Origin of the sequence: Bifidobacterium sp., from assembly GCF_022647885.1 — a bacterium.
Lineage (GTDB): Bacteria > Actinomycetota > Actinomycetes > Actinomycetales > Bifidobacteriaceae > Bombiscardovia.
This window is the reverse complement of record NZ_JALCLM010000001.1, coordinates 403,701-519,043: the sequence shown is the minus strand read 5'-3', so window position 1 is coordinate 519,043 and position 115,343 is coordinate 403,701. Positions and strand designations below refer to the sequence as shown.

Here is a 115,343-nt window from a genome sequence, read left to right as displayed (position 1 = left end):
TACATTTACCGGCGTACCGTCGAAGAAGCTGATGATGTTGTTCGCAGCCTCCTTGGCAAGTTCGATGCGCCCTTCAACCGTTCCCGTCCCCGCATGTGGAGACATGATGACGTTGGGCAGCTCACGCAATGCTTCGGGAATATTCGGTTCTGTCTCGAACACATCCAGACCAGCACCGGCGATGTCGCCCTGCTTAAGCGCCGTGATCAGATCATTCTGGTTGATGATCGGGCCGCGGGCGGCGTTGATGATGTAGGCGTCATCCTTCATGGCCTGAAATGCGGCCGCATCGAACAATCCCGTTGTGGAGGGCAGACCCGGTGCATGAATCGTGATGACATCCGAACGCTTCAGCAATTCATCGAATTCCACATAACGGTATCCGGTGCGTGCCTCAGTGTCGGCATCAAGGTGGTGCGAATCGTTGTAAATCACCGACATACCGAAAGCTGTCGCATATTCAGCAACGGTTTTACCGATGCGTCCCATGCCGAAGATTCCCAACGTCAGACCATGAAGGGTACGCCCCTGCAGACGGCGTTCGGATACATCGAACCAATCACCTTCACGTACGGTGGCATCGTAGAAATGCAGCCGCTTCACCGCGGCCAGCAATAAACTGAATGTCAGTTCCGCAGTAGGAATACGTACTGCCTGAGGTGAATTGGCTACCGCGATACCGTGTTCTTTGGCATACGCTGTATCCACATGGTCGTATCCCACCGCGTTGAGGGAAATAATCTTCAGGCGATCGCACGCATCAATGAATTCCTTGTCTCCTCGTTGTGCCATAAGAATCATGCCATCGTAATGATTCGCATGGTCCAGCACCCAAGCCCGTGAGAAGGGTTCATCCTGCGTGTAGGTGACGTCGAAACGCTCGAACAGCTCGTCGAGACCTTCCCTGGGAACGATTCCCGTGACCAATATTTGCTTTTTTCCCATGATTGCTCCTACTTCTTTCATACGGCCTTGATGGCCTGCGGATTGTTGTCTTGGTAAACTTCACGGATATTGTCGAGGATCATCGTGGCCGCATCCGGCTCGTATAGGCGCACAAGCAGGACGTCATATACATTGGGCGAATAGTCGAGACCCAGCCATCCCTTGGCGAAGGACATGGCTGCGATCTCGCTCATCGCCGCAACTCGGGATCGCAGCCGTAGCGGACCCGCTCGATGCGTCGTGGTCTTGTAGTTCTTGGTAACGATGCTTCGCTCATCGCGGTGTTCGAGATAGTGAAACAGTTCATGCGCAATCAACACTTCGCGCACTGCGTCACGACTCATGTCGTGTTCATTGTCCTGACATTCGCTGTATCGCTGATACTTGTCCAACGTGTCAGTGAATACGGTGACGGCATTGGGCTCGACATACTGCGCGAACACCACTCTGTCCGCCGAAAGCGGTTTGCTTTGTTCGTCGTAGGCGATGTCATAGTGGCCCAATACGTCGTCCAGATCACCACCCAAGGCAAGCACTTCGTCGGCGTATTTTTGCCCCACTCCTGCCGCTAAAGCGATGATCTCGCGACGCTGCTCGTCGCTATAGCGTTCATACAGTGGGTCGTTCGACAGCATGTGCCATTGAAAGGCCTCCTGGGGCAACGACATGGTCTGGTCGAGCAGTTCACGTGCCGAACACGCCCGCACTTTCACTTGCGTCACCCCAGGGATCGTCGTCAATCCTGGCATTCCAGAGAAACTCGATTTGAGGTCTTCACCGAGGTGCCTCCACGGGTTGCTCATCAGATCGTGCTCTTCGCCGCAACGATGATGATATCTTGGTCCGGCTCGGCATCGCCGAATTCGACATCCATCAACACCAGCAGCTGTTCATAGTCCATACTGCTGCCATCGAAGTCCATCACTTTGCCTCCGAGACACACATAGAAGTATGGACGAAGCACTGCATCAGACATATAGACGGCAAGATCATCGTAGAGTTGCCGCACGGTATCCTGATACTTCCCGACCGTGGTGCTCTCGATCCTCGCCCCATCACGCTGAACCTTGATGAATCCCTTCTTATCGATGATGCGCACGGAGGTTGTGTCGTTCTTCTGCGCAGTGAACACCTTGATGAAATCAGTTCCAGTGTCTAAGGTGACCTCCGCAACCGGCAGACGCATATCGTCGGCTGCGATCTGTTTCAATTCATCGTCACTCGCTGCTGCGAGCAAATCCTGCGACTGCACGGCTGTCGATCCAGTAGCAATCGCGGTGAGTTTCGACTCCTGCGTGTTGATGTCGATGTGCACTTCGATGGTTTCCGGTGCAGCACCGGACGAGATCGCCTGCGCAGTGGCTTCTTCTCTGATCGATCTGATGTCTTCTGCGGAGGGTGTCGGCACCACACGTTCGACCACATCCCTGATCATGGCGAGCGCCACCCCGATGGACGAAATGACCTCCGCATTCTCCGGGATCATGTATTTCACATCCAAGGTCTCAGCGGTGTAGCGGAGCAGCGATGCAGCTCCGCCGCCACAGCCAACCAACGAGATCTGCTCATGCGACAGCTTGTATTTCTCGGCCAGGGCATTGATGCAGCTTTCGATCTTCTCGTAAGATTTCGCGAGAATCTGTTTTGCCAGCTCCTCAACGCTCAATCCGCAATATGCAGCGACTGGTTCCATCGCCTTACGCGCGGCCTCCGGACTGCCGTAGGAATAATCCCCTTTCGTGACGTAACCCAGAACATTCGCCGCACAGGAATTAGTGATGGTGACGCTTGAGCCGTTTTCCAGGTTGATCTTGACGTAATCCGAGGGATCGCCCTCCTTGGGTTGGCAAAGCTCCATCTGCGGATTCACGATTTCCTCTGGATTCGTAAAGACCGCGTAATCCAAACCCGCGATGTGGGCCGATCGCGGACCCACATCAACCACACCTGATTTGTTCACTCTGACCATCGAGCCGCCCGCCACCGCCAACACACGCACATCAAGGGAGCTGACAAAAGTTTCATGGCCTCCGACCACCGAATAGTCGATGGCAGGACGACCATTCTTGATCACACCGATGTTCGTGGTGGTGCCGCCAACTTCGAAATACATACCGTTGGATGCACGAAGATACATCAGAGCACCCATCACGGATGCGGCGGGACCGGAGAGCATCGTCAACACCGGGCGCTTCTTCATCTCTTCGAAGTCCATGACCCCGCCATCACCACGCATGATCATCAGTGGCACATTCACTCCGGTGGCGCGAACCGAACTTTCGGTTTTCTCAGCCGTATCAAGCATCTTGGGAAGAATGCTGGCATTGATGGCGGCGGTTCTGGTGCGTCTGGCCAGCCCGTACATCTTGGTGATCTCCGACGCCGCAGTGGCTGGATATCCTTCGGCATCGGAGATATCGGCTATGGTTCGTTCCGAATCGTCGCCGTCAACCCCGAAAGCCGCGCTGGCAACGACAACTTGCACTCCTTTGGCACCCATATCCGCCAAAGCCTTTTTGATGGACTCGGTGGTCAGATTCTTGCTATTGATGAACTCATCCACAATATGAATCTGACGGCCGGTGCCAAGATCGATATCGTCCAGATGCAACTGACTTTTGGTCAGGATCGAAGACAGCCATCCCTTGGCCGTGCCCAGGATGCCCACGTTGGCGACATCCCCTTCGAGCAGCGCATTCGTAGCCTGGGTCGTGGAATGCGCGACGAATACCACTTCCTCCGGGGAGATGCCGTTCTTCTCCATGCATTGCTGGAAGCAGTCGACCACTCCGGTGGCAACTCCGGCCTTGTCGTCATGCGTGGTGAAGACCGAAGCTTTTCCGATGATCTCATGGGTGTTGTTATCTATTGCAACGCATTTGGTGTTGGTTCCACCGACGTCGATTCCCATTCGTACAAGTCGTCGTGCCATGATTTACCTCGTTTTTCTCGATTCGATTTCCATTTCGACGCGCACCTGCGATCATCCGTAGATGAAGAAGGTGGCGGCGCTCAGAATCGCGGTGATGATCCAACCGGTCGGCGCCGAGGACTTCAGATAGTCCTTTGTTTCGACCTTGGTGTAGTTAATGCCCCAGATAATCCAGGACTGGGTGATATCGCTGGAGATGTTCATCGTCACCGTCGGCGCGTACATCAGAGCGAAGAGGAAGTGAGGACTGAAGTTCAGGCTCTTGAGAATGCCCAATGTGGCCGACCCCGCGCCAGCCAATGTCAACGGGCCACGGAACAGTCCAAGTGGCGCGATGATGGCGAAAGCTAGGGCGACGACCAGTGTGGAGTTCGGGATGATCCCGCCCAACAGCGACTGGAAGTAAGGCACTGCGAGGCTGGAAGCGGCATTGAACATAGGGATGATCAGCATGAAGCCCATCAGCGGCGCTGTGTCAATAACGCCGTCGTAGAAAGTCTTGTTGAACACCTCAGCAGTGCCCTTCCAAGTACGCATAAAACCACATACGGCTAGCGCGAAGAATCCTGCTACAAGGAAACCGAAAATAACTGGGAGTCCGAAGGCAATGGCCAGCACGACCGGCACGAAAGGCGTGATCAAGGCTATGCCTGGAACTTTGTTGCCTTCAGTGGCACCGGTACCATTTTTAGGCATGGGTGAAGCCCACTGATGCACTTGACGCTTCTTGCGCGAGAAAACGATGGTGTAGATGATCGCTATCAGCAATTGGACTGCCAGCGCGATGAAACCCCACTGAAGGTACTGGGAGTCGTAGGAGACCGTCTCGTTTCCGTTGGAATCCAAATAGAACATCTTGTACTGCGAGAAAATGACCGGGTTGATATACAGACCGGCGCCGACCGCCAACATGAAGGATACCAGGGCTGTTTTCTTCGGGATGCCTAGGGAGAGCAGGATCGGGAAGACGATGACGCCAATGGCGACCACGGCTCCTGCACCAAACATGCTCGAGAATACGAAGGTGGTAACGATCGACAGCATGATTGAGGTGACAACAGGCTTATCGCCGCCGAGTTCAACCGTGAGTTTGATGATTTTGGAAGCGATGCCGGTCTTCAACATCACACGGCCGAACCATGCGCCGAAGATGAAGTTCACCAGGGTCGGGCCCCAGCTTTCCGGACCAGACTGGAATACGGCCTTGAGATGATCAGCCAAGGAAGTATTAATGAGAGCCTTGTTCGCGCTGACGAAGCTCGGATCTTTGATCGTGAGGAACCCGATGATCGAAAGGCTCGCCCAAATGATGGCCATGATGAGCATGCCCAACATCAGATTTCCGCCACGGAACGCATATACGATAAGGCCGAAGAAGGCGACCAGAAGCAGTACGCCTATGATTATCTGCACCATGAATATTCTCCTAACAATTCCATCGAAACCAGGGATCAGAGCACGGAGATCTTGACGACAACTTTGTGGTTATGACTGACTTTCCCGTCAACCATGCCGTGGGCTGCGTGCATGTCTTCCGGATACACCAACACGTAATGGTGGCTGCTTAGCAAGGCGCGGTTGTGCTGCGGTGGGTGGGGGTAGAAGATGATGTCCTCCACCTCGTCGTACTCGGAATTTGGTTCCACAACGCCTTTGTCCCACCAACGCACATATTCCTGCCCGTCAAGCATGTAGTGGAGATCGATATGATCGCGATGCGTCTCGTACACCATCGTGTCGTATTCGCGCGAGTCGTAGCTCTGCACACGGACTTCGATCCCCTCGGCGAGAGGGTACTTGCCTACCGGCTTCGCCAACAGCTCGTCCTCATGCGATGTGAGGTATGCGATTGCCGTATCGATACGTTGACGGACCTTCGGATCGTGTCGGTACCATATTCCTTTGCCGTTTTCCATTTAAATTCTCCTTTGAATCACTGTTCCCTGGCATGCGGCGCCAGAGTGCCATTGCCTTTATGAACATCCTCGTTCAAGGCGTTTTAATGATGTCATTGGTCAGCGTCGACCAATGCATCCAATGCGAATTGGTGTATCCTGCCGTGAGCGTCTTAACCATGAATGCAGGCTCATTCCTTTGCGAATGAAACGCGTCTTCATGAGGCTAACTGCGGTATATCGGATATCACTGTTTTGTGGAAGTGCCCGACATCAATGTTTCATTTTTAGTACGACCTTTCTGACGTTGCTTGCTGTGCCACGCACCAGACCATTCGTTCTGTGCGGTTCGTCCATACCGATGATCAGTGCGTCTCCGGCGCGCATGACGATTGAGCTACAGCTCTCAGGCGGCTCAACATGTGCCAGATCCCTTTCTTCGAGGTACTCGGTCTCCTTGGGATGATCCATGCTGACCTGAATCGTTTCCTCGCCCTCGACGATGTAGTGGATATCCAGTCGATGGTGATGCACCTCGAAAGCGATATTCTCGATGGCCTGCGTTTTGTATTCCAACAGCTGTGCGAAACAATGCTCATCAAGATCGATGTGCCTGCTGGCAGGCACCGACCAATCTGTATGTTTCAGGAGCTCGATGGCCTGTTGCAACCTGGCGTAGTCATCCACATCAACGTGGTGCACATTTGTCCATAACACGGTGGTTCTCTTTATCCGGTGTCGTTGAGGGCACCTTGTTCATTGTTCAACCCTGTCCGACTCACGTTCGACAAGGGCAGAACAAATGGTTCTGATATTGGGAAGGTTCTGCGAGCCAAGATCCCCATCAAGCAGATCCTTGGCTGCGTAATACCCCATTTTGTACGAATCCTGCTTGACGGCGGTGATGGTCGGGGAAGTCAGCCCCATCCAATCCCAGTCTTCAAAGGACACGACCCCTATATCCCGTCCTATGCGTACGCCTTTGGACTTGGTGTATCGGAGTAGCACTTTCAACGCCTCGCCATTGACCGTGAATGCGCCGTTGCAGGAACCTGACGCAAACACCGCGTCCAACTGTCTAAAGGCATCGTCCTGCGATGTGTATGAGACGAGCGCAGCCTTCTGTTTGCCTTGCACAGCGGCCAGATATCCTTGGTACCGCAATTGTCTGGTCGTGACCGAGTCGATATCAGGCGTAATGAACGCTATTGACTCGCATCCGTTTGACTGTAGACGCTCAATGGCCGCATAGGTACTCGCGAAATTGTCCGATGTAACGGTATGGAATTTCCTGCCTGCCAACGGACGGTCAATCACTACTGTTTTCGCAGGGTCGAGCTCGTCAAGGAAATCATCGTTACCTCCACATGTATTGATAATCAGACGATCGATATTAAACGACAGTAAATTCTTGATGCCTTCTCGCTCTTTGCCGAGACTGCCGTTGGAAAGTGCGAAGGAAACCATATGGTTCCTTTCGGTACACGCGTCGAAAATGCCACGCATAGCAACGGAGGAGAAAGGATTGCCGATATCTGACATCACCACGCCAACTTGTGGGGCCTGTCTACGAGCCAGACCCACCGCCATTTGATTGGGACGATAGTCCAGTTCCTTGATCACACCTTCGATAATTTTCTGCGTCTTGGAAGATACCTTGTTTCGTTCACCCTTGATGTATCTAGAAACAGTTGATTTCGAGACACCTGCGCGTTCCGCAATATCTCTGATGGTGTATGACATCTTATTTCCCTAACTGTTACAGGCATTCAATGGTGATTAGACGAAGCGCACTACCTCCATTTAAATTATCTACCATAAACGTTCAAACATTATGGTACCGGTACCATTTTACGGTTATCAATTAACACCTCCTTGTGTTATTAGCAGATAATACAAGTCTGAGGCAACGGTGTCAACACGAAGCAGTGTCGCAGGGATTTCATCACCTCTATGGAGAATCTGTGTGTCTTGTCCACATCGACACCAGTAACGGGTTTGCTGCAAGATTGGTTAGCTGCTTCGGCGGAACGGTTGCTGTCTACACCACGTGCCGCAGACCCGACCAGCAGCTCACTGGGCCACACTTGAACAGACCATCGGCACACTCCCCGAACAACACACAAAATCCTTCGATGAATAAAACCGCTTGGATGAAGAATTTGGCGAACAGCCGTCAAACTTGTTCAGTAGCAACACCACGCTTGACCTTTGGCCTTTGTGGGTGAGTTCCCCATTTATCCACACAGACAGAAAGCAGTCGCTGTTTCATCGTTCCTTGTGCATAGTTGCCTTACTGCGCGGCCCTACTTGAGGTCGGCGAGAATGTGAAAGGAACAAGCATGAGTGTTTTACGGTTCGATTCTGGTGTCCGAGTATCTCACAAATGGCGTGCTCTTCGTACGATAATAGCGGCCTTGACCGTTGCCGGATTATTAGTTGGCGGCGCTGTGGCGAGCGCTTCTACTCATCTTGGCAATCCTGGTTATGATTACAATCCGTACAACCTTTCTGCCCAAGGTGGCGGATGGAATGCAGGAAATGGTTCGGGTCTTGGGATTATAGACTGGGCGAACGGCAATCCTGTGTATTGCATCGAGGCTGGGGAACCAACCATTGATCTAAATTCCGGTACATGGTCTGAAGCGAACGATTCAGATTCTCGTATTGCAGCCAACTTAGTGGATCGCAATAAAAACGATTTGAGTGACTTCACGCAGGCCGCTGTCGCGTATGCGCTTCACGCGCATCTGGACGTCGGCTCGCGCTGGCTTGTCCTCCGAGCGCATTATGGCGGAGCTGTTACCTTAGAGGGTGGCGATATTAATGCTGTTGTTGCGCGCGGCGACCAGCTTTGGGCTGAAGCAACGAGCAGCGTGTCTTCTGTTGTTGATGCCTCATACCAATACACCCAGGCCAAGCGCAAAGGAACAGTAGATCCTGGAATAAAAAATGCATCTCATCAGTATGTTTCTGGCCTTAGCTTTACTATTACCGACTTGAATAATGCTGTGTACTTTGATTCAACAGGAACACCTACGTTCAGCGGTACCACGAATGGTTCAGCCCAACATATCGCTTGGACTGCAACCAGTAATGGAGCTGCCAATTTCAGGATTCGCTATCAGGTAGCAAAAGGATCAAAGCTGGATTCCAGTGTTCAGGATTTGTTTCGACCATCACATACTGAGTCTCAGGATGGGTTTATCACTTTTGCCGTGCAACGTGATTTTCAGCCGATAGTGAGTACGCAGGTTTCCGACACGACGTTGGATACTGGCGCAATGGTCACGGATCGCGTGTCTTCGGGTGTGGTGCCTGGTGATGAGTGGGCGGCTGGTGTAAGTGTGTCAGCGCAAGGATGGTATTTCACTGGTGTTGCTGCGAATATTCTGAAGAAGATTGCTCAGACGGGCAGTGTTAGCGATCCTGAGTCGACTGGTCATTATCTCGACCGATTGAAAGGTTTGGGGTACTCACCGGTAGCGAAAACTTCAGTATCATTCAATGGTAGTGGTCAGACAAAGAATGTGACCGCTCAGAAGTTGGATGGTTTGGGCAATTGGGTGGTTCCTGAATCTCAGGCGGGACAGTTCGGTACGTGGGTGTGGTTGATTGATAAGGAAGTTCAATCCGAGCCAGACTATATTACAAAGGATTACATTCACGAGTTTGGCATCCCTGCCGAGACTGCTGCACATCGCCGTCCTATTGCACATGATTCGATTGTGCTCGAACAGTATTCTGGACTTGACCGTGACATTATGGATACGGTCACGATAGGTTGTTTACCGGAGGATTACGGCACATTCAATGGTAGTGGATCTTACGGATTTGATAAGGATACAGACGCAACGATTCGCGTGTGGTGGGCTGGTAGTGCTACAGGTGTTAAGAGCGAGGATGAAGCTTATAAGCCTACATCAGCTGCTGAGCCAGTTGCTGATGCACATCATAAACTGATTGGCGAGTGGACGGTTCCCGCACGTAATGGCGTGTATAAAATCGGTGGCGGCAAGATCACGCTGCAAGAAAATGGGTCTTCTAGTGTGCAGACTGTTTCCAACACCGTAAACATCATTGCTGATGATACTAGTGAGACGGGTTATTACGTATTTATTTACGATTTTCCTGGTTCTGCTCGCGCTCCGGCATTCAGGAGCGCATACAACGATCCGTGGGAGCGCACCTTCGTGGAGGCAGTACCCCCGAGCCTTCCAACAATCAGTACGAATGTGACGAAAAGCGAAGTAGCACAAGGCGAATCATTCGCCGACGTAGCGAAGATCACCGGTCCGCTAGCTGCAGGCTCATACGTGACGTTCACTGCATTTAATGCAACGAAAGGCAATCCGAGTGTGGGAGCAGCGAAGCTTCTGGATGAAGTACGTGTGAATGTCACCGCTGAACAGATTCTTACATCTCAGTCCAAGCCGATTGAGGTCACAAGTCCGAGTACAAGCACGGACAAAACGGGGAACGTCTACTGGAAAGTGAGCCTGTGGAATCCTGCGGGCGAGTTGTTGGATTCGCATGAGTTGGGTATCGAGTCCGAGACAGTCACGGTGCGGGGCATTTCAGTGACCACACTGGTCAGCAATGGATCTGCCTATGTGAACGAGAAATTCAGTGATACAGCAACCATCGAAGGCAAACTGTCGCGTGGCTCCTATGTGTTGTTCGATGCGTATAATCCAGTATCTGGCAAGCCTGATACCTCAGTTGGCAAGCTTTTGGATTCAGCCCGTGTAAATATCGCTGATGCTCAGATAGATGCTTCATCATGGTCAACGAGCTTCACCATAACCAGTCCTGAAATATCCACGCCAAACGTAGGCAATGTGTATTGGAAAGCTGGCGTATACCGTGCAGACGGTCTGCTGCTTGCCACTCACGAACTAGGTATCGCTGGTGAATCTGTCAAAGTTCATATGCCAACCATTGAGACACAGGTAAGCCGGAGCATATCGAAGCCGGGCGAACAGTTCAAAGATACCGCGACTATCACCGGTCAAGTGCCGAAAGGTTCCTACGTCACCTTTACTGCCTACAACGCAGTGCAGAGTGATCCTGACATCAACGCTGCAAAGCTGCTTGACGAAGTGCGCGTGGACATTGCAGATGCTCAGGCTATCGACTCGGCAACCAAGCCGATTATTGTCACCTCTCCCAAGACGAGTACAGATACTGCCGGGAGCGTGTTTTGGAAAGCCACGTTGCGTGCGGCTGATGGCACGGTAGTTGCTTCGCATGAGCTTGGCTTGCCGTCCGAGACTGTGCATATCGCTCCTGGTGGGATTGTCACGTCGAATGCGCAGAAGTTTGGTGCTGTTGGCGAGCAGTTGTATGACGAGATCACGGTGTATGACGAGTCGTTGCAGTCTGAGAGTCCTGATAATCGTGAGCATCAGGGTGAGGGTAATTCGAATGACGGCGGTACGGTCGGGCGTATCCCGCAAGGTTCCACGGTCACGGTGACCGCGTACCGGCAGGGTGATGATGACAACGGGAATTCCGGCACCTACAAGCTCGGCTCGAAAACCATCACCTTGGATACGAATCTGTTCGAAGCGTTGAAGACCGGGCAGCAGGGTAATCGTCCGGGCAAGTTGACGTTGAAGGTCACCGATCCGAGTTTCGTGTTGGATAAGGCAGGGATGGTGTATTGGCAGACCGAGTTACGAACCGCTCAGGGTGGCGTGCTTGACAGGCATGATTACGGCGAATGGAATGCTGATCACGAGACGGGTTATACATCTTTTGAGCGCACGCCGGTGCAGAAGTTTGACACCACGGTGTCCAAGAAATGGCTCTCATCGAACGAAACATCGTATGAGGATGCGACCGTGCAGGTGTATGACGTGTTGCATCAGACCGCGTACGAACCGTATAGCAAGCAGGGGTATACGAATGGTCAGAGTGCTCAGACTCCTGATGGTGCGAAAGTAAGTTTCGAGATCTGGTCTAGGGACGGGGCACGCAAGGATACTCGCGTCGCTACTCTTAGCGCCCACGATTTGCCCAAGCTGGCGCAGTTGGGTAAGAATGATGATCCTGATACCGAGCATCCGCATGTCGGCACGGACGATCTCGATAACTATCAGAACATCAAGTCCGAGACCTTCACTGTCCCGTCTGATTGGGATGCGTCGACATACTACTATCGCGTGAAGGTCACGATGCCCACCACTACGGCAGGTAAGGGCACGAATCCTGAGAATCGCAATGAGGATATCGTCTGGTATGGCGGTACCAGCGGAGCCTACTCCCAGTCGGATCGGCAGACTGTCACCTATACGTCCACCGCACTGGGCTGGGATGATGATGAGTCCTTCGACGTGATCCGCGCTTCTACGGTGAGTACGGAACCGTTGTGGTTGGATGACATGCACATCTCTGATCAGGTGACCTTAACCGGTAATATCCCCGCGAACACGCAGTATCAGGTCGAGATATGGCAGACCGACACACATGACGGCACGGCAGTTCAGAAAGTGGATACGACTGGGAGGCTGCCCGTGCCTGCATCGGCTATCGGTGGTCATCTGGGTGGTGTGACCTTCCGTAGCAAGACCTTGAACGCTCCCGTGGTGGGTTCTTACCAGCATCGGGTGAAGATTTGGACCCCTGAACAACCTCATCAGGGTAATGCTCTTGGTACTGGTGGGGATACGGCGATGAGTGCCGCGTTCGGTGTGATTACCCCAGCCAGGATAGCCCAGGCGAATGGCTCGTCGGTGAGCTCCGATAAACAGGCCGGTGATTACTGGCAGCAGGCTAACGCCACTCAGAAGGGTAATGGTGACGGATATGCTGACCGTTGGCTGTTGTTTGATGGCAAAACCGTGGATGCGGAGCGTTTCGAGATCGTCACACTCACCACCAAGGTTAAAGGCACGGATCATGTGCATATCTCAAAGGGTGAAAGCTATGTGGATGTGACCAATGGTGTCCAGGTGCGTGATCATCTGGATATTGACGGCTATATGCTCGCCGGATACCAGGTCGGTTTCAACCTGTACCGGCAAGTGGGTGATAACCATGCTGATGACGTGCTGGTGCACACCATCAATCCAGTGGTGTTGAGTGAAGCCCAGACCGCGTTGGACTCAGCACTGGTGCATATTACTGATCCGGCTGAGTATTACTGGCAGTGGGTGTTCACCAAACCCGACGGTACCACGTTCCAACCAGATAATGTGAATCCCGCGAAGTCCGCTCAGCGCATCACAGCCGAGTCATTCCACGCGGTGCGAGTCACCACGAGCACGCATAAGTGGGCTGCGAAGGGTGGCAAGATCGCCGATACCGCACGTATAGAAGGTGTGCTGCCTGAGAGTGCGATGATACGTTTCGAGTTGCATGACTGGGCGAGTAAAGCCAAAGTCAGCGAGACTGAAGTCCGGACACTCAAATCGCTCGGATTCAACACCAATGTGGTCGATCAGGAGGTTACCGGCCCTGAGTTGGTGGTGCCTGACGCTACGGATTGGTATTGGGTAGAAGTCCTCGAACTGCCAGACGATGATATGAGCACGCCGTTGCATACCGGTGGCGACCGGGTCAAGCCGGAGAGTGTTCGCGCTATTGATGCGCGTACCGATGTGAGTGCAGAATTCATCCTGGGCACAGCGGTCAGTGACCATGCGGATTTGACGAATATCAGGTGGCAGCAATCGGGTGATATTCGCGACGATTTGACCACGGGATTACAGGCCCGTTGGCTGTTGTGGCGGCAAGGTGAGGGCAATACCAACACCGATACGAAGATTAGCACCAGTGGATACGTGCCTCTGTCTTCCGGTCAGATCGAGGCTGTTAGCCCGACGGTCACTCCGGAAGAGGTGGGCATCTACTACTGGCAGATTGAAATCAGCGATCCCAGCAACAACCATAAGGTCGTGAAACTCGGTGAGGCGCGTGATCCTCGTGAGAGCTTCCGCATCATTGACGTTTCAACCACCGCGCAGGTAATGCAACAGGTAGGTAAACCGCTGCAGGACACCGTGACCATCACCGGACCAGTACTTGAAGGCACGCTCCTGTCGTGGGAACTTTACCGTCGCTGGACACCCACACCTATAGATATAGATAATGAGGCAGAGGAAAGCGAGCCGAGTATCCAACCACTAGATGTTGAAGCTGATGGTGAGGATGCGTTGGTCGCCTCCTTCGACGGGCCGGAAACGGGTGCCCATCTGATAACCGAAACGGAAGCCAAAACCGCTTCAGAGGATGGGAAAGTGGATATTACCGGTCCTGAAACCCGTGTGGATAAGGTGGGTGAATACTATTGGGTGGCCTCACTCAGCGCTCCCGCAAAGGACCTCGAAGGCGGCGGTAGCCCGAAGCTTCCCGCTGACGCGCATGACACGTCGCACTTGGAAGATACCCCGTTCTGGACGGACCGAGTGCGCGTATTGCAGGAGACCACGCAAGTGGTCGATGCCGTGACGCTGACCCAAGCGTTCGGGCATACGGGTGAAGCGTTCCATGACACGGTCACCTTCGAGGGGCATGTTCTGCAAGGCACACAAGTGGATGCCACGCTCTACCGGCAGTCCGACGGGGACGACGTGAACAAGGACGTGAAAATCCTGACCACGAAGCGCGTGATTCTCGCGGATGGGCAGCGGAGCGTCGATCTGGAAACGGTGAGTGTCGATATGCCGGGCCGGTATTACTGGCGCGAACAGGTGTATGCGCCATCCAGTCACACAGTGCCCGACGATCCTGACGCTCAGATTCCCGTCGCCGATCAACCATTTATCACTGGTCTGCCGCGCTTGGAGAACGAGAGCATCAGCGTGGTCAGAGTCACCACCACCACAAATCGTGTAATGGCATTAGGTGAGGCGATCCACGACACCGCGCATATTGAGGGCGACGTGCCGCAGGATGCACGAATCATCTTCCAACTCTGGCAACAAAGTGACGGTAATGACGCTTCCAAAGACTCCTTGATATTCACCACCGATGTAGTAGTTCTGAATGCAGGCGAAACGCAGATTGACAGTGCACCATTCATACCTAAAGAGATCGCCACGTATTACTGGACAGAAAGCATCTATCCGCCCAGCAATCCCGACAATCCTGTGGAGCCATGCGTGCCGAATGTGAGTGATAACCCTAATCCGTGTGAATCTGCATTACATACCGAGCCGCCACGAAGCTCAGAAGAAAGTGTGGGCATGATCAAAGTCACCACCAAAGCACAACCGCAAGCCCACGCGAACGCACCCATGCACGATACAGCCCTCATCACTGGGCAAGTGCCAGACGGGTACGAACTGTCGTTCGAATATTGGCAGCAGAGCGATAGTAATGCCCCATCGAAGGATGTACTGATTTCCACCACACCAGCAATATCGGTGGAAACTGGCACTCAGCATATCGAGTCTCCATCAGTTACCACTAGCGAAGTAGGCACATATTATTGGCGAGAACGCTTGGTGGAACGTTCAACAGGAAGACTCGTTCATTATGGTGAGGCACGCTTGGCTAGTGAGACCACCAAGGTCAACGAACTTGCCAACACAGGGAGTACAGTCAGTTCAGCACTATGGCTGACGGCGCTATTAGCACTACTCGGCATGGCACTGGTTTCATACTCTCGCGGCTTGAAACAGCACACACACCGGCATGGACGGCATATGGCATGATGCCATCATATCGAGCGACGACCAAGCTGTAGGCCCTAAGCTACGACGGCATGGCAACAAAAATGTCAACACAACGTTGGGTTTGCCAACAACAATCTACACTCTCCAGCAGCCCGTTTAGACTGTCAACGATTACCGTCAACGCATCGCTCATCATTGCACTGAGAACCAGTCTTTCAGCAAGCACCATTATTAAGGTTGACAGCCATTATGTAGACTGCGCGATAAGAAGAAAGTATGGTGCAACAATCACTATAAGGAGGCACTGTTAATGCGAACATACGAGAGCAAACAGGCACTTATAACTGAGATTCGCAAACGAGCAGATTTGTTCATTAATGAATATTCAGACATAACAGACTCGCAGAAAGATAGCTTTTATGAAGGTGTAGACCGCACCCCTTCACAGATGATTGCCTATCAACTTGGATGGATGAATCTACTACTCGGATGGGAGCGACAGGAGAGCGAAGGCCGCACGGTGACGACTCCCCATCCGGAATATCGGTGGAATGCTCTCGGCGGCCTATACCAACATTTCTATGACAAATATGCCGATTATGGCCTTGTAGAACTCGCCTCACAATTTCGCGAGACAGTCGATCAGGTGATTTTGATGACCGAATCCTATTGCGACGATGCTCTGTTTACAGCCGGTGGCAGAGCATGGGCCGCGTCAACTCCCGCAAACTGGCCAGTGTGGAAATGGATACACATCAACACCGTCGCTCCATTTACATCCTTCCGTACCAAAATCAGGAAATGGAAGAAGCTGAACGCAGCAAGTACTCAGTCGATTGATTTCTAGGACAGCTGTTTGTGACACGACAACAAGTCAGTATTCACTGCTCATGAAACGATTTTGCGCACATCCGATGTATTAGCTCTGAACCGGATTCCCAATCCTCACAGAGCAGCGACGCTGCCTATCAGATACTGCCCTTTGTCCTCGGCTTCGCCATGGAGCAATACTGTCATGCAATCGCACCATCAGAGCCAATGCTTGGCAGCACCTTGGCATTGCCAACATCCGACCATGGCAGGCCCAAACTCTTAGCGAAGGCCTCGGGAAGCTCAGTATTATCAATTTGTTGTCTCTCCCAGATATGACCATTGATTCTAAATAATGGCGTAGTGAACCCACTGCTACCATTTTGGACGAGCTCCGTGCGATCAATCGTGTAAGTTGTGGCTCTATCAACCCAACTTCCATACCCGTTGGTAACAGAAGCCTCAGCAATGCTCTGACTTACTCCGGCTTTAACGGCTTGCTGCGCAATCTGAGCATCGCTGGTGGATGCATAGTTGCTTTCCGATGGTAGATAGTCTTCAGCATAAAGTTCACCGATGAAAGCGATTGCATGCTTCGGGTCATGTTCCGCCACATAAGCCAAGGATGAAGCCGCTCGAGTTGAGTATTTATCACTGGATGCACGGTTCAGGAATGTCACCGCATGAACATCAACATTGATCTGCCCTGCACTGAAGAGTTTCTCCAATGTCGGGTTCAACGCCCGGTCCACTTGGGCGCATGCCGGACACAGTGGGTCAAGATACATCTCGACAGTCGGCACATGTTTCTTTGCAGCACCATCCACAGAAATCAGCACACCTCCCTGCTTCGTGGCATTGCTCGGTTTATCAGTGACCTGTTGCAGTTTGGCATAGGCCTGGTCGATCGCGGTGCCCGATTGCTGTTTCGAGCGAACAACTGCAAACACCACCACGAGTACCAGCGCGACGACCAGCACGCAAGCCAGTGCTCCTATAAGAGTTTGTTGTCTTCTCTCCGCATTGACTGCCGCCAACTTCTTATCCCCATTTGCCACTGGTTTAGTCACAGCTGCACTTCCCCTCTGATTTATAACATTGCGGTTCTCAACTCCATTGATTACCGTACCTTTCCAATAATTATATGTATTGTATATATTTGTGTAGGGATTCTTCTCAGATCTTCGTCAACTCAATGTTCCAAGCCTTGCAATTCCGCCACTTCTTTATTGCAGATACCTGCGATACCCTCAAAAATCCCTACACAAACGCATTGTTTAAGAAATCTGGCTCTAGGCAAGGGCAATAATGCATCGCACAAACTAATTTTCGGCTCAGAGTAGCAACGAATACGCCCTGAAGTATTAACTCAACTGATCTGAAAATTCTTGGAGATCGTCTCGGAACCTGCCGACTTCCATCCGCTGGCGGAAATAGTCACACTCTTCTGATCATCATTGAGATCATAGCCTCGGATAACGTTTACTTCCTGTCCTGGTGCAATGTCATCGGCATCATCGACAAATGTTGAAGTATCACCGCGCACAATACTTTGTAGATCGGAGTCATAGTTGATATCGAGCTCTTCACCATCTTGTTCGGCAATATCCATCACCAGGTCGGTAAAAGCTATGTTTGAATCTCCGGTATTCTTCAGCGTATAAACGACCACGAACACGTCATCTCCGTTTTCAGTAGTCCCTGTATATCCATCGCTGATATTCACCACACCGTGTTGACCTGATTCGAAACCGTTAACCTTCGCATCGCTGCTAACCGTATTGCCCATCGCGTCATGTTCTGTGTATGACGATCTGCTGTGTGATGTGAAAGCGCTCTCAAATCCCTCAGAAAATGCACTGATGTACATAGAGCCAAAAGCAATACTGGCTACAAGTGCCACAACCGAGATAATCGTCCCTGCGACCGCCAGCCCCCTGCCTCTCTTGCCTTTGCCTATGCCTGTTGCGACTATGCCTGCAATTGACAGACCCAATCCAACAAAGACGAAGACATTAAGGAAAGAGAACAACCAAGAAAACACCAGGGCAACTATTGCAACAACGAATCCTGCAACCGCTAGCCCGCTGAAACTCAGATTTGTATTGTTAAAAGGAACCGCATAAGGACCAGGCATCGTTGATGTGGGAAGCTGTTGATAATTACTCTGTTGCTGATAACCATAGGTGTACTGAGGAGAATTCCCCGGTTGAAAATCCTCTCTCTGCCCATTGATTTGAGGCATACCGTTGTTCGCATACCCCTGTTGCTCTGGCTGTGTATCTGACTGCTCAAAGCCGTCAGCCCACACTGATTTCAGCTGTTGCTCTGGTTGTGAGGCATTCTCGCCATCCTCGGACTGCTGTTGATTCGAACCCTCGGGTGGCACATATCCGTAAGAATTGTTCATCTCTTCCATCGCAGTTCTCTCCCTCGTTAAGATTTATCCTCACTTCTCAGCCGCACATATGCCGTTCTCTTGTTGATCTCATGCAACGTCAATTTGGAGGCATCTATGACTACGCACTCTCTATGAGCAGACAACACATCAAGTAAAGCACTGTCTAGGATTAAGCCTCGTATGATCGTCGGGCAAATTGGCCGCAATCAATACCAAGCAACTCCGCCTCTTCCTTGCTGGTACCCGTAACTAATACGTCGCATCGCTGTAAATCTTCTATCGTGTGCGCCCCTACCAGTGTCATCAAGGAACGAAGCTGACTTTGCCATGATTGGATTTCCTCAACCAAAGCGCGAGAACCCGACTGCAGATATGTATGCAGAAAATGGCCTGACACTCCCACAGCTCGAGCCCCTAGTGCCAACGCCTTCAACACATCAAAGGGATTACGAACACCACCAGAGGCCAAAACTTCCAAGGAACTCTTGCTGCCATATCCATGCTGTTGAGCATCAAGTAGGCACAGCGCTGTCGATTGACCAAATCCCTGAAGATACGCATATTCAGAACGTTTGCGCCTACTGTTCTCAATGCTGACGAAGTCAGTACCACCTTGTCCACTGACATCGACTGCTCTCGCACCTAAGGATTGAATAATCCCTATGCTTTGAGAGCTCAGACCAAAACCAACTTCTTTCACTATTACCGGTACTTGCACTGCCTCAATGATGTCCGATATGTGCTTTCTCCAAGATGTGAAGTCTCGATCTCCCTCGGGCATCACCATCTCCTGAGCGGCATTAACGTGTATTTGCAACGCATCAGCATCTAGCATTCTGACTGCCGCAACTGCCTGATTCGGGTCTACAGTAGGACCAACATTGGCAAACACGAAGCCAGCAGTGTGTTGGCGAATGGTAGTAAAGGAAGCAGTTAGTGCAGAATCTCGCAACGCTGCATGCTGCGATCCTGAGGCAATAGCAAGACCTGTCTGTGCTGCAGCAAGAGCCAAAGCTGTATTGATCTCGTTGCTTCTGGATGAACCTCCAGTCATCGCATTGATATAGAAGGGCGAAGACCAAGAACTACCACATACAGAAGTGCTCAAGTCAACATCGCGCATAGCCATATCGGGAAAAGCATGGTGAATCACGCGAAGATCATCGAATGCATTAGAGCGCTTTATGCTCTGCTGCTTATCAGCCAAGCGAATGTGATCGTTTTTCCGCTGGGAAACATTGTTGACAATGGCAGTGCCATCGTCTGACTCATCATCCAACTGCGGATTGTATACGGTCATATCTAAAGCCTGTATGCCCTCAACTGCCCATGCTTTTCTAATCTGTTCTGGCTCAGCATCGGGGCCGCAGACAGCTATGCCACAATCGCCCCCACCAGCTCCGGAACTTTTTGCTGCTGCACCAAACTCCTGTGCTATCTCAACCAGTCTGCGCAATCGAGGTGTTTCGATAATTGTGCCTGTGATTGACGATAGATACGCTAGTGCCTGTCGTGCCTCTCGTATCGACTGACCAATTTCTGACACGCTAGATCGTGCCATTGATTCCTTCAAGTGCTCAACGCAAGCATCGCTGCGATGAAGAAATTCTTGGTATGCAGGCGAATCGTGTTGAGCGCCAGACTTAACTGTTGACTGTACTTTGCCGACGAGTTCCGGCGTGGAAGCTGGAGCACCAGTCCAACCGATCATGACGTTTATATCCTTCGGCATCGCCAAACGTTCGATACTCAACCCTGGCCATGTCCGCTCAAGCAAAGTATGTATAGGTGTTTCGCTTGGTGATATCTCTCGCTGCGCCTCAACCAGCCACACACGATCCGGCGAACTATAGGTGATACACCCTGCGAATGTGGCTGTGGCGATATCTCCTCCAGAACCGGAAGGTTGTATCGCGTGTGCCGCCAGAAACGCAAGTTGGTAAATGCGCATCTCGTCGAGATTGAGCTGATATAGCTTCACTAAAGCCTTCACCGTAGCAACAGTGACTGCAGCTGACGAGCCCAAACCGAACTTTCTGCCAGAAGAATCGTCTAAATCACTACTGATTTCAAGATCAAAACAGGTGAGCTTGTTACCTTCTTCGAGAACCAGACGCTCAACATAAGAAATCGCGCTCAGAATGAAGCCTGCAGCCTCTGGGTTGCCTTCGAGGACCTTAAGCTCGTCCCCAACATGCTGCCAAATGATAGGAGATTGAGCAAAACGACTTGAATGGATATGCCCCAGAGCTTCACTAGGCCGAGCACGAACTGTTAGAAAACGGTCGACAGCAATCAGCACGGCAGCATGGCCAGCTTCCACAACTGCATATTCGCCGGCTACATAAAGTTTCCCCGGTGCCCTTGCTGTTATCACACCAACAGTGCTGTCCATGCTCATTCCCTTGTTGCATATCGGGTCGATACGCTAGATACAACTTCTGCTCTCACGTATCCAACTCCTATTTCACTACTTACATCGTTTACCGTATACCGTCATCGGGCCACAGCGTCTTGCCATTACGAACGGTCATATATCATGCTCTGCTGGAAGCAGTCGTGCTCCTGGCCCGGCAACATGCGTATGTACTTCGAATCCAGGCAGCTTATCACGCAAAGCCTGCTCAACCTGTGCTGCTTCTGCTGCAGTGGTCAGCACCTTGACATTCGGGCCAGCATCCATCGTGGCCCAGGCATTCATACCATGGCTATGCAAGTCCTCAACCGCTTGCATAGCAGCCACACTTCCAGGCAGCCAGTACAAAACCGGTGGTTTGGCTGTCATCATCGTCGCATGCATTCCTAAGGAATTCGTCTGCACTACTGGTCCTAAAGCTGCGATATCTTCTCGTTTAATGGCGTCTAGAGCGTCGTGCAAATCCTTCGCGTTCGACTCCACCCACGCGTTATACAAAGCAGAAGTAGTTACACTCCGTTGCATAGCTTCTCTGCTTGATATTTTCTTACTACTACCTGAAATCAGAACCACCACAATCGCCAAGTCCATCGGGCACGGCACTGGTTCAGCGAAAGACGAATCGTCGTCATGACCCGCATGCCACAAGGCCATACCACCAAAGATTGAGCGTGACGCTGATCCAGATCCACGCCTAGCGAGTCTGGATAGTTCGCGTCTAGTCAATTTCAAGCCTGCCGCATACGAAGCAGCAGTAGCCAGAGCAGCAAAGGCGGAGGATGAGCTGGCAAGACCAGCTTCGTAGGGCACCGTATTATGCGAGGTCACCACTGCATGAGAATGAATTCCAGCCATTGATCGTATGGTGTCAAGCAGAGCACTCACCCGCCGGAGTGCATTCCCCTGTTGCTGCTTGCCGTCAATATATAAGAGATCAGTCTGTTCACTATGACTAGCTGTATCGAAGCTTACGCGTGTAGTAGTTTCCAGACCCTCGAGAGTCAACGACAAACTCGACATGTTGGGGATAATCAAATCCTCATCCGCTTTGCCCCAGTATTTAATCAGAGCGATATTGGCGTTAGCGGTCGCTATGGCACTGTTACTCTCGCCAGCGCTAGGAACATTGATGCTGTCCTGAGTGGTCATCGGATTCTTTCGTCAGTTCGTGAACGAGCTGAAGTATAGCCTTCCTCATCGTGTTTGACTGATTCGGGATACGTGCGAAGTGGATGTATCCACACGCTTTTCGCTCCTTGTTCGTATAGATGCTCGCGGATGGATTCAGCAACAACTTGCGTCGAAGCCAAGGCGATCATGCAACCGCCGAGTCCCCCTCCGGTTAGCTTCGCTCCTGCGGCACCTGCTGACCTTGCAGTTTCGACGAGTAAATCCAAGGTAGGGTGGCTCACAGCAAGCTGCATCAACATCTGCTGAGCCTGATTCATCCGCTCACCTAATCCGTCAATGTCCCCTCTAGCCAAATCAACCACTGCTTGTCTACCAAGGGATCCCATATTGTCGAGTATTGATTTGGTGTTTTCAAATTCATGCTCATAGCGATGTCTGACACCGCTAACAGCCTCACGCGTACTGCCAGATATACCAGAATCCGCGATAACAAGATACGCAGGAATGTCCATATTCACGGTCGATATAGCGCCATGATCCAACAAAATTGGATCTGAGGCACACGTTGTCACAGAATCAAGCCCTGAAGGATGTCCGTGAGTAATGATTTCAGCGCCATTAGTCAGTCCGAATAATTCATCAGGCGTGGCCGTCTTGCCATATGCATCAAGCACTGCACGAATAACCGCACCCGCAGCTGCCGCAGACGAGCCAAGACCTCGTTCTGCAGGAAAATCAGCTGATGTCACAATATCAAAGGTCAAGCTTGAACGACCAACAAAGGATTCAGCAACCTGAACCGCACGGCGAATTCCTGCAAAACGCTTACCGGAGACTTTTAGCTCCCCTTCATATCCCAGAGCATGGAGTATATGTTCTTTGCCGCCGGTCGGAGTCACCCATGCGCGCATCTTCAAACTCTGCAGCGGCAGAGCAATCGCCGGATACCCATACACTGCACTGTGGTCGCCGATGAGAATTGTTTTCGCCCAAGTCTCTCCATAACCCGATAAGTACACTCTGTCGAATTCATGCGCATCGCTGATGTAAGCCGCACGCGATTCTCGTGTATCCTGCGAATCTGCGTGCTCGTGTTTTCGCTGAGGTGTCTGCTCATGCAACGACTCTGCCATGGATTGGTGCCCCACCTTTCCGGTTCGGTTTCACGATAACTACCATTCGTGGCCTTACAGAGACGAGGTCTCTCCCATCTCTCATCCTTTGCTTACCGGTAGGATTATACGGTTGTGCACTTGCCATTCACAGTGCAGAAGCATGAGAATACCGTAGAGATTCACAAATAAGGAATAATTCGACGACCGCAAGTCAACAATCAATCACTTCTCAACACGCTCTTACGAGCAATGGTATTACTCACTTGAATCCACAGACAACGGCTCATAAGAGCTTCAATCTGTTGATATATGGCTGATTATCACATCACACAGTGTCACGTGCCGTAGCTCTTATAAGGACTCACAGATGCTCCGAAGGCGTTGAGAGCGCTTGTTTCGAATCTGACCCCAATCCTCCACAGACACTCATCGTATTAAATATCCTGAGTTGCTGTGCAACATCGTCAGCACTTAATCCGTCTGGATTTTCCAACCATTGCCGGATAATCCATAGAGTGCCCGCCGAAACAGCGTGGCTTGCCTTATGAAAAGGCAGCGGCCCTTCCGCCAACGCATCCATAACCGGCGACTCTCGCTCCATATGCTCAGCAACGCCCTCAACCAATTCATCTAGCACCCGTAGAGCTGCAGGTCCTTGAAATATCTTGAGGTAGAAATCTCTGTAGTGTTCCAAGACATAAGTAATTTGTCTCAAGAATGAATCAACGATTGATAGCCGCTCCTCTTTGGGAATCAAAGAGATTAAAGGATTCTCAAAAATGGGCCGCACCCGATACAACGCTGCTGCTGCAAATGCAGTAGGTAAGTCTTGGAAGTTCTGATAGAACGTTGGACGCGTCACGCCTGCTTCGGCAGCAATGTCAGTGATAGTGATATCAGATACCTCACGATCTTCAAGAAGCGTGATTGTGGCATCCAGCAATGCTTGTCGCGACCTGCTGGAACCCTGTCTGACATTTTCGGCTGACATGTTGCTAACCTCTAGACCCCGTTGTTTGGGTGTTGCCTTGCGTTTGCTTCATCCTGCTACTGGTTGCATTACAGCCGTACTCTCTACATCAGATGGGAGAACAGATTCCTCAACCTTCTTCTGAGAGATTCCACCAATTACTGACATCGGCATCTCAGCAGGATTGGTGCTTTTCACCTTCTTCATCAGAATACTCGCTGAGACGAATGTGACCAACAAAGCGCTCAGTCCCCAAATCAACATCGGCGCTATGGCTGGCCCCCACAAAGACGTTGCCGCCGCCAATTTGCGAGCGCACACCTTTGATGACATACGTCATCGGTAAGAAGGGATTAACTGCGCGGAAGAATCCAGGAGTGGTTTCCACAGGATATGTCCCACCACCACTCGTCAGCTGTGTCACCATAAGCAGAATAAGGACGAACTTACCCGGATCTCCCAGGAGCACGATACATGCCTGACTTATAGCCATATAGCAGCAAGATGCAAACATCGTGAAGAGGAATAAACCGCCGAGGTTGGCGACATCTACCCCAATTCCCCAGTGGACGATAGATACTGCCGCTATAGCTTGTATCATGCCCAACACAGCATAGGGTAAGTATGATCCGAGTGCGACCACGAGTGCAGAACGATGTTTACGCATAAGCTTGGCGCGCAGTGCAGGGCGCATCATAAACGTAGACAGTGCACCAAGCCATAAGGCAAGCCCAAGGAAATATGGCAGCATACCTGTTCCCGTGTTGCTGACCTGATGATTTCTGGTGCTGGTAACGCTAACAGGTTGAGCTGCTGTTGCACTGATAGTTTTCGCCTGCGCATCAGTGTAAGAAGGCACCTTCTGAGATCCCGCTGAGAGCGCTGTCGCTAGAGAACTGCTACCTTTCGCTATCGTTGTCGAAGCTGTGCTTAGCTGCTGGGAGCCACTTGCTGCTTTGTCAATGGATACCACCAAGGTTTGGCTCTGTGAATTCAGGGTATTCAATCCACTGGCGAGTGAAGGAATCTTAGAATCCAAGGTTTGCAAACCTCCATTGAGCGTGCCTGCTCCTGAATTCAACTGGGATATTGCACTGACGAGTGAGGTGCTTGCTGTAGTTAACTTCGCTGTCCCTTGAGTGAGTTTTGGCATATTGGCGTCTAAAGTCGACAGTCCACTCTGAAGCTTTTCGGCACCAGAATTGCTTTGCGCCGCGCCAGAAGAAAGCGTTGAAAGGCCTTGAGAGAGGGTATCTGTGCCGCTACTGAGTTGTTGGGCTCCTGCTTCTACTGATTTAGCACCTGCATGTAATGCACGCAATCCAGTAGCTTGAGCGGTATCTGTGGCATCATTTCCAACTAACTGGGCGCTTGAGGATGCGAGCTTGCTCAGGCCGGTCTGGTCTGTTGTGCCAGACAGCGCAGCAGTACCTGCGCTAAGTTGTTGCGAAGTGCCTTCGATGCTCTGCAGTGCCGCTAAGCGCTCTGCGTCATTCATGGTGTCATAGGCATCGACCAGATGTTGTATCTGTTGAGTTTGCGCAGTCTGCAGTTGTTGCAGTTGGACTGCACTGTTGCTCAGCTGCGCTGCTCCTGTTGCCAAGGCAGTCGCCCCAGTAAGCGCATTAGCTGTTCCTGATGAGAGTGTGCTTGTGGCTGCATGTAGCCCAGTGGCACCTTTCGCTAATGTTGCAGCTCCGCTTGCTGACTGTGCAGCTCCGTCGGAGATCTTCGATGTCGCAGCATGCAAACTGTTGGCTCCTGAAGACAGTGGGTGAACCGCGTTAGCGACACTGCTAACACCCTGCGCCAAGCTTTGGGTTGCCGTTGGTAACGCTTCAACCGAGGTATATAAGGTTTGGGTACCTTGAGTCAATCGTTGTGAGCCTTGAGCGAGTGCGCTAACTCCCGTGCTCACGGTGCTTGCACCGTCGGCCAGTTTCTTCGTAGCTGTCGGCAGAGCTTGGGTCTTTTGAGACATGGCGTTCAGACCAGTGCTCAATGTGTTTGCGCCTTGAGCACTTTTTTGGGTTCCAGCCGCCAAAGTGGTGGCCCCACTCGACGCCTTACCCAATGAATCATGCATACCGGATATAGTCATATAAACTTTGTCTAGATATGCGGAAGACACTTTTCCCGAGAGGGAACGCTCGAGACTCGACCCAACACTTTTAGCAATAGTTCCAGCCAAATAGTTGACTGAGTCGTCAGTGGTAATGGCGATATTCCCTTGTTCAACAGCATCAGCATCATCAGGACTCTTAGTAGCGCTAGACAATGCGTCAGCAGTGAAGGTCTTTGGGATTACCATCGTCACCAAATATCTTCCGTGCTTAAGCCCATCACTGGCATCGCTAGTACTCGTGCTATGCCAGTTGAAATTAGTGCTGTTGGAATTCTTCTTGGTAAAAGTCTTCGTCACTTGTTTACCAAGGTTCGTAGTGGTGGTGGTGCCGGAAGCACTCACAGTGGTGCCTTCATCCAAGTTGACGATGGCAGCATCCACATTACCAAGGCGATCAAAGGGATCGATGTTGGCATCGGTCAACAGCCCTGCATAGATCAACGGCAGAATTGCCAGAACAATCAACGTCGCTATCACTAGAACATCAATTGTTTGGCGAGAAGTACTTTTGCGCTGAGCTTTCGCGTTCGTCGCACCCACTGTTGGAGATGCTGCCATAAGAACCTCTTCCGATCAAACTAATATTGCCGCGTCAAACCATACAACAGTAAAATATTATTTACAAGTGTAATCTTTTGGTGTCCGTATGTCGTGGCCCGAATATATGCCTCAATGCACATCTCGAGTGCAGCTCTTCCATAGGAGAGCCCCTGCGCCAAGCACTACTGCTGCAATGACTGCTACTACATACCTCATGATCGGTACTCCTTTCTAGCTGTTCCAGTACTGGAGCGTTATCATCACTAGAGCAGTTGACTGGCCTTTTTAGTGGTTTCATAAACAGCGTCATAGGTGGCATCAACTTGAGGAGCATTCTTTTGCGTCTTATTTGCCAATACGCGAGAGAAAGTTGGGTATGCAAATAGCCAAAGAAGAAAACCTGGTATAGCTAGCAACACCATGGCAACAATAAAGCCCGCCATATAAGAGAAAGTTGCTCCTGCAAGGAAAGCGCATCCAATAAGACCAAGACTTAAAGCAAAGATTCTGGCTTTCGTCTTAGGGGCGCTTTCTAGAGCTCTGAGCTGCATGGCATAGGAGTCAAACTGCCTCTGCAGGCGTGATAACTCTGCTTTATTGCGAATCTGGCGATCTCGCTTGAATTTCAGCACAACATTGTCGCTGAGTTTGTCTTGTTGCGATGATTCAAGAGCCCATCCAAAAGCACGGTAACTATCCACATATAAGCCTTCATCTAGTGACGGCACACTGATGTTCTTATATTCATAGCCGATAAAATCTTTGGCCCCTGCACTCACCTCATTGATATTTTCCGCAATCATCGTTACTCCTTCTTCGTATGTTTCACACTTGCTGACAACACACAATGTACGGAGCGATTGTTGGATGACTATTGGTGAATTGTTCGAGTTGTGTTAGTTTCTCCACCATTGCTACGGCAGAATTACTACGACACAGCTACTACGGCAGAATCTGCTGCGTAGCGCTACTGCGCAGCAGGCAATCTCACCAACACTTCAGTTCCTTGCCCTGCAACGCTGCTTAGCGTTACAGTTCCGCCTGAAAGTTCGACTGCTCTACGGACCATTGCCATACCAAGCCCATTACCGCGAGCCGCATGGGAGGTATCTCCCTGATAAAACTTGTCAAACACATGCGCAAGCTCTTCTTTACTCATACCGCAACCATTATCACGAATTTCAACACTGACGATATCGTTATCGGAACTTTGTCGAAGTGACACATGTCCACCTCGTTCAGTGAATTTCAAAGCATTACCGAGAATATTGCTCCAGACTACTTCCAGCACTCCAGAATCAGCCTTCACCAATGCGCGATCCTCCATATCGACATCAAAAGTCACATTTTTGGCGTCGAAAAGATCACTGTAAGCCAGCACTGCATCTGATAATTGCCGAGGGAGGTCGCAATTCTCAATTTGTAAGCTGATGCCTTGATTTTCGAGTTTGCTGAGTTTAAGGATATTGGTCACGAACTGCCCCAAACGCTCGCTAGCATCCGTCACCGTAGCTGCATAACGCGAGCGCTGTTCGTCTGACAGATCTGATTTGCCTAGCAGCTGTACGTAACTCTGAATAATAGCTAGGGGAGTCTTAATCTCATGAGATACGTTCGCCACGAAATCGTTCTTCATGGTTTCAATGCTGCCAAGCTCATGAACCATAGTGTTAAAGTCCTCGAACATCTCGTCATTGGCATCCCACTGAGTTGATTCAGGCAGGTGTTCAGGCTCCAAATAGACTGAGAAATCGCCAGATGCTACTTGTCTGCTCGCCTCACTAAATTTGCGCATCGGCTCCAGCCGTTTGCGAATCTGTAAATACGTAATGAGGCTTAAGGTACCGGCCACAATTGCCCAATATCCTGTCATACCTGCGACGAACATTGGTGGGAAGGATGGCAATTTGGCATATGCACCGAGTATCAGAGCTTGTCCACCTGCAAGGACGCACAGTAGGGCAAAAGTCCAAATGAACATATACGGAGAGAACCGTCTTTCCTTGACAGCCCTTGCGCGAGGCTGACTAGATGATGAGTCCTCAAGTTGACTAGACCGACTCCATGCCCATGCCTTCATCGCGGCACCGCCTTATAGCCCAATCCTCTTACCGTAACAATGTCAAAGCCATCACACTCTGCAAGCTTCTTGCGCAAATTGGTGATGTATACATCAACCGCCCTCAACCCCGTATATGATTCTGCATCCCAAAACTCATCCATTAATTGAGCTCGCGAGAATACTTGTTTGGGGTAGCTGAGCAACTTGAAGAGTATGTTGAATTCACGATTCGTCAATGCGATTTCCTCGTCACTTATCGACGCAGTCATCTGATCAACATTCATGGCTAAATTTCCAATGGACAAGCGTTTCTCATCGTCGATATGCGCTCTGCGCAGCAAGGCTTCGATACGCAATACCAGCTCATCAAAGTCAATCGGCTTGACCATATAGTCATCCACTCCGGTGTGGAAGCCTTTTTTCTTGGATGCGATGTCGTCGCGTGCTGTCATGAAAATAATCGGCAGATGCGCATATAACTCGCGTAACTTCGCCGCGAAAGCATATCCGTCAGTTCCTGGCATCATGATGTCAGACACCACCAGATCAAATAGGCGTCCGTGCATGGCTTCATAAGCATCATGCACATTGAGGCAACCTGTGACAGCGTACCCAGCATCACGCAAGTACATGCAGGTGACTTCATTAAGGTCACGCTCGTCTTCCACTACAAGAATATCGACCATGAGGCTCACTGTACCGTGTGACCCTAAATTCACAGTGCCTTCGTGCTCAGCGCAACGAAACCCACTATGAGACTTTAGGTGATGCACCCTTCCATTCTGCAGTTACAGCTTGAACGGGCATTGTGTGCAAATCAATATCTGGATTCTCATCCTGCGTCGCAACCAGACGCGTCGCCTCAGCATGCGTTTCCACTGCCGGCATTGAGCCGATGAGATGCTTACCTGCAGATTCCGGTATCAGCCATACAGCAACACCTCCTATGGCAGAAAACACCATTACATAGAACGCCGGTACATAGCGATTACCTGTTAACTCAAGAAAAGCCTGAACAATAAGTGGAGCCGTACCCCCAAACAGTGACACTCCGATGTTGTAGGTCACAGCCATACCACTAAAACGCGAAGCCGTAGGAAAGAGAGCCGGAATTGTTGTTACTGTCACTGCAATATAGAAGGCAGCTGGTATCGCTAGCAACACTAAAGCCACGTGGAGTGTCCAGGATTGTCCTAAATGCAGCATCCAGAAAGCAGGTAAAGCCAGTATCAGTGTCGAAACAACAGCAATCGCCAGCACCGGACGACGGCCAATGCGATCGGACAATTTACCAATAAAGGGTAGTAACACTGCCACTAAAATCAGCACAGGAATGGTTGAAGCTGCAGCTGTCACCTGACTTGCACCAATCTCTTTTTCAAGATATGTGGGCATATAGCTAGTCAGTACATAAGACAGTGTATTGGTAGCAGCTACGAGCATTATGCCCAGCACAATTTCTCTGCGGAAATTATGAACAAGATTCAACAAGCTATGATGCCCGAAGAGTTTGGAATCACGACCTTCAGGATCAACTACCGCAAATTTCCACTGTCCACGTCGCTTTGACTTCTTACGTTTGGCACCCCCCTCTTCTTCATCATCCTCTTCGAAGTGTGGGGTCTCAGGGATGCGTGTACGGAAATAGATAGCGATAATCCCCAGCGGAATTGCCATGAAATAAGGTATACGCCAACCGCCGTTAGCCATAGCATCAGCGCCCCAAGCCTGTTGCGTCAGAACGCTGCAAATTGCCACCACTCCAGCACCCGTGGCAAATCCAAGGTACGAACCCATATCAAGCCAAGCACTGTAATATCCACGACGTTTATCAGGAGAAAACTCTGATACATAGGTTGCAGCACCAGCATATTCGCCCCCCGTTGAAAATCCTTGCACCAGCTTCAATATATACAGAGGAATTGGTGCCCAGAGACCGATCTGAGCTGCGGTCGGCAATATGCCTATTAGAGCTGTGGAAGCAGCCATAACTGACATCGTGAGGAACAACACTTTTTGACGGCCAATGCGATCACCAAGAGGGCCGAGAATGAAGCCACCGAGCGGTCGCGCCAAGAAACTCACTGCAAAACCCAGCAACATCACCAAGACGCCTATGGATTGAGGCATTCCTTTGGTGAACACTGTGGTCATAACGACTGTGAGATACCCATAAATACCAAAATCAAACCACTCCATGAAATTGCCAACCGCTGTGCCAAGAACTGCTTGGCGTACCGATTCCTGCTCGACTACGACAATATCTTCCTTCCGGAGTCTGCGTAGCCACATCAGGCGACGTTTTTTCTTGGCATGCCCTTGCCTGAGTGATGCCGGCTTTTCTGTCATCTCAGCCGTTTCTTGTTGCGATTGTTGTTCAACTTGTTCAGACATCATTTGTGAGCGCATTATGTTCTTGTTCAGCTCCTATCGCCGTCAAGTGGATATAGCCAACTTGACTTACTAGGTCAATCAGCGCAGTTATCAAGGCTCTCAGTACGGTGCATCAACACCATTGCGCGCTTCCAAGCGCTGTACATGCCATGTCGATATGCGGTTCTCATCGTGTCATCGACGGACGGGAATAACCGTTCCCGAACGATATGGTGATGTAAATATCACAGGCGTTTCAGGCAGCAAAACTACTTACGGTCCCATGTGAGGGAAGCTTGAAACGCAATCACCAAGCCTGCGCGAAATGGCGCGGGACTCTCCCCTCAGATCGATATCGTGTACCAATCAGCGCGCCACAAAGCCAATCCAGTCTACCTCATGAGTCTTATTGAGCTTTGCTGAGACGTATTGTGATGACGTACATCAAGTTTTCCGAGCACATACTTTGGCCGTAGATTTCATACTTCATCAGCTGTTGATTTCACCGAGCATCTTCCGTAGGCACTGCAAATCTAGGCAGGACCACTCTTGGCATCCATAGCATCGCTACGCTACCCGCCCTCATAATGCTCGACCGTGACATGCGATTCACCAGGACTGCATGAGATAGAAGAATTATTCGTACAAGTGGAATAGAATGCAGCTGACATGTGAGGCAAAAGTCGAGCAACACAGCAGATGGCTCTATTAACGGACAAAGGGGTACGCGGCAATGCAAGACACCGAGGAACAGCATACGACAACGAAGCATGAGCATGCGGGCGACACGATAGACATGCTTATCGGCGGATTTGGACAGCAAGGAGGCGGCGATTGCTTAGGCATTGACTGGGTTCGCGCTACAGTTCCTGCGAATACACCAAATCATGCTCCCACCGATTCGTCGGGCAACATTGCTCCAACTCAGTCATCTCTTCAGCATCTGAAAGCCATTGACATTGAGCATCGCGGTCTCCTTGCAGAACTTCCTTCACCCACCTGGTTAATGCTCGATAACTCTGTCGTGTACGCTCCGTTGGAATTCAGCAATGAAGTAGTTTCGCTCAAGGTGGAAGAGGGCACCGATGGCATACATCTCACCCCAATCTCTCGCGTTGCTGTAGATGGCAACACCCCTACACATCTCGCCTTGTCTCGTGATCAATACGGCCAAGCACATCTGATAGTGGCATGCTACGGCGATGGACATGTCTGCGTACACCCTGTGGATTCAGATGGCCATATTGGCGATTGCGAACAGGTGTTGACCAATGAAGGACATGGCCCCTTGCCCGCACAAGAATGCCCCCATGCTCATTGGATATTGCCGCTTCCAGACGGTCGAATACTCACCACAGATCTCGGCGCGGATCAGATACATATTCACCGTTGGAACGGCAACCGACTGGATCGCGTGTCCTCCATTGAATGCGCCCCTGGTACCGGACCTAGAGATTTGCATTTGTTACCAGCCAACAATCCCAAGATTGGCTGGAATGTCGCAGTCGTTGATGAATGGAGCTCGACTGTGGATATCTACGCTCCCGAGATTCCAGCGTCAGGTGAGGACGCTCTTAGCTCTGGATTCAGTCATGTTCAACGCCTAGGGCTCGACGCAGATGCAGCAGACCAGGCAGCCTCACTCGCCTTCGTCAGCGATGCCACGCTCACAAGTCCATCTGCAACTTCAACTACTCAAGAATCTGCTATGTCCACTTCGGGGTATTGCTATGTTGGGCTGCGCGGTTCGGATAGGATCGTCACCTTGAGATGGGATGGCGAACAGCTGTCTTATCCGGTGCAATCAGCCACCAGTAATACCTCTTCCACCCGCAGTTTCAGCAGTGGCGGCGGCCGGCCACGCCACATTAAGGCGATTGCTAACCTGCTGTTCGTTGCCAATCAGACCACAGGCAGATTGAATGTATTCAGACTCAACGCTAACGGTGAAGCAGTATCCGAGACTGAAATCGTTGTAGGCTCACCAACTGCCATAGCTCCAATAATCTAAACCTAGGAACGTACTAAACGCGCGATGGCATCCTCCGCCTCTTTGAGTTTGTCATCCGCAATGTCACCCCCCTGGCTGACGGCGGTGCGTACACAGTGGTTGAGATGATCATTGAGCAGCAGCAGTGCGACTGATTTCAGCGCTTTATCACAGGCTGAAATTTGTGTCAGCACGTCTATACAGTAAGTGTCATCTTCAACCATGCGCGTGATGGCACGCACTTGTCCCTCGACTCTTTTCAAGCGTGCCGCAACGCGTTGCTTATCGGCCACGTAACCATGGCTCTTCCCACTCTCCTCGCGGTGAATCATGTTCGCGCTCAACTTAGCTTCCGCATCCGTGCTGTGTTGAGCAAGCGCTTGCCTGCTGTTTGCTGTATCTCTCGTAGACATCGTTAAACCTTTCGACCACACACAGTTAGCTTTATCGACTAGCTGATTTCTTATTGCATTATACCCTATAGGGGTATATGGTATATAACATACTTAGCAATAATTCGTCTACACCCATATAGACCATTGGCCGTCAAGAAAGTTTGAGGATCACATGGAAACCGGCATCATCGTTATTCTGGCAGCACTGGCGCTGACCCTACTGGTTATCTGGCTCCTGTTGTCACCTCAGCATGCAGCGCGTGCCACGATTCAGCAGGGTACGCAACAGGTATCTATCACTGTCAAAGGTGGGTATTCCCCTTCTACGATTGAGGTATCCGCAGGAATACCTGTCATACTCGAATTCGATCGTCAGGAAGATGGCGAATGCTCATCCCACGTGGTGTTCTCAGAACTCGGCATCGATACCATGCTTCCCGCTTTCAAGCGCAGTACACTTAATCTCGGCCCGCTACAAGCAGGCGAATATCCCTTTGCCTGTGGCATGAATATGTTGCACGGAAAAATCATAGTGCGTGAGCAATCAAATGATGACACAACTCCCACTACAGCCGTAAGTGAACATCAGACCTCACACCCTGACAACATCAACACAACGACTGTCATGTCTCATGAGTCAGACCCGCTACTATCTCAACACACTGAAGATGAATCAAGAGCGCAAGAGATTAAGAGTCTTTGGGCGCGACTAATTGTGGGCATCGTTTTCACACTGCCCGTATTTGTAGCTACAATGTTTCACCCCATTCTCGGGCATTGGACGCCAATGGTGCTAATGAATCCCTGGGTACAGTTGGTACTCGTATTACCAGTGATGTTCTATTCAGGATGGCCAGTGCATCGAACTGGCTGGCTGGCTCTCACACACCGTTCTGCAGAGATGAATTCTTTAGTTACGCTTGGCACCTCAGCAGCTTTTCTCTTCAGTCTGGTGGTAACGGTCGCTCCACAAATTCTGCCTTCAGGTTCACGCGAGCCTTACTACGAGTCTGTGGGCACCATCATTACCTTGATGATTTTGGGCCAACTCTTGGAAGCTAAGGCGCGAGCTGGCACAGGAGAGGCCATTCGATCTCTGATTGGTCTTAACCCTCGCACAGCACGAGTGGTGCGAGAAGATGGGCACATTGAGGAAATTCCTGCGGATAAGGTCGTAGTTGGCGATGTTATTGCCATACGTCCCGGTGAAAAATTTCCAGTGGATGGAGTAGTCATCTCGGGATCTTCTGGCGTAGACGAAAGCATGATTACCGGTGAATCCATGCCGGTTTCAAAGACGGTTAATGACCAAGTTATAGGCGCTACTGTCAACGGCAACGGCACTTTGCAATACCGTGCCAGCAAAGTGGGCAAGGACACCGTCTTGGCGCATATTATCGGACTGGTGAGGCAGGCACAATCTTCGAAAGCGCCTATCCAACGTTTAGCGGACACCATTGCTCAATACTTTGTCCCGGCAGTCATCATCATAGCTATTTGGACTTTTGTAGCTTGGTGGTTCCTCGGTCCTGCACCACAAGCTCTACACGGACTCATAGCCGCAGTCTCAGTATTAGTTATTGCCTGCCCATGCGCATTGGGCATCGCTACTCCACTCTCTGTCACCATTGCTACAGGAAAAGGTGCGCAGTCAGGCATACTGATACGATCTGCACAAGTCCTTGAAAACGCTCATAAGCTGGATGTACTGATTCTTGATAAAACAGGAACTATTACTGAGGGCAAACCCCAACTTACCGACATAGTTCCTGCTCATTTGGACGATGACACGTTTGCATTGATTGCTTCAGCAGAAGAACCATCTGAGCATCCGCTGGCGCATGCGATCGTCGATGCAGCCAAATCTCGCGAGTTCAAACTTTCATCACCACAACACTTCGAAGCACTCACCGGTAGAGGAATACTCTCCACTGTGAATGGGCACGAAATCCTCATTGGCAGCCAAGAGTTATTAGAGGAGCGCGGCGTCAGCGGTATGCATTGGGAGCTTGATTCGCCAGATCCACACGCATCATCAGACCTCGCCTCTTCACTGCGAGATCTCGCATCACAAGGCAAAACTACTGTACTGGCGGCGGTTGATGGCGCCTTCGTTGCCGCACTAGCTGTTGCCGATACCGTCAAAGCTGATTCGGCACAGGCAATCGCCGCTATACAATCTCAAGGTGTCGAAGTCTGGATGGCCAGTGGCGACAATGCTATAACAGCGAATGCAATAGCAGCACAAGTTGGTATTGCCCATGTCATTGCCCAAGTTTCTCCAGGTGATAAAGCTGACGCCATTGCCAATCTACAATCTCAGGGCAAGCTCGTAGGCATGGTTGGCGATGGCATCAACGATGCACCGGCCTTAACTCAAGCAGACGTGGGTTTCGCTATAGGAACCGGGACTGATGTGGCTATTGAATCCAGCGATATCACGTTGATGTCAGGCAAACTCAGTAGTGCCGTGAATGCTATAACCCTTTCCAAAGCCACGATGCGCAATATCAAGGAAAACCTTTGGTTCGCCTTCGGATACAACGGATTAGGCATTCCTGTGGCCGCCGGTGCGCTGTACGCCATGTTTGGCATACTGCTTAACCCCATGATTGCTGGAGCTGCAATGGCATTCTCCTCACTATCAGTGGTTATTAACGCTAACCGGCTCAGAGGGCTACAACTTGATGCGAATTTCCCATCCACAAGTCTGGCATCGTCCCAACACTCTGCTCAGCCACAAACTCAATTCTTGCCAGCACCAACAGCAAGCAGTCATATGGTGGAACCGCCACACGACAGCAAGCAGCTCGCTGACCAACAGGTCCATCAACAAGAAATAGAAGGGAATACCATGTCAATATTTCACCGTCACCAAGAATCAACAGATCAGGGTGCACAACAAGCCGAGTCTTTCAAGGACCCTGTCTGCGGCATGAGTGTTAATCCTTCCACGGCTGCAGCCAGTCGAGAACACGATGGGAAGCACTACTATTTCTGCAGCACTCACTGCGCTGAAAGCTTTGACAAAGACCCCGCCTCATACGCCGCCTAAGTGACCTTGTCACAAGAAACTGTGCGTATGAGCATGTGAACAGGCTATCTTGCTTGCCCTCACATGCTCATACGCACAGTTTCTTGTGTAGGGATTTGCCCGCTAATCAGGATTATTGCGAAGATACTCTACCGTCATTCCGCCGTTCTTAGACAATTTTTAGCTCGTTATAGTTTGTGATCCCTACAGAAACGAAGCTACCTCGTGAATAGGGCAACACACATGTGCTTGTGTGCACATATACTGCTTGCCACCCTTACAAAAACACCCGCTGACGCCGGATGATGAGCCTGTGTCTCACTAATGGACACCGCAGCTTCATATACCTGCACAATTCAGTTACAATACCGACGGTCGCGTAGCCATCTTGCTCATCGCATGAACGCAAATATCTATCGGGGGATTGCAGTGGATTATTTCCGCAAAAGGAACGTCAAAGAGCTTGTCGAACAGTCGACACCGTTGCGCCGAACAATGCGCACACTCGACCTGACATTGCTGGGAATCGGAGCGATTATCGGCACCGGCATTTTTGTGCTCACCGGTAAAGGTGCTCTTACTGCAGGACCTGCCCTTTCCGTGTCCTTCGTCCTTGCAGCTATTTGTTGCGGGTTCGCCGGACTGTGCTACGCAGAATTTGCATCTATGGCACCAGTTTCAGGCTCCGCATATACCTACTCATATATCGCATTCGGCGAAGTGGTCGCTTTTGTTATTGGATGGGATCTCATACTCGAATACGCGTTACAAGCGGCCACGGTTTCTGCAGGATGGTCTGGTTATTTTACGAAATTATTGCAAGGCTTCGGTATCAATCTGCCTGTGGAGCTCACTGCGGCTTATGGAACCACCACTGGAGTTACCACATATTTCAATCTTCCAGGTTTTATAGTGGTGCTGCTCATCACTTGGCTGTTGTCCGTCGGCATCAACCAAACTCGTCGTGCAAACGACATTATGGTGGGCATCAAGTTGGCAGTAATCGTATTATTTATCGCATGCGTGGTGTGGTACGTTAAACCCTCTAACTGGCAACCATTCTCACCATACGGGTGGTACTCCTTCAAGCACAACAGCACTGTTCCGATGGGGATCATCCCTGCGGCCTCAATCGTATTCTTCTCCTTCATCGGGTTTGATGCCGTCTCATCCAGCGCTGAAGAAACCATCGAACCGAAGAAAACCCTACCGAAAGGCATTTTGCTATCTCTGGCGGTTTCCACAGTGCTCTACATTGTGATGACGCTGATTATGACCGGCGTAGTGAAATTTCCAGAATTTGCAAAGTTCATCGACGCTCCCGTTGCAGGCGTCATACTCAAAACAGGCATGAATTGGCTTGCGCTAATTGTCGATTTCGGCGCGCTTATTGGTATGACCACGGTCATGCTGGTGCAGCTATATGGCCAATCACGCATCTGCTACTCCATGAGTCGAGACGGTTTATTCCCCAAATTCTTTGGTGAGATTCATCCAAAGTATCGCACGCCTTTCAAAGGAACATGGTTTTTCGGTATTGCTACAGCCATTGCGGGAGGACTCATCAATATCAACGTCTTATTTGAATTGGTGAACATCGGCACACTCTCGGCATTCATTATCGTTTCAGCCGGAATTATCTGGATGCGTCATAAGCACCCAGAAATGCAACGTGGCTTCAAAACTCCAGGAGTTCCTTTCACACCGTTGATTGCGATTATCTTTTGTGGTGTGCTTATTGCCGGACTCAATTGGGAGACTTGGGTACGTTTCGCAGTGTGGTTTGCACTCGGTTTCATAGTGTATTTCTTGTACGCCGCTAAGCACTCCAAGATGAATACTCTTGAAAGCACCTCCCTTAAGCAATAGCTTGAGGCTGAGCTACGAATGCTGGGTCACGCGCGCGGCAGTAACCCAGCAACGCCGTAATTCACCATTCTCTGAATCACACTTGCTTACACACTGGTCGCCCGAATCAAGCTTCGACTGCGCCGTGGCAACCACGCCCTGCATGAACACATCTGACTAATCCACAGGCCAGAATTACAATAAGTAGTGTTGAGGGTGCCATCAAACAGCAAAGCAGTCACGAGCTGTGCTGCACATTCGATGCATCCCTCCCCCAGAACGCCGCTGCAACTTTGCGACGCACGCTCTAACAGAGAAAGAGGGAACTATGACATCATCTGAAAATCAGACCCTGCCTAATCTCACAGCCAACGATGGTCTGGTATTGCCTGCCATCGGATTTGGTACATACAAACTTCGCGGTTTCGATGGTTCAACCGCTATTGAATCAGCACTTAACAACGGTTACCGGTTGCTGGATAGCGCAGTTAACTATGACAACGAAGGGACTGTTGGCAAAGCTATACACCAAAGTGGAGTGCCCCGCGAAGACATTATTGTGACTTCGAAACTCCCAGGCCGCTACCATAATCATGACCAAGCTGTCGAGACTATCGAGGAGAGCTTGCTCCGCATGGATCTCGATTATATTGATTTGTATCTGATTCATTGGCCAAATCCAATCGAAAACCAATACGTCGAAGCTTGGCAGACACTGATTGAGCTCAAAGATCGGGGCCTAATTAAGCATATTGGTGTGAGTAACTTTCTTCCTGAGCACATTGATCGTCTCGTCAAGGAAACTGGCGTCACTCCCGCAGTCAACCAAATTCAGCTACACCCGTATTGGCAGCAACAAGACTTAAAAGCTTATGACGACAAACATGGCATCATTACTGAAGCATGGAGTCCTTTGCGTCGAGGCGGCGAAACGGTGAAAGATCCTACTATTGTGTCGGTAGCGCAGAAGCATGGCGTTACACCCACTCAGGTGGTTCTCAGGTGGCATGTGGATTACGGTGACATCCCAATCCCTAAGTCCGCTACACCATCCCGCCAAATTGAGAACCTTGACGTAATGAGTTTCGACTTCGACGATGAGGATCGTGCAGCTTTCGCTGGATTAGACAGCCCAGACGGTAGCCGTGGAGATTTTGATCCACGCAGTCATCAAGAAATGTAATTGCAATATGTTCTCTTGAAAGAGATACGCAGGAACTCAATTCCGACAGCGCTGCGCTACACTCATTGCGCTGCTGCGGCGGCGAGATCCTGCGGATCCATGCTGTCTAATGCGCTATAAACAGCTTCAAACAGCTCATCGGCCTTTTCAGCTATCAACAACCCCGCTGGAGTTAACTCATACGTTGAGCAAACCGTGGTGCCAACTCTCACTACCAAATGATCGTGGAGCAGGGTCTTCAAGGTGATAGAGAGCATACGCTCACTCATGCCTGCTATAGCATCTTTCAACTCTCCAAAACGCTTCGGCCCTACTCTCAGTGACGAGAGAATAAGCACACTCCAACGCCGAGAAACATCTGTGAGCAACTTGCGAGAAATACAACGATCTGAAAACACGTTGTATTGCATTGTTTCACTCGATGCATCGCTGAGCTTCGAGTGACATCGTCCTACTGCCGCCTCGGCGTTGCTATCAATTGCTGTTGGAGTATCCATATCGCCCATTCTAATCCGACACGACCGTTTTCACTAACCATTTGTTAGTGCTAACATAATGTTAGTTTCGATTTTGGATAATGATTTCTGTGAAATAACCTCACGAAACCATTGCCATTGCTACGAAGCAAAGAAAAGAACAGCATCACTACTATTAAGGAGTTGACATGAGCAAGGTAACTATTTTTGGCAAGGGCAATATGGGTTCAGCGCTCAGTGGAATAGCCGAAAAGGCAGGAGCAGAGGTACAGGCTATAGATTCATCCACAGCTGAAGGCACAGCCATTTCTGGTGAGATCGTCATTCTTGCGGTCCCATACCCAGCACTTGAGGCGATTGTCAATCAGTACGGTGAACAACTCCCCGGTAAGACTGTTGTAGACATCACCAATCCATTGGACTTTTCAACCTTCGATTCACTCGTCACCCCTTCAGACTCCTCAGCAGCTCAACAACTGGCTGAAAAACTCCCTGAGGCTCACGTTCTCAAGGCGTTCAACACCAATTTCGCCGCGACACTAGCTTCCGGCAAAATCGGAGAGAAACAAACCACAGTGTTGATAGCAGGCGATGACGCTGACGCTAAAACAGATCTATCTGCGCTTGTACAGGCTGCTGGCCTTGAGGCCATCGATGCAGGTGCACTCAAGCGAGCTCGTGAATTGGAAGCTATAGGATTCCTGCAACTCACCCTTGCTGCAGGAGAGAAGATTGCTTGGACTGGTGGCTTCGCCGTCCAGCGCTAACTACTATCTCGCTGCTGATATATAAAGCAGTATCAATTCATAACAACACAGACACAGTGAAGCCACTAAGGTCACTTGGTCTGTGTTGTTATGAATTTTGCACATTCTTGTTTTTAGAATTTAAGAATCAGGAAGGATGCGCAATCAAATCTCGTTCAATCCAAGCCATGATTAAGGCAGCTAAGGCAGCAATTTGCTCATCGCTGAGTTCTTGCCCTCGATGGATGTGATGCCATTTCTCTATGCACCCTCTACAACAAGTTGCGGTTGCATGTTGAGCAGTAAATACCAGATGCCCCCGAAACGGTGTCTGCTTACCGTCTTTGCTAGGATAGGCATCCCCCACACGACTTCGTAACAGTTCCTGCGCATGTAGAGCTATAACTGCACGACCTTTATCCCTTGCATACTGCCTATCGTGAGCACTCAGCGAAAACTTTGCTCTAAAAGGGGAATGCGATAGACGATCTAGCGTCTGCTCTATCCAAAATTCTCGATCATCTTCCACTTCTTGCATATCTCCAGCTTAGGTCGCTCGCTGCACGGGAATCCACTCAACTGACGATGTCTGCTATCAAGGAGAACGCCCATCCTTGCAGTAACGATCAGCTGAAGCGCAACTGGTATTCCTTTGTAGATCAAGAATTCAACACACCTAAATTACTTACAGATGTAAAGAGTTTTTACTGAGGACGATGCTTGAAATCCTCAATCGGAGTAGGGTGGTGACTGATAAAAATGAGACCGTATAGGCTTCGAGCCACTTGGTTTCAGAAGGGGGCAATAGATTTACATGGCTATATCAACAATGACCGTGGCAGACATGGTGGGGGTCTTTTTCAACCAGGATGCTCCAATTCATGTCAGTGCCTTTGACGGATCGAGTTTCGGCAGCAAAGACGCTCCACTCAATTTGGAAATTCGCAATTCACGCGCCGTCTATTACATTGCAGAATGTCCGAACGATTTAGGCCTTGCACGCGCATATCTTCAAGGTGATATCGCATCGCCAGAACTTGAACCCGGCAACCCATACAGTGTGTTTAAGCAGTTGATGGAGCTGAAGGAGTACACCAGAAAACCGAAGAAAACCGAGTTGGCGAAACTCAGTGCAACCATTCTGTCGCATGGCATAAGAAAACCCAAGCCACCGGAAATAGAGCTTCCATCTTTGGCTCAGCGCATGGCTGAAGGAATCATGCCACACACCAAAAAGGGTGATGCGGCGACCGTCAGCTATCACTACGATCAAAGTAACGACTTCTATGCGATGTTTCTTGGACCGTCAATGACTTACACCTGCGCCTGCTTCCCAACAGCAGATGCGACTCTTGAAAAAGCACAAGACCACAAACTCAATATGGTACTTGACAAACTGAACCTCAAAGAGGGCGATTCGCTCCTTGACATCGGTTGCGGTTGGGGATCGATGGAAATCGCAGCAGCAAAGCGTGGTATTCGCGTAATAGGCGTCACCCTTTCACAAGAACAGGTTGATTGGGGCACTGAATGGATAGCACGCGAAGGTCTTGAAGACCTCGCTGAGGTTCGCTTGATGGATTATCGAGATGTCCCAGAATCTGGTTTCGATGGCATCTGCTCTATCGGCATGATGGAGCACGTTGGACACAAGCATTATCACGCTTATTTCAAGGAGATGCTCGATAAGCTGCGCCCAGGTGGCATGCTGCTCAATCATCAAATTACTAGGTGCAACAGCTTCCAAGGCAAGCGCGCTGGTGGCTTTATCGACCGATACATTTTCCCTGACGGCGAGCTAGCCAGCCCAGGAGAAATTGAAGTCACCATTAACAATGTGGGATTCGAAGTTATTAATCAAGAGAATCTCAGGCAGCACTACGCAATTACGCTCAAACATTGGAATGAGAATCTGCAAGACCGCTGGGATGACGCAGTTAAACTAGTAGGCGAGCCCAAAGCCCGACTGTGGGGTGTCTATATGGCAGGATCGCGATTCAACTTCGAGTTGAACACCATCCAGATTCACCAGTTCCTCTGCATCAAACCAGACCCCGAAACAGGAACCACCACCTATCCTCTCCGTCCATGGTGGAACAGATAGGGAATCAGCTTTGATAACTGCAATAAAAGGGCAGCTAATTCAGGTATTTTTCGCCTGAAAGCTGCCCTTTTATTGCAGTTATCTCTTACTACAGAATAATTCTTACTCGGAAGCTTCTTGGCGGGCCACCTCAAGTGCTTTGTTAAAGGCTTCGCTTGTCCAACTCGCTCCTGCTACCTTATCGACTTTCAAATCTTTCAGAGCTTTGCCCTCAACCACACCTGGAATTGCTTTAATAAATGCATTCTGATGGTTTTTAGAAATCGTGGTGAAAGGGTGCCCAACAACTTGTACATCGCTTATATGACCGGCAGCAACAGTAATGGTCACATCAATGGTGTCCTCACCAACAGGACCATACTCACCTTTGATGGCATAACTACCATCTTTGTATGTGCCAGTATCCTTCTTGGAACCAGCTGAGCTACTCGCAGATGAATCTGAAGATGAACTTGAATCGGTATTAGCAGGTGAACTACTGGATTCATCTCCCGAACCGGCGTAAGCATCATCCATAGGAATTGCAGAAGATTCACCGCAGCCTGCAAGCAAAGTACTTGCAGCTACTAGCCCCAGTGCGGCAAGCGATGTCGCTGTAATAGTTTTCCTCTGTGCCCTCACGCTGACATCCTTTCTTGATCCAGCCGCATGCGTCATCCCTAGTATGTATGTCTCCAATAATGGGATTTCAGATGCTTGTACCGTCAGTTTTTGAAGATTTAGTAGGGTCAATGAATCCTACAGGCAGATCAGATGCAGCTCCACTCGCTTGGTTCGATCCACCGCTTATTGCCTGATCAGATCTCACCAGAGTAGGTTTTCCGCCAGCTTCCATATAGCTCTGTTGCGCGCTGTTGTCATTCCACTGTTCGCCAACGAGCACTCCATGGTTCAACATAATTTCGCGTTGTGCACAAGAGGCCACCAAAGCATCATGGGTCACCACGATGATAGTAGTTCCTTGTTGGTGAAGCTGTTTGAAGAGATCCAACACAATTTTCTCATTGGTACCGTCGAGGTTACCGGTAGGTTCGTCTGCCAGGATCAGTTTTGGACAATTAATCAAAGCTCGAGCTATACAAACCCGCTGTTGTTCACCACCAGACAATTGCCCAGGCAAGTGATGCGCACGCTCTTCAAGTCCTACCTTGCGAAGGCTTTCCATTGCTTGTTCCTCATCGACAACGGAATGGTAATACTGCGCAACCATCACATTCTCAACGGCGGTGAGATGCGGCACCAGATAAAACTTTTGAAATACTAGACCAATCACATTTTTTCGCACATCAGCAAGTTGGGTAGCATTCAAATCGTTGAGCTGCCTTCCTTCAAGCGTTACGGAGCCTTCGCTGGGAGTGTCCATACATCCAATGATGTTCATCAAGGTTGTTTTCCCCGAGCCAGAGGAACCGACGATAGCAAGCCACTCACCCTCGCCCACAGACAGACTCAGATCGTCAACTGCGTGTAGATCGCCATAAATCTTCGACACATGATCCAATTCGAGCAACATATTCGCCTCTTTCTTAACTCCACATCTTTTGTGTAGGGATTTTCACGCCGACCCACACTATCGTTTTTCTAGACCGTTGGAATTCCGCCATTCTTAGCTAACCTCTGTGGCGGACCACCGATAAATCCCTACACAAACAGCTTTTCTCGTCTTATTCTTCTCTCAGAACGACAGCGGGATCAATTCGGGACGCTCTGCGAACCGGACGTATGGTCGCAATCACCGCTATGAGCATGCTAGAAAGAACCGCAGCGAGCGCCAGCAGCCAGTTCATCTGCAAATCGTGCTCAAAAACTGTAGCGCACAGTATCCACGCCAACCAATATCCCAGAACGATACCCAACAAACCACCGAGCAGACCGTACAGTGCCGATTCTGCATAAAACTCTGTGCCTACACGAGACGAGGGAGCGCCTAATGCTTTTCGTAAACCGATTTCATTACGACGTTGCGAGACAATAGATGTCATTGTTGTGCCCACACCGACGAATGTCAATACCAAAACCACCGCAGAAACTAGCCAAAACAGAGTTTGCAACATGGTAATGATTGTTGCATTGGATGCAGTGATCTTCGTAACGGTTTGTGCTTTGACCCCCATACTGCTCATAGCATTGATGCTCTGTGCAATAGCATCTAAGGCACTTCCTGAAGCATCAACTGAATACTCAAGCACATCAGCCCCACGTGTTGAAGCAGCGAGTTTATCAAGATCCGACCTCGTCGCATACACCATCTGATCCTCAGAACCACCGGTGTCAACAATTCCCGCAACTCTAAAGCTCACACCACCTTCTTCCATGATGTCAGTGGAAACGCGGCCATCCGAAGCGGTCGCTGAACTAGTAGCGGATGGAGTAGTTTGCGTAGAACCCGAAGCAGCAGTACCGCCCGCATTGTCGGCAGAACGATACGCAATGGTGATATCACCACCAACTTTTAGACCGAGAGCTGTCGCAATATCAGTACCAACCAGCACACTACCCTGCGACGGCCAAGCACCCTGAACACTCCAATGATGATTAATTGCTTTTACAGCAGCTGGATCAATGCCGGCCATCATATACGATGAAGCATTAATCCTTACGGTGTCGTAACGGTACGTCGCCAGTTTGGTCGGAGCTTTGGCCTCTATCATTTCCGTGGTGTGTGCAACCATATCGTCAGCAATGCCAGATTTGGCTGAAGCATTCTTTTCCACCGCAGTTACCACCAAATTTGCTCCATATGAGCGCATATCTTCGCTCATTTGCTGCGGAACGGCAATGCACACCGCAGCCAAACAAAATAATGTGGCAGCACCTACAGTGGATGCGATAACTGCCATCAGAGCCCTAGACCGCCGTCTAAATACTGCGCCAAGAATCATAACCACGAACATCCGTCCGTTGGTCATAGTCCCCATCCCGAAACGCTTATTCCGCATCGATTTACCTGCCATGCAGCACCTCCGCAGGTCTCAGCCTGAGAATTGAACGAATACCCGATAATGAAGCTGCCAGAATAGTCACCGCAAGCAGCACAAACACTAGAACGAACACCATCGGTCGCATAGTGATGCCCGATCCAAACACCACATGCCCGACGACCTGAGCCATTAATGAACCCAATCCTGCTCCCACCACAGCGCCAACTATGCTCACGGAGGCTGTTTCCAACAGCACTAATCTGCTCACTGATCCGTCAGTAGCGCCAATAGCTTTCAACAGAGCAAATTCAGATGAACGCTCTGATATAGCCGCTGCCATAAGGTTCGCTACCGCGATAGCTGCAGCAAGCAAACTCAGAGCAGTCATCAGGATCATCACAGCCTGTGTTTTCTTCATCACATCACCTTGCAATGCTGCAATTTGGCGAACCTGCTTAGCAACAGAGCCAGGAATTACCTCTTCAATCTGATAAGCAATTGAGGACGGGTAAGCCGTGCAGTACCACGTTTCCCAATCCTCCTGAGAGAGCGCTCCTGGGTTGCGAGCAGCCTTGCGAGCCAGATCATTCTCAGGGGTGGTTAAAGCCTTGACCTCGACCCGATCGACCTGGTCAGGCAATTCGGCAAGATCTTGAGCCACAGATGAGGAAAGGTACACGGCATCATTGTCATCATCGCCAGAGTCATATATCCCAACGATTTGTAGTTGTTGAGATTTCTTGCCTTTGGCGACAGTTAAGGTGTCTCCAACTGTTGCGGCGAGCTCCTTAGCGAGATTGGAACCGATCATCGCCTGGTTGGTGTCATCCTTTACCCACGATCCTTGAAGCTTCCACCACGAACGCATGCCACGCACTCCAACCGTTGACGATTCACCGGTGGATGCGGTAACACGCTTGTTAAACCATGTGCCAACTAGCGGAACCGAGCGTGACGTACACGACGCTTGCGAAGACCCCTCTGAAGACTTGCAATTAACACCAATCGTTGCATGAGTGTTGAGCTGAGGAGCAAAATCCGTGATGTTGTATGCCCAAAAAATCGTCTTGATTTTCGCAATATCCGACTCCTTAATGAAGGCAGTAGGGTCGGAATTCATAGCGCTTCCCGAAGAATCTGAATCGCCTGCTGCATATAAGTCAGAAACGACTGCATCTGATTTCGGCTGAACCATGATATTAGAACCATAGGTTGAGAGTTCAGCATTCAGTTTGTCACCGACATCGAAAACCACTCCCAACATCGCAACGCTCACGCATGCCGAAAGTCCTACACTCACCGCGATAAGGACGCGTCTACTCAACTGTCTGCTTAGTGAACGTAACACCATACGATTGAGAAACATGTCATTGCCTCCCATCAGCTCTTAAAGTGACTTGATAATGCATCAAGATCTGAAGTCTGGATAGTAATGCTGCCGTTGCCAGCTTGGTATGGGAAAGGAATCGGATTACACCCACCCGCGAATCCGATGGTGGCAAGATTAATAGCCACATCGCATCTCTTGCAGATGATTTTCCCGTCTTTCTCGTAATACCCTGCATCACCACAGTTGTCGCAAGCATCAAGGCCAACCCCATAAGCACCACCATTCTTTTTGATGATGATGAAACGCATCACGGTTCCGTCTTTAGCCTTGTATTCAAAGCGGTGCAAATGTCCATCAGCGAGCTGAGAGAATTTGATGGTTGCCACGCTTTTATTTGAAGAGAGAGCATACGACTCAGGAGGCGAAAGCACAGGAACCTGATTGGTCTGTGCAACGCCGTAAGTCAAAGCCACCGTTACGCCAATCACAGCGAGAATTGTCCAAACGCCGGCAGCCTTCGCACGTCTTCTCAAAGCAGTGTGCTGCCTGACTATTGCTGTGTTTTCACCAGCTACAGGCATCCTGAATCCTGCGACGATGGATGCAATTGCAGGAAGTAGAAACACCACAATTTGAGCAATAATCAAAGGAGTTGCGTGATTAATGAGCCACGCCAATAAACGGAAAGACGTGCCCCGCAGAAACACATCTCCCGTAGTCTGCATCACTGTAAGCAATGCCGTGACATGCTGTATGAATATCAAAGCCAGTAGCAGCAGCGCAGCAGCGTCAAAAAATCGCACATGTACACAAGCACGCAAACTTCGAACTATGCAAGCCACAATAATCGAAGCCGCCAAACCCATAATGAAGCCCAAAGCACGCAGCAACATTGCTGAAGTGAACACTGGGTCACCTGGCTCAACAAAAATTGTCAGCTCAAGTATTACGTCCGGCAGCGCACGGAACACTATCAAAGCGATAGCAACCGCAGCAATCGCATTGGAAAGATCCAAACGGCGTGGATGCTCAGCACGTTCAGATACTGTTTTCCTAGCACCAAACAGCACAACTGCCAGAGCCATATCTGCGAGCACACAACATATCAATGTGGGATAGTTGACCACAGTGCGCTGATTAATAACAGCAGTCGCTCGTAATGCGGCAAAAATGACTGCAGCTAAACAACCAATACCTAGGCCGTACAATCTCCATCTGGAACTGCGAGGTTTGCTCTTGCCTTCACCCGCGCCAAGCATCACACTGACACTCATCACGATCAATGCCGCACCAAGCGTTCCAGGCATTACGGTCACGAACTGTTCAAGCATCCAGACCAGCTCCCTATTCTGGTGGGCATAGCATCCCTGTGACCCACAAATGAACCCTTCCCAATGTTATGCGCTTACGCACAAATGGGGAAGGGTAAAAAACATACAAGCGGACGATAACTGCCAAACCAGCGGGCAACTTCACAGCCGTAGGCTGCTCACCGATCCTATGGCAAGCCCGCTGGGCTTACCACCACTTAACAGCTCAGCTACGAAAAGCGCACTGCGCACTCGAAACAACGTGTTCACGCTTCGTCCTGCAATAACGGACGGCCCCGAAGGGCCGACCCAACATGTACTTCGCGCTCGATAAGTCGCGCTCACGAGCCTACAAACAGCACACAGTGCTGTTTGCTCACGGCTCTACCATTCATGAGGGGTGTAATCCCAGTCCCATGAGACGGTGATGGGATCGGTCCAGAACTTGCCTTTGACACCAGTTTCTGGATCAGTATGAATCATCCAGCCCTTCTTCTCTGGGGAATCAATCTTGTAAGTAAGCTTGTATGTTCCAGCTTTTTCCAATTTGATATTTGCACCGTAGTGAGGACCGTCAGAAGCATTCATTTGCATGAAAGTCCCTGATTGTGTATTGCTGGCATCATTTTCATCTGTGATGGTGTAGTTCACAGTCAAATCAGGAACAAACTCACCTTTAGCATATCCAAGGTTGTTATCAGCCAAAGCATGGATGTCAGCTTCTAGATGCATGTTGGCATCAGCTGCAGCTAATCCCATGCCCGCTGGTTCCATATCAACAGGCTGGAAAAATACCGTGCCAATATTCAGAGGACTTTTCTGTTGGTCATCACCGATTGGCACTTCTTCGAAGCCAGCGCCTGAGTCGCTTGACGACGAAGCTGTAGAAGAATCAGAGGAGTTGGTGTTGTCTGCAGAGCTGCTAGAACTCCCGCAGCCGGACAGGGCTAGTGCGCCGGATAGTACCAACGCCGCGACAGCCATGAGATGTTTCTTTGTCATGTTCTCTTTCCTTTTGTTTCCTGGTAACAGTAAGGATGTTGAAATCCTTTTTTTGGGGGGGGGGGTAAGCAATAGCAAGTATTATTTGGAGGTCGTCGCAAGCTTGGCTCGAGCACGCCGCTGTCGGATGACAGACACAGTGAACAGTGCAATCACTACTATGAGAGCGATTATCTGGGCAATAACCGTCTGCGCATATGGATATAAACCAATCCAATCGTTGGTTGGTACTGACGGCAGATAAGTAGCAGGAACGATGTCACCTTCTATGAGGGCATGCACTCCACCTCCGGCAAAAATCACGACCATAATAGCCATCAGAGCGCTGGTAATCATGAAGAACGGGCGTATAGGAATCTTGACTGAGGTATATCGAATCAGCAGGAAGAGTATCGCCAAGACCACAGCTGCGGCGGCGAATCCCAACCAAATCTCTCGTCCTCCACTTGGTGCCATAGTGAATATAGCCTGATAGAACATCACAGTCTCAGCACCCTCACGGAACACCGCTAGGAATGAGAGCAATGCCAAAGAGATCACACTCCCCTGCGAAACCGCGGCGACTGTTTTCTCCTTGATATAGGTATTCCAGGTTTCGACTGAAGATTTGGAGAGCATCCAATTGCTGGTATAGAGCAGCATCACCATCGCTATAAGGGCAGTAATGCCTTCCAGCAGTTCCTGATGTGCTCCAGCAGAGCTAAAGACCAAGGTAAACAGCAAGGCCATCAAAGCACTACCAAGTAATCCAGCAGCTACGCCCCAGTAAATGTAGCGCAGTTTATCCCTATGCCCAGCTTTGACCAAGTAAGCGATAATCGCTGCCACCACCAGCAGCGCCTCAAGACCCTCACGCAACAACACCACAAAAGCTTGTCCAAACGCACTGGTGAAGAATGCGGTCATAGGATTGACATTTCCCGCAGCACCACCATCTAGAGTTGTTGCATCTGCAGTGAGCATAGATTGAAGATCAGTCACCAGAGTCTTCACATGAGCGTTCGACTCGCCCTGAACCATTGCCAAGCGCGTTTCTTTGAATTGGTATTCGACTTGAGAAACGCGTCTACCGCTGATAGCGTTCATCACTGTTTTTTCGAAGCCCAGCTTCTCGTAATACTGATAATAGGCTTCATTGACCAGATCAGAACCTTTACGACCATCTCCTGAAGATGAAGCTTGGTATGACTTGTCAAGAATCTTGTTCATTTCATCGGCGACTTGTGACCAGCTGCGCTCTCCCCTGCCGGTATTTTTGTTTTTCTTGGCAGCTTCAAGTTGTTTACGCTGTTCTTCAATCTGCTTATCTAACGCAGTAGCATAAGTTTTGGGATCGGCAAGTGTGGTATTGGCATCAAGTTGTTGGGCGCTTGCAGTGAGGGCTGCTTGAAGAGTTAATACTTGCTGATTAATACTCTGCGCATTGCCTGCGGTGTATGAAGACTGCTCTATTGATTGGAACTGTTGTTGTAAATGTTGCTGTTGTTCCGTGCCGAGTATGTCGTTCACTGCTTTAGCAAAATTACTGGCAACATAAATGCTGTTATAGCTTGCACTGAACGTTGAAGATGCCCCTGCAGTGTCACCATCCGAATAACTGTGCTCCGCTGCGGTGAGCTGCTCATTTGCTGCTGTGGCAATATCACTCCATGTTGCATACTGCTCAGCATCAGCTGCATACGCAAGAGTTTGAGGTTGCAATACTGACAACACTGCGCAGGTAGCGAATACCATAGCGAACAGTCCTACCAAACGCTTCATGATTGAACGTATTTGTAATTGCATGCTGAGGCTCTTTCCGTATTCTCCTGAGAGAAAACAGTGTGGGGAAAATCACCAGTAAGCAAAACTAGCTGAAAATTTCCCTAAAGTGCAGTCTTGTTTTTCTCAGATTTGTGGTGTAAGGAGCATATTTTATACGTCACGACCACGTTAGCGATTCACGAAAAATCACTTACACAACTCAATATTCATGAGTAGAGTTTTTCACATGCAGCATCAACGTAATGCGAAGGAAGCAGCAAATAACGCTGTTATCGGCAATCTCAACCATGTCATTGCATTCCCTGAAGCGCTAGGAACAGGGATTGTGGTGCACACCGAGGACGAGATTGACACTCAACTTGAGTCCGAGCTTCAAACACTAATTGATAATTACGAAACCGTCCTTTCTCGCTTTCGCCACGATTCTCTGGTCACTGCAATGTCGAATGCAAGTCACGGTGGCAGTTTCGATTTTCCGGACTACCTCCATCCACTATTTGAGATATATGACCGCCTCTTTGCCGTTACAGAGGGGAAAATCGATCCACTGGTAGGTGCTGATTTAACACAATTAGGCTATGGAGCAGATATCAACTTTCATGCATCGGCCAATGTGAAGCAAACAGTGGGAGCGATTCATGGCAGACCACAGTGGAATGAAGCCGTTACGCGGCATGGCACAACACTAATCACTCATCGCGCGCTCCAGCTTGATTTCGGAGCAGTCGGAAAAGGGTTTCTAGTTGATTTGCTGAGTAGCGCCATCGCGCAGATGAAGGGATATGTTCTCATAGATGCTGGTGGCGATTTGCGTATGGAATGTGGCAACCCCATACGCATTGCACTAGAAGATCCCAGCAATGACGAGGATGCAGTCGGAATGGCTGAAATTCAAAACGGATCGTTATGCGCATCAGCCCCCAGCCGCAGACAATGGCCACTAGTCCTTGACCAACAGCAGACTCAACATTCCACGCACGAAAAAAGTTTCATCACTATGCACCACCTGCTTAATGCCATTGACGGTATGCCAGCAAACGATGTGGCTGCCACTTGGGTCGCTATCGACAATTCTTCAGAGGCAACACCTACCGCTATTCATAACACGACGAACTATCCAACGGCTTGGGCCGACGGCCTTTCAACTGCTTTATTTGTTTGTGACCCGGTCATCTTGAGCCGTGCCTTCGCTTTCGAATGTGCAGTAATTTTTCAGGACCGCACTGCTCTACTTTCTCAGCACTTTCCTGGCTCACTCTTTGCCCAACAGTGAATCTTTCCAAACACAGTGAATCTTTTCACACACACTATGGGCTCTGCGATCACCGCTATTCCACACTTTTCAACGAACTCACGGGATCAATACGATCCAACACTACGTTCGTAAACAACTGCACTACTAAGGCGAAGAACATCGTAGCAACAGCAGAAATTACATAGCTTGTCCAATGAACTTCGACTTCAAAAAACATGCCCGACATATTCAATACTCCTGTGAGCATGCCTCCAATAACACGTCCCAACGGCAGCCCCAAAAGAGTACCGAAGAATGCCAGTAACAGCATCTCTTTATTCACATAAACGTGGACTTCCCGATCAGTGAAACCCAGCACCTTCAAAGTAGCCATCTCACGTATACGCTCAGATACATTCGTGCTCGACAGCGTAAACAACACTACTAAAGCGAGCGCTCCAGCAAGCGCAACGATTAATGTCACGACTGCACTCATCAAATCAAAAGCAAAACTACGCTGCATTGATATGGTGCTGTTCGCAGAAGCCACTGATGAAGATTTCTTGAGATTCTCCGCATATGTGATCTGAGCATCATCACTACCCTTGAGCGTAGCCATCACCGCATTAGTAGCAAAATCTTGCTCGTTCACACCAAAAATCGACTCATACAGGCTTGCCGACATAAATATATCGCTGCCAATCAGATTGCGATACACATGCTGAACCTTAACGCTATGCTGACCATGTACATCGCTGCGCAGAGACACCGTATCGCCGTCGGATACACCCATAGAGTTCGCAGCACTTTGCGCGACCAGCAAACCACTGGTGCCCAAAGTCAGACGAGGTCGTTTACTCGGGGTTGTCGAGAAGCCGAAAGTACGACTCAGGCCTGTTGCTGCAGGTCGAAAATCAACCATGCTGCTTATATCCTGCCCATCGGGAACCACAATCAGACGGACTGATTCGCTTTCACCTGCCACATTAAGCAGGTCTGCGCCCTCCACTCGTAATTGCACTGATTGCTTCACTAGCCCATCATTCACCAGCTTCTGGCGCATGCTTGCTGCAGCATCATCTGAAACTGCGACGCTGAGCAAGTCATAGCGATCGACACCTCCATACTGTTTCACACCCAAGGTCTGAACTGTATCGTTAATGGCAAAACCGCAAACAATCAGTGCAGTGCAACCGGCAACGCCACCGACAGTCATCAACAGTCTGCTTTTGAAACGAAAGAGGTTGCGCACGGTTACCTTATTGAGAAAACTCATTCGATTCCATAACCATCTCCAGCGCTCCAACAACACACGAGAACCAACTTTCGGAGACTTCGGTCTCATAAGACGAGCAGGCATCTGAGACATCTCACCTTTGCAAGCCAACATTGTGGCTCCTACGACACCAACTGCAAATAATGCGAAGCCGCCGATTCCATATATCGAGTCGAAGAAGAATGTGGTGTTCTCAATGATGTACAAACCATCCAACACCTTCATCAAGAATGCGGGAATGCCTATAAAGCCAAGAACGTTACCCAACACGCCGCCGAGCGTGCATGCCGCGAGCGCGAAAATCACATACCGCGAAGCAATCGAGATTCTGCCATATCCAAGACCCAAGTATGTACCGATCAGCCCTCGATCTTCTTCCACCATGCGCGTCATTGCGGTCAGGCTCATCAGTATGGCAACGACCAAAAACACCACAGGAAACGCTCGACCGATTGATTCGATTGAACTCAAATCTCCCTTCAGATTGGAATATGTGGCTATGGACGCTCGATCCTGAATATGCCATTGCACAGCAGTATCGTTTGCATCCGAACCCGCATTCGAACTCGCGCTGGATTCAGATCCCTGGGCTTCATTTGTTTGCTGCAATTGCAACTGCTGCAGCTGTTCTTGTCTCGCTACTTCTCTGTGCTGTGTAACCGTGCTATCAATACGATCAATGACTTTCTGCACTTTAGCTGCGTATTCATCCGAAAAAGTATCCAGCTCCTGCGCTCCTGAAACAGCAATGGAAATGGCTGAATACACTGCCGTATCATTGCTGCCTGAGGGAACAAAAAAATCATAGCTATTACTTTCCTGTGAGCGGAAAGCACCGGTGCTGTATCCTTCAGGATTCGCAATATCCGTTGGATCAAGCACCACCGCCGTGATGGTGTATTCAGCGGCGGTTGATTGCCCAGTGACTGCATTACTTGTTGTGAGATTCACCTTGTCGCCCAACCGTGCCCCACTGTCAACAATAAAACGCTTCGTTGCCGCTACATCGTTCTTGCCTGTGGGCAATGCGCCTTGCTGCACTGAAACTTGGTTAAGCCCGTTACTACCAAGTTCTTGTATTGTGGCGAGGTGCTCTGTATGATCCACCTGCACACTCGCTGTGCTGGTATGCTCACCCTGTACTGATTGCACTCCTTCCACGTCAGAAAGAGCTTTCAGATCCTCATCTGTAAGGCCCGCTGAGGACACCACCTGAATATCGTAAAGGTGCTGCGCATCATAAAAGCGGTCAGCCGATAGCAGGGTATCTTTGCACCCTGCATATATACCTGTTAGCACAGCGACGCCGAGCATAGTAATCAATGCAATAGAGAGAAATCTTTTCCAATTCGCCAGAGATGTGCGCCAAATATCCTTGACCACAACATTTGAGCGCCGAGGTTTGTGGCTATTTTTTTGCGCACTATTGTTCTCCATATCGCACCTACCACTCGATGTCAGCTATAGGAACAGGATGGTCATTCGTAATGCTGTGTTGTACTTGACCACTCCTAAAGTGAATTACTTTGTCTGCCATCGCTGAAATAGCTGTGTTGTGGGTGATAATCACCACGGTCATCCCCTGTTTACGGCTAATATCTTGCAATAATTGCAGAATCTGTTTGCCGGTTGCATAGTCCAATGCTCCCGTTGGCTCATCACACAATAGAAGTTTGGGGCGTTTGGCTATGGCACGAGCAATCGCTACGCGCTGCTGCTCTCCACCCGACAACTGACTTGGAAAATTATCGAGTCTATGACCTAATCCAACTTGTTCGAGAGTTTCTCGCGGATCGAAATGCTCACGTCGTATTTGAGAGGCTAGCTCAACGTTTTCTAGTGCAGTCAAGCTAGAGACCAGATTGTAGAACTGGAAAACAAAGCCAATGTCTGTACGTCGATACAGTGTCTGTTCTTTGCGCTTTAGGGCAGATATGTCTCGACCATCGACCGTGACTTTTCCTGAACTGAGAGTATCCATTCCTCCGAGGATGTTTAGAGCGGTGGTCTTTCCAGCACCTGATGCACCCAAAATGATTGTGAGGCTTCCTTGACTTATTGAAAAACTGACATCGTCAAGAGCGCGGATACTTCCTTCACCTGAAGCATATTCTTTAACGACGTGCGCGAATTCGATATATGTCAACGTGTCCTCCTTAATTAGGGGATCATATTTAGGGTGAATCCATGCTCATAACAATCTTCACAAGCCTCTTGGCACCACAAGAGACTATGCTTCAAGAGCAGTTGGATTGAGTGTGCAGACGCTGCACCACCCTTTCCTGACATCATCGTATCGCACGCATGGGGAGCCTGCGCATACGTCCGAGGAGGCACCGTGGGTTCCAGCAATACACCAGAGAGCAGCGAGGCAACGCCCGAAAAAATCCAGAAGGTCCCAGAAACCTTGCACCGCACCTTGAAAAATCGGCACATACAACTCATCGCTCTCGGCGGAGCAATAGGCACTGGCTTGTTCTATGGATCAAGCGAATCCATCTCTCTAGCTGGTCCGTCTATTTTGTTGGCTTATCTTCTTGGCGGAGGAATAATTTTTCTTATTGTCCGCGCGCTCAGTGAAATGAGCGTTCAAGACCCCAAGGCTGGGGCATTTAGCTATTATGCCAGTAGATATTGGTCTAAACGACTTGGATTTATCTCAGGTTGGAACTACTGGTTTAATTACATCTTGGTCTCTATGGTTGAGCTATCAGTAGTTGGCTCATTCGTGAACTACTGGTTTCCTTCTATTCCTGCTTGGCTTTCAGCTGCTGTGTTTCTCGTAGCAATAACATGCACAAATTTATTGGGTGTGAGTCGCTTTGGAGAATTTGAATTCTGGTTTGCCATCATCAAAATTGTTGCGGTTATAGCAATGATTTTGGGTGGGGTTGCTATTCTCGCTCTTCATCTACCGAGCGACAGCGGAGTAACTGCTTCCTTTCGTAACTTCTTCGCTCTGGATGGTGGCGCACTACCCCATGGCTTAATCTCACGGACAGCCGATGGACAATGGACTGGTTTACTTATGGCACTCGCCGTAGTGATGTTCAGTTTCGGCGGCACCGAGTTGATTGGTATAACTGCTGCAGAAACTGCAGAACCTCAACGGACAATTCCTAAAGCCACCAACGATGTGATTTGGAGAATTTTAGTCTTTTATATCGGTGCTTTGGGAATCATTATGGCGGTGGTTCCTTGGAATACTATTGGCGTGCCAAATGCACAAGGAACAGTAATCAGCCCGTTCGTACAAATATTTGACTCTGTGGGCATTCACGCTGCTGCTGGAGTGCTCAATTTCGTATGTCTCACAGCAGTGATGAGTGTATACAACTCAGGGTTATACGCCAACTCACGTATGTTATTTTCTTTGTCTAAACAAGGCAACGCACCTGCATATCTTGGGCATCTTTCGAAAAATGGTGTACCAGTCGGTGGAGTACTCACTTCAGCAGCAATCACCGCTATAGCGGTTGTGGTGGTATTCCTTTGGCCAGATTTCGCTTTCAACTATCTGATGTCTATAGCCACAATCGCTGGCATTATCAATTGGGTCATTATCGTGATTACCGAGATGAAATTTCGCAAACGCGTTGTAGAAGGTCACGGCCCCGGCAAGCTCTCGTCTCTTCAAGGACAATTAGCTATTGAAAAAATCCGTTTCAAGATGCCATACCAGCCCATCAGCAATATTATTGTGCTGATCTTCCTTGCTTGTGTGGTTATTCTGATGTGCTTCTCGTCAAGCTATCGAGTCGCTGTTGCAGTTGGACCAATCTGGCTCATTTTTTTGCTGTGTGCCTACGAGATTAGCCAGCGTCGCCACAGCTAACTGTTATCCACAGGCAACTATTATTACAACAATACGACTTGGTATTGCTATAGAAAACTTGCCGTCAAACGTTTGACGCAATACAGTTCACCTTGGTGTTGAATGAACGCCTGCAACAGCGCTGTTGCATCACTTTGGGGGACATATGAACATACTTTTCTCATCCACAGATAATCAACAACACATCAGCATTGACCAGCAACATAGTGCACACAAAGCATCACACGCACGATGGTTACGGCTCGCAACAGTCATCATGTGCTCACTTACCGCGTTGAGCACCACTATCGCAACGCAACCACAGGCGCACGCAACAGAAAATACCACAGGAACAACCTCAACCATGACAAGCACCACAACAGACAGCCTAACGAGCAGCCAATTCGATCAGTTTTACCATTACAACACTCCACAAGGCTTTTTGAACGATATCCAGAGCATTTGGAAAGGCAGCGACGGATACTACCATTTCATGTATATCCAAAACCCTCTGTATAAACACGACGGGGACGGAACAGTTTGGTATCACGTCAAAACTCAAGACTTCGTGCACTACGAGAACGTTGGAGTTTCTATACCAAAATTCAACGGCGTATGGTTCTCAATGGCTACCGGAGCAATCATTAACAATGATCAAGGATTCTTCAAGGATCTACCTAAAACTGCACTGGTCGCCTATTTCACCAGTTATATAGAGGGTGTGCAAAAACAGTTTGTTGCATACTCAACTGATGAGGGGCAAAGCTTCACACCATATCGAGATTCTGCAATCATGAGTGCTCCCGATGATCATACTGACTTCAGAGATCCATATATGTTCTATGATTCCAGTTCAAAACATATGATGATGTATCTCGCCGAAGGGGATAAAATCGGCACTTATGCCAGTGAAGATGGCATCTCCTTTGACTATGTTGGCGCCACGATTTTGAACGCCGGCGCACTCAATGGCAAAGATTTAGGCACAGTCGAATGCCCAAACATCAAAACACTGCGAGACCCTGAAAGCGGAGAAGAAAAAACCATACTCTTCTTTGGCGCAAATGGGTATCAATATGGCACCACTACTGGCACGTATTACATGGTCGGCCATCTGGATGACAACAATATATTTATTCCCGAGCAACAACCCCAACGAGTCGACGACGGTTCAGACTATTACGGTGCCAATTTTATGCAAAGCAGTAACACACAAATCACTTCATTAGCCTGGATAGGAAATTGGGGTTATTCAGCCAAAGACATTAGCGACGATAATGGCATCACGTATAAACTGGGTTCGATAAGTTTGGCACGCCAACTAACCCTGACTGGCAAAGCTGGAGACTACTCACTAAGTAGCAGTTTCGTAGAACCTACTGCGCTATTTGAACAGGCTCTCACAGGCTCGGCAACCAGCATTACAGGCAACAAGAACCTGCTCAACATCACACGTCCGTCAGCGCAGAATGCTGAGTTGACCTTCACCAACGTTGACAACGCCAAAGCAGTCGACGGGCATATCACTGTGAAACTTGAACAACCAGACTCAACGGTAACTATCATTTACGACGCCGACAGCGGTTCATACACCGCTACCCGTTCAACAAGCCGGTTGACGGATGCGGATGCCATATACGAATACACCAAAGTAATCGCGGCGAAGGGCGGCGAAAGTTCACCGCACTCAGTTACCTTGCACATTGTGCAGGATCAAAGCAGCGTCGAATTCACCATAGAAGGAAGCGGTAAAACCTACACCATGCTCCGTTTGTCTACGGATAAACAGTCAACAATCAACGTGAATACCGACGGACAGAATGCACTGTCGTATACGCTAAACACCGTCAGCACTCCTGATGCGCAAAACTCATCCACAACCGAACCCACTTCAAACCCCAGCTCGACAGCTTCAACGAGCAATACTGCTGCGAAGACTACCAATTTGAAGGGTTCTCCTACACAAGCCGAACAAGAAGCAACCGTGCATGTCGCCAAGCAAAGTCTAAAACAACATACTCATGCAGCAGGAAATATGGCGAAGAAACTGGGCAACACCGGTAGCAGCATCGCTTGGCCACTAGGAATGAGTGGCATGCTTGCAGCAGTAGGTATCACCATTCTTCTCAAGGTACGCAAGGCATCACGACATGGCACATCACGGGACTTGCTGGCATTACATTCAGCCAGTTAGTAGGCACTATCAGGCAGCCTTATAGCCGGAATGGCGCACATGTAATAACAACACGTTGGCCACAACCTTTCGGGTTGTGGCCAACGTGCTACGAGAGTCAGGTGGATTTCTTTACCTGTTCATGGGATTCAATGTATGAATCCGAGTTATTACTGCACCTGTGCGCGAGCAATCTTTCCGGTGAAGGACTGCGATTCGTCGGCGTCAGCAGCTTCGCCCTTGTTCCAAGAGAACATGGCACGCAGCTTCGGGCCAACTTCCTCGATCTTCTCGTGGGAGTACTTCTCCTGCAGTTCCTTGAACTTAGGAGCTCCGGCGTTCTGATCGTCAATGAACTCCTTGGCGAAGGAACCATCCTGAATACGTCCCAGCTGGTAACGCATACGATCCTTGGTGGAGTCGTCGACAACCTTGGAGATGTAATCACCGTACTGGGCGGTATCGGAGCAGCTCCAACGAGCCTTGTTCAGGCCGCCTTCGTTCATCAGATCGACGAGCATCTTCAGCTCATGGCAGACCTCGAAGTAAGCAATCTCAGGCTGGTATCCAGCTTCGGTCAGCACCTCGAAGCCGCACTCGACTAGGTGGTTGATACCACCCATGAGTACGTCCTGCTCGCCAAAGAGATCGGTTTCGGTCTCTTCCTTGAAGGTCGTCTTGATAGCACCTGCGCGCAGAGCTCCCAGAGCCTTGGCATACGCAAGAGTAATTTCCCAACCATCACCGCGTGGGTCTTGCTCCACAGCAACAACCACAGGGACGCCACGGCCTGCCGCATACTCACGGCGGACGATATGTCCTGGTCCCTTAGGGGCAACCATGAATACAGGGTGATCTGCAGAAGGCTTGATGTAGCCGTAGTGGATGTTGAATCCATGAGCGAAGGCGACTGCTGCGCCCTCCTTGATATTGGGCTCGATGTCGTTCGTCCAGATGGTGCGCTGGTACTGATCAGGTGCCAGGATCATGATTACATCAGCCTCGGCGCTTGCCTCAGGAACGGACTTGACCTCAAGTCCCTGCTCCTTGGCAAACTCAACGGACTTCGAGTTCGGACGCAGCCCTACGACTACGTCAACACCGGAATCGCGCAGGTTCAGCGCATGTGCGTGCCCCTGTGAGCCGTAACCGATGATAGCCACTTTCTTTCCTTGAAGAACTGAAAGATCGCCATCCTGTTCATACCAGATTTGTGCTGCCATTATGAATGCACTACTCCTTATATTTTTTTCTCGGCAGAAATACGGTTGCTGCCATGCCGTTTGTTGTCGTGTACTTACAGTCGCTGTCTATCGGTGGAAACCCCGAGATTTTGTCTCGTTCGACTCCAACCGAAATAAAGTCTTATGGTAGCCGTTGTTGATTCTACCCGACTCTACCGTGCATACCCGCCCAAGTTCATTGTGTGGACTATATCAGGTTGACTAAATTGCGAAGATTGATTGTTTTTGACTATATGTTCGGTTGTAGTGATGCTTATGTCATTATTGAAATCCTTTGCCAGAAACCACCAGATAATCATTTCGGATGCCAACACCGGTGGAAGCTACCTACTAAAATCAACATCTTTAGTTTCATGGCAACTTAATACTGCTATCAAGCAGCACAATGCCATGAAAGCTAGGTATAGGCCTACTGAGCGCACACCCCAATGCGATGAGAGCCATGTGGCGATTGTCGGTACGAATGCTGCACCCACAATTGCTGCAAGGTTATAACCTATTCCGGCTCCTGAGTACCGAACGTTGGTTGGGAAAAGTTCGGGAAGCATTGCGCCAATTGGCCCGAAGGCTATGCCCATCAGAGCAAAACCGACACAGAGAAATACCATGACTTGCACAGTGTTGCGGTGATCCATCAATAAATATGGGAACAACAGACTAAACACCACCAACGCAATCGAACTAGCTATCAGTACTCTACGTCGACCCAAGCGGTCCGCATATACGCACGAAAGCACGATAAATACTGCGAATACCACGATGGATGCCATTAACATCAGCAAATATTCCTGGGTAGTGAACCCCAGACCACCGCCACCCTGACCTTTGGCTTTGGTGGCAAAAGCCAGTGACCATGTTGCCAAGGTATAGAACAATGTGTAGGTAACCGCTACGAGGAATGTCGCTTGCAACACTTGCTTCCAACTTTTGCGGAATACTTCAGCCAGTGGAGCTTTGACTACTTTCTGTTGCTCAAGTGCCATACGAAATATCGGTGTTTCTTCCATGTGCACACGAATTGTCAAACCGACGACAACAAGAACCGCTGACAGTAAGAATGGCACGCGCCAACCCCAGCTCAACATCTGCTCAGGCGTGCAAAACATCTCAAGTACAAAGAAGGTGCCATTCGATAGGAAGAAGCCAATGGGCGCTCCGAGTTCAGGGAAAGAGCCATACAGAGCTCTACGATTCGCAGGAGCATTTTCTGTGGCAACCAAAGCAGCGCCAGACCATTCGCCGCCCAATCCGATACCTTGTACAAATCGACAAATGCACAGTAATACGACCGAGAGCAATCCCCAACTGTTGTATGTGGGTAGAAGACCGATGAACACAGTAGCGCAACCCATCAGCAGCAGCGAAACTACAAGAGTGGTTTTGCGGCCCATGCGATCCCCGAAATGACCAAAAAGCAAAGAACCTAATGGTCTCGCAATAAAAGCGATAGCGAAGGTCAGTAACGATGCAAGCAGCCCCACAGTCGGGTTGGCTTCAGGGAAGAAAATCTTGGGGAAGTAATTCGCCGAAGCTGTGCCATAGGCATAGAAATCATAGAATTCAATGGCTGTACCTACCATCGAAGCACCAATTACAGTTTTTACTGAATCCCTCGCCAGCAGATCCATCTTCTGGTGCAGCGCAGATTGCGTTGTCGATTGCTCTACTGCTGTTCTTTGCTGTTGTGCAGTCGCTGTTTCGCCCTGCGCAAGGCTTGTATCAGCTGGTACATCGACTGTTGTCATCCTTGTCATCTCCTCATTCAGTATCGTTTGCCATATTTGACATGCGATACAACAAAACCCCGTGCAATTTACGGGGTTTATTGCTGAGAATGATGACGAACACTACTGAATGACGTATGTTTACGTGATTGAGGTGAATCGTCCGGTCTGCTCAGAACCCCGCTCTTCGTGGTGGGGTTGAACAGTTTGGAATGCTGTTTCAGTCCGCCAACGAAGACGGGCTAATAATTCGTGCGCATTCACTATGGGTATCAGCGAGGCAGTAATCAACATGTTGCAGATAACTCTTCATCATGTCACTCCTCACTTTCATGCCATAACCGGATGTTTATCAACCGGACTAGAGCAGACCATAGGTCTGAAGTACAGGAAAGCGCAGTGTCATGTCCACATAGTGGACATATTGGGAGTGCGTGGAAACTACAGCGAGTGTGCACATTCCCACACCACACTCCGAGAACGAGACTCCGCACACAGCAGTGTGCACATTCCCATTCCTTGTTAGTCCACTAAGGAAAACGCTATTTCACATTCCTAATACGCATAATGAGCACTGCAGCCATGAGCACCACAACTATTGCCGTTGGGAATATCCACATGTAGTTGCGACCTGACATCAGCACCACACCGGAAGCCAACATTGATCCCAACACTGTGCACAAGGTATTTGCTAAATTCAAAATGCCTAAGTCTTTACCAGCTTCTTCTGGATTCGGTAATACGGCAACATTCAGCGCCTGATCGATAGCGTTATAAACACCATAGCCAAATCCGGCTATGCCTGCGAAGAGGTACATGCCGAGAGCGTTCGGGAAGATCCAAGGCATTGCCACACCTACTGCAAATAAACAGCTCGAGAGAGATATTGGTATTTTTCGCATACCTAATTTATCAGAAATGGGACCCGCAACTAATGCTGCTACCAAGGACACCACTAAGGTGATAATCGACATTGTGGCGATGATTGTCGCTGCGTTGGTGGCCAAATGTGCTTCATCAAGACCGGAATCTTTCAGCACGTAATACTTCACGATGTACAGCTGATACATCGTAACCATGTTGTAACCGGCCATCATCAAAGTACGTCCGAACAACGCGTAATAGAAATCAGGCGCGTTCTTCGGGGGCTGGAAACTCAGCAACAACATCTTCATGCTGAAAGGCTTTCGCACCGTGGTGACACTCGAGCGCTCTTTGGGCCACACCATAACGGTGACAATACCGATTATGGCAAACACAGCAGCCCCCATGAAGAAACCACCCTGAATATGACCGATGAGCTGGGAACCAATCAAGGAACCCAATGTCTGCCCGACTGCTATACCCGCACCATAAAATCCAGAAACTGTGCCACGAACTTTATCAGGTACGCGGTCGGACATCGTGGCCACAAAAGGTGCCAGCATCATGTTGTAGCCGATTTGAGCCGTGCACCATAAGACCAGAATCATGGTTTGTGAGTTTGTAAAAGCAATGCCGAAGATGCATAGACCCGTGAGCAAGCCACCACCAATAATCCATGGTGAGCGTTTACCAAAACGCGAACGAGTCAAATCTGACAGAGTACCAAACACCACATTCGACAGCAGTGCAACCACAGAACCAACAGCGTTGATAGTGCCAATCATGGCTTCGCGCGTACTTGAATCAATTTGGTCAAGCAACTGAGGAAGAATTAATGAGCTCAGAGCCACCCATGGAATCGCACAAGCAACGGCACTAAGAGTGAAGCCAACGGTTAATCTGATGATCTCTTTGCGGTTAGGTCGATGACCGTCAGCGCTTACCATGGGGTCACGCATATCCATAAAGGCTGATTCTTTATCAGGAACAGCCGCGTCTATCGAATGCGAAGGCGACACAGCCCCTGCAGCCGCAACAGCCGGAGCAGTTTCCGCAACCATCCGTATCCCCTGAGTTTCAGGTTGTGCAGCTGAGGGAGTGGATACTCTCATATGCAGATCTGGTGGAATAACTTGCCGATCTTCATCTGATTTGCCCGATGTATTACCGTTATTTCCCTCGTTGCCGTGCTTATCAGACACGTTTCCTCCAAAGAACATCACGAGATTGGCGCCACAAAATGCTTCTGCATTCGCTTACATCGGTATTGTGGCGCCTAATCATTAATCTATTTGTGGTGGGTTCGACAGCAAATCGTCACTGCTGTGCGCTCCGGAATTATCAGTCCACGCCAACTTCGTTATGGCCTCATGATTGCCTGGCGCAAAAGTGAGCTGAGCTGAACTGTGCTCACCAGACCAAGCAAGTTCGATGGTTTCTCCTTGAACGCCGAAGGAGAATTCTCCGTCGAACGCATCGAGAGTATTTCTCAGATGGCAGAGAGCGTTCAGCGACTGAACAACTGGACGTTTCAGGTTTTCGTCAATCTCTTCAGACGTGTAGTAATGACGGTTGATATCACGACCGTTATTTGTCTTTTTCAACAGATCCATGTCGTTCTCACCGGCGAGTGCGCCCACGTAATACACCTGTGGAACACCTGGGAGGAAGAATTGCACCGCTCGCGCCGCTAAGTATTCTCGATCGTCAGCTCCAAGTGCGGAGTAGAAGGTGGAATTAACTTGGTACAAGTCCAAATTTGATGCAGCTGCACCGGTAGCTTCAGCACTTTGTCCATGAGTACGTTCGTGGATCGTTTCTACCAGCTGATCCACGGCCTCATCGCTGATTAATCCTTGCTTGCTACGATCCATCTGGTCAGGACCAATATCGATCACGCCGATGCCATCGTGAGTATCTAACACGGTTACCGCATTTGTTGGACGTATGGATACCCATTTTGCCAGCGGTCCCACAGTCCCAGTGAAGAGAGAGTGCAAGAGCAGTGGTGGCAATGCGAAGTCATAAACCCAATCGACCTTGCTCGCAATCTCTACTTGTTTCTTGTAATAAGAATGCACCTCAATGAGTATTTCCAGCCCACGCTTCGCAGCCTCTTCGCGCAAACGACCAATGAGCTGGAAAGTCTTCGGAGTCATAAAACAACTAGTGCCGGATTCCTTGGCTCCATAGCCAACAGCATCGAGTCTGAGAGACGAAACGTGAGATTGCCCCATTTTGTCGAGAATTGACATCAAATATGCCCAACCCTCAGCCGAATCGGTATCAACATCAACTTGCTGTGGTGTGAAAGTGGTCCAGACCAACCGAGTTTTGCCATTGAAATTGTAATGAGTGAATGGCAGACCAGGGCGAGGACGGTAAATATCTGTCAACTCATCCTCAGTGGCGCCCTCTGGGAATATTGAACTCATCGTAAGGAACATAGGATAGTAGGGAGAATCCTCTCCCTTGGCAAGCACATCCTGGAATTGCGCCGACTTCCAACTCACATGATTAACAATGGCATCAACCATGATGCTGTGCGTCTTCGAAAGCTCAGCAACATCATTCCATGAGCCCAATCTCGGATCTACTGCCGTGTGATCCATAGGGTCGAAGCCAGCGTCAGCCCCGTCGAAGGGAGTAAAAAATGGAAGGATGTGCACACCTTCATATGCACCTGCGAATTTGCTTCGCAACTGCTCTGTCATTGACTCAATCGTTCCTTCGCCAAGTCGATTGGCGTAGGTGATGAGCTGTACTTTGTTCAGCATCGGACCTCCTTGTTCGTTAGCGAAACGGTCACATCGTTGTGTGCAACGTCATTCGTATGCAACATGTCTCTTTACGCAGTATTCAGACCTTGCGTATCAGACACGCGAACAATTGTATCGAACCGGTTCGACAGCCTTAGATATGCACCTACTGCCTTTGTTAGAGTTGAGGTTAAGCTGTAACTCCACATGAGCGCACAGGGCATACAGGAGCTACATATCCACCGAAAATGTTGCGTGACTCGGTGTGCACAAATCTGTACCTTCACCGCACAATAAATACATCACTCGATAAGAGGAAAATTGGAAATCAATCCGTCTGAGGGTGCGAACCGAGCAACAATCCGCGGATTGCCTCATTCCAGCGTGTAGTCTGCCCCATTTTAATCTTCATCGGTACTGTATGGCCAAGCGTTCCTGCGACGCTGATTTCGTGATACGAGCTATCGTCTGTAGCACGGGCAGAGTCTTCGGCCTGCGTAGGGACAGACGCTGACTGTACCTTGTCAACAGTGCCGTTCGAATCTTTGGCAGCATTCCTCGTTCCAACACTCTGAGCATCAGTATTGATGGTTTCTAGCATGGCATCTGAAAGTTTTTTCGCGATACCAGGGAAGTCTTGCAGAATACTGGTGATTTTCATCCCAGCAGCGTCAGTAACATACGTACCATCGTAAGCAAGAATTTGCATGGATTCGGGAATGCGCATTCCTCTTCTCAGTGCCTCTTGAACGCAGAAGGCTGCGGCAAGATCCGGTGCCATAATCGCATCAGCGTCGGGGTAGCGCTCAAAAACTTGCCGAGCTACACGTTCAAATTGCGAGAGATCAGCAACGGAAGGAATCTCCATATAGTCGTAACGAATACCAGCCGCTTCTAGCACCGATTCAAATGCTAATTGGTATCTCACAGGCGGAAAGGTGCTGCGATGCTTGGTATTACCGGAGGTATCTGACTGCTGAGTGGTCTCAAGCGCAGGACTTAGCACGTTGAGATTTTCACCAGCACTGGAGTCATCTGCAGCGTCGTGGAACCGTGAGCGCGGCCCTCCTATCTCGACCACATGCCGCACACCAGTAAGTGCAAAAAGCGATGCAGCTAATTCTCCACCCTGCTCATGATCAGACCCCACAGAGGGAATGCTTGCGCCCAGCGATCTGTCAAAAGCCACTACTGGACGCTCTATTGAAGTCCAATAGTCATGTGGATAGTCAGTATGTGCGCCAAGGATTATGCCGTCCAACATACGTCGCCTGAGCATATCGACGTACGGCGCCTCGCCTTCACCGATATCAAAAGTGGAACACAGCATGGTGTACAGGCCATGCTTGGCAAATACTTGTTGCAGATACGCAGTGAGAGTTGCAAAGAAAGGGTGCTGGATTGTTGGTACTATCACGCCGATAATATGCGAACGCCCGTGATAAAGATTCCGCGCCAACTCATTAGGGACATAATCCAGTTCGTGCATCGCATTCTCCACGCGCACACGCATCTGATCAGAAACATATCCGTTCTCGTTGACAACCAACGACACCGTGCTCAGCGCGACGCCTGCCTTTTTGGCCACATCACGCATGCCAACCATAACACTGCCTTTCCATGAGTTGAGGACCGCCAAGCCTCGACTGTTCTTTCATGAATTGTAATCCACAGCAAGAATCTTTGCTGTTTTCCTCAGCAGCCTATGTCTGTTCTACACAAGGAGCTCCTCAGCAAGAATCTGTATGTTGCCATCTCTGCATCTCAATGAGTTGAGGGTTGGGGTGTGACGTTTGCACTACAACGTCACACCCCAACCCTCAACTCATTATTAATTAACGCTCTGCGCTGCTGCCGTACTTTCGTGCATTGCCAAGAGCATTAGCATTTGGCATCAATCAGCTCTTCGGCACTTCACCTTCCTGCGAGCGGCTGTACACCGGCTTGTTAGCTGAATCGAACTTATAGATACCGATGGAAGCAGAGCCTGGATCATTATTACTATTGAACGGTCCGATACCTGCCAAGCCGACATATTGAATGTCCTTCTTGTCTTTAATCAAAGCGGAGCATGCCTTGAATGTGGTGCACTTCTCCCCACCGTCGGCACCCGAGACAGCGGCCAAATTCTTCTGAACGGTCTCTCCATCTACAGCGCCACCCTTTTCTGCTGCAAGAGCAGCAAGCACAATGCCGTCATAGGTTTCTGCTGAATATGTGAAATCTGACAGTTTAGGTTCGATTCCCTGCAAACGCTTTTGGAAATCATCGCTGGGATGTGCGCCAGGAATGGTTCCCTGAGCCCCTTCAAGGAATCCTGCATCGAAGTCAGCTGAGTAATCTGCAGTATTACCGTCAGTCATATACAGTTTCGTTTTGGTATCAAGTCCTTGGCTGCTCATTTCCTTCAGCAACTGCTTGGTCTGGTCAAATGCGATAACCAATACTGCGTCAGGATTGGTGGCTTTAATTGAAGTAACCAACGATGAGAAGTTCGTTTCTGTTGGGTCGAATGTATCGCTCTCGCCATACACCACATCCACGCCAGCGTCCTTAAGACTGTTGACAATCACTTTGCGCAGACCCGTACCGTATTCTTCGTTAAAGACTGCAATAGCGAGCTTTTGTACACCATCCTGAGCAATCAAACTACTCAGTACAGCGCCCTGTACTGAATCTGGCGGAACAGTACGGAAGAAATACGGGCTGATACCAGAAAGTGACGGCGAGGTTGCACCCATAGAAATCATCGGGACCTTCGCCTCGGTCACTGCTTTATACGTGTTCTTGACCACCGAGCTAGATGCTGGACCCATCACCACTGAGGGGTTCTTGGACAACACGGACTGCGCTGCAGTGGTGTTTTGATCAGCGTGGTCAGCATCGGAGACATCAGCGCTAACCTCTTTAACATCCTTGCCAAGCACACCGCCAGCTGCATTAATGTCTTTAATGGCCAAGTCTGCCGCAGAGGTCTCTGCCGGCCCTAAGTATGCCAATGATCCGGTGAGCGGGAACAGCCCGCCGACAACGAACTGCCCATCCGAGGATGAACTTGAGCTAGATGCGCTACCAGATCCTCCGCATGCTGAAAGCCCCATCACCAATGCAGCCATTGATGCAGTGGCAGTCACTACTAACGATCTATTCTTTCGCATATTAACATCACCATTCCCTCTCTGTTTTCTCCCTGACCCTCAGTGTTGGAAGTGCAATCAACGCTCACCAGCGGTACACCATTGGGGTATGGAAACAATTTCTCTGAATGTGACCATGCAAATCAGATTAGGAGCCGCTTGCAACGGTTGCGTGTACCTCATATTTCTTGAAGATGAAGTACGAAAACTGTTGGAAACACAAGGAAAATCCGTTATCGGGCATGCTGAAATCCAGCCTGTGAATGATGAAAATTCATAGGCTGGACTCAATAGATGAATCATCTCTTAAAACAATGAAGCAGATTCACCAGAGATTCAGCGACCTTCCTCTTCGACTGTTTCCTCCAAATTCCCCAAGTAGAGAGAAATAACTTTCGGGTCATTCAGCAGCTCACGACCACGTCCGGAATAAGCGTTGCGGCCCTGATCGAGAACGTATCCACGGTCACATATTTGTAGGCATCGCCTTGCATTCTGTTCCACGATGATGACACTGACTCCGGCCTTGTTGACCTGACGAACACGAATAAAAGTTTCGTCTTGTAGCATTGGGCTCAATCCAGCCGACGGCTCATCGAGTAATAGCACTGAAGGCTTCATCATCAATGCCCGCCCCATGGCCACCATCTGACGTTCACCACCAGAAAGTGATCCTGCAGTCTGATCTTTTCGCTCACCTAATCGAGGGAAAATTGACGTGACATAATCAAAACGTTCCACAAACAGCTGCGGACTTTGATATGCTCCCATCTGCAAATTCTCTCTGACTGTCAGGCTTGGGAAGACATTCTCAGTTTGCGGCACAAAGCCAACACCCATTGACACTAATTTGTCTGCTCGCAAATTAGTGATGGCTTCGCCGTGAAGCAATAGCGAACCTGACTTGACATGAACCAAGCCGAATAACGCTTTCAATAAGGTAGATTTCCCTGCTCCATTAGGCCCGATAATCCCAACAATCTCACCTTGATGTAGCGAGAGTGAAGCTCCATTAAGAATATTGACTCCGGGTAAATAGCCCGCGACCAAATCCACGGCATCCAACAAGGGTTCACCCTCTGGCTCACCGACATGGACAGTTGCTCTATCTATTTGTTCCTCAACTACTGCTGCCATAGCACACCCTCCTACTCCATGTCCTGCAGAACGCTGTCATCACCAAGATCAATGTTTGCGTGAGCACCAAGATATGCGTCTACCACAGCTTGATCATCCATAACTGATTGCGGTGGACCTTCAGCAACAATGCGTCCTTCAGCCATAACTGTTACCCAGTCAGCGATATGACGAACCATATTCATATCGTGCTCAACAAAGAGCACTGTGGTGCCATCGTCGCGTAAGGAGACGATATGGTCCAACAAGGATTGCTTCAACGCAGGGTTTACACCAGCCATTGGTTCGTCAAGCATCACCAATTTCGGCTTACTCATCAATGCTCTGGCCATCTCTAACAACTTGCGTTGACCACCTGAAAGCGAGCCAGCATAGTCATCCTTCTTTTTCAGTAATAAGAATCTATCAAGCAGCTGCTCAGCTTGTTCGGTGATTTCGCGCTCACGATTTTTCCATAAACTTGGAATCAACGACCTCAGCATGCCTTCCCCTGGCTGATCCGGAGCACCTAGAAGCATGTTCTGCAATACAGTCAGCCTGTTCATCACCTTGGTTAACTGGAAGGTACGAACCATACCCATTCGAGCAACCTTCTCCGATGAGACCGTGGAGAGATTGTTGCCATCAAATTGCCACGAACCTGAATCTGGGGTATCGAAGCCTGTCATTAAATTGAAAAATGTGGTTTTACCAGCGCCATTCGGGCCTATTAATGCGGTAATACCATGACGCTCTATTTCAAAATGTTTCACATCAACTGCTGTAATACCACCGAACTTTCTGGTCACATCGTCTGCCACCAAGATAGAATCCGGCTTATGAGCCCCAGGAGTGTGCTCCACGAAAGAGAGATCTCTTACCACTTGAGCACTATACGAAGTAGCGCCCGATTGATTGCTCTCTGACGGCATCTGTTCTGCGGTCTGGTTTGCGCTCTGGTCTGGTAATGACATACCGCCAGGTGTGATTTGAGTATCAGACATTGAATGCCAGCTCCCTTCTGTCTCCCAACAGGCCTTGCGGTCTAAATATCACCAGACACATCAGCGCCACACCGACAATCACCCACCCCAACGCTTCAATTTGATTTGAGGAAAGTAAATTCTCGGATATTGTTCCACGCATGAATTCTTTGATGAAGGTCAACATCACCCACAACAAACACGAGCCAAGCACGGGACCAAATATGGATGCTGCACCGCCAAGCAACAGGATGGTCCACACGTAGAAGGTGACCTGTCTACCTAATGAATCAGGTTGCACAGAGCGAGGTAGGACAAAAATAATTCCCGCTAATGCACCGAACGCACCGCCAAGAAATAGCGATTGCAATTTGAATTTCGTCACAGACTTGCCTAGAGATCGCAAGGCATTTTCATCTTCACGAATACCTTTAAGCACACGACCCCATGGAGACTTGAACCATCTCCACACCAAAATCGCTGCTATGAGCACTAAAGTCCACGAAACGATTCTGATCCACCAAGAATCGGCAATATTGTTGGAATATGTCCACAACCACAGAGTTGAACTACCAGATGGGAGCGGTGAAGAATTCTCGAATTGCGTAGTGAAATCTTGAGGTGAAATTCCTCCTGAACCGCCTGTTATCGAGGTCATAGATGTTGATCTAGCCACAATACGTATGATCTCCGCTGAAGCTAGCGTGACCATCGCTAGGTAATCCGGTCCAAGCTTCAACGTTGGTATTCCTAGTAACACCGCATAAATAGCAGCCAAAGCTAGAGCAGCGAGCAATGAAGCAAATAGATTCCATCCCATGCTCTGGGTTATTGCAAAACCGTAGGCGCCCAAAAGCATGAAACCAGCCTGCCCCATATTCATCAATCCGGTCATGCCGAAGTGAACGTTAAGGCCTATCGCTGCAAGCACATACGCCGCCGTAGTTGGAGCAATGAGCTGAGCGAAAGCATTGGTAAAAATTGTCATCCAATCCATCGCTGACCTCCTTTCACTGTGCATCCATCATTTGACTTGTCGCTGCATATATCGACCGGTAGCAATATGACACGTGTCTCAAAGAACACCACCGACCTCTGCTCTGTCGTTATTCTCGTCATCTCAGCCCACCCTCTGTTGTTTGCCGAACAGACCCTGTGGTCGAATGAGCAGCACAATAATCAAAATCGCCAGGGCACTTACATAGCGCATGTCATTTGGAATAACTAAAGAACTCATATCGGCGACTATGCCGATAATCAACGAACCTACCAAAGCGCCATTAGCTGTTCCTAAACCGCCTAAGGTGACCGCTGAGAACATCAGTAACAGCACCAGAGCACCGGTATTCCAAGCGATACCATTCAGGTAAATACCGATAAGCACACCAGCGAGTGCTGCCAAGGCCGTCGAAATAATCCAAACAATACGTACTACGCGTTCAACGTTGATACCCGATGCCGAAGCAAGTGCAGGATTGTCCGAAACAGCACGGGTAGCTCGCCCAAGTCTGGTGCCGTATAAGAACAAGGAGAAGGCAATAATCACCGCGAGTGCAATACCTGCAAGAATTAATGTTGTTGCATCTGTGGTAATCGGCCCAATCTGGAATCCCTTCGGAACGGTGGTAGTGATGCCTTTAACATCACCGCCGAAGAAGAATTGGAACACATATTGCAGTGCCATAGATAAGCCGATGGTTACAATCATCTGTTGTGTCGGTCCAACTCTTTTTTTACGTAATGGGCTCCAGACCAGCTCATTTTGTATCCACCCTGTAAGAGCCCCCACTGCTACAGCAAATATTGCAGAAACCACCAAAGGCCAATGTAAGAGCTGCGTTCCCACATATGCCATCAAACCGCCTAATGAAACTTGTTCTCCATGCGAGAAGGAGCTGAGCTTCGTGGTTCCATAGACTAAATTCATGCCTACTGACATCAGGCCAAGCATCAGGCCAAAAATGACCCCGCTGAAGAGCTGCTGCCAGAACCGAGACATAAAGTTCGAAAACGCGCTTTCAGTAGTTTGCGACGTTGATTGATCAGCACTAGTAGATGATGAACTACTACCTGATGATGAGCTACTACCTGAGCTCTCATCTGATGACGCTTGCACTTCATCAAATCTCACAACCTGCCGAGCTTTAGAAAAATCTCCCTTTTTGACTTCTACCGTGGCTGTTTCTGCTTTCAACCCGTGCTCTTGCACCACAGTAGACGGTATTGAAACTTTGTATTCTCCGTCAGCTGTGACTGAGAACGCCCATTTTCCGGCCGAATCAGTTTTTGTGGTGGCGCTTTCAGAACCCTCCAAAGTGACTTCTACGTCTGCGAGTGGGGCTTTTGCTGAATCCTGCAAGACACCATTCACGCATCCGTTGCTACTTGTAGGGTTACAGGTGGTGACCGCTTCTGCGGCGGCTGCAGTAACTGGGTTCGCACCAAACAACAACACCATGGCGGCAATCGCTAGCCCGGCACATACCAAGGCAGGGCGAAATGCTCTCCTCTTTGAAACATATGCAATCATATGGCTCCCTCCGATGGGCTTTAACCTAAGAGACGGAAGTCCCTATCTGGTTGCACCTATATTTCTCGGATATTACGAAGCGAAGGGATTGGAAACATATCTGAACGACATGCCGACTATTACATCAACCGCTACACCTGACACTGCTAGCAGAATATTGCGAGCACTCACCCAACGGGAATATACAAAAAGTCCCTAAAGCACAAGGGCATTAGGGACTTTGACGACATCACTGCTGTTAACGGAAGACAGACGTTAACAGCTCATGTATCAGCGCATTAGTCGATAAGTGAATGCATAGAAACAATCTGGTCTCTACCAGGTCCTGTTCCGATAGCAGAAATCCGGCATGTGGACAGTTCTTCAAGCCTTCTGACGTAATCCTTGGTCTTTTGAGGGAAATCTGCAAAGTCATGGAGCTGCGAAATATCTTCATTCCAACCAGGCATTTCCTCATAGATAGGCACTGCAGAGGCGAACTCAGCTTGGTCTGTTGGCATATCGTGGACTGTGGCATGAGAACCATCAGCAAGTGTTACGTCATATCCAGTACAAATCGGAATCGATTCAAGACCGGTCAACACATCAAGCTTGGTCAGCACAATATCAGTCAAACCGTTAACCTGTGCAGCATAACGATTCACTAAGGCATCGAACCACCCACAACGCCTTGGTCTTCCTGTGGTCACACCAAACTCGTGCCCTTGTGCGCGTAACCACTCCCCTGAAGCATCGTTGAGTTCCGTTGGGAATGGTCCTTCGCCAACTCGAGTGATATATGCCTTGGAGACGCCAATTACCCGACTGATTTTAGTCGGTCCTACGCCAGTACCAGTGCACGCACCTCCAGCGGTGCAGTTGGACGATGTCACAAAGGGATAGGTCCCGTGATCGACATCTAGCATGGTGGCCTGTCCACCCTCAAATAGCACTGTTTTGCCATCATCCAAGGCTGAATTCAATACCAATGAAGTATTGGAAACATAAGGCTTTAAACGTTCTGCTACTGACAGCAGCTCATCTACAATGGCGTCAACATCCACAGCTCTACGGTTGTATAGCTTGACAAGCATCTGATTCTTCTGATGCAGACTTGCCTCAACCTTGTCATGCAAATGCTGAGGATTAAACAAATCATGCACACGTATACCAACGCGGTTGACCTTATCAGCGTACGCAGGTCCTATGCCGCGCCCTGTGGTGCCAATCTTGTGCTTGCCAAGGAAACGCTCAGTCACTTTATCGAGCGTGCGGTGATATGGCGTAATAATGTGAGCAGATTCGCTCACTAATAGTCGGCTGCAATCCACCCCTCGCGATTCCAGACCGTCTATTTCTGCAAAGAGTGCTTCAGGGTCGACAACCACACCGTTGCCAACAACAGGAGTCACATTGGGATGGATGATGCCAGAAGGCAACAGATGAAGTGCGTAAGTCTGATCACCAACCACAACGGTATGACCAGCATTGTTGCCACCGTTAAATCGGGCTACATAATCAACTTTGTCGCCGATAAGATCCGTGGCTTTGCCTTTGCCTTCGTCACCCCACTGGGCACCGATGAGAACGATTCCGGGCATACTGCACCTCCATTCGTGCGGCGGGGACACCCCATCCGCCACAACGAGAATACCCCGATGCATGGAGCTATCTTCTCATCGGATGCCCTTAACTCGCGTCTGAAATTGATATGCACGGTAATCCTGTATGCACGACTCACGTTTATCTGCCTCGCAAACAACACAAGACTGCATACACGAACACCTCGAGCCGATGCAGCTTATACGCACACTGGTGCTTAATATTGCTTCTCGTATACAAACACCGAATCAGTCTAGAGCGTGACCTGCGCTGCCTAACTCTTGACACGCTTCTACCACGCGCTGTGCCATGGCACTCTCGCCTTGTTTGCCCCACGATCTGGGGTCATACTGTTTCTTCTCGCCTACTTCTCCATCAATTTTTAGCACCTTATCGTAGTTGGCAAACATATGACCAGCCACAGCTCGAGTAAATGCATACTGCGTATCCGTATCAATATTCATCTTTACGACGCCGTTACGCACAGCCAACGCAATATCTTCAGCAGAAGAGCCTGAACCACCATGGAATACCAACATAAAAGGTTTATCTGTGTTGGAAAGCTCAGCGGCAGCAGCACCTTCGATACGACCTTCTGATACGGCTGCCAAGGTTTCGCGTTGAATATCTCCAAGAATGTCTGGCCGCAACTTCACAAAACCTGGTTTATACGCACCGTGCACATTACCGAAAGTAAAAGCAGCGATATATCGTCCCTGTTCACCAAGTCCCAAGCGTCTTGCCACGCGAATGGCATCATCTGGAGTTGAGTATAATTTCGCATTTGCCGACGCACGATGACCATCTTCTTCGCCACCAACTGCGCCTATCTCGATCTCTAATATAGTGTGCGCTGCTTGCGACTTATCTAACAATTCCTCAGCTATATCAAGATTCTGCTCAAGCGGCACGGTTGAACCATCCCACATATGGGATTGAAAAGCCGGTTCCTGTCCGTGAGCAATCTGATCGGCTTCGTATGCCAGCAAAGGACGCACCCATTCGTCCAGATATTGCACGGCGCAGTGATCAGTGTGCAGAGCCACTGTGATGTGCGGATAGCGTTTGGCAACTTCTCTGGCAAATGCCGCAAGAGCTAAAGACCCCGTCACCCGATTACCGACTGCCTGTCCGGAAAGATATGCAGCTCCTCCAACAGAAACCTGAATAATGCCATCAGACTCGGCTTGCGCAAAACCTTGGAGTGCGGCGTTAAGCGTCTGAGTACTGGTGACATTAATGGCAGGGTATGCATATCCTCCGCTTCTGGCGGCTTCAAGCATGTGAGCGTAACGCTCGGGTGTGGCAATAGTCATACCCTCATTATCCACTGCGCGTGAAACAACTCTTCGTTGACCCTGATATATACGTTCCTACTGTGGCGGGATTCACATCTTGGCGAAATTTGCAGCTTGCTACGTTTGTGTAGGGATTATTGGTGAGAATGCGAGTATCGATATCAATCAAAGGCTGCAATTCCGCCATTATTGAATACGGAAAACTCCCAAACTACTTTGAAATCCCTACACAAACGGATAATCAGGTGTTTTGGAGCTCCAAACGATACCCCAGACCGGTCTCCGTTTTGAGAAATTGGGGTTTCGCAGGGTCCTGCTCGATTTTTTTTCGCAATTGTGAGACATATAGCCGCAAGTTGCCGGAATCGTTGACATGTTCGCTGCCCCAAATTTCAGTCAATAAATCTTGTCTAGTTACTAAACGACCAACATTTTTTACCAGCATTTGCAACACTTTCCACTCTGTCGGAGTCAGTTGCACTCGCGTCTGTCGACCACGGAACTGTCTGAAAACCGAGTGTGTAGAAAGGTCAATAGTGACATGCCCCATGGTGATCAGTGGTGCGCCGCTCTCATGGGGAATCCGCCTGCACAGCGCACGTACACGCGCAAGGAGCTCATCCAATGCAACAGGTTTTGGCACGTACTCATCAGCACCTGCATCCAAGGCCTCAACAACTTCGGAAGTATCACCTAGCCCCGTGCCTCTTTGACCTGATACGACCAGAATTGGCACATCACTCCACCTACGGACACTACGAATCACTGTCAACCCGTCAATGTCTGGCAATTCCATATCTAGGAGTATTAAATCCGGTTTTTCCTCCGGAACCGCAGCTACGCAACCGCCTCCTTCAGACGCGATAGTAACTTCATACCCTTGCGTCAGCAGGGCGGCACGCAACATTTCTATGAATGTGCGATCGTCGTCCACAACAAGGATTTTCATTCACCCTCCCAGTGTCGCTTTCTTGAGCTGATATTCGTTGTGCTCATCAATGCCGACAGCTGCTCATACCTGATTTCACTATGGTTATAACCTTCCATCCTACCGGGAAAGGCTTGACGGTGTTGAATCTTCCGCCTAAACGGGAATAGTTCAATTAATTCTCTTCATCTTTGGCTGATGCTGTAGCAGAAGCGCTAGCACTCGTTGCATCTGTAGCCGCTGCAGCAACATGGTATTGCCGTATTTTGGGAGGAGTATATGACGCTATCCAATCGTTCAGCGATGACAACGTTGAGGTAAATAACAGTCTGTCCCTATCCTCTTGACTGAGGAAACCGTTGCTCACCATATTGTCGAACATGTTTGCCAATGGCTCCCAAAAGTGATCAACGTCAACAAAGATACAAGGATTGGCATTCAACCCCAGCCGAGCCCAAGAAAAAGCTTCGCTTATTTCCTCAAGAGTTCCAGGACCTCCCGGCAGAGCAAGGCACACATCACCAAGTTCGAGCATCATATGTTTACGGGCGGTCATATCAGGCACGACGCTGAGTTCAGTTAAACCTTTCATAGCGGCCCCACGATCTCTCAACAGCTCAGGAATCACACCATGCACTTTGCCACCACGTTCCAGCACTCTTGCTGCAACAATGCCCATCAATCCGACACTTCCTCCGCCATACACGAGTGTGCCATCATTGTCGACAATCCAGTTAGCAACTGCGGTTGCAGCCGCCTCGAATTTGGAGCTGTTACCACTTGCTGCACCGCAGTACACCACAATATTTCTGGACAATTCCGCTCCTCCGTCTATAGTGATTCGAGTTTGATGACGATGCCTCATACAGAAGGTCGAAGCAGATGGATATCCACGCTCATGCCAACTGGCTGAAAAACTTTTACATCAGCCGACAATGGTACCCCTATCCGCCTTTTGTACGATTGGCATTTCTGAACGAGGAGCTCGGAGAACTGGCTCAGGCTGTACGCACTCATGAAATAGGCAGAGACCATCCTGACGAGCGGCAACAAACCGAAACTGAGCAGCTGAATCATATCCGTGAGGAACTCGCTGACGTCTTCGACAATGTGCTGATTATGGCAGATAAGTACGGTTTAACACCAGACGATTTGATGGAAGCCAGCGAAGCTAAACTCCAGGCACGTTTTGGGACAACGACCACCCAGAATGCTGAAGACCGCAAATAATGGCGCTTATGATCTTTCTTCGGTAGACACTTCGATAACTTCTACAGTCTCGATAGCCTGAATTACCTTGGTGCCTTTGCTACGTTCATACAAGAAGGGCTCCGAAAAAACTTTGGTGAAAAAATCTATGAGTGGGCCCATGAAGAATGCTGTAATCAGCGTACCCAAACCAATCGAGGTGCCACAAAGGAATCCGACTCCGACACAAAATATATCTGTGCCAATACGACAGTATCTAAATGGAATTACCGTCCGCTCTGCAATAGTCAGAGCGATTGCATCGTAACCTGATACTCCCAGATCTGCCACGTAATACAAGGACGAAGAAAAGCACAGTACGATAACGCCGATAAGCAACAACACAAATCGTATTTGCCAGGAAACTACCGGCATCAGTGCATCAAGGATTCCCATGCCAAGCTGCGCTACGCTGCCGGTAACGAACACAGTAAACAGTGTTGCAACACCTAATCGATGGCGAGCGACAACTGCGACCGCCAACAGCATTATGACGTTAATGACAATGTATACCGTGTTGTAAGCGAAGCCTGATACCCTCCATAATCCCATTGCCAAAGAAGTAAAGGGATCTACGCCAAATGCAGCTTTACTAAAACAAGCTACGCTGGCACCGCATAGAAATACCCCTACAAAAGACATACCTAAACGTCTTCCAAAATGTTCAGTTTCAGCAATACGCTGCCGAACAATGTGTAACAACCGCATCACTGCACCTTCTTTCATGCGATAATTAATGAATTCCAAAGTAAAGGTGCGCAGAATGAAAAAGGTGCTCGAACACCGCGTATCGGCAGTCTCGTTGAACTTCATCTCTTGCGGTTATGAAGAAGGGGTTGCAGGGCAATCCTATGGACCTGCAACTCGTGACTATGACATGATCCATTTCGTGCTTTCGGGAGCGGGACACTACTACGCCAATGGGCAACATTTCAGAATCAGCAGCGGTCAGTGCTTTCTGGCACCTGCGTCGATAAATACCTTCTACCATGCCGACTCTGATAATCCTTGGACTTACTGCTGGGTCTGTTTCAGTGGCAACGATGCCCAAGCAGTGCTGCAACACTGCGGTTTTACTGATACACGATTGATTACGCGCATCCACGATGTAGAGGCCATACATACTCAAATAGAAACGATGATGGGATGCAGCACTCCGATTCCCTCGAATGAACTCTGCATTCAGAGTTTGCTGATGCAGATTTTGGCCACGGTGCAGCGTAACAGCGATAACACCTTTGCTCCCGATGAGGCCATTGATAGTTCCATCATTCAAGCAGCTGTGCGCTATGTTCAAGAGCATGGCGATAGACCGTTGAGAGTCGAAGAGCTGGCTGATGCCTTGTTCATCAGCCGTACACAACTTTTTACCTTGTTCAAGAAACATCTGTTGGTTTCCCCTCAAGAATTCATCATTCACGCGAAGATATCGGCAGCACGAGAGATGCTCGCCAAAAGTGATTCGAGTATCCGAGATATCGCACACGCTTGCGGTTATCACAATCAATTCGCTTTCTCACGTGCTTTTCGCAAAGATATTTCATTAACTCCGAGCGAATACAGAGCGTTATATCACCGCCCTACGCAACCTCTGCACCGCTGAGCGATACGGCAGAGACTCCGCTATTCAATCGATAACATCGGAATAGATCGAGTAGGCGTAGTGCTGAATGCTAAACCTTCTGGCTCATACCAACGGTATTGGCGATTGACGTCACCGTCTTCCCAGAGCTCAGGACAATCATTCAATTCCCAATCTAAGGGTTTGAGATGGATACGTTGTTGCGAGGCGATAAGCAATAATCCACGCATTTCGCATTCCTCTTGGGTAGTCATCACACCTGGCTTCGCTGAGATAAACATCGGAGTCCCACTACGAGCCAACAAATCTGACCATTGCCGGTTCATGCTCCAATCGATGCGTCCCATAATCCCTACACAGTCAGCATCCACATCGTAAAATGCTCCGTGCTGAGGGAGTCTGAAGGCCAATGAGTTTATGCCGATTTGCCGTGTTCGTTCCCAGTCCAGCCCACTGGTGTCATCGCCAATACGATTAATGTGCATCAACCCTGCCCCTAAATGGCCAATAGTGTTGCAACCAAGAATTATGGTCCCGTAGGAATGCGCTGTTTCATAGATAACCGTATACAGCTGTTTAACAACCTCAGCGTTCGTCATTGACTGGTTGTGGAAATGCCAATCTTCAGCTGTGATTAGAGGATTCATTTCAAAACCCCAGCGACCAAAGAGATCAAAGGTAGAGAAATCATGTTTGATTACTCGGTAACCCCATTCACACATCCGCTGCACATCATGAGCTATGTATGTCAGAGCATCTGGGTGCGTAGGATCGAGACAACCATTCAGAGGCGAGCGCCATGTCTCGGGGATATCTTCTGATTCGTTAAGCAGTAAACGAATCCAAATCCCAGGATTCACTCCCCTGTCAACAAGTGTGGCTGCCAGGGCTTGCATATCAGGAAATTTGCTGTTGCCCTGCGTCCATGGACCTCCGTTGTATTCATTGAGGCGATGATGCTCCTGCCAGCAGTCGTCAATGACGAGTGTGGGAGGATTAATCGCACCTTGAGTAAGGCCAAGAATATAGTCGGCATCCTTGAGAATTTCCTCCTCGGAACTGTCGCCATATGCGTAATACCAATTGTTGCTGCCATACACTGGCAGCTCTGGGAAAACGGGATTTGGGCACAGCTGCCGACAAAATTCATGTGCAGCAAAGAATGAGTCAACACCGGAGTAGTCTGTTCTCAACACCGTTGCAACAGTCAGCCGTCGTGAGCCGAGGACCACCCCGCTACCCCCGTTGCGCACATCAAGCACCAAAGTGATACCAGCGCTGTCAACCTGCCAGAAGCACATGGCGTTGGCCTGAACTTTTACACCAAAGGCATGTATGGCATCGCCGCTAACACAGAAAAAATACCAAGGCATAATTCTGTTGGGTCGTAGAGTTTGAAACCCCATCGTTCCATATCCGCGCTCCCACTCGTCACTGAGATAACGTCCGTCTGAGGGCAGATGTTTATTCCACCGAATTTTTAGGTACCGTATAGGAGTCGAGGGAGAAGATAAAGAGATTATGGTGCCCTCGCCCTGAGATACCAATGCTATTTGAGTATCCGCGAAATAGTTGGCATCTCGCACATATTCATGGCTTTCACACCCCGTATCACTAGTGACAGTAATCCAAGACGGCTCACCCATATCAACTGATGTTCTCAGCATCTACAACTCCCTTGTTGCTTGATGTATCTCTCGCTTGTTCCATTAAAGTCATATAGAGACAATAATGCGATGACGTTGCGTCTGGTCAATATTGCACAATGTTCACAGCACTACACGATCCATTGCCAGTTCATCTTCACGAGACTAGATACATCTCTACACGTCAGCTAAATCCAGCCGTCGAAAATGACCAAACTCTTCCCTGACGCGTTAGCAGCATAGCGGCATTAGTGCAGAGTTTGAGGCTGCAGATCACCTTGTTGCTTCGAAAATGCAGTCAACACCACACCCGCTATTACGACTATTCCTCCAATTATTTGCGACGCAGTGATTGCTTCTCCTGTTGTTATCGCCCATATTGCTGTGAATAGGGTAATGAGATTGAGAAATACGCCGGCTTTCCCCGAAGGTATTCGCGTCAAGGCCATATTCCACAGCACATACGACAGGCATGAGGGAAACACAGCTATGAACAACAACGATGCGAAGGCAGTGCCACTTGAAGGCAGAGTTACTCCTACAACGGGCGCTGCCAATCCCAATGCAACGGACACCATAACCGATTGGACACAAACGGAGGTAACCGGCGGCAATTGTGGCCCCATCCTCCCAGCGATACTGTATGCAGTCCATACAAGAATCGCTCCAATCATTAGTAAAGCACCCGGGCCGAAGGCGCTGCTAAACAATGTGGAGAAATTTCCATGAGTAAGCACAATCAGTACACCAAATAATGCCACGGCAATGCCGATTCCACCTCGCCAGCCAGGACGCTCGTGAAGGAACACCATCGCGGCGATTGCAATCAGCGCTGGGTTAGCCGCATTAATCAGCGATGCCTCAAATGCTGTTGATACATGCAAAGCGGCATACAGGAGAAAGTTATATGCAAACATACCCAGAACGGCCTGCATCAACAAAAATGGCCAGTGGGAAAGCACTTTGCGCCAGTCAGGATGTTCAAGGAATTGAGCGATAACAGCAAGCGGAATCACAGCAAGCGTCCAACGGAGAAAAACAATACTGAATGGAGTCATGCTTTCAACCGCCAGATGGCCGAACACATAATTGCCGGCCCAAAAAGCAGCAGCAGCTACTAGTGCAATGAAAGCTTGCGAGCGTTGCTTCATTGCCTCTCCTCAATCAAACGGTCATACTTGGCGATTTTTGCTTGTATTGAAATCATGGATGAGTCGATTTCCTCACGTCTTCGCGCTAATTCCTCAAGATGCTCTTCAAGAAGCTTTTTTCTACCGGTCAGCGTGTGACGTCCACCGTCTCGCAAAGAGTCAAATTCCCTGATGGTAGTGAGTGGGACACCTGCGCGGCGGAGCCAATGAGCGCAAGCAATTTTTTCCAAATCGAGTTCGCTGTATCGTCGTAAGCCACCTGAAGTCCGGCCCGCTGGCGATAGGATTCCTTCACGCTCGTAATATCGCAAAGTGTCTGCCGACACTCCCGTTCGTTCTGCCGCCTGGCCTATTGACCAACGCGGCACTGACCATTCTTCAGGAGCGCCATCGGATTCGCCGAGTAAACGCACTGTTGCTGTGTGACTACGCATACAGGTGATTGTAGAACTTGGAGTTAACTCCAAGTCAAGGGCGATAGCTACATTTCTTTGTGACTTATATAATCCGCAGTGCTGCTTTCTAAGAACACCCGGACGCTACTAGATCCATAACACCTCAAATTCGCACAGCTTTGGCGGCGGGCGCTGTCGCTCCTTCTGCTACAGGCATGATACTTGCCTTTTTGATACTTTATGGCACTAGGTATTGTCTGGTAATGAACATTACTTTTCAGGAATTTCCTCATACAATGGTTCTCGGGGAAGCGCAGATGAAGAATATAAGGATGAGCATGAAGGACAAGAGCGAAAAAGGCGACAGCCCACAAGCCGAAGCATATCCAGAAAACGTCGAAACTCTCGTCATTCCAGGCTCACACAAACGGAACAAGACTGGCATTATCGTAGCCATTTTCTGTGTATTAGTCAGTGCGCTAGCAGCCTTGAGCGTGTGGTTCTGGTGGAACAACTACCGTAAGTTCTCCGTGCAAGTCAACAATATAGCCGTGCAAGTCACAGGCAAACAGTCACTCAGCGACGTGCTCACTGAACATCAGGATTTTAATAAAAAACCAGGAAAATTACTCTCGCTTAGCGGTAAGACCCTTGAGAGCAAAGGTGGTGCGCCTATTTCGGTACGGCAAAATGGCACCAGTATCAGCGCTGAACAATTAGGCAGCACTTATCTTCATGAGCATGATTCACTCATAGTGCAAAACGGAAAAGACGTGTCAGAGAAACACAAGGTGCATGAAAAGGATATTCCTTTTAGCACTAGCATCACCACAGGTGGAGCAATTCAATTCGTTGAGCAGCAAGGTAAAACAGGTAAACAGGAATATTGGGTGGGCGACCGTTCAGGTGAACAGGTCGATAAGACCGTGACAGTACAACCGACTGAGCTCAAAATTAATTCCTTGAGTCCAAAACCTCCGGCGGACAAGAAAGTCATCGCTCTGACCTTTGACGATGGTCCTAGTAACTTCACAGCTCCGATTCTCGACATTCTTAAGAGCAAGGGAGCAAAAGCAACCTTCTTTGATATTGGCAAACAATCTGCAGAAATGCCACAGATGGAACGCCAAATACTGGCAGATGGTAATCAGGTTGCCAGCCATAGCAACAGTCATCCTGATTTGACCACTTTAGGCCGTGACTCGTTGCGTACAGAACTCGAGACCGGGTTCAACGCAATCAACACCGCTTCGAACACCAAGTCCCGCATGCTCCGAGCTCCCTACGGGGCGTTTAACAAGCAATGCTGGACAGACGCTGCAGACATGGTCAGCTCTAACATCATATGGACCACCGATACATTAGATTGGAAAAAGCCAGGAGAGCAGGAAATCAAGGATCAAGTGCTCAAACATGCATACTCCGGAGCCATTGTATTAATGCACGATGGTGGTGGCGATAGAACCGAGGATGTAAATGTGCTGCCTTCCATCATTGATAGCTTGCACGCTCAGGGCTACGAATTAGTCACGGTGGATGACCTCATCAAGATGGATGGTCGATTCCCTAAATGGGTTGCTAACAATGAGGTAGCTCCACAAGCGAACTGAGCCCGATTTTCACTTTTTTGCTTGCAGTTATACATCAGTGGACGCGAAAAGGTCTATCTGCAGGGCTACAACTCACGAATTTCACAGGAGCGTTCGTTTGTGTAGTGATTTATGGCGTACCCAATACTATGCTGCCCTCTAGAAGCTTGGAATTCCGCCATTCTTCGATTTTACAAGTCCCAGTATCTATCAAAATCCCTACACAAAGAGCATTCAGTCGCAAAGCGCCTCGAGACGCAGCGAACGTTCAGAAATGATTCAGAGAATTTGCCTTTGCGTTGTATGCAACTGTGATGTTCTGTGAAGAAAACAGCAAGTCTGCTGCGTTTCTATAGAACCATGAACACATATAGGAGCACCACAGACAACAGTCCGAGGCAACATGGAGCAGCACAGCTCAGCACGGCAATCGTTGAGCGTCGTGGAGATCCCAGCTATGTTGATGCAGATATTGTGATTCCCGTTTATAACGAGGAACATACTTTGGAGACCTGCATCAAGAAACTTAGCGCATATTTGACAGCACAATCAGCCTCCGCAAATGCTTTCTCTTGGAATATCATCATCGCAGACAATGCCAGCACGGATCGGACATGGGAAGTTGCCTGCACATTATGCGAGCAATACCCAGTCGTGCTACGAGCAGTGCGAATCGGGCGTAAAGGCCGCGGAGCGGCGCTAAAAAATGCCTGGTCAGAATCACTTGCTCGCGTGGTTTCATACATGGATGTTGACTTGTCGACGGATATACAATGCACCGGTACTCTCATCGGTTCGCTGCTCGCAGGCGGCGCTGATGTTGCGATTGGCTCGCGCCTGCTCCAACAATCAGATGTCACCAGATCAACAAAACGTGAGTTCATCTCTCGCACCTATAATCTCATGCTCAGAACATACCTTGGTGTGAAATTCCACGACGCTCAATGCGGATTCAAAGCACTTACCGCGCGAGCAGCAGACGCTTTACTGCCTCAAGTTCAAGACAATGAGTGGTTCTTTGATACAGAGTTGTTGGTTTTAGCAGAGCGACGCGGTATGCAAATTTACGAAATTCCTGTGACCTGGGTGGAAGACAGCGACAGCAGAGTCAACATTCCAGACACAGTAAGTAAAGACATATCTGGCATGCGGCGAATGCGGCAAGATATACGCAAAGAAGGCAACGGTACCATCGCGAATTCGTATGCGCATCTTGGATGGGGAGCCCAAAGCCAACATGAATTACGCGGGTCGTTGATCGAACTCGCCAACGTGAAAGTGAGCGCATAATGACCGAACAATTCGGCACCCCACTCGCCTCTACATCAGCTGCATCACATGGCACCCGATCAACGCGCAAAGGCCACGAACGATCCCGAGCCGATCGACACCAATCACGTTCAGGAATTGCCTTGTACCGACTGCCTAAACGAAGACTTTCCGATTGGGTACTGCTAGGAATGCTGCTGGCGGCAGCTATAGCTGCATATTTTATCAATCTCACAGCATCTGGTTATGCTAATGAATTCTATTCAGCTGCTGCCCAAGCCGGATCAGTAAACTGGGAATCCTTCTTATGGGGATCTCTGGACTCTGGAAATGCAATCACCGTTGATAAACCCCCTGCATCGATTTGGCTTATGGCGCTTTCGGTGCGCATCTTTGGTCTCAGCTCTTTTGCTATCCTGCTTCCTCAAGCGATTATGGGCGTATTAACCACATATTTGCTTTATGCCACAATCCGCAGATATTGGGGTAATACAGCAGGCTTAACTACTGGCATTATCTTCGTTCTCACACCTGTTGCAGCACTAATGTTTCGCTTCAATAATCCTGATGCTCTGTTGATCCTGCTCATGGTAGGTGCAGCACACGCTGTGCTACGCGCTCTCGAATATGCTGCCACAAAGGCAGGCAACCGTCGACGCACTTGGTGGATGATTCTTGCTGGGGTCTTAATCGGCTTCGGCTTCCTCACCAAGCAAATGCAAGTATTCCTAGTACTTCCAGGTTTTGCTCTAGCATTCCTCATCGCATCTCCAACAGGTTTTTGGCGACGAATAGTTGACGGCTTCGTTGCAGTCGGCAGTATTATCGTCGCAGCGGGCTGGTGGGTAGCTTTGACCGTTCTCGTCCCGTCAGGTTCGCGTCCATACATCGGCGGATCTCAAAACAACTCCTTCTTGGAATTAACCTTTGGTTATAACGGTTTCGGCCGACTCACAGGAAGTGAGGAAGGATCCGTTGTACCAGGTGGCTCATCCACTGGGGGCACAAGTGGTGGCATGTGGGGCGAGACGGGCTGGACACGTTTGTTTGATGGTGAATACGGCACTCAAATCGCATGGCTTGCTCCATTGGCATTCGCAGGAATCTTCATTGGTCTTATCGCTGTAGGACGTGCAGTTCGTATTGACTTGAGACGTGCGAGCGTGATTGTTTTTGGTGGTTGGCTCGTAGTCATATGGTTAACATTCAGCTTCATGGCAGGCATATTCCACCAGTACTACACCGTTGCACTTGCTCCCGCAGTTGCAGTTCTTGCAGCTATCGCTGTGATGGGATTGTGGGTTGCGCGTAAATCGTTGTGGTCAAGAATTGTAGCGCCCGCATTGATGTTAGTTTCTGCCTATTGGGCCTTTACTCTTGCAGGGCGGAGCAGCTGGCTCCCATGGTTGAAGTGGTGCATACTCGGTATAGGAATTCTTGCCGCCATAGTGTTGATCATTGCCGCTCTGGCATCTTCTAGACGGATTGCTATAGCAGGCATCGCACTTTCAGCAGTGTCGTTACTCTCCGGACCTTTTGCATGGACCGCGTACACTATCAGCACTGGTCACACTGGGTCTATTGTGCTCGCAGGTCCGAGTGTGACATCTTCCACCGGAATGGGAGGAATGGGCGGCGGTATGGGCCAAGGTGGCGGACCTGGTGGCAATCAGGGGGGCACATCTGGAACGTCAGAATCCACAGAGTCCGATACCAGCCAACAACAATATGGCAGCAATCAGGAGCCTCCTTCCGGTGGTCCTGGCCAAAATTCTGGAAGCGCTCCTGAAGCGCCGAATCCTTCAATGGGACAGCCACCGAGTTCCGGCAATGGGAGTGGGACAGGTCCAGGCGGAGCCGCAGGCGGGACGATGGGCGAAGGCTCTATGAGCGAGGGCACAACAGGCTCAGCAGGCGAAATGGGCAACGGTTCAACTGGTGGTGGCATGGGTATGGGCGGAAGTTCCGCTAGTTCCAAAATCGTGTCAATGCTAGAAAAATCATCCAGCTCCTACCGTTGGGCAGCAGCAACAACCGGTTCGCAGAATGCCGCAAGTTACCAGCTCGCTTCGCAAAAGGCTGTTATGGCAATAGGCGGTTTCAACGGTTCAGATCCCGCTCCAACTCTCAAACAGTTCAAGCAATACGTTAAGCAAGGGCTGATCCACTACTACATAGCAGGTTCCTCAATGGGGGGCACACAAATGGGCGGTTCTGGCGCAGCATCTGAGATTGCTAGCTGGGTAGCCAAGCACTACACAGCAACTACCGTAGATGGTGTGACCATATATGACCTCTCTGCTGATGCGTCCTAAGATTTAGTAGGCAATACGCATGAAACTGTGCAATAGCGCACGATGCTCCGCGAAATTCTCGGATTCCTCGTGCGGTATTGCACAGTTTTGCGTGAAGCGAGGTGCCTCGAGACAAGACTGGAATGCCCGGCAGCTCAGGGCCAGACATCACATTGCAAGACAGTGCACTGCATAACAAGGGAAGCACATCTGATTCCAGACCGAGGACATCATAGATAGGTGTTCTTTCACCCTCCAGTAGCTAGGGTGCTTCAGCCTCTACTCTCTAGGCGTGTGGCCATAAATCTTGGTGCGTAAACGATGCTGGTATAACATCCGCATGATTCAACGACCTAGACGTATCCCGGCATTTCGCCGGAGGTTGAATTTCACCGAAGGGTTGACGACCGAAGCACGTAAGTGTTGACTTATCAATAGTTGACTTATCAAGCATTTACTTATCAAGTATTTACTAAAGGATCCTCGCAGTCCTTGTAAGACTGTGCGTTTCAGAGCAGGAAAAACTTTTGGCAGACGAACGAATGGCAGTTCTGCTAGCAACGAGCCGGCTTAACTCAAAGATCAGCACATCCTTTGAAGCTTGCACCGGCAGCAGTATCGCTAGATTTACTATTTTGTATGCTTTGAGCGATTCACCGTCGCTCTCACAAACAGAACTGCGCGCAATCCTAGGCATTAATGCCAGCGCAGTAACGCGGCACCTACAACTGTTAGAAGACCGTGGACTTATCCGCAGAAATCGTAACGCGGAAGATCAGCGAAACGTTGCAGTGTCCATAACTGAGACAGGTTCGAAGCTCATCACTGAGTGCTCAAACAAACGAGAGTTATTTCTAAGCTCATTATTTGACGGTATGAACAGCACTGAAATTGAGACTCTACTCAAAGCGGTATCCACTATCGAATCGCATCTTGACCAAGCAACAGTAGCCTATAGAAACCCGAATCTTGACAACACCACCAGCATCAGTATCCATGAAAAAGAGATTCTACGATGACCCAACTCACCACAAATAACTTCACTCAAATACTCGAGGGACGGCGTTCGATCCGTAAATATGATCCAACGGTGAAAATTTCACGCGAAGAAATGTTGCAAATGCTCAATGAAGCAGCTAAAGCTCCATCGTCTGTGAATATACAACCTTGGAGATTCCTTATTGTTCAATCCGATGAGGGGAAGGCGAAGCTCAACCCTCTTATCCGTTTTAATAAGCGACAGAATAAGAGCTCTTCAGCGATGATTGTGGTGTTAGGCGATATGCGTTGTTACGAGTATGCAGATCGCATATATGGACAAGCTGCAGAGAAAGGCATTATGCCTAAACTTATGGCTAAAGCTCAACTATCAGTCATTGTCCCAACATATAAGAAATACAGCCTCAGCAAAATGAATGATGTAGTCAAAATTGATTCGAGCCTATTTGCTATGCAGTTCATGCTTATCGCGCGCTCTCATGGCTATGACACCAATCCCATTGGAGGATTTGAAGAGGATCAGGTAGCTGAAGCTTTTGAACTTGACGCCGAGCGATATGTCCCAGTTCTCATCATGTCAATCGGTAAAGCCGCTGCCGAAGGCCACGAATCTGTTCGGTTACCAGCGGAAGATCTCACTTGGTGGAGCTGACATATCAAGTCTCGAGTTTCTATTCGTTTACTGCAACGTACTGTGTGAAAGGATTACAACTTGTTAGATACCGCCGGATCGATTCTGATATTGCTAGCTGGCGCGCTACACGGTTTCATTTTTATTCTGGAATCATTCATGTGGACCAAAGAATCCACAATGATAACTTTCTCGATTCACGATAAAGAAGAAGCTAAAGCAACGCGTGAAATGGCATTTAACCAAGGCTTCTACAATCTTTTCCTGGGCATCATGGCTGTTCTAGGAGCAATTCTGGATTTCATTGGGGCACACACAATAGGCATCACTTTGATGTTTGCCGGCGGCATATCGATGATTCTAGCTGCCACTGTGTTACTTATCTCAAGCCCTGGGAAACGCAGCGCTGCGATGAAACAAATCACATTGCCACTTCTTGGAATAATACTTCTGTCCTTCTCGCTCATTGCAGCGAATTAATTCTCGTACTCAAGATAATCGCACTGTGCACACTATGCGCACTGTTCTCGTTGTTGCCTGTCTCATGTTTGGTCTTAACGATGCTCCAAATCGGTTTAATGGGGAGAAATAGCCGACAAACTCAGCTCGGGAAATTGCAAACACAATGGAATAACAAGGAAACTCAATAGAGCGGGCGACGGGAATCGAACCCGCCTCTGAAGCTTGGGAAGCTTCCATTCTACCGATGAACTACGCCCGCACATGCAACTCCTTATGAAGGAATACGCACGAGAAATCAGTGTAGCACGACGTTTGTCGCACACTTCAAGCTGTGATGTCAGATTGTTGTTGATATGTAGGGGTTACCGTTTCGACTCCCATTTCCCCACTCATTTGCATCAAGCGGGCGATGCGCTCACTTGTGGGAGGATGCGTTGAAAAGAGTCGGCTCATTCCCTTGGCATTGAAAGGATTAGCAATCATCATTGAGGAAACACTTTGCGTACCTGCTGTCTGCGCAAGAGGTTCCTGCTGCACACCCGATTCAATCCTGTTGAGCGCAGAAGCGAGCGCTTCTGGATCACCAGTTAGGCGACTACCGTCTTCATCTGCATCGAATTCCCTAGTGCGAGAAATAGCCATCTGAATTAGTGAGGCTCCAATTGGGGCCAGAATGCTGCTCAGCAGCACTCCGATTATGCCGATGCCGCCAGAATCTCTGCTATCACGTCCGCGTCCGCCACCCATGTACATCAAGGAATAACCAAGGTAAGTAATAACTGTAGCCATAGCGGATGCTACTGCCGAAGTCAGAATGTCGTGGTTATACACATGCATCAGCTCATGCCCCAACACCCCACGGATTTCTCGCTCATTAAGAATTTGGAGGATTCCATGAGTACAGCAAACTGCAGCATGACGTTCATTTCGTCCAGTAGCAAAAGCATTCGGAGACATTGTGGGAGCGATATAGATTCTCGGCATAGGTTTGCCGGCCTTCATCGACAGCTCGCGCACAATTCGATACAGCTCAGGAGCCTCTTGCTCACTGACATGCTTCGCTCTCATTGAGGCTATAGCTAATTTGTCAGAAAACCAGTATGAACCAAAAGGTAGTTACCAGACCTATAACGATGAAAATGCCAAGAGTGCCTTGCGTACCCCCAGTGAACCACCAAATAAGCATAACAATCGCCCACATCAGGCCAAAAAGCAGGGTGGTTTTCAACCCGTTAAGATGCCCATGAACCTTCATTTTGCCAGTCATGTTAATTAGGATAACGAAATACGCTGGTGTTTTTCTGATTACACGCTGAACGCATGCTAGTCATCATCCTAAAGCGATGCGACGCATCTCATCGGGGTCAACCACTTTGATATGTTCACGGCCGGCAGCTGCACCTGACGAATGCTCATACTCGTCGATTTTCTGCCAACCGGCAAAGCTGATTGGGTGCACTCCCCTGCTCTCGAGCAATTCTTCGATTGATGTTGCACTGCGGTCTGGTGCCCGAGAATCTTGCCTCTTCTCCACAGACAAATCTTCGATGAGATTTGAAACAGTTTCCAATGCATCGGATTTGGTCGAACCAATAAGACCAACTGGCCCACGTTTTGCCCAGCCAGTAGCATACAAACCAGGTATTCTCTTGCCACCTTCTGACTCAGGGGCAGTAAAGACTCGACCACCAACATTTGCCAATGTGAAATGACTTTGATCGTACGGAATGCCTGGCACTTGAGCAGGACGATACCCAATCGCGTGATAGACCGCTTGAACAGGATAATCAACGCTCTCTCCTGTACCCGTGAGGTGACCTTCAGGATCAACCTCAGTACGCTCAACACGGATAGCTTTCACCTTGCCATCTGACCCAAGAATCTCAGTCGGCGATGAGAAGAAATGGATATGATAGCGGCGATCTGAAGGGTTTCCTTCGAAATCAGTCTCACCGTCGTCTTCCATATCCTCAGCCATTTCCCGAATGGTATAAAGCTCCTCAAGCATCTGACGTGTCAGCTTATCTTCACTTGCTCGTTGGAGTGTTTCATCATCTAATTCGAAATCGTCTTCTTCGATGATGATTTGCACCCCAGGAAGTTTCTCCAGCTCTCGGAGTTCTTGGACTGAGAACTTCGCTTGTGCTGGCCCTCTGCGCACAAACAAGTGCAGATCACGAGTCTCATTGTGTTGCAAACCTTCATACACATTCTCAGGAATGTCGGTATTGAGCAGATCATCTGGTCTACGCACCAAAATTCTTGCAACATCCATGGCAACATTGCCGCCACCAATCACAGCGACTTCTTGAGCCTGTAATGGCCAAACATCAGTTCCTGTGGGGTAACCGTCATACCACTCAACGAACCGTGCTGCGCCATGTACACCTTCCAACTCATGACCTGGTATATCTAGGAGACGATCTTCAGTAGCACCTGTAGCAAAAAGAACTGCATCATAGCGCTGCTGTAAATCATCAAGCGTAATATCCTTGCCGAATTCGACATCGGCATACAGGTGGATATTGGGGTTATCAAGAGTTTTTTGCAACGCACCGGCAATGAATTTGATACTCGGGTGATCTGGTGCAACACCATATCGAACCAGTCCAAAAGGAACGGGGAGCTTCTCGAAAATATCAACGCGAGCACTGCTACCTAAACCGAGTTCTTCGCCTGATTGTTTGAGCTGTCTCAAGAGGATATCCGAGGCATACACTCCAGCTGGGCCAGCACCTATAACAGCCACTTTGAGAGGGCTCGCAGATTGTGCGGATACTGCCTTGGCTGGTGCCGTATCGGCACTCTGAACTGGATTTTCCTGATCGGATAGCATTGTTTCATTCACGTGTACAGGGTAACTCATGCCAGAGCACAACAACAGAGGAATCACGCCGGATCGATTCGTTTGTGTAGGGATTTTATGGAGCACAGAACCTATGCTGACTCACAAATGGCGGAATTCCGCGCGACGCATTCTACGTACTCGTCAAAAACCCTACACAATCGGAATCGGTACGGAATTTCACCACAGAATTGCCGATTTTTTATGGTTTTGGACAAAAACCATGCATACAACGATAACGAATGAGGCTGTGCAGCAGAATATTGTCTGCTGCACAGCCTCATCACACGATGGTGTTCGGAATCTAGTTACCAAACAGTCCATAAGGGTCGGTCAGACCACCATCATCTGACCCACTTCCAGAATCTCCATCAGAGCCGGAGCCGCCGGAATTACCGCTGTCATTAGAATCTGATTTCGACGAACCAGAGACAGCTGCTTCCTTCTGATCCAAAGTCACACTCAAATCTAAGGTCTTTCCACTACGAACCACCGTCAATGTCACTTTGTCATTTAGTGCAGATGCGCGAACATAGCCCAGCAGTGCATAGTTGCTATTCACTGCGTTGCCGTTGAAAGCAACGATAGTATCTCCGGCTTTAACTCCGCCATTTGCAGCAGCACTGCCTGAAGTTACCTTGGTTACCTGTGCTCCTGCACGGGTAACACCATCAGCTTCAGCGGTTGCACTTTGGATGGTAATGCCAAGAACAACGTGCTGGACGGATCCGTTCTTAATGATCTCGTTTGCAACTCGCTTCACCAGATTGGATGGAATCGCAAAACCAATACCAATCGATCCCGCACTCGAACTGGTAGTAGCAGTTGAAGCGATAGAGGAATTGATACCGATAACCTGACCAGCTGCATTAAATGTTGGTCCACCAGAATTACCTGGGTTGATAGCGGCATCTATCTGTACAGCGTTCGTCACAATAGTGGTGTTGGTGTCATCCATCACGGAAACTGGCCTGTTCAATGCTGAGACAATACCTGTGGTGGCAGTGTTGTCATATCCCAAAGGATTACCGATAGCCATTACGCTCTCACCCACCGCCAGACTGTCCGAATCAGCAAATGTTATTGCTTGCAAATCACTCGGCGGATTCTCAATCTTTATCACTGCTAAATCAGTGGTTGTATCGGTACCCACTACCTTGGCTGAGTAAATCTGCCCGCTAGACAAGGTGACTTGAATCTGAGTAGCACCTTCAACAACGTGGTTGTTGGTAACGACATCACCAGAGGTGTCGATTATGGCACCTGATCCTTTAGCGGTACCACCAGATACCACGGTATCGATGGCAACCACAGAATTGGAGACGCTCTTACTTACGGCCTGCCAGTCAGCTGCCTCACCAGACTTAGCTGTTGCGCTTCCAGAACCCGAGGAATTCGAATTAATGCTAGACAGCGATGATGTTGTTGGTGCAGAAATCAACCCACTTGAAATTGCAGCCCAACCTAAACCGAGCATCAGCGCAGCGCTCAATACTGCCGCAATAACTGCTACAAGAACAGTGTTCAGAGTCTTGCTACCGCCCTTGCCACTGCCACCTTTCTGCGGCCCATTTTGACCTTGCGGAGTTGGCCCTTGCCCTGGGAACTGACCTCCAGCTGGATTACCCTGCTGATTCTGATTCATATTGCCGTATTCAGGAGTAAAGGGATTGTATTGACCCTGCTGACTGCCATATTGTGCGTTCGCACTTTGTGGTTGCGGCTGTTGTTGAGCTGTTTCTTGCTGAGGTGCATATGCGCCATACTGCGGTGCTGGACGGTACTGCGGTGAAACTGGCTGCGTTTCCTCAGCACCTCCCTGGACCCCGTTAGAAGCATTGCTGCCATACTGTTCTGGCTGCCCGTATTGCGCTTGCTCCGGTTGCTGGGATGGTTGCTGTGTTTGCTCTGAAGCATACGAAGGTGCTGCTTGGAATGAAGCATTTGCACTGGGCTGATCTTGGGCAGGCTGTTCAGGCGAGCGAGGAGCCACAAAGCCGTCATATCGCTGACTGCCGCTTCCTAAATCATTGAACGCAAATGTATCAGCATTATCTCCCGTAGGAATTACATGTGTTTGCTGATCCTCGTCATCTGCATGTGTGTCGTTCTCCGAATGAACAGTGGGCAGAGCTGTAGTACTCTGCTCATCCAAGTTTCCAGAAAGAGCAGGAATTGAAGGAACGCCAAAATCAGTGAAGTTTTGCGTTTCCTGTGTGTCCTGCGAGCTTGGCGATTCTGCTACTTCTCCGTGTGAATCCGTATGGTTATCCTGATCCGCGTTCTCGCCTTGTGATGCATCATTGCCTTTGGCTATATGGCTGGGCTGCCATGACGAATCATCGTCCGGCCCCTTCCACGGATACAGATTATGTTCTTCTGCCATTACTACTCCTTAACAACTTCCTGCGGTACGCTTACCAGCCGCACCACAGCGACCCCAACGGGAGCCTCTCCGTGCTGCCTTCATTCAACTGCTATATAGAAGTAAAGATACTGGTACTGGAAGTTTTCTGAGTGTTTGTTGTAAGAAGGGAGCGAATTCTCCACTGAACACCATGGGAAAAGGTCAGAAAATCAAGATATATAGCCTAAATGACGCCCTTTTAGCCACTCAACGTTAGGATAACAAACGTTCTGCCAATGGCGGACAGCAATCGTCTTATATCAACGAGATTATCTGCACTTCATACAATAACGCCAAATCATAGCAACATAGAACAGAACAATTAGCGGTTCCATCAGCATGACCACACTGAAGTCAACCTTTAGTCGGACCTTGACCGCTACAGTGGTGTCCATGACACCGATTGTGAACCCGCTAGGAAGTATAAAGGACAAACCCGGGGATAGAAGCGCATTCAGCTTTGACATAGTTACTCGTTTAGACGACAGTGTTAAAGGTTTGGGACGAGCCGGAAAACGGCATGGACGCACTGGCGTCATTCATACCCCACATGGCGATATCCACACCCCCGCATTCGTGCCTGTTGCAACCCAAAGCGCAATGAAGGCGGTGCTTCCTGAGCAAATGAAGGAGCTAGGTGCACAGTGTCTGCTCTCGAATGCTTTCCATTTGTTTGAGCGCCCAGGCGAGGATGTGCTAGATGAAGCAGGTGGCCTCGCTCGATTTATGAACTGGAGCGGCCCAACATATACGGATTCAGGTGGCTTCCAAGTACTGTCTCTTGGCGCAGGTTTCAAGAAGACTCTTGCTATGGATGTCCAAGGAATGAAATCCGACGACGTAATCGCCGATGGCAAAGAGCGCATGGCCTTCGTTGATGAGGACGGCGTCACGTTCAAATCTCCACTGAACGGTTCCTTACACCGTTTTTCTGCCGAGATATCTATGGGGATTCAACACAAAATTGGCGCGGATATTATGTTTGCCTTTGATGAACTCACCACCTTGATGAATACACGAAGTTACCAAGAACAGTCAGTTGAACGGACTTTTCGTTGGGCACAACGCTGCGTAAGCGAACATGAAAAACTGACAGCTGCACGTTTGGGAAAACCCTACCAAGCTCTATTTGGTGTGGTTCAAGGTGCTAACTACGAAGATCTGCGCCGACTCGCGGCCTCTCAAATTGCTTCTTTAGATTTTGATGGCGTAGGCATAGGAGGGGCTATTGAGAAGCAACTTCTTGGACAGACTTGTGCTTGGATATGCGATGAGATGCCGGAATCTAGGCCGAGGCATGTACTTGGCATCGCCGCAGTGAACGATATTTTCAATGCAGTGGAAAACGGTGGAGATACTTTCGATTGCGTGGCTCCAGCGCGCAACGGGCGCAACGGAGCTATCTTTACCCGCGATGGACGCTGGAATGTGAAGCGCGCACAGTTTAAGCATGACTTCCGCCCACTCGAGGAAGGCTGCGACTGCTACACCTGTCGCAACTACTCCCGCGCCTATGTTGACCACTTGTTGAGAGCTCGAGAATTCAATGGGTTCACACTAGCCACTATCCACAATGAGCACTTTTTTGTGAAATTACTCGATGACATTCGTCTATCCATCGACGGTGGATATTTCGATGAGTTCAAAGATGAAACACTAGCTCGTTTTTATGCAAGCGGTTCACGCGGCTAAAAACATTCTCTGGCCCTCGCGATACATCTCTAAACGTATATCGCAGCGTGAATTTTTCGGGGCGTATCAGGAGCTGAAAACCGCGACTTTTCAGACACGCGGATTTGCTTCGCGCATACGATTAGTGCTAGTTTTGTCGTTTGTCTGCGCGCGTGGCGGAATGGTAGACGCGCTGGCTTCAGGTGCCAGTGATCGCAAGGTCGTGGGGGTTCAACTCCCCCCGCGCGCACGAGAGTAAAACGAAAGTGAAACCCTCGGAACTGTTGGAATACCAACGGTCCGAGGGTTTTTCTTTATACAGCTGCATCATGCGCAGAGAGCTCTCTCTATGAATACTGAGTAATTTACTCAGGTCCGCGCTGTGAGTGAACCAATCGAGCTAGGCAAAATACATAGGCATCCAGCAACAATACAATAGCGCTGTGTGCTTGAATGATATTTTCCAAGCACACAGCGCTATGAGCAGCAAAGCTGACTAAACCAGCCGGCGTCCACTTCCTAGAAGCTCAGCAGACACCGACTTTGCAGTTAATCAGTGCTTTTTCTTCGACAGAGCGAGCCTCACTGCATACACACCCAGACCCAGAACTACTAGAATCCCGAAAGCCCAAGCTAGCCCTGTGATCGCACTTCCGGTCTTCGCAAGAGGCTTGGTATCACTACTGCTGTTATTCGTAGTGGTGCCGTTAGTTGGCGTAACAGGCTTCTTGAAGTTCTTAGCTTCAACGGAAGCTGCCTTGGGTTCAGTCTGCAACTCCACAGTAAACGGCAACTTAGCACCATCAAGCTTGTAACCAGCAGGAGCAGCAGTCTCTACAAAGTAATAATCACCAGGCTTCAACCCATCAAACGACACCGTGCCATCCTCACCAGTCTTCAAATCCGAAGCCACCTTCGAACCATCAGACTTAAACAAGTCAAACACCGCACCAGCCAAAGCCTTACCCGTATCACCATCAGACTTCGACAACTTCACCGCACCAGTCAACTCAGCATTCGAAGCCTCAACAGACGCAACCTTCTTAGTAGTCTGCAACTCCACAGTAAACGGCAACTTAGCACCATCAAGCTTGTAACCAGCAGGAGCAGCAGTCTCTACAAAGTAATAATCACCAGGCTTCAACCCATCAAACGACACCGTGCCATCCTCACCAGTCTTCAAATCCGAAGCCACCTTCGAACCATCAGACTTAAACAAGTCAAACACCGCACCAGCCAAAGCCTTACCCGTATCACCATCAGACTTCGACAACTTCACCGCACCAGTCAACTCCATGTTTGTAGCCTCAACAGAAGCAACTTTGGACTCAGTCTGAAGATCAACAGTGAACGGCAACTTCGTATCATTCAACTCAAACCCAGCAGGAGCAGCGGTCTCTACGAAGTAATAATCACCAGGCTTCAACCCATCAAACGACACCGTGCCATCCTCACCAGTCTTCAAATCCGAAGCCACCTTCGAACCATCAGACTTAAACAAGTCAAACACCGCACCAGCCAAAGCCTTACCCGTATCACCATCAGACTTCGACAACTTCACTGAACCAGTCTTCTGATCATTAGACACCTTCACAGACGCAACCTTGCTTGTAGTCTGCAAATCAACCGTGAAATCCCAATGCTTACTGCTATTAAACACATAGCCAGCGGGGGCGGCGGTCTCTACGAAGTAATAATCACCAGGCTTCAACCCATCAAACGACACCGTGCCATCCTCACCAGTCTTCAAATCCGAAGCCACCTTCGAACCATCAGACTTAAACAAGTCAAACACCGCACCAGCCAAAGCCTTACCCGTATCACCATCAGACTTCGACAACTTCACTGAACCAGTCTTCTGATCATTAGACACCTTCACAGACGCAACCTTGCTTGTAGTCTGCAAATCAACCGTGAAATCCCAATGCTTACTGCTATTAAACACATAGCCAGCGGGGGCGGCGGTCTCTACGAAGTAATAATCACCAGGCTTCAACCCATCAAACGACACCGTGCCATCCTCACCAGTCTTCAAATCCGAAGCCACCTTCGAACCATCAGACTTAAACAAGTCAAACACCGCACCAGCCAAAGCCTTACCCGTATCACCATCAGACTTCGACAACTTCACCGCACCAGTCAACTCAGCATTCGATACATCCAGAGTCTGCTGAATTTTCCCATTTGCACCGGAAATGGTGAATGCTTGTTGCTTTCCGTCCTTTACATAACCCGCTGGAGCTGCAGTCTCAACCACATAATATTCACCAGCATCCAAACCACTATATGAAGTAGTGCCCTGGGCATCTGTTGCAGGCAAACTAGCAATCTTTGTACCATCAGATTTATATAGGTCAAATAATGCGCCGGCTAAAGGCTTACCCGTATCACCATCAGACTTGACGACAGAAATCTTACCTTGCTGATTACCTTCAGCAATATCGACATTGCCTTGTGCATCGGCATTGTCATACTGCACATCAATAATCTTGCCTGCTGCTAAATCATCGGTGATTACATATCCTTCAGGCGCTGCAGTCTCAACAAGTATGTACTTGCCGGACTTGATATTCTTCCAATTTATATTTCCATCAGCATCTGTGGTACCGCTGCGGAGTTTCATCCCTTTGGCACCACCGCTGACAGACCACAACTCGAACGAAGCTCCTTCGAGCGCCTTGTTTGTATCGGTGTCTTTCTTAGTCAACAGAATGTTGGTGTTTTGACCTTGCGCAGAGCCTCCGTTATTTACCACAGCAACTGGCTTAGATTCTGTAGTCTGTTTGGCTTGCTGCTGGTCTGCGTTAAAGCTGGCCGAGTTAGTTAGAGTGTCGTTGCTTTTAGCAGAGTTAATCAACGAGCGATATTCAACCAAGTAGGCAGAATTGATCTGGTTCAGGAAGGAAATCTTGAACGTTTGTTGACCAGTTGTAGAGTCAGTTTGCACATCTACCTTGTAGTCCTTGCCGAGCACAAGAGCTTTATCGGTATTGGGCGTGTAAGTCTTACCATCCGCGCTGACTGTGCCTGGGTAGATTACTACTGAACTCTCATCAAAAACTTGGTTCGTTGATGGAGTGTCAGTGACAACAGCATTATTCAGTGTGGATTGTGACTTATTAACCCACATCTGCCACACAGCATATGCTGAATCCTTGCTATCCTGTGAACCTGATTTCTCAACGAAATTACCTTGGTTAGCAACACTGACAGTCGCCGTAAGATCAGCAGATTTGTCTGCATTGGTATAACTTGCTGTGTTGGTCACACCGCTTGGATTAGCAGTGATAATCACATCGTTGGCGAACGAGGTTCTGAAGATCAACAAATATGCCTTGGTACTACCGTCAGGAAGTGAAGCTGTCAGAGTTTTAGTTTCACTGTCATACTTCAGATTCTCATCAGTTCCAACATTGCTGCCTAAGGTGTAACCGCCACCTTTGGTGATAGCAACCTCATAGAGCTTGGCGCTACCGTCAACATATTCCTGCCCTGAAGGCATCGGATCGCTTATCGTCGCGCCTTTCAACTCACCTTGACGATAATTGGCGAGTACGCTCCAGGTGATTTCTTTAGATATAGCGTTGTAACTGCCTGATTTGCTACCATCATTGACGAAATTCGTAGTTGGTCTAAAAGGTTTATTAGACTCGTTGACGTGCGAGTCAGTACCACCTTGACCCCATCTGGCACTAGCTTTATTGGTCCAGGTATTATTATCAGCCTTGGTTAATTTAGTGGTGTCAAAAGAAGTGGTGTACGCCAGGGTATACCAACTATCCGCATTACTTGCTAAATCCCCTATGAATTGTACCGTGAAACCGGTAGCGGTGGGAGTGACCTTGAAATCTTTGCCTTCCACGTACGTGACACCGGTGTCTTTATTCTTCAATACAAAAGAACTGTAATCCACAGTGAGTCCGCTGGGGACTGTATCTGTCAAAGTCCAATTTGGCATGCTCTGACGTGCTTCGTTGATATCGAAATTCCAGCCAACGGTTTTATTGTTGTAATCCACATCACCAAGGTTTTTCACCAGACCTTGCTGACCTAAATACCCAGAGCTCTTTTCTGAGGACTGTCCGTTACTTGTGGCTTTATTGCTGATTGTTACACTCTTGTCGTCATCAATCGCGTTGACGACATGCGACTGGTAAGAAAGCTTTACAGCCTTCTTCAGACCATTGGGGAAGGTAACAGTCATCACTGTATTGTTTGCGCTATACGAAATCGTGTAATCACTGGTATCTACGGCACTGCCATCGGTATACGTCAGCTTCGGCGTACCACTGAAAACCTGTCCATCAGACAATGTGTCAACTAGTGTGGTGTTAGCTGGTAAGTTGCCCTCACCCTTGTTGTAGTCAATATGCCAGTTGTATATCTGTCCACCTTTGCTGTCTGGTCCGTCATAGCTCTTAGTGACTAGACTTGCATAGCTTGCATAGACTGTTGCATCCGCGGGGAACTCTTTACCGTCATTATTTAATGTCGCGACGTTCTTGAAAGCCAAGCTTGTTCCGTCTGGTACCGTACTGGAATCAATATCGGAATCATACTGAATCTTGAATGCGTTTCGTGTCTTGGCGTAATCGCCAACGAACGTCACAGTTCCCTGACTATCTACCGTATAGTCTGTTCCCTCAGTAAGCGCGTCACCTGTACCTGTGACATTGCCGTTGAGATCGATGGTGAGGGGATATACCGTAACCTTTTTCAGCGTGGTAGTCACAGTCTTGTCGGTCGATGAGGGCATTGGGTCGGTCACCGTTGCATTGGTCAACTGCTTACCTGAAGTATTGACGGTCACATTCCACGTAATTCCGGTTGGGTTGCTTCCCGAAGCGTTGACACCGGTGAGAGCACCGGTTTTGGAAATATCGCTGCCACCGGTTGGATTCACTACGAAACCAGTTGTTTGCGGTCCCTCTGTGGTAGGGATAGTGATCTGTTGAGCACCAGGGGTGTCGCTCGACGATATGCTGGAATTGTAGAAGAAAGTACCAGAGACATTATCTTCAGTCTCAACTTTGTCGTTGAAAGTGAAGGTAACAGTTCCATCTTCAGCTATTACATACTTGCCGTAATCGCCTAATGACCCTGAACCTGGCACGTACTTCACACCCGTAGGCAGTTTGAAAGTGAAGGTGCTTCCGGATTTCACACATCCTTCCTTCAGCCCGTTCGGGATGGCCCAAGTGTAGTCAAGCTTCACGCTGGTGTTTTGATCCACCGCATCATTGGCGACAGTGTTACCGTCCTTGTCGGTGAACTCCACACTAGCCTTAGTAATTATGGTCTTTTCAGTTGCTGGAGCAACTGGTGCTGGCAGACACTGGGTGATATCCGTAGAGGCATCTTGGTCATCAGCCATTGCTGACCTAGTTGTCCCTTGGAAAAACACCATCATTGTTGCGACCGCAACAAAGAATGTCAGCACTCGTTTAACGAGTCCCCTTCTTTTTGCGCGCACCTGTATATCCTTCATACTTCCCCCTTAGCCCCCAACGAGCTATTCGAACGCCTAAAAAGTGCGCTCGCCTAACAAGAATCCAGATGACCATTAAGTCAAATAAGCACAGCGCATTGGCTAATCATTAGAATAACACGCTATTGGACAAATAAGTGTATAATCAATTGGTTGTAATCGTTGCTATTCTGCTATTTTCTAGTGTTAGTTAAACTAAATTTTTAAATTTCATTGTTAACTGTGATATCTCTTACACACTCGAATACTCTAAGAAAGCTCAAAGATGCTAATCGCCAGTTCACGAAGGTAGATTCTCGTCCAAGACTTCATGAAGTATGACACCCATGACAGAAACTATTGCTTTAGTAATTTTTTTCTTTGGACTGATGTTTTTTGCTGTGTGCTTCATCATCAGCTGGGCGATCTATCACCGGCCCAAATATCATTCATTGAGCGTTACTAAGAGAAATCTTGTCAACAGTCAACAGGGGCAACAGTCCTTTTCTCAACACCCAATCACTGATGAAGAATCGTCAGCCATACTGGAAGTTATCGAGGTGCTCACAAAATGTCGTAGAGCCTACGGTCCTCTGACAAAACGAGTGCTTTATCTGTCTATTGCAATCGTAGCCTTGTTTGTCGCAGTCTTCTCACCAAACTCCATATGGGTGCGATTAGGACTCATAGCCGCAGTTATTGTTCTCTCTTTGCTGCTGATATTTGCAGCGATCAAACCTCTACGAGCAATTCATCGCACTGATAAAGATCTCACTGTCCGCTTTGAGAATTGGGCTAACGAACATCCAGAATTCAGCGAGAAACCATCAAAGGCAAACAAACACCGGCAATCGGTATCGCCGAGTTATGAATCTTCCATTACAACCCCAACTTATCCATCTCAGCTCTCACATAAGAACGATACTCAGAGCAGTCCTCTCGGGCCAACGGTAGCTAATAATCATGACGACAACGCAGCGCAACAACCCTGGCAATAATAATTCACATCATCGTTAATATCACAGTCTGTGAATAACACATACCGTGAATAGTTAACACTGTGAGATAAGGTGTATAGTAGCAATTAAGAACAGGGGGTGCACATGACATTTGCTGATGACGCTTATCGAGACCTCATCCAATATGCCGCCAAAAAACATTCGGAAATGATGGAACGCATGAGCCGTGACATGAAAGGCGAGCCTTTTGTGCTTACCCAACTCGGTCATCATGGCACTATGACTCCTTCCGAGCTCGCTGCTGGACTCGGTAGCAGCTCTGCGCGTATCAGTGCAGTTCTTGCATCTTTGGAGAAAAAGGGTCTTATTACACGCGACATAGATCGAGAGGACAGACGAAATATCCTCGTGTCACTTACAGATGAAGGTAGGGCACAAGGACAGAAACGGCATGAAGAAATGCATTCGGCTATATGCTGGATTTTTGAGCAGATGGGCGAACGTAAAACTAAGCAATTCATCAAGTTGACTAAGGAATTCACTATTTATACGACTCTGTGTGAACCTGGAAAGCCTCGACCTTCTGCAAAGGAGATTGAGCAAGCTTTTCATCAATCAACTCGCACTACAGTGCCAAAAAGCATCTAGCTCTGAAATCAAATTCTTGGAAGTCTGGTCGGATATTTCATACAGCCATATCTTCCATATAGTTTCTTAACACCACACAGTTGCTGCTCAACTTGAGCTATTCACTTCCAACAATCGTGGAAACCACTCACTTGCGCTCATTAACACTCTTCGATTCCTAGAGACATGAGTGATTCCTGTTACGCAGCACGCTTTGCAAGAGCCAAAAATCATCGAAAGGATAATTCGTGGTTCGTATATGTAAGTATCTCTCGAAGATGGAAATAACCCAGTTGCTCCTAGCACTGGTGTTCATCGTCGCCCAAGTTTGGTTTGACCTTAAGCTGCCCGATTACATGTCGGATATCACACAGATGGTCGAACAACCTGGTACACAGATGTCCTCTGTGTGGACCGCCGGTGGCAAAATGCTCATGGTCTCTCTAGGCTCAATGGCTTGCACCGTCATCACCGGTTTCATCGTTGCTCGTGTTGCGGCATCCTTTACCCAGCGGATTCGCTCATTGCAATTTGCCAAAGTGGAATCCTTCTCAACAGCCGAACTGAATAAATTCTCTACACCGAGCCTCATCACCCGTTCCACCAACGACATTACACAAATTCAAATGTTTATCACCATGGGTTTGATGATGCTCGTTAGAGCCCCAATTATGGCTGTTTGGGCGGTACTAAAGATTGCTGGCAAAGGTTTCGAGTGGACCTTGGCCACGGGCATAGCCGTTGCAGTATTAATGATTGCTATCGGCATACTGATGGTACTGGTTATCCCCAAATTCCGCAGTATGCAGAAACTCACGGATAACATCAATCTCGTTGCCCGCGAGAACCTCGTTGGTGTACGTGTAGTTCGAGCCTATAACGCAGAGGACTATCAGGAGAACAAGTTCGAGAAGGCCAACAACGATCTGACAGACACACAGCTATTTACCACCCGCTCCATGGCATTACTCATGCCGCTGATGAACACCGTCATGAATGGTCTGATGCTCGCAGTCTATTGGATTGGCGCTTATCTCATTGAGGCAGCATCTCTTGGAGATAAACTGACAGTTTTTTCGAATATGGTGGTGTTCTCGAGTTACTCAGTGCAGGTCATTATGGCATTCCTGTTGATGAGCATGGTATTTGTACTGCTCCCGCGAGCAGATGTGTCTGCGCAACGCGTTCTGGAAGTTCTAGACACTGAACCAAGCATTATCGACGGCACTCGGACTCAAGGTGTCGAAGGGCACGCTGGCTCCGTTGAATTCCGCGATGTAAGCTTCGCGTATCCTGACGCTCAAGACAATGTGCTTGAACATGTGAATTTCTCGGTGAGCAAGGGCCAAACCATGGCTTTCATCGGCTCTACCGGCTCAGGTAAAACCACATTGCTCAATCTCTTGATGAGATTCTATGATCCAAGTTCAGGTGTAGTTAGTGTTGACGGTGTTGATATTCGCGAATACCAACTCAAGGCTCTTCGAAGCAAAATCGGTTATGTCCCCCAACAGTCGGTGATGTTTAGAGGAACTGTACGCTCCAACGTCGCATACGGCGGTAAGGCAACAAAAGATACCAGCACGGAACAGACTCTCGAAGATGTCAAGCACGCATCGTCAGTCGCACAAGCCACAGAATTTGTGGAACAATTGCCTGAATCCTACGAAGCACCAGTTGCTCAAGGGGGTTCTAACTTTTCAGGTGGGCAAAAGCAGAGACTTTCGATTGCTCGTGCCGTCTGGAGCAAACCCGAGATTCTAGTCTTTGATGATTCTTTCTCAGCGTTGGATTTCAAGACCGATCGAGAAGTACGTGACGCTCTTGCCAAAAACGCAGCTGACAGCACCATGCTGATTGTTGCGCAACGTATAGGCACGATTATGGATGCTGACCAGATCATGGTGCTCGATGAGGGCAAAGTAGTAGGTCTCGGCACTCATAAAGAGTTACTCAACACCTGCGCGGTGTATAAGCAAATTGCACAAAGCCAGCTCAGCGAAAAAGAGCTGACTGCATGAAGGTAATGATGCATAGCAGATTGAGCACTGCTACATACCGAAGCACATATATGAACCTCATTTGGCACACGGCCACATGCCAAACAGAAGGCTGGAGGATTGATGACTAATAGCAATACAACAGCGCAGGCACCAAGCCGCGCACCGCGCAGGGGCGGGTTCGGGCCAGGACCTGGGCACGGCCCCGGTGTTGGCGGACCTGCTGAGAAGCCCCAAAATTTTAAGGAAGTACTCGGCAAACTTCTTCATTTCACACGCAGCTATATCCCGGCCATTATCATCGCTTTGGTACTGGGTGCCGTTGGAACAGTTTTCCAAATTATTGGGCCAGACAAACTCAAGGACATCACTAACCTCGTGATGAAGGGCTTGCCTGCACTCGTTCACGGAAAGCCTGTGGTTGGCTCAATTGACTTCACTCAAGTTGAACACATCGCTTTCACACTAGTTGCCCTCTATGTCGGCTATGCGATACTCACATACTTACAGAGTTGGATCATGGCCAACATCACGCAGGAAACTGCGCGAAAGATGCGTGATGCGATTTCGAAGAAAATCAATAAACTGCCACTGCGATATTTTGACCGCGTCAGCTACGGAGATATACTCAGCCGCATCACGAACGATGTCGATACTATTGGCCAAACACTTGGTCAGAGTATCGGTGCACTGATTACCTCTATCACACTTTTCGTGGGTTCTCTCATTATGATGTTCGCCAATAATGTCATCATGACACTCTCGGCAATCGGCGCAAGCTTGGTAGGCGTCATACTCATGCTGGTAGTGATGAAATATTCACAAAGCTACTTCGTGCGTCAGCAGGTCGCCCTAGGCGATGTGAATGGTCACGTTGAAGAAAAATATGCCGGTCACATCATTGTGAAATCGTACAACGGCGAGGAATCTTCCATTGAGCAGTTTGAAGAATACAATCAAGACCTTTATGACTCAGGCTGGAAGTCTCAATTCCTTTCAGGTTTAATGATGCCTCTAATGAATTTTGTAGGTAACCTCGGCTACGTCGTTGTCTGCGTGGTTGGCGCAGCTTTGGTCATCAATGGCTCAATAACCTTCGGTGTGATTGTGGCGTTTATGATGTATGTGCGCCTATTCACTCAACCGTTGAGTCAGTTCGCACAAGCCTTCCAGAATTTGCAGCGTACCGCCGCTGCTTCAGAGCGCGTATTTGATTTCCTTGCCGAAGAAGAGATGGCTGACGAATCAGAGAAACCAGCTTTACTCGGTGAGAATACCGATGGAAGTATTAAACAATTGAGAGGCGACGTCGAATTCGATCACGTCAGCTTTGGATATACCCCTGACAAAACCATTATTCGCGATTTCAGCGCCACAGTGAGCGCCGGCCAGAAGATAGCTATAGTTGGGCCCACCGGAGCAGGAAAAACCACTATGGTGAATCTGCTTATGCGCTTCTACGATGTCACTTCAGGAGACATTCGAATTGACAATATATCCACTTCGAGTGTTCCTCGGTGGAACGTCCACGATCAGTTCTCCATGGTCCTTCAAGACACTTGGATCTTCCGCGGCACCATACGAGAGAATATAGCCTATGCCAAAGCAGGTGTCAGTGATGAACAGATCGTCAATGCTTGCAAAGCTGTGGGCTTGGACCATTTCATTCGCACGCTGCCCAATGGCTATGACACCATGCTCGATGACAAGACCACGCTCTCGCAAGGCCAGCGCCAGTTGGTCACCATCGCGCGAGCGATGGTCAAGGACGCTCCGATTCTGATACTTGACGAAGCCACCAGTTCAGTAGATACGCGAACTGAAGAACTGATTCAACAAGCGATGGACGCTCTGACTGTGGGACGCACCAGCTTTGTGATTGCACACCGACTTTCCACTATCAAGAATGCCGACATGATTCTAGTGATGCGCAATGGCGATATCGTCGAACGTGGTACACACGAGGAATTGCTCAGTGCTAAAGGCTTCTATGCAGATTTGTATAACAGCCAATTCACCAACGCTGAACTCATGGCGTAAGAGAAGGGCATAAAACCGAGCGGCACTTGCTTAAAACAAATAACCGACATTTTACGGCTCATCGCAGATGCCTTGAGACCACACGCTACGAGAGTAACCAGTCTTCGATAACAGTTTTTCTCTCTACTATCGTGAATCGAAGAGTGGAACAACATAAGGGGGAATTATGTATTGGATTTGGACGCTCATCGTAGGCGCAATTATCGGTATTATCGCAGGCGCTATCACCAGCAAGGGCAAGTCAATGGGCTGGATTAGCAATATCATCGCTGGTCTCGTAGGTTCTGCTGTAGGTCAGGCACTGTTTGGCTCTTGGGGACCACAACTCGCAGGAATGGCTCTGATTCCTTCGATTATTGGAGCAGTCATTGTTGTTGCAGTGGTCTCGTTCTTCGTCAGCAAATCAAACAACTAATCACACAACTCTATAAGTTAATGAGCAAGCCGGCCGTCACGCCAATTTCATATGACGGCCGGCTTGCTCATTTAAGATTTCTCTTAAGCTGATGTAGCGGTACCTGACTCGCTAATTACATACTCCACAACGACATGGCCATATTGTTGTTTCAACCGCAGTTCTATTGCCTTGGCTGCTTTCTTCCAACAGGATGCGAGTATTGGAGTCTCCTCGTTTATTGGAATAGCAACTCGTAGTCCCTTGCCTTGGCGGAAAACCATGCAATCAGTGTTGGCTACTTCTATTGGTGACATATCTTGCACGATTTGTCGGATATCCTGTTTCACACTTCCGGAAGTCAACGTTCCATTCGACAGTTCTGACCAGGCTTGTGCACACATCAATATCGGATCCTTAATAGTAAACACCGTAAGGGCCAGAGTGATGAAGAAATCTCCGGTATATAGCAGGAATGAGAATGGGGAGTTCATAGGAATTTGTGAAACCACCAAAGCCGCAACACCAATACCCCCAGACATCAGCGCGTCAATTCTCGTATTCGTGGATTCCACTTTGAGCAGAGAACTCGTATTGTGCATCGTCCTGTTCTGCCGCTTAAAAAAGATGAACAGGACAAAACCGCATGACACCATCACGATTTCATACACAATGACTGGTCCAACATTCATCGCTTCACCAGTGCCAAAACGCCAATACTCATAAGCTTTCACGCTTACTTTCCAGAGCGTCAGCGCCATAAGTGCAATAATCAATGCTGATTTGGCGAACATATATAAGGACTCGAGTGCAAAGCGGCCATATGGATAGCGCGAACTCCGTTTTGAGCTCAGCCTAGACACAACGATGGAGATTATCCCAGAGATTACCGAAATAATCGTGAAGGCCGCGTCTAACAGCAGAGCCTGAATATCAGTAACGATATAGACCACAAATCCTGCTAAGCCCATACCGGCATTCATTATCGTGCCGACTAACAAGGCACGAGATTCAACATTATGCACAGTAGCTGTGGTGCTCATCGGCGTTCCGCAGCCGTCTGAGCATCAAGCGCATGTGCAAGGCTCATAATCATGGCACAGAGCGTGTTGATTTCTTTCTCGTCGTAATCGTTGCTGAGGCTTTCCAGAGCCGCTCGTATTGGTGCGTCAATAGCGCTTACATCGTCAATCGCCTCGGGGGCAATGCTGACATGACTCACGCGCCCATCCAGCTCATCTTTGCATCTATTAACCAGACCCCTACTCTCGAGCTCACTAACCTTTTGAGACACCGAAGACTTTGCCACACCTAAGGTCTCAGCAATACTGCTTACAGTCGGGTCTTCCATATGACGTATCAAATCCATATACAGCAAGCCGTTGTAGGAAACCCCACGATACAAACCGCTGGTACGCATCCGTTTAAGTTCATTAATCACGATGCTGAAATACATCTGTTCAACGCATTCAACCAGTTTCATGAGTCCCCAATCATATAGTTCTATTTACCTAACTATATAATCATGGAGTCGAATCACGCTGCAAGCACCTTCACACTGTGCACACCATCAGATAGATTTAGGGCGTGTATGCACAGTTCCGTAACATCAATATTCGGCGTCGCAACATCTCTTGGCGTAGACCAGTGTCTCTGATGCTATCCACAGGAGTACTTGGTCTTGCTGCTGGTTTGTCCTCAGGTTTGTTAGCGTTGCTCCTGAAGTTCGTGGAAAACCTGTTTTTAAATTTCAATGAAACCCCAATCCTTCCAGGTCCTTTCACTACCCCATGGTTTTGGCGAGCTACCTCTGTAACAGTTGGAGGCATAATTGCTGCCTTAGTTTGGTGGCTGTTACGAAATCGCACAACATCAGTTCCCTCAGTCAGCCAAGCAGTTCAAGATAAAACTATGCCTGTGTGGCAGACTGTGGTGCACGTTTCCACACAGATTTTTTTGGTAGGTACGGGAGCCTCAATTGGCAGGGAAGTTGCGCCTCGTGAGGCAGGAGCCATGCTCGCTGGGATATGGATGCGCTTGTACAAACGATTGAATTTAGATGCCGAAGACAGACGTCTGCTCGTAGCCGCAGCTGCCGGTGCGGGCTTCGCAGGTATTTATATTTCCCCACTGACGGGGGCCCTCTTCAGTATTGAAATCCTACTGAAAAAAATTAATACAACAACCGTCGCAGTAAGTTTTTCTATGTCCGTAATAGCAGCAGCTGTTGGAGGTGCCATTCACGGATTTGGTCCGTATTACAACGTAGGCACAGAGCTTTTTCAACAGCAACTGCTGATTTTCGGTCTCATCGCTGCACCGATCATCGGATATCTAGGTGGATGGTTCGCGAAAGCCACTGCTTGGGCCGAACGATACAAAACCACCAATATTCACATCCTCTGGCAGCTGCCTTTAGCGGCTGCTCTCACCGGACTGGTATCGATATGGGCGCCAGAGGTGATGGGTAATGGAAGAGCTCTCGCTCAAATCGCCATGAACGCTAGCTCTGCGAATGGAATATTGCTCATCGTGCTCATCGGAGGGTTCAAGGCCTTACTGACAATACTCACCATCCGTTCGGGTGCATCGGGCGGCACACTGACCCCTTCCATCGCGGTAGGAGCTAGCGTTGGAGTAGCTTTGGGATCGCTCTGGAATCTCGCGATGCCTGCTATACCGCTTTGGCAGTGTGCGATTGTCGGTGCTGTTGCTCTGCTCTCAGCATCGCAACAGGCTCCGCTAATGGCTCTCATGATGCTCATGGAAATTAGCCATTTACCAATTACAGCAATAGGCCCCTTGGGATTGGCAACGTGTCTAGGAGTGATTGCATCAAGACTGGTACTGTCATCAACGATCACAGGAGACTCCCAGCCAACTCCTGCGTCATTATTATCAAAAACTGATGTTGCCCTCAGATAGCAGGACTTTACTAAAGAGTGTCAAAGGAAGTTAATGAGGCACATACGGATAGCGCAGAGCAACGTTATGCAAAGTGATTCAACAACTGACGAGACCAGGAATCTGATTCCCCTTCTTCACGGTTCCCGATAACCATAATTGAACCCCTTCTTCTCTCATCCTCAAATAGTTCAGGTCGACGTCCCCCAACGTCGACCTGATTGCTAACTATGCTGTATTCGCAAATGTTCTACTCTTTCAACAACATTGCATTCCAGCACTCACACTGTTCTCACAGAATCTCGTCGAATAAAGACCGTGGGAATTCTTGTATGCAGACGCGTGCTACTGTGCACGACGGCGTCAACAGACTTGGCATCAGCATCAGTACCGGTAGATGCATTGTTATCGTCACTATTCGATTGTTGAGGTATAAGGTCAAGGATTCCCTGAGCTGCAATAAGGCCCATCTTGTCCAATTGCTGGGAGATAACCGACAAACTTGGTGTCAATAGTTCAAATAACTTGATGTCGTCAAATGAGATTATAGATAAATCATGCTCAGGACGCAGTTTACGTTCCCGAAGAATATCAATGGCTTGTACTGTGTCTGGAGAATAACCAAAAATTACTGCCGTACAAGATCTATCCATCACTGTCCGCAGTGCTTTCTCACAAGATGAACGATCCCCATGAGTGGATGCGACCACAATATTATCTGCTTCAAATAGGTCAGCAGCAATACGTCGGAAAACAAATTCTCGCTCCGCCAAGGTTGGGGATTTACGTAGCGGACCGGAAATGAATCCCACACGTCGATGACCTAGAGAAGCCAACTCATGTAATGCCTCCTGCATGCCAGGAAAGGGATCGGAATCTATGAGGGGTACTCGGCTCATTCCCTCAGCATTTCGATCCACGAAAATCAATGGAGTGCCACGATCAGCCATAGCATGCAGCGTCCTTGACCCTTTACCTTGAGGAATTACAATTACCCCGTCAATTCTCTGTGCCAGCAAGTTTTTTAAGAGAGCATCCTGCCGATTAACCTGCTCTGAAGCTGTAACGATTAATGTCGAGTATCCAGCTTGGAACAGGGCATCCTGTATCCGATACGCTAAATCAGCAAAATAAGCATTCCTGATATCAGGAACTAATAACCCAATAGTTCCTGTATGAGAAGTGCGCATTGCGCGAGCACCAGAATCAGGAACGTAATTGAGTTCTTCAGCAATTTTCAGGACTTTTTCACGGGTGGAAAGAGAGATTCTTCCTTTGCCATTTAATGACTGCGACACTGCGGCAATCGATAGGCCAGCGCGCTCTGCCACATCACGAATCGTCGCATAGGGCATTTCGGGCCTTCTCTCTTCAGCCAAACGGCAACAACAACGCCGCTACATCAGAGATACTGTGACACATACCCTTGACTAGAGCTTATAGAAGACACTGTTTACAGAAGACCTTGTGAAACCACCAGCACGCTCGCACAAATCAAATAGCGGAACAGCTACGAAAGATACTGTGAATGAACTTCTTCCAAAGTGCCATATGACGCCTGCGCTCCGGAACCTTGAGCTGCATAACTGCCGAATATGCTGCCTAAGCACGCTGCAGACACCAAGTCCATTCCAACTGCTCTTCCAGCAATCACACCTCCCATAAAAGAGTCTCCACATCCAGTGGTATCTACAACCGCAGCTTTCGGAACAGCAACGTGCGTAATAATTGGCTCCACGTTATGCTCTTCCTGTGAAATAACTACACACCCATCGCCACCAAGCGTGATGCACACTTTCGAAAACCCTAAACGTTGTAAATGCTCAGCGATGATGTGCCAATCTGAATCGACAGTAATTGTTTGCGTCGATTGCTCATTCTCCTGTTCGCAACGCAGCAAATCCGCACATTCGAGTTCATTGACAATCAGTACATCTGCGTATGAAGTTAATACTGTTGCTGCTTGTTGATTAAATGGCGAAAGATTAATCACCACTTCGACACCAGTTTGGCGTGCAATCTGTGCGGATTTCAATACGGTAGGCAAAGGAGTCTCGAGGCACAGTCCCATAACGCGCGCCCGCTCGATTTGTGCGGAGCACGCCTCCACAGCCTGCTCATCTAAGTACGCATTGGCACCAGGAGAGACCACAATAGTATTCTCACCGTGGGCATCCACAGTAATTATTGTCGAGCCGCTACTCGTTTGTGCCCTACCAATGCTCTGAGTATCCACGCCACATTGACGTAAGTGCCCTTCAAGGAATTCGGCGTTCTCATCGTCGCCAAGCATACCGATGATCGCGGTATGAACCCCCATCTTGGCAGATGCGACAGCTTGGTTAGAAGACTTACCTCCCGGAAGGATCGACATCGGTCCACCTACCACGGTCTCACCTGGCAGGGGAATCCTATCTGTCACAACTGTGTAATCGGCGTTCATAGAGCCTACAACGACCGCCATTGAATCCGAGCGTTGTGAGAGTGCCTGCCGAAAACGCTCCAAAATCAATCTGCATGCTTCAGGCTTGTCACCCAGATCCACTGTCTTCATACCAAATTCCTTTTCTTACCTCGAGGTCTCGGTGGAGCCGCTGCCAACACATCACAGCAACTCCACCGCAAAGCTCTTATCTCATCGCCAGAAATCAATCCTTAATG

At 49.2% G+C, this 115,343-nt stretch carries 83 protein-coding genes, 2 tRNA genes and 2 pseudogenes (2 of these 87 cut by a window edge); 28 read left to right on the top strand and 59 right to left on the bottom strand.

Annotated elements, in window-relative coordinates:
- From LKI20_RS02065 to LKI20_RS02035, 7 genes are all read right to left on the bottom strand, one after another.
- A protein-coding gene (locus LKI20_RS02065; protein ID WP_291769181.1) for an NAD(P)-dependent oxidoreductase crosses the window boundary here: on the bottom strand, nucleotides 1–945 show its 5' portion. 12 nt of this gene lie to the left of the window's left edge; the window shows 945 of its 957 coding nt (coding positions 1–945); the start codon lies at nucleotides 943–945; its stop codon lies beyond the left edge, outside the window.
- A 17-nt stretch (nucleotides 946–962) separates the two neighbouring features.
- Nucleotides 963–1,694, bottom strand: a complete 732-nt coding sequence (locus tag LKI20_RS02060; RefSeq protein WP_291769178.1) for a hypothetical protein — start codon at nucleotides 1,692–1,694, stop codon at nucleotides 963–965.
- A gap of 53 nt (nucleotides 1,695–1,747) precedes the next feature.
- A complete protein-coding gene (locus LKI20_RS02055; protein ID WP_291769175.1) occupies nucleotides 1,748–3,877 on the bottom strand; it encodes a hydantoinase/oxoprolinase family protein in 2,130 nt (709 codons plus the stop codon).
- Nucleotides 3,878–3,928: 51 nt separating this feature from the next.
- Nucleotides 3,929–5,293 carry a hypothetical protein gene (locus LKI20_RS02050; protein WP_291769172.1) on the bottom strand — a complete coding sequence of 455 codons (1,365 nt, stop codon included), beginning with the start codon at nucleotides 5,291–5,293 and terminating at the stop codon, nucleotides 3,929–3,931.
- Between the two features lie 35 nt (nucleotides 5,294–5,328).
- Complete coding sequence (locus tag LKI20_RS02045) at nucleotides 5,329–5,793, bottom strand: YhcH/YjgK/YiaL family protein (RefSeq protein WP_291769169.1); 465 nt, start codon at nucleotides 5,791–5,793, stop codon at nucleotides 5,329–5,331.
- A gap of 252 nt (nucleotides 5,794–6,045) precedes the next feature.
- Nucleotides 6,046–6,489, bottom strand: coding sequence for a YhcH/YjgK/YiaL family protein (locus LKI20_RS02040; protein ID WP_291769166.1), 444 nt, complete (start codon nucleotides 6,487–6,489; stop codon nucleotides 6,046–6,048).
- A 39-nt stretch (nucleotides 6,490–6,528) separates the two neighbouring features.
- Complete coding sequence (locus LKI20_RS02035) at nucleotides 6,529–7,515, bottom strand: LacI family DNA-binding transcriptional regulator (protein WP_291769164.1); 987 nt, start codon at nucleotides 7,513–7,515, stop codon at nucleotides 6,529–6,531.
- 599 nt (nucleotides 7,516–8,114) lie between these two features.
- On the opposite strand from LKI20_RS02035, the gene LKI20_RS02030 reads away from it, so the two are divergent.
- Nucleotides 8,115–15,434: a hypothetical protein gene (locus tag LKI20_RS02030; protein ID WP_291769161.1), complete on the top strand. Its 7,320-nt coding sequence runs from the start codon at nucleotides 8,115–8,117 to the stop codon at nucleotides 15,432–15,434.
- Nucleotides 15,435–15,705: 271 nt separating this feature from the next.
- A complete protein-coding gene (locus tag LKI20_RS02025; RefSeq protein ID WP_291769159.1) occupies nucleotides 15,706–16,242 on the top strand; it encodes a ClbS/DfsB family four-helix bundle protein in 537 nt (178 codons plus the stop codon).
- Between the two features lie 166 nt (nucleotides 16,243–16,408).
- Here LKI20_RS02025 and LKI20_RS02020 read toward each other — a convergent pair whose 3' ends face one another.
- The 12 genes from LKI20_RS02020 to LKI20_RS01965 form a co-directional block, all read right to left on the bottom strand.
- Nucleotides 16,409–17,275, bottom strand: coding sequence for a DsbA family protein (locus LKI20_RS02020; RefSeq protein ID WP_291769156.1), 867 nt, complete (start codon nucleotides 17,273–17,275; stop codon nucleotides 16,409–16,411).
- A 299-nt stretch (nucleotides 17,276–17,574) separates the two neighbouring features.
- Entirely contained in the window at nucleotides 17,575–18,624 is a 1,050-nt protein-coding gene (locus LKI20_RS02015; RefSeq protein WP_291769153.1) for a DUF5067 domain-containing protein, read from the bottom strand.
- Between the two features lie 151 nt (nucleotides 18,625–18,775).
- Entirely contained in the window at nucleotides 18,776–21,001 is a 2,226-nt protein-coding gene (locus LKI20_RS02010) for a phosphomevalonate kinase (protein WP_291769149.1), read from the bottom strand.
- A gap of 135 nt (nucleotides 21,002–21,136) precedes the next feature.
- A complete protein-coding gene (gene mvaD / locus LKI20_RS02005; RefSeq protein WP_291769146.1) occupies nucleotides 21,137–22,171 on the bottom strand; it encodes a diphosphomevalonate decarboxylase in 1,035 nt (344 codons plus the stop codon).
- Nucleotides 22,168–23,286 carry a mevalonate kinase gene (mvk, locus tag LKI20_RS02000; RefSeq protein WP_291769143.1) on the bottom strand — a complete coding sequence of 373 codons (1,119 nt, stop codon included), beginning with the start codon at nucleotides 23,284–23,286 and terminating at the stop codon, nucleotides 22,168–22,170. Before mvk ends, mvaD begins: the two co-directional genes overlap by 4 nt.
- A gap of 343 nt (nucleotides 23,287–23,629) precedes the next feature.
- Nucleotides 23,630–24,259, bottom strand: a complete 630-nt coding sequence (locus LKI20_RS01995) for a TetR/AcrR family transcriptional regulator (RefSeq protein WP_291769140.1) — start codon at nucleotides 24,257–24,259, stop codon at nucleotides 23,630–23,632.
- Between the two features lie 48 nt (nucleotides 24,260–24,307).
- Nucleotides 24,308–24,445 (bottom strand): hypothetical protein, encoded by a 138-nt coding sequence (locus LKI20_RS01990; RefSeq protein WP_291769138.1) that lies wholly within the window; start codon nucleotides 24,443–24,445, stop codon nucleotides 24,308–24,310.
- Entirely contained in the window at nucleotides 24,414–26,921 is a 2,508-nt protein-coding gene (locus LKI20_RS01985) for a YhgE/Pip domain-containing protein (protein WP_291769135.1), read from the bottom strand. The genes LKI20_RS01990 and LKI20_RS01985 overlap by 32 nt, the downstream gene beginning before the upstream one ends.
- Nucleotides 26,922–27,166: 245 nt before the next feature.
- The gene (locus LKI20_RS01980) at nucleotides 27,167–27,706 is read right to left on the bottom strand and encodes a hypothetical protein (protein WP_291769132.1); all 540 of its coding nucleotides are present in this window, start codon (nucleotides 27,704–27,706) and stop codon (nucleotides 27,167–27,169) included.
- Nucleotides 27,707–27,870: 164 nt separating this feature from the next.
- Nucleotides 27,871–28,983, bottom strand: coding sequence for a HAMP domain-containing sensor histidine kinase (locus tag LKI20_RS01975; RefSeq protein ID WP_291769129.1), 1,113 nt, complete (start codon nucleotides 28,981–28,983; stop codon nucleotides 27,871–27,873).
- Entirely contained in the window at nucleotides 28,980–29,651 is a 672-nt protein-coding gene (locus tag LKI20_RS01970) for a response regulator transcription factor (RefSeq protein ID WP_291769126.1), read from the bottom strand. Before LKI20_RS01970 ends, LKI20_RS01975 begins: the two co-directional genes overlap by 4 nt.
- Nucleotides 29,652–29,715: 64 nt before the next feature.
- The gene (locus LKI20_RS01965) at nucleotides 29,716–31,362 is read right to left on the bottom strand and encodes an MFS transporter (protein WP_291769124.1); all 1,647 of its coding nucleotides are present in this window, start codon (nucleotides 31,360–31,362) and stop codon (nucleotides 29,716–29,718) included.
- A 709-nt stretch (nucleotides 31,363–32,071) separates the two neighbouring features.
- Between LKI20_RS01965 and LKI20_RS01960 the strand changes: the two genes are divergently transcribed.
- Nucleotides 32,072–33,349, top strand: coding sequence for a lactonase family protein (locus LKI20_RS01960; RefSeq protein ID WP_291769122.1), 1,278 nt, complete (start codon nucleotides 32,072–32,074; stop codon nucleotides 33,347–33,349).
- Nucleotides 33,350–33,351: 2 nt separating this feature from the next.
- On the opposite strand, the gene LKI20_RS01955 is transcribed toward LKI20_RS01960, so the two are convergent.
- Complete coding sequence (locus LKI20_RS01955) at nucleotides 33,352–33,660, bottom strand: metal-sensitive transcriptional regulator (protein WP_291773314.1); 309 nt, start codon at nucleotides 33,658–33,660, stop codon at nucleotides 33,352–33,354.
- A 235-nt stretch (nucleotides 33,661–33,895) separates the two neighbouring features.
- Here LKI20_RS01955 and LKI20_RS01950 point away from each other — a divergent pair, with 235 nt between their 5' ends.
- The 3 genes from LKI20_RS01950 to LKI20_RS01940 all read left to right on the top strand — a co-directional run bounded on the left by LKI20_RS01950 (nucleotide 33,896) and on the right by LKI20_RS01940 (nucleotide 39,788).
- The gene (locus tag LKI20_RS01950) at nucleotides 33,896–36,778 is read left to right on the top strand and encodes a heavy metal translocating P-type ATPase (RefSeq protein ID WP_291769120.1); all 2,883 of its coding nucleotides are present in this window, start codon (nucleotides 33,896–33,898) and stop codon (nucleotides 36,776–36,778) included.
- Nucleotides 36,779–37,186: 408 nt separating this feature from the next.
- The gene (locus tag LKI20_RS01945) at nucleotides 37,187–38,626 is read left to right on the top strand and encodes an amino acid permease (protein ID WP_291773312.1); all 1,440 of its coding nucleotides are present in this window, start codon (nucleotides 37,187–37,189) and stop codon (nucleotides 38,624–38,626) included.
- Between the two features lie 307 nt (nucleotides 38,627–38,933).
- Nucleotides 38,934–39,788: an aldo/keto reductase gene (locus LKI20_RS01940; protein WP_291769117.1), complete on the top strand. Its 855-nt coding sequence runs from the start codon at nucleotides 38,934–38,936 to the stop codon at nucleotides 39,786–39,788.
- A gap of 62 nt (nucleotides 39,789–39,850) precedes the next feature.
- On the opposite strand, the gene LKI20_RS01935 is transcribed toward LKI20_RS01940, so the two are convergent.
- On the bottom strand, nucleotides 39,851–40,285 hold the full coding sequence (locus LKI20_RS01935; protein ID WP_291769115.1) for a winged helix-turn-helix transcriptional regulator: 435 nt from the start codon (nucleotides 40,283–40,285) through the stop codon (nucleotides 39,851–39,853).
- 167 nt (nucleotides 40,286–40,452) lie between these two features.
- Between LKI20_RS01935 and LKI20_RS01930 the strand changes: the two genes are divergently transcribed.
- Complete coding sequence (locus LKI20_RS01930) at nucleotides 40,453–41,031, top strand: NADPH-dependent F420 reductase (protein ID WP_291769112.1); 579 nt, start codon at nucleotides 40,453–40,455, stop codon at nucleotides 41,029–41,031.
- Between the two features lie 127 nt (nucleotides 41,032–41,158).
- On the opposite strand, the gene LKI20_RS01925 is transcribed toward LKI20_RS01930, so the two are convergent.
- Nucleotides 41,159–41,548, bottom strand: coding sequence for a DUF4186 domain-containing protein (locus LKI20_RS01925; RefSeq protein ID WP_291769109.1), 390 nt, complete (start codon nucleotides 41,546–41,548; stop codon nucleotides 41,159–41,161).
- Nucleotides 41,549–41,824: 276 nt separating this feature from the next.
- Between LKI20_RS01925 and LKI20_RS01920 the strand changes: the two genes are divergently transcribed.
- Complete coding sequence (locus tag LKI20_RS01920; protein WP_291769107.1) at nucleotides 41,825–43,114, top strand: class I SAM-dependent methyltransferase; 1,290 nt, start codon at nucleotides 41,825–41,827, stop codon at nucleotides 43,112–43,114.
- 102 nt (nucleotides 43,115–43,216) lie between these two features.
- On the opposite strand, the gene LKI20_RS01915 is transcribed toward LKI20_RS01920, so the two are convergent.
- The 7 genes from LKI20_RS01915 to LKI20_RS01885 form a co-directional block, all read right to left on the bottom strand.
- Nucleotides 43,217–43,771, bottom strand: a complete 555-nt coding sequence (locus LKI20_RS01915) for an FMN-binding protein (RefSeq protein WP_434734899.1) — start codon at nucleotides 43,769–43,771, stop codon at nucleotides 43,217–43,219.
- Between the two features lie 31 nt (nucleotides 43,772–43,802).
- A complete protein-coding gene (locus tag LKI20_RS01910) occupies nucleotides 43,803–44,627 on the bottom strand; it encodes an ABC transporter ATP-binding protein (protein WP_291769102.1) in 825 nt (274 codons plus the stop codon).
- Nucleotides 44,628–44,778: 151 nt separating this feature from the next.
- Nucleotides 44,779–46,023 carry an ABC transporter permease gene (locus LKI20_RS01905; RefSeq protein ID WP_291773310.1) on the bottom strand — a complete coding sequence of 415 codons (1,245 nt, stop codon included), beginning with the start codon at nucleotides 46,021–46,023 and terminating at the stop codon, nucleotides 44,779–44,781.
- A gap of 34 nt (nucleotides 46,024–46,057) precedes the next feature.
- Nucleotides 46,058–47,401 (bottom strand): ABC transporter permease, encoded by a 1,344-nt coding sequence (locus LKI20_RS01900; protein WP_291773308.1) that lies wholly within the window; start codon nucleotides 47,399–47,401, stop codon nucleotides 46,058–46,060.
- 14 nt (nucleotides 47,402–47,415) lie between these two features.
- Entirely contained in the window at nucleotides 47,416–48,696 is a 1,281-nt protein-coding gene (locus LKI20_RS01895; RefSeq protein WP_291769099.1) for a DUF2318 domain-containing protein, read from the bottom strand.
- Nucleotides 48,697–49,059: 363 nt separating this feature from the next.
- On the bottom strand, nucleotides 49,060–49,677 hold the full coding sequence (locus tag LKI20_RS01890) for an iron transporter (protein ID WP_291769096.1): 618 nt from the start codon (nucleotides 49,675–49,677) through the stop codon (nucleotides 49,060–49,062).
- Nucleotides 49,678–49,758: 81 nt separating this feature from the next.
- Nucleotides 49,759–51,462: an FTR1 family iron permease gene (locus LKI20_RS01885; protein ID WP_291769093.1), complete on the bottom strand. Its 1,704-nt coding sequence runs from the start codon at nucleotides 51,460–51,462 to the stop codon at nucleotides 49,759–49,761.
- 205 nt (nucleotides 51,463–51,667) lie between these two features.
- Between LKI20_RS01885 and LKI20_RS01880 the strand changes: the two genes are divergently transcribed.
- Nucleotides 51,668–52,714 (top strand): FAD:protein FMN transferase, encoded by a 1,047-nt coding sequence (locus LKI20_RS01880; RefSeq protein WP_291769090.1) that lies wholly within the window; start codon nucleotides 51,668–51,670, stop codon nucleotides 52,712–52,714.
- Between the two features lie 55 nt (nucleotides 52,715–52,769).
- On the opposite strand, the gene LKI20_RS01875 is transcribed toward LKI20_RS01880, so the two are convergent.
- Together LKI20_RS01875 and LKI20_RS01870 are read right to left on the bottom strand one after the other, a co-directional pair.
- Nucleotides 52,770–55,388, bottom strand: coding sequence for an ABC transporter permease (locus LKI20_RS01875; protein ID WP_291769087.1), 2,619 nt, complete (start codon nucleotides 55,386–55,388; stop codon nucleotides 52,770–52,772).
- 7 nt (nucleotides 55,389–55,395) lie between these two features.
- Complete coding sequence (locus LKI20_RS01870; protein WP_291769084.1) at nucleotides 55,396–56,097, bottom strand: ABC transporter ATP-binding protein; 702 nt, start codon at nucleotides 56,095–56,097, stop codon at nucleotides 55,396–55,398.
- A gap of 192 nt (nucleotides 56,098–56,289) precedes the next feature.
- Here LKI20_RS01870 and LKI20_RS01865 point away from each other — a divergent pair, with 192 nt between their 5' ends.
- The gene (locus tag LKI20_RS01865) at nucleotides 56,290–57,786 is read left to right on the top strand and encodes an amino acid permease (protein ID WP_434734898.1); all 1,497 of its coding nucleotides are present in this window, start codon (nucleotides 56,290–56,292) and stop codon (nucleotides 57,784–57,786) included.
- A 145-nt stretch (nucleotides 57,787–57,931) separates the two neighbouring features.
- Complete coding sequence (locus LKI20_RS01860) at nucleotides 57,932–59,959, top strand: glycoside hydrolase family 32 protein (protein ID WP_291769082.1); 2,028 nt, start codon at nucleotides 57,932–57,934, stop codon at nucleotides 59,957–59,959.
- 149 nt (nucleotides 59,960–60,108) lie between these two features.
- Here LKI20_RS01860 and ilvC read toward each other — a convergent pair whose 3' ends face one another.
- The 6 genes and pseudogenes from ilvC to LKI20_RS01830 all read right to left on the bottom strand — a co-directional run bounded on the left by ilvC (nucleotide 60,109) and on the right by LKI20_RS01830 (nucleotide 69,687).
- Entirely contained in the window at nucleotides 60,109–61,161 is a 1,053-nt protein-coding gene (ilvC, locus tag LKI20_RS01855) for a ketol-acid reductoisomerase (RefSeq protein ID WP_291769079.1), read from the bottom strand.
- A gap of 344 nt (nucleotides 61,162–61,505) precedes the next feature.
- On the bottom strand, nucleotides 61,506–62,810 hold the full coding sequence (locus LKI20_RS01850) for an MFS transporter (protein WP_291773304.1): 1,305 nt from the start codon (nucleotides 62,808–62,810) through the stop codon (nucleotides 61,506–61,508).
- Nucleotides 62,811–63,448: 638 nt separating this feature from the next.
- A complete protein-coding gene (locus tag LKI20_RS01845) occupies nucleotides 63,449–64,882 on the bottom strand; it encodes an MFS transporter (RefSeq protein ID WP_291773302.1) in 1,434 nt (477 codons plus the stop codon).
- Between the two features lie 171 nt (nucleotides 64,883–65,053).
- Entirely contained in the window at nucleotides 65,054–66,547 is a 1,494-nt protein-coding gene (gtfA, locus tag LKI20_RS01840; protein WP_291769076.1) for a sucrose phosphorylase, read from the bottom strand.
- A gap of 565 nt (nucleotides 66,548–67,112) precedes the next feature.
- Nucleotides 67,113–68,135: pseudogene (locus tag LKI20_RS01835) on the bottom strand (LacI family DNA-binding transcriptional regulator); the annotation flags it as partial.
- 292 nt (nucleotides 68,136–68,427) lie between these two features.
- A complete protein-coding gene (locus tag LKI20_RS01830) occupies nucleotides 68,428–69,687 on the bottom strand; it encodes an ABC transporter substrate-binding protein (protein ID WP_291769070.1) in 1,260 nt (419 codons plus the stop codon).
- Between the two features lie 88 nt (nucleotides 69,688–69,775).
- Between LKI20_RS01830 and LKI20_RS01825 the strand changes: the two genes are divergently transcribed.
- Nucleotides 69,776–69,946: a hypothetical protein gene (locus LKI20_RS01825; RefSeq protein ID WP_291769066.1), complete on the top strand. Its 171-nt coding sequence runs from the start codon at nucleotides 69,776–69,778 to the stop codon at nucleotides 69,944–69,946.
- Nucleotides 69,947–70,002: 56 nt separating this feature from the next.
- Here the strand turns inward: LKI20_RS01825 and LKI20_RS01820 are convergent, their stop codons facing one another.
- The 8 genes from LKI20_RS01820 to LKI20_RS01785 form a co-directional block, all read right to left on the bottom strand.
- Complete coding sequence (locus tag LKI20_RS01820; protein WP_291769064.1) at nucleotides 70,003–70,803, bottom strand: ABC transporter ATP-binding protein; 801 nt, start codon at nucleotides 70,801–70,803, stop codon at nucleotides 70,003–70,005.
- 11 nt (nucleotides 70,804–70,814) lie between these two features.
- Nucleotides 70,815–71,714: an ABC transporter ATP-binding protein gene (locus LKI20_RS01815; RefSeq protein WP_291773300.1), complete on the bottom strand. Its 900-nt coding sequence runs from the start codon at nucleotides 71,712–71,714 to the stop codon at nucleotides 70,815–70,817.
- 64 nt (nucleotides 71,715–71,778) lie between these two features.
- Nucleotides 71,779–72,762 (bottom strand): branched-chain amino acid ABC transporter permease, encoded by a 984-nt coding sequence (locus tag LKI20_RS01810; RefSeq protein ID WP_291769060.1) that lies wholly within the window; start codon nucleotides 72,760–72,762, stop codon nucleotides 71,779–71,781.
- Nucleotides 72,763–72,885: 123 nt separating this feature from the next.
- The gene (locus LKI20_RS01805; RefSeq protein WP_291769057.1) at nucleotides 72,886–74,295 is read right to left on the bottom strand and encodes an ABC transporter permease subunit; all 1,410 of its coding nucleotides are present in this window, start codon (nucleotides 74,293–74,295) and stop codon (nucleotides 72,886–72,888) included.
- 278 nt (nucleotides 74,296–74,573) lie between these two features.
- The gene (locus LKI20_RS01800; protein WP_291769054.1) at nucleotides 74,574–75,875 is read right to left on the bottom strand and encodes an adenylosuccinate synthase; all 1,302 of its coding nucleotides are present in this window, start codon (nucleotides 75,873–75,875) and stop codon (nucleotides 74,574–74,576) included.
- Between the two features lie 249 nt (nucleotides 75,876–76,124).
- Nucleotides 76,125–77,192, bottom strand: a complete 1,068-nt coding sequence (fbaA, locus tag LKI20_RS01795; protein ID WP_434734897.1) for a class II fructose-bisphosphate aldolase — start codon at nucleotides 77,190–77,192, stop codon at nucleotides 76,125–76,127.
- Nucleotides 77,193–77,415: 223 nt separating this feature from the next.
- Nucleotides 77,416–78,123, bottom strand: a complete 708-nt coding sequence (locus LKI20_RS01790) for a response regulator transcription factor (protein ID WP_291769048.1) — start codon at nucleotides 78,121–78,123, stop codon at nucleotides 77,416–77,418.
- A 154-nt stretch (nucleotides 78,124–78,277) separates the two neighbouring features.
- Complete coding sequence (locus LKI20_RS01785; protein WP_291769046.1) at nucleotides 78,278–78,919, bottom strand: TIGR00730 family Rossman fold protein; 642 nt, start codon at nucleotides 78,917–78,919, stop codon at nucleotides 78,278–78,280.
- Between the two features lie 65 nt (nucleotides 78,920–78,984).
- On the opposite strand from LKI20_RS01785, the gene LKI20_RS01780 reads away from it, so the two are divergent.
- Nucleotides 78,985–79,332: a MazG-like family protein gene (locus LKI20_RS01780; protein ID WP_291769043.1), complete on the top strand. Its 348-nt coding sequence runs from the start codon at nucleotides 78,985–78,987 to the stop codon at nucleotides 79,330–79,332.
- A gap of 6 nt (nucleotides 79,333–79,338) precedes the next feature.
- Here the strand turns inward: LKI20_RS01780 and LKI20_RS01775 are convergent, their stop codons facing one another.
- Nucleotides 79,339–80,058: a YczE/YyaS/YitT family protein gene (locus tag LKI20_RS01775; RefSeq protein WP_291769040.1), complete on the bottom strand. Its 720-nt coding sequence runs from the start codon at nucleotides 80,056–80,058 to the stop codon at nucleotides 79,339–79,341.
- Nucleotides 80,059–80,113: 55 nt separating this feature from the next.
- Between LKI20_RS01775 and LKI20_RS01770 the strand changes: the two genes are divergently transcribed.
- Nucleotides 80,114–80,953 (top strand): AraC family transcriptional regulator, encoded by an 840-nt coding sequence (locus tag LKI20_RS01770; RefSeq protein ID WP_291769037.1) that lies wholly within the window; start codon nucleotides 80,114–80,116, stop codon nucleotides 80,951–80,953.
- A gap of 20 nt (nucleotides 80,954–80,973) precedes the next feature.
- Here the strand turns inward: LKI20_RS01770 and LKI20_RS01765 are convergent, their stop codons facing one another.
- The 3 genes from LKI20_RS01765 to LKI20_RS01755 all read right to left on the bottom strand — a co-directional run bounded on the left by LKI20_RS01765 (nucleotide 80,974) and on the right by LKI20_RS01755 (nucleotide 84,163).
- Nucleotides 80,974–82,599 (bottom strand): hypothetical protein, encoded by a 1,626-nt coding sequence (locus tag LKI20_RS01765; RefSeq protein WP_291769034.1) that lies wholly within the window; start codon nucleotides 82,597–82,599, stop codon nucleotides 80,974–80,976.
- A gap of 227 nt (nucleotides 82,600–82,826) precedes the next feature.
- Nucleotides 82,827–83,729: a DMT family transporter gene (locus LKI20_RS01760; RefSeq protein ID WP_291769031.1), complete on the bottom strand. Its 903-nt coding sequence runs from the start codon at nucleotides 83,727–83,729 to the stop codon at nucleotides 82,827–82,829.
- Nucleotides 83,726–84,163 (bottom strand): MerR family DNA-binding transcriptional regulator, encoded by a 438-nt coding sequence (locus LKI20_RS01755; protein WP_291769027.1) that lies wholly within the window; start codon nucleotides 84,161–84,163, stop codon nucleotides 83,726–83,728. Before LKI20_RS01755 ends, LKI20_RS01760 begins: the two co-directional genes overlap by 4 nt.
- 299 nt (nucleotides 84,164–84,462) lie before the next feature.
- Here LKI20_RS01755 and LKI20_RS01750 point away from each other — a divergent pair, with 299 nt between their 5' ends.
- From LKI20_RS01750 to LKI20_RS01725, 6 genes are all read left to right on the top strand, one after another.
- The gene (locus LKI20_RS01750; RefSeq protein ID WP_291769024.1) at nucleotides 84,463–85,734 is read left to right on the top strand and encodes a polysaccharide deacetylase family protein; all 1,272 of its coding nucleotides are present in this window, start codon (nucleotides 84,463–84,465) and stop codon (nucleotides 85,732–85,734) included.
- Nucleotides 85,735–86,073: 339 nt separating this feature from the next.
- Complete coding sequence (locus LKI20_RS01745) at nucleotides 86,074–87,003, top strand: dolichyl-phosphate beta-glucosyltransferase (RefSeq protein ID WP_291769021.1); 930 nt, start codon at nucleotides 86,074–86,076, stop codon at nucleotides 87,001–87,003.
- Nucleotides 87,003–89,297, top strand: a complete 2,295-nt coding sequence (locus tag LKI20_RS01740; RefSeq protein ID WP_291769019.1) for an ArnT family glycosyltransferase — start codon at nucleotides 87,003–87,005, stop codon at nucleotides 89,295–89,297. Before LKI20_RS01745 ends, LKI20_RS01740 begins: the two co-directional genes overlap by 1 nt.
- 506 nt (nucleotides 89,298–89,803) lie before the next feature.
- The gene (locus LKI20_RS01735) at nucleotides 89,804–90,295 is read left to right on the top strand and encodes a MarR family winged helix-turn-helix transcriptional regulator (RefSeq protein ID WP_291769017.1); all 492 of its coding nucleotides are present in this window, start codon (nucleotides 89,804–89,806) and stop codon (nucleotides 90,293–90,295) included.
- Complete coding sequence (locus LKI20_RS01730) at nucleotides 90,292–90,927, top strand: nitroreductase family protein (RefSeq protein WP_291769015.1); 636 nt, start codon at nucleotides 90,292–90,294, stop codon at nucleotides 90,925–90,927. Before LKI20_RS01735 ends, LKI20_RS01730 begins: the two co-directional genes overlap by 4 nt.
- A 60-nt stretch (nucleotides 90,928–90,987) precedes the next feature.
- Nucleotides 90,988–91,386 carry a DUF1304 domain-containing protein gene (locus LKI20_RS01725; protein ID WP_291769013.1) on the top strand — a complete coding sequence of 133 codons (399 nt, stop codon included), beginning with the start codon at nucleotides 90,988–90,990 and terminating at the stop codon, nucleotides 91,384–91,386.
- Between the two features lie 170 nt (nucleotides 91,387–91,556).
- On the opposite strand, the gene LKI20_RS01720 is transcribed toward LKI20_RS01725, so the two are convergent.
- The 4 genes and pseudogenes from LKI20_RS01720 to LKI20_RS01705 form a co-directional block, all read right to left on the bottom strand.
- Nucleotides 91,557–91,627, bottom strand: a tRNA-Gly gene (locus LKI20_RS01720).
- A gap of 65 nt (nucleotides 91,628–91,692) precedes the next feature.
- Nucleotides 91,693–92,635: pseudogene (htpX, locus tag LKI20_RS01715) on the bottom strand (zinc metalloprotease HtpX).
- Nucleotides 92,636–92,698: 63 nt separating this feature from the next.
- On the bottom strand, nucleotides 92,699–94,204 hold the full coding sequence (locus tag LKI20_RS01710; RefSeq protein WP_291769011.1) for an FAD-dependent oxidoreductase: 1,506 nt from the start codon (nucleotides 94,202–94,204) through the stop codon (nucleotides 92,699–92,701).
- Between the two features lie 313 nt (nucleotides 94,205–94,517).
- The gene (locus LKI20_RS01705) at nucleotides 94,518–96,599 is read right to left on the bottom strand and encodes a trypsin-like peptidase domain-containing protein (RefSeq protein ID WP_291769007.1); all 2,082 of its coding nucleotides are present in this window, start codon (nucleotides 96,597–96,599) and stop codon (nucleotides 94,518–94,520) included.
- A 414-nt stretch (nucleotides 96,600–97,013) separates the two neighbouring features.
- Here LKI20_RS01705 and tgt point away from each other — a divergent pair, with 414 nt between their 5' ends.
- Nucleotides 97,014–98,312, top strand: coding sequence for a tRNA guanosine(34) transglycosylase Tgt (tgt, locus tag LKI20_RS01700; protein ID WP_291773298.1), 1,299 nt, complete (start codon nucleotides 97,014–97,016; stop codon nucleotides 98,310–98,312).
- Nucleotides 98,313–98,458: 146 nt separating this feature from the next.
- A tRNA-Leu gene (locus LKI20_RS01695) sits at nucleotides 98,459–98,541 on the top strand.
- Between the two features lie 303 nt (nucleotides 98,542–98,844).
- Here LKI20_RS01695 and LKI20_RS01690 read toward each other — a convergent pair.
- Nucleotides 98,845–103,779, bottom strand: a complete 4,935-nt coding sequence (locus LKI20_RS01690; protein WP_291769004.1) for a SpaA isopeptide-forming pilin-related protein — start codon at nucleotides 103,777–103,779, stop codon at nucleotides 98,845–98,847.
- 326 nt (nucleotides 103,780–104,105) lie between these two features.
- Here LKI20_RS01690 and LKI20_RS01685 point away from each other — a divergent pair, with 326 nt between their 5' ends.
- The 5 genes from LKI20_RS01685 (at nucleotide 104,106) to LKI20_RS01665 (ending at nucleotide 109,799) form a co-directional block, all read left to right on the top strand.
- Nucleotides 104,106–104,756, top strand: coding sequence for a hypothetical protein (locus LKI20_RS01685; protein ID WP_291769002.1), 651 nt, complete (start codon nucleotides 104,106–104,108; stop codon nucleotides 104,754–104,756).
- Nucleotides 104,757–104,861: 105 nt separating this feature from the next.
- The gene (locus LKI20_RS01680; RefSeq protein ID WP_291768999.1) at nucleotides 104,862–105,365 is read left to right on the top strand and encodes a MarR family winged helix-turn-helix transcriptional regulator; all 504 of its coding nucleotides are present in this window, start codon (nucleotides 104,862–104,864) and stop codon (nucleotides 105,363–105,365) included.
- Between the two features lie 227 nt (nucleotides 105,366–105,592).
- Nucleotides 105,593–107,365 (top strand): ABC transporter ATP-binding protein, encoded by a 1,773-nt coding sequence (locus LKI20_RS01675; RefSeq protein ID WP_291768996.1) that lies wholly within the window; start codon nucleotides 105,593–105,595, stop codon nucleotides 107,363–107,365.
- A gap of 102 nt (nucleotides 107,366–107,467) precedes the next feature.
- Nucleotides 107,468–109,384, top strand: a complete 1,917-nt coding sequence (locus tag LKI20_RS01670; protein ID WP_291768993.1) for an ABC transporter ATP-binding protein — start codon at nucleotides 107,468–107,470, stop codon at nucleotides 109,382–109,384.
- A gap of 166 nt (nucleotides 109,385–109,550) precedes the next feature.
- Nucleotides 109,551–109,799: a GlsB/YeaQ/YmgE family stress response membrane protein gene (locus tag LKI20_RS01665; RefSeq protein ID WP_033497724.1), complete on the top strand. Its 249-nt coding sequence runs from the start codon at nucleotides 109,551–109,553 to the stop codon at nucleotides 109,797–109,799.
- Between the two features lie 83 nt (nucleotides 109,800–109,882).
- Here LKI20_RS01665 and LKI20_RS01660 read toward each other — a convergent pair whose 3' ends face one another.
- A complete protein-coding gene (locus LKI20_RS01660; protein WP_291768986.1) occupies nucleotides 109,883–110,821 on the bottom strand; it encodes a cation transporter in 939 nt (312 codons plus the stop codon).
- Complete coding sequence (locus LKI20_RS01655; RefSeq protein ID WP_291768983.1) at nucleotides 110,818–111,261, bottom strand: MarR family winged helix-turn-helix transcriptional regulator; 444 nt, start codon at nucleotides 111,259–111,261, stop codon at nucleotides 110,818–110,820. Before LKI20_RS01655 ends, LKI20_RS01660 begins: the two co-directional genes overlap by 4 nt.
- A 104-nt stretch (nucleotides 111,262–111,365) precedes the next feature.
- On the opposite strand from LKI20_RS01655, the gene LKI20_RS01650 reads away from it, so the two are divergent.
- On the top strand, nucleotides 111,366–112,703 hold the full coding sequence (locus LKI20_RS01650; protein WP_291768980.1) for a chloride channel protein: 1,338 nt from the start codon (nucleotides 111,366–111,368) through the stop codon (nucleotides 112,701–112,703).
- A gap of 260 nt (nucleotides 112,704–112,963) precedes the next feature.
- Here LKI20_RS01650 and LKI20_RS01645 read toward each other — a convergent pair whose 3' ends face one another.
- From LKI20_RS01645 to LKI20_RS01635, 3 genes are all read right to left on the bottom strand, one after another.
- Nucleotides 112,964–114,037, bottom strand: coding sequence for a LacI family DNA-binding transcriptional regulator (locus tag LKI20_RS01645; protein ID WP_291768978.1), 1,074 nt, complete (start codon nucleotides 114,035–114,037; stop codon nucleotides 112,964–112,966).
- Nucleotides 114,038–114,192: 155 nt separating this feature from the next.
- The gene (locus tag LKI20_RS01640) at nucleotides 114,193–115,236 is read right to left on the bottom strand and encodes a ribokinase (RefSeq protein WP_291768975.1); all 1,044 of its coding nucleotides are present in this window, start codon (nucleotides 115,234–115,236) and stop codon (nucleotides 114,193–114,195) included.
- Between the two features lie 94 nt (nucleotides 115,237–115,330).
- Nucleotides 115,331–115,343 carry the 3' portion of a nucleoside hydrolase gene (locus LKI20_RS01635; RefSeq protein ID WP_291768972.1) on the bottom strand. 998 nt of this gene lie beyond the right edge of the window, so only the last 13 of its 1,011 coding nucleotides appear in the window; its start codon lies off the right edge, out of view; it ends in the stop codon at nucleotides 115,331–115,333.

Bases quoted from the DNA above. Each gene is read 5' to 3' on its own strand.
- LKI20_RS02060 (WP_291769178.1), bottom strand. From the start codon at position 1,694: ATGCCAGGATTGACGACGATCCCTGGGGTGACGCAAGTGAAAGTGCGG.
- LKI20_RS02055 (WP_291769175.1), bottom strand. From the start codon at position 3,877: ATGGCACGACGACTTGTACGAATGGGAATCGACGTCGGTGGAACCAAC.
- LKI20_RS02050 (WP_291769172.1), bottom strand. From the start codon at position 5,293: ATGGTGCAGATAATCATAGGCGTACTGCTTCTGGTCGCCTTCTTCGGC.
- LKI20_RS02045 (WP_291769169.1), bottom strand. From the start codon at position 5,793: ATGGAAAACGGCAAAGGAATATGGTACCGACACGATCCGAAGGTCCGT.
- LKI20_RS02035 (WP_291769164.1), bottom strand. From the start codon at position 7,515: ATGTCATACACCATCAGAGATATTGCGGAACGCGCAGGTGTCTCGAAA.
- LKI20_RS02030 (WP_291769161.1), top strand. From the start codon at position 8,115: ATGAGTGTTTTACGGTTCGATTCTGGTGTCCGAGTATCTCACAAATGG.
- LKI20_RS02025 (WP_291769159.1), top strand. From the start codon at position 15,706: ATGCGAACATACGAGAGCAAACAGGCACTTATAACTGAGATTCGCAAA.
- LKI20_RS02015 (WP_291769153.1), bottom strand. From the start codon at position 18,624: ATGGAAGAGATGAACAATTCTTACGGATATGTGCCACCCGAGGGTTCG.
- LKI20_RS02010 (WP_291769149.1), bottom strand. From the start codon at position 21,001: ATGGACAGCACTGTTGGTGTGATAACAGCAAGGGCACCGGGGAAACTT.
- mvaD (WP_291769146.1), bottom strand. From the start codon at position 22,171: ATGACCACTCAGGACAGCATCAATGTTCCTAGCGCTGGCGAGAGTAAC.
- mvk (WP_291769143.1), bottom strand. From the start codon at position 23,286: ATGGCAGAGTCGTTGCATGAGCAGACACCTCAGCGAAAACACGAGCAC.
- LKI20_RS01995 (WP_291769140.1), bottom strand. From the start codon at position 24,259: ATGTCAGCCGAAAATGTCAGACAGGGTTCCAGCAGGTCGCGACAAGCA.
- LKI20_RS01990 (WP_291769138.1), bottom strand. From the start codon at position 24,445: ATGAAGAAGGTGAAAAGCACCAATCCTGCTGAGATGCCGATGTCAGTA.
- LKI20_RS01985 (WP_291769135.1), bottom strand. From the start codon at position 26,921: ATGGCAGCATCTCCAACAGTGGGTGCGACGAACGCGAAAGCTCAGCGC.
- LKI20_RS01980 (WP_291769132.1), bottom strand. From the start codon at position 27,706: ATGATTGCGGAAAATATCAATGAGGTGAGTGCAGGGGCCAAAGATTTT.
- LKI20_RS01975 (WP_291769129.1), bottom strand. From the start codon at position 28,983: ATGAAGGCATGGGCATGGAGTCGGTCTAGTCAACTTGAGGACTCATCA.
- LKI20_RS01970 (WP_291769126.1), bottom strand. From the start codon at position 29,651: ATGGTCGATATTCTTGTAGTGGAAGACGAGCGTGACCTTAATGAAGTC.
- LKI20_RS01965 (WP_291769124.1), bottom strand. From the start codon at position 31,362: ATGATGTCTGAACAAGTTGAACAACAATCGCAACAAGAAACGGCTGAG.
- LKI20_RS01960 (WP_291769122.1), top strand. From the start codon at position 32,072: ATGCAAGACACCGAGGAACAGCATACGACAACGAAGCATGAGCATGCG.
- LKI20_RS01955 (WP_291773314.1), bottom strand. From the start codon at position 33,660: ATGATTCACCGCGAGGAGAGTGGGAAGAGCCATGGTTACGTGGCCGAT.
- LKI20_RS01950 (WP_291769120.1), top strand. From the start codon at position 33,896: ATGGAAACCGGCATCATCGTTATTCTGGCAGCACTGGCGCTGACCCTA.
- LKI20_RS01940 (WP_291769117.1), top strand. From the start codon at position 38,934: ATGACATCATCTGAAAATCAGACCCTGCCTAATCTCACAGCCAACGAT.
- LKI20_RS01935 (WP_291769115.1), bottom strand. From the start codon at position 40,285: ATGGATACTCCAACAGCAATTGATAGCAACGCCGAGGCGGCAGTAGGA.
- LKI20_RS01930 (WP_291769112.1), top strand. From the start codon at position 40,453: ATGAGCAAGGTAACTATTTTTGGCAAGGGCAATATGGGTTCAGCGCTC.
- LKI20_RS01925 (WP_291769109.1), bottom strand. From the start codon at position 41,548: ATGCAAGAAGTGGAAGATGATCGAGAATTTTGGATAGAGCAGACGCTA.
- LKI20_RS01920 (WP_291769107.1), top strand. From the start codon at position 41,825: ATGGCTATATCAACAATGACCGTGGCAGACATGGTGGGGGTCTTTTTC.
- LKI20_RS01915 (WP_434734899.1), bottom strand. From the start codon at position 43,771: ATGACGCATGCGGCTGGATCAAGAAAGGATGTCAGCGTGAGGGCACAG.
- LKI20_RS01910 (WP_291769102.1), bottom strand. From the start codon at position 44,627: ATGTTGCTCGAATTGGATCATGTGTCGAAGATTTATGGCGATCTACAC.
- LKI20_RS01905 (WP_291773310.1), bottom strand. From the start codon at position 46,023: ATGACCAACGGACGGATGTTCGTGGTTATGATTCTTGGCGCAGTATTT.
- LKI20_RS01900 (WP_291773308.1), bottom strand. From the start codon at position 47,401: ATGTTTCTCAATCGTATGGTGTTACGTTCACTAAGCAGACAGTTGAGT.
- LKI20_RS01895 (WP_291769099.1), bottom strand. From the start codon at position 48,696: ATGCTTGAACAGTTCGTGACCGTAATGCCTGGAACGCTTGGTGCGGCA.
- LKI20_RS01890 (WP_291769096.1), bottom strand. From the start codon at position 49,677: ATGACAAAGAAACATCTCATGGCTGTCGCGGCGTTGGTACTATCCGGC.
- LKI20_RS01885 (WP_291769093.1), bottom strand. From the start codon at position 51,462: ATGCAATTACAAATACGTTCAATCATGAAGCGTTTGGTAGGACTGTTC.
- LKI20_RS01880 (WP_291769090.1), top strand. From the start codon at position 51,668: ATGCAGCATCAACGTAATGCGAAGGAAGCAGCAAATAACGCTGTTATC.
- LKI20_RS01875 (WP_291769087.1), bottom strand. From the start codon at position 55,388: ATGGAGAACAATAGTGCGCAAAAAAATAGCCACAAACCTCGGCGCTCA.
- LKI20_RS01860 (WP_291769082.1), top strand. From the start codon at position 57,932: ATGAACATACTTTTCTCATCCACAGATAATCAACAACACATCAGCATT.
- ilvC (WP_291769079.1), bottom strand. From the start codon at position 61,161: ATGGCAGCACAAATCTGGTATGAACAGGATGGCGATCTTTCAGTTCTT.
- LKI20_RS01850 (WP_291773304.1), bottom strand. From the start codon at position 62,810: ATGGATCTGCTGGCGAGGGATTCAGTAAAAACTGTAATTGGTGCTTCG.
- LKI20_RS01845 (WP_291773302.1), bottom strand. From the start codon at position 64,882: ATGAGAGTATCCACTCCCTCAGCTGCACAACCTGAAACTCAGGGGATA.
- gtfA (WP_291769076.1), bottom strand. From the start codon at position 66,547: ATGCTGAACAAAGTACAGCTCATCACCTACGCCAATCGACTTGGCGAA.
- LKI20_RS01830 (WP_291769070.1), bottom strand. From the start codon at position 69,687: ATGCGAAAGAATAGATCGTTAGTAGTGACTGCCACTGCATCAATGGCT.
- LKI20_RS01825 (WP_291769066.1), top strand. From the start codon at position 69,776: ATGGAAACAATTTCTCTGAATGTGACCATGCAAATCAGATTAGGAGCC.
- LKI20_RS01820 (WP_291769064.1), bottom strand. From the start codon at position 70,803: ATGGCAGCAGTAGTTGAGGAACAAATAGATAGAGCAACTGTCCATGTC.
- LKI20_RS01815 (WP_291773300.1), bottom strand. From the start codon at position 71,714: ATGCCGTCAGAGAGCAATCAATCGGGCGCTACTTCGTATAGTGCTCAA.
- LKI20_RS01810 (WP_291769060.1), bottom strand. From the start codon at position 72,762: ATGGATTGGATGACAATTTTTACCAATGCTTTCGCTCAGCTCATTGCT.
- LKI20_RS01805 (WP_291769057.1), bottom strand. From the start codon at position 74,295: ATGATTGCATATGTTTCAAAGAGGAGAGCATTTCGCCCTGCCTTGGTA.
- LKI20_RS01800 (WP_291769054.1), bottom strand. From the start codon at position 75,875: ATGCCCGGAATCGTTCTCATCGGTGCCCAGTGGGGTGACGAAGGCAAA.
- fbaA (WP_434734897.1), bottom strand. From the start codon at position 77,192: ATGACTATTGCCACACCCGAGCGTTACGCTCACATGCTTGAAGCCGCC.
- LKI20_RS01790 (WP_291769048.1), bottom strand. From the start codon at position 78,123: ATGAAAATCCTTGTTGTGGACGACGATCGCACATTCATAGAAATGTTG.
- LKI20_RS01780 (WP_291769043.1), top strand. From the start codon at position 78,985: ATGGATATCCACGCTCATGCCAACTGGCTGAAAAACTTTTACATCAGC.
- LKI20_RS01775 (WP_291769040.1), bottom strand. From the start codon at position 80,058: ATGCGGTTGTTACACATTGTTCGGCAGCGTATTGCTGAAACTGAACAT.
- LKI20_RS01770 (WP_291769037.1), top strand. From the start codon at position 80,114: ATGAAAAAGGTGCTCGAACACCGCGTATCGGCAGTCTCGTTGAACTTC.
- LKI20_RS01765 (WP_291769034.1), bottom strand. From the start codon at position 82,599: ATGCTGAGAACATCAGTTGATATGGGTGAGCCGTCTTGGATTACTGTC.
- LKI20_RS01760 (WP_291769031.1), bottom strand. From the start codon at position 83,729: ATGAAGCAACGCTCGCAAGCTTTCATTGCACTAGTAGCTGCTGCTGCT.
- LKI20_RS01755 (WP_291769027.1), bottom strand. From the start codon at position 84,163: ATGCGTAGTCACACAGCAACAGTGCGTTTACTCGGCGAATCCGATGGC.
- LKI20_RS01750 (WP_291769024.1), top strand. From the start codon at position 84,463: ATGAAGGACAAGAGCGAAAAAGGCGACAGCCCACAAGCCGAAGCATAT.
- LKI20_RS01745 (WP_291769021.1), top strand. From the start codon at position 86,074: ATGAACACATATAGGAGCACCACAGACAACAGTCCGAGGCAACATGGA.
- LKI20_RS01740 (WP_291769019.1), top strand. From the start codon at position 87,003: ATGACCGAACAATTCGGCACCCCACTCGCCTCTACATCAGCTGCATCA.
- LKI20_RS01730 (WP_291769015.1), top strand. From the start codon at position 90,292: ATGACCCAACTCACCACAAATAACTTCACTCAAATACTCGAGGGACGG.
- LKI20_RS01710 (WP_291769011.1), bottom strand. From the start codon at position 94,204: ATGCTATCCGATCAGGAAAATCCAGTTCAGAGTGCCGATACGGCACCA.
- LKI20_RS01705 (WP_291769007.1), bottom strand. From the start codon at position 96,599: ATGGCAGAAGAACATAATCTGTATCCGTGGAAGGGGCCGGACGATGAT.
- tgt (WP_291773298.1), top strand. From the start codon at position 97,014: ATGACACCGATTGTGAACCCGCTAGGAAGTATAAAGGACAAACCCGGG.
- LKI20_RS01690 (WP_291769004.1), bottom strand. From the start codon at position 103,779: ATGAAGGATATACAGGTGCGCGCAAAAAGAAGGGGACTCGTTAAACGA.
- LKI20_RS01685 (WP_291769002.1), top strand. From the start codon at position 104,106: ATGACAGAAACTATTGCTTTAGTAATTTTTTTCTTTGGACTGATGTTT.
- LKI20_RS01680 (WP_291768999.1), top strand. From the start codon at position 104,862: ATGACATTTGCTGATGACGCTTATCGAGACCTCATCCAATATGCCGCC.
- LKI20_RS01670 (WP_291768993.1), top strand. From the start codon at position 107,468: ATGACTAATAGCAATACAACAGCGCAGGCACCAAGCCGCGCACCGCGC.
- LKI20_RS01665 (WP_033497724.1), top strand. From the start codon at position 109,551: ATGTATTGGATTTGGACGCTCATCGTAGGCGCAATTATCGGTATTATC.
- LKI20_RS01660 (WP_291768986.1), bottom strand. From the start codon at position 110,821: ATGAGCACCACAGCTACTGTGCATAATGTTGAATCTCGTGCCTTGTTA.
- LKI20_RS01655 (WP_291768983.1), bottom strand. From the start codon at position 111,261: ATGAAACTGGTTGAATGCGTTGAACAGATGTATTTCAGCATCGTGATT.
- LKI20_RS01645 (WP_291768978.1), bottom strand. From the start codon at position 114,037: ATGCCCTATGCGACGATTCGTGATGTGGCAGAGCGCGCTGGCCTATCG.
- LKI20_RS01640 (WP_291768975.1), bottom strand. From the start codon at position 115,236: ATGAAGACAGTGGATCTGGGTGACAAGCCTGAAGCATGCAGATTGATT.